This is a genomic window from Planctomyces sp. SH-PL14 (genome assembly GCF_001610835.1).
Taxonomy (GTDB): Bacteria; Planctomycetota; Planctomycetia; order Planctomycetales; family Planctomycetaceae; genus Planctomyces_A.
Genome location: NZ_CP011270.1, coordinates 2,514,224 through 2,628,269 on the forward strand (window position 1 = coordinate 2,514,224; position 114,046 = coordinate 2,628,269).

General features: G+C 64.8%; 111 protein-coding genes. 79 read left to right on the forward strand and 32 right to left on the reverse strand.

Annotation, left to right across the window (positions count from 1 at the left end; all coding sequences use genetic code 11):
• Positions 1-76: 76 nt before the first annotated feature.
• The 11 genes from VT03_RS09845 (at position 77) to VT03_RS09895 (ending at position 8,689) form a co-directional block, all read left to right on the forward strand.
• On the forward strand, positions 77-310 hold the full coding sequence (locus VT03_RS09845; protein WP_075092818.1) for a hypothetical protein: 234 nt from the start codon (positions 77-79) through the stop codon (positions 308-310).
• Positions 311-417: 107 nt separating this feature from the next.
• Positions 418-1,566, forward strand: coding sequence for a DUF3987 domain-containing protein (locus tag VT03_RS09850; RefSeq protein WP_075092819.1), 1,149 nt, complete (start codon positions 418-420; stop codon positions 1,564-1,566).
• Positions 1,563-2,081 carry a hypothetical protein gene (locus VT03_RS09855; RefSeq protein ID WP_075092820.1) on the forward strand — a complete coding sequence of 173 codons (519 nt, stop codon included), beginning with the start codon at positions 1,563-1,565 and terminating at the stop codon, positions 2,079-2,081. Before VT03_RS09850 ends, VT03_RS09855 begins: the two co-directional genes overlap by 4 nt.
• 479 nt (positions 2,082-2,560) lie before the next feature.
• Positions 2,561-3,775 (forward strand): hypothetical protein, encoded by a 1,215-nt coding sequence (locus VT03_RS09860; RefSeq protein WP_075092821.1) that lies wholly within the window; start codon positions 2,561-2,563, stop codon positions 3,773-3,775.
• Positions 3,776-3,923: 148 nt separating this feature from the next.
• Entirely contained in the window at positions 3,924-4,676 is a 753-nt protein-coding gene (locus tag VT03_RS09865; RefSeq protein ID WP_075092822.1) for a S49 family peptidase, read from the forward strand.
• 54 nt (positions 4,677-4,730) lie between these two features.
• Positions 4,731-5,342, forward strand: a complete 612-nt coding sequence (locus tag VT03_RS09870; protein WP_075092823.1) for a hypothetical protein — start codon at positions 4,731-4,733, stop codon at positions 5,340-5,342.
• 66 nt (positions 5,343-5,408) lie between these two features.
• Positions 5,409-5,594 carry a hypothetical protein gene (locus VT03_RS09875; protein ID WP_075092824.1) on the forward strand — a complete coding sequence of 62 codons (186 nt, stop codon included), beginning with the start codon at positions 5,409-5,411 and terminating at the stop codon, positions 5,592-5,594.
• 62 nt (positions 5,595-5,656) lie between these two features.
• Entirely contained in the window at positions 5,657-5,905 is a 249-nt protein-coding gene (locus tag VT03_RS09880) for a hypothetical protein (protein WP_075092825.1), read from the forward strand.
• A 20-nt stretch (positions 5,906-5,925) separates the two neighbouring features.
• Positions 5,926-6,180: a hypothetical protein gene (locus tag VT03_RS09885; RefSeq protein ID WP_075092826.1), complete on the forward strand. Its 255-nt coding sequence runs from the start codon at positions 5,926-5,928 to the stop codon at positions 6,178-6,180.
• A 336-nt stretch (positions 6,181-6,516) separates the two neighbouring features.
• Positions 6,517-7,257 carry a hypothetical protein gene (locus VT03_RS09890; protein ID WP_075092827.1) on the forward strand — a complete coding sequence of 247 codons (741 nt, stop codon included), beginning with the start codon at positions 6,517-6,519 and terminating at the stop codon, positions 7,255-7,257.
• The gene (locus tag VT03_RS09895; protein WP_075092828.1) at positions 7,247-8,689 is read left to right on the forward strand and encodes a phage tail tape measure protein; all 1,443 of its coding nucleotides are present in this window, start codon (positions 7,247-7,249) and stop codon (positions 8,687-8,689) included. The genes VT03_RS09890 and VT03_RS09895 overlap by 11 nt, the downstream gene beginning before the upstream one ends.
• A 289-nt stretch (positions 8,690-8,978) precedes the next feature.
• Here VT03_RS09895 and VT03_RS09900 read toward each other — a convergent pair whose 3' ends face one another.
• The 4 genes from VT03_RS09900 to VT03_RS09915 all read right to left on the reverse strand — a co-directional run bounded on the left by VT03_RS09900 (position 8,979) and on the right by VT03_RS09915 (position 11,805).
• Positions 8,979-9,776, reverse strand: a complete 798-nt coding sequence (locus tag VT03_RS09900) for an abortive infection system antitoxin AbiGi family protein (protein ID WP_075092829.1) — start codon at positions 9,774-9,776, stop codon at positions 8,979-8,981.
• 83 nt (positions 9,777-9,859) lie between these two features.
• Positions 9,860-11,035 (reverse strand): helix-turn-helix domain-containing protein, encoded by a 1,176-nt coding sequence (locus VT03_RS09905; protein ID WP_075097039.1) that lies wholly within the window; start codon positions 11,033-11,035, stop codon positions 9,860-9,862.
• Positions 11,036-11,086: 51 nt separating this feature from the next.
• On the reverse strand, positions 11,087-11,566 hold the full coding sequence (locus VT03_RS09910; RefSeq protein ID WP_075092830.1) for a hypothetical protein: 480 nt from the start codon (positions 11,564-11,566) through the stop codon (positions 11,087-11,089).
• A 26-nt stretch (positions 11,567-11,592) separates the two neighbouring features.
• On the reverse strand, positions 11,593-11,805 hold the full coding sequence (locus VT03_RS09915; RefSeq protein ID WP_075092831.1) for a hypothetical protein: 213 nt from the start codon (positions 11,803-11,805) through the stop codon (positions 11,593-11,595).
• Positions 11,806-12,348: 543 nt separating this feature from the next.
• Between VT03_RS09915 and VT03_RS09920 the strand changes: the two genes are divergently transcribed.
• From VT03_RS09920 to VT03_RS09945, 6 genes are all read left to right on the forward strand, one after another.
• A complete protein-coding gene (locus VT03_RS09920) occupies positions 12,349-12,855 on the forward strand; it encodes a hypothetical protein (protein WP_156514378.1) in 507 nt (168 codons plus the stop codon).
• Positions 12,852-13,109 (forward strand): hypothetical protein, encoded by a 258-nt coding sequence (locus VT03_RS09925; protein ID WP_075092833.1) that lies wholly within the window; start codon positions 12,852-12,854, stop codon positions 13,107-13,109. Before VT03_RS09920 ends, VT03_RS09925 begins: the two co-directional genes overlap by 4 nt.
• Before the next feature lie 134 nt (positions 13,110-13,243).
• On the forward strand, positions 13,244-13,585 hold the full coding sequence (locus VT03_RS09930) for a hypothetical protein (protein WP_156514379.1): 342 nt from the start codon (positions 13,244-13,246) through the stop codon (positions 13,583-13,585).
• 266 nt (positions 13,586-13,851) lie between these two features.
• Positions 13,852-15,081: a tyrosine-type recombinase/integrase gene (locus VT03_RS09935; RefSeq protein ID WP_075092835.1), complete on the forward strand. Its 1,230-nt coding sequence runs from the start codon at positions 13,852-13,854 to the stop codon at positions 15,079-15,081.
• Positions 15,082-15,324: 243 nt separating this feature from the next.
• The gene (locus VT03_RS09940; RefSeq protein ID WP_075092836.1) at positions 15,325-17,922 is read left to right on the forward strand and encodes a PQQ-binding-like beta-propeller repeat protein; all 2,598 of its coding nucleotides are present in this window, start codon (positions 15,325-15,327) and stop codon (positions 17,920-17,922) included.
• Between the two features lie 110 nt (positions 17,923-18,032).
• The gene (locus VT03_RS09945) at positions 18,033-19,685 is read left to right on the forward strand and encodes a PQQ-binding-like beta-propeller repeat protein (RefSeq protein WP_075092837.1); all 1,653 of its coding nucleotides are present in this window, start codon (positions 18,033-18,035) and stop codon (positions 19,683-19,685) included.
• Positions 19,686-20,077: 392 nt separating this feature from the next.
• Here VT03_RS09945 and VT03_RS34140 read toward each other — a convergent pair whose 3' ends face one another.
• The 8 genes from VT03_RS34140 to VT03_RS09985 form a co-directional block, all read right to left on the reverse strand.
• Positions 20,078-20,995 (reverse strand): hypothetical protein, encoded by a 918-nt coding sequence (locus VT03_RS34140; protein WP_075092838.1) that lies wholly within the window; start codon positions 20,993-20,995, stop codon positions 20,078-20,080.
• Complete coding sequence (locus VT03_RS09955) at positions 20,992-21,846, reverse strand: hypothetical protein (RefSeq protein ID WP_075092839.1); 855 nt, start codon at positions 21,844-21,846, stop codon at positions 20,992-20,994. Before VT03_RS09955 ends, VT03_RS34140 begins: the two co-directional genes overlap by 4 nt.
• Positions 21,847-21,912: 66 nt before the next feature.
• Positions 21,913-22,752, reverse strand: coding sequence for a MotA/TolQ/ExbB proton channel family protein (locus VT03_RS09960; protein WP_082846098.1), 840 nt, complete (start codon positions 22,750-22,752; stop codon positions 21,913-21,915).
• Between the two features lie 45 nt (positions 22,753-22,797).
• Positions 22,798-24,375: a GYF domain-containing protein gene (locus VT03_RS09965; RefSeq protein WP_082846099.1), complete on the reverse strand. Its 1,578-nt coding sequence runs from the start codon at positions 24,373-24,375 to the stop codon at positions 22,798-22,800.
• Positions 24,376-24,383: 8 nt separating this feature from the next.
• Positions 24,384-27,410, reverse strand: coding sequence for a hypothetical protein (locus VT03_RS09970; RefSeq protein ID WP_075092842.1), 3,027 nt, complete (start codon positions 27,408-27,410; stop codon positions 24,384-24,386).
• 57 nt (positions 27,411-27,467) lie between these two features.
• Positions 27,468-30,083: a hypothetical protein gene (locus VT03_RS09975; RefSeq protein WP_156514381.1), complete on the reverse strand. Its 2,616-nt coding sequence runs from the start codon at positions 30,081-30,083 to the stop codon at positions 27,468-27,470.
• 67 nt (positions 30,084-30,150) lie between these two features.
• A complete protein-coding gene (locus VT03_RS09980; RefSeq protein WP_075092844.1) occupies positions 30,151-31,050 on the reverse strand; it encodes a hypothetical protein in 900 nt (299 codons plus the stop codon).
• Positions 31,051-31,114: 64 nt separating this feature from the next.
• Positions 31,115-31,618, reverse strand: a complete 504-nt coding sequence (locus tag VT03_RS09985) for a hypothetical protein (RefSeq protein WP_156514382.1) — start codon at positions 31,616-31,618, stop codon at positions 31,115-31,117.
• 280 nt (positions 31,619-31,898) lie between these two features.
• Here VT03_RS09985 and VT03_RS09990 point away from each other — a divergent pair, with 280 nt between their 5' ends.
• The 10 genes from VT03_RS09990 (at position 31,899) to VT03_RS33335 (ending at position 39,360) form a co-directional block, all read left to right on the forward strand.
• Positions 31,899-33,173 carry a tyrosine-type recombinase/integrase gene (locus VT03_RS09990; RefSeq protein WP_075092846.1) on the forward strand — a complete coding sequence of 425 codons (1,275 nt, stop codon included), beginning with the start codon at positions 31,899-31,901 and terminating at the stop codon, positions 33,171-33,173.
• Complete coding sequence (locus VT03_RS09995; RefSeq protein ID WP_075092847.1) at positions 33,170-34,081, forward strand: hypothetical protein; 912 nt, start codon at positions 33,170-33,172, stop codon at positions 34,079-34,081. Before VT03_RS09990 ends, VT03_RS09995 begins: the two co-directional genes overlap by 4 nt.
• 662 nt (positions 34,082-34,743) lie before the next feature.
• Positions 34,744-34,968: a MarR family transcriptional regulator gene (locus VT03_RS33330; RefSeq protein WP_156514383.1), complete on the forward strand. Its 225-nt coding sequence runs from the start codon at positions 34,744-34,746 to the stop codon at positions 34,966-34,968.
• A gap of 273 nt (positions 34,969-35,241) precedes the next feature.
• Entirely contained in the window at positions 35,242-35,421 is a 180-nt protein-coding gene (locus VT03_RS10005; RefSeq protein ID WP_156514384.1) for a helix-turn-helix transcriptional regulator, read from the forward strand.
• Positions 35,414-35,677, forward strand: coding sequence for a hypothetical protein (locus VT03_RS10010; protein WP_075092850.1), 264 nt, complete (start codon positions 35,414-35,416; stop codon positions 35,675-35,677). The genes VT03_RS10005 and VT03_RS10010 overlap by 8 nt, the downstream gene beginning before the upstream one ends.
• Positions 35,678-35,744: 67 nt before the next feature.
• A complete protein-coding gene (locus VT03_RS10015; protein ID WP_075092851.1) occupies positions 35,745-36,119 on the forward strand; it encodes a hypothetical protein in 375 nt (124 codons plus the stop codon).
• Positions 36,120-36,122: 3 nt separating this feature from the next.
• Positions 36,123-37,151 (forward strand): hypothetical protein, encoded by a 1,029-nt coding sequence (locus tag VT03_RS34145; protein ID WP_197489276.1) that lies wholly within the window; start codon positions 36,123-36,125, stop codon positions 37,149-37,151.
• 7 nt (positions 37,152-37,158) lie between these two features.
• Complete coding sequence (locus tag VT03_RS10025; protein WP_197489277.1) at positions 37,159-37,761, forward strand: ATP-binding protein; 603 nt, start codon at positions 37,159-37,161, stop codon at positions 37,759-37,761.
• A complete protein-coding gene (locus VT03_RS10030; RefSeq protein ID WP_075092854.1) occupies positions 37,761-39,191 on the forward strand; it encodes a replicative DNA helicase in 1,431 nt (476 codons plus the stop codon). The genes VT03_RS10025 and VT03_RS10030 overlap by 1 nt, the downstream gene beginning before the upstream one ends.
• Positions 39,192-39,207: 16 nt before the next feature.
• Complete coding sequence (locus tag VT03_RS33335; RefSeq protein WP_156514385.1) at positions 39,208-39,360, forward strand: hypothetical protein; 153 nt, start codon at positions 39,208-39,210, stop codon at positions 39,358-39,360.
• A gap of 14 nt (positions 39,361-39,374) precedes the next feature.
• On the opposite strand, the gene VT03_RS10035 is transcribed toward VT03_RS33335, so the two are convergent.
• Positions 39,375-39,629 carry a hypothetical protein gene (locus VT03_RS10035; protein WP_075092855.1) on the reverse strand — a complete coding sequence of 85 codons (255 nt, stop codon included), beginning with the start codon at positions 39,627-39,629 and terminating at the stop codon, positions 39,375-39,377.
• A 102-nt stretch (positions 39,630-39,731) separates the two neighbouring features.
• On the opposite strand from VT03_RS10035, the gene VT03_RS10040 reads away from it, so the two are divergent.
• The 12 genes from VT03_RS10040 (at position 39,732) to VT03_RS10095 (ending at position 48,437) form a co-directional block, all read left to right on the forward strand.
• Positions 39,732-39,980, forward strand: coding sequence for a hypothetical protein (locus VT03_RS10040; protein WP_075092856.1), 249 nt, complete (start codon positions 39,732-39,734; stop codon positions 39,978-39,980).
• A 92-nt stretch (positions 39,981-40,072) separates the two neighbouring features.
• Positions 40,073-40,393, forward strand: a complete 321-nt coding sequence (locus tag VT03_RS10045; protein WP_075092857.1) for a hypothetical protein — start codon at positions 40,073-40,075, stop codon at positions 40,391-40,393.
• Complete coding sequence (locus tag VT03_RS10050; RefSeq protein WP_075092858.1) at positions 40,390-40,641, forward strand: hypothetical protein; 252 nt, start codon at positions 40,390-40,392, stop codon at positions 40,639-40,641. Before VT03_RS10045 ends, VT03_RS10050 begins: the two co-directional genes overlap by 4 nt.
• Positions 40,642-40,650: 9 nt before the next feature.
• Positions 40,651-40,941 (forward strand): hypothetical protein, encoded by a 291-nt coding sequence (locus tag VT03_RS10055; RefSeq protein WP_075092859.1) that lies wholly within the window; start codon positions 40,651-40,653, stop codon positions 40,939-40,941.
• Positions 40,938-41,348 (forward strand): hypothetical protein, encoded by a 411-nt coding sequence (locus VT03_RS10060; protein WP_075092860.1) that lies wholly within the window; start codon positions 40,938-40,940, stop codon positions 41,346-41,348. The genes VT03_RS10055 and VT03_RS10060 overlap by 4 nt, the downstream gene beginning before the upstream one ends.
• Positions 41,345-42,187 carry a hypothetical protein gene (locus VT03_RS10065; protein ID WP_075092861.1) on the forward strand — a complete coding sequence of 281 codons (843 nt, stop codon included), beginning with the start codon at positions 41,345-41,347 and terminating at the stop codon, positions 42,185-42,187. The genes VT03_RS10060 and VT03_RS10065 overlap by 4 nt, the downstream gene beginning before the upstream one ends.
• Positions 42,187-43,047: a trypsin-like peptidase domain-containing protein gene (locus VT03_RS10070; protein ID WP_075092862.1), complete on the forward strand. Its 861-nt coding sequence runs from the start codon at positions 42,187-42,189 to the stop codon at positions 43,045-43,047. The genes VT03_RS10065 and VT03_RS10070 overlap by 1 nt, the downstream gene beginning before the upstream one ends.
• 148 nt (positions 43,048-43,195) lie before the next feature.
• On the forward strand, positions 43,196-43,498 hold the full coding sequence (locus VT03_RS10075) for a hypothetical protein (RefSeq protein ID WP_075092863.1): 303 nt from the start codon (positions 43,196-43,198) through the stop codon (positions 43,496-43,498).
• The gene (locus tag VT03_RS10080; protein WP_075092864.1) at positions 43,495-43,968 is read left to right on the forward strand and encodes a hypothetical protein; all 474 of its coding nucleotides are present in this window, start codon (positions 43,495-43,497) and stop codon (positions 43,966-43,968) included. The genes VT03_RS10075 and VT03_RS10080 overlap by 4 nt, the downstream gene beginning before the upstream one ends.
• Positions 43,969-44,394: 426 nt before the next feature.
• Positions 44,395-46,587: a terminase gpA endonuclease subunit gene (locus tag VT03_RS10090; protein WP_075092866.1), complete on the forward strand. Its 2,193-nt coding sequence runs from the start codon at positions 44,395-44,397 to the stop codon at positions 46,585-46,587.
• 180 nt (positions 46,588-46,767) lie between these two features.
• Complete coding sequence (locus VT03_RS33340) at positions 46,768-46,941, forward strand: hypothetical protein (RefSeq protein ID WP_156514386.1); 174 nt, start codon at positions 46,768-46,770, stop codon at positions 46,939-46,941.
• Between the two features lie 2 nt (positions 46,942-46,943).
• On the forward strand, positions 46,944-48,437 hold the full coding sequence (locus tag VT03_RS10095; protein ID WP_075092867.1) for a phage portal protein: 1,494 nt from the start codon (positions 46,944-46,946) through the stop codon (positions 48,435-48,437).
• Between the two features lie 20 nt (positions 48,438-48,457).
• On the opposite strand, the gene VT03_RS10100 is transcribed toward VT03_RS10095, so the two are convergent.
• On the reverse strand, positions 48,458-50,323 hold the full coding sequence (locus VT03_RS10100; RefSeq protein WP_075092868.1) for an ATP-binding protein: 1,866 nt from the start codon (positions 50,321-50,323) through the stop codon (positions 48,458-48,460).
• A gap of 182 nt (positions 50,324-50,505) precedes the next feature.
• On the opposite strand from VT03_RS10100, the gene VT03_RS10105 reads away from it, so the two are divergent.
• The 19 genes from VT03_RS10105 (at position 50,506) to VT03_RS10195 (ending at position 68,170) form a co-directional block, all read left to right on the forward strand.
• A complete protein-coding gene (locus tag VT03_RS10105) occupies positions 50,506-52,512 on the forward strand; it encodes a hypothetical protein (protein ID WP_075092869.1) in 2,007 nt (668 codons plus the stop codon).
• A 70-nt stretch (positions 52,513-52,582) separates the two neighbouring features.
• Complete coding sequence (locus tag VT03_RS10110; RefSeq protein ID WP_075092870.1) at positions 52,583-53,263, forward strand: DUF2190 family protein; 681 nt, start codon at positions 52,583-52,585, stop codon at positions 53,261-53,263.
• An 11-nt stretch (positions 53,264-53,274) separates the two neighbouring features.
• The gene (locus VT03_RS10115) at positions 53,275-53,925 is read left to right on the forward strand and encodes a hypothetical protein (RefSeq protein ID WP_075092871.1); all 651 of its coding nucleotides are present in this window, start codon (positions 53,275-53,277) and stop codon (positions 53,923-53,925) included.
• Between the two features lie 87 nt (positions 53,926-54,012).
• Complete coding sequence (locus VT03_RS10120) at positions 54,013-54,429, forward strand: DUF3168 domain-containing protein (protein ID WP_197489279.1); 417 nt, start codon at positions 54,013-54,015, stop codon at positions 54,427-54,429.
• Positions 54,426-54,989 (forward strand): hypothetical protein, encoded by a 564-nt coding sequence (locus VT03_RS10125; protein WP_075092873.1) that lies wholly within the window; start codon positions 54,426-54,428, stop codon positions 54,987-54,989. Before VT03_RS10120 ends, VT03_RS10125 begins: the two co-directional genes overlap by 4 nt.
• Entirely contained in the window at positions 54,989-55,477 is a 489-nt protein-coding gene (locus VT03_RS10130; RefSeq protein ID WP_075092874.1) for a hypothetical protein, read from the forward strand. Before VT03_RS10125 ends, VT03_RS10130 begins: the two co-directional genes overlap by 1 nt.
• Before the next feature lie 57 nt (positions 55,478-55,534).
• The gene (locus tag VT03_RS10135; RefSeq protein WP_075092875.1) at positions 55,535-56,029 is read left to right on the forward strand and encodes a hypothetical protein; all 495 of its coding nucleotides are present in this window, start codon (positions 55,535-55,537) and stop codon (positions 56,027-56,029) included.
• A gap of 48 nt (positions 56,030-56,077) precedes the next feature.
• Positions 56,078-56,530, forward strand: coding sequence for a hypothetical protein (locus tag VT03_RS10140; RefSeq protein WP_075092876.1), 453 nt, complete (start codon positions 56,078-56,080; stop codon positions 56,528-56,530).
• Between the two features lie 29 nt (positions 56,531-56,559).
• The gene (locus VT03_RS10145) at positions 56,560-56,868 is read left to right on the forward strand and encodes a hypothetical protein (RefSeq protein WP_075092877.1); all 309 of its coding nucleotides are present in this window, start codon (positions 56,560-56,562) and stop codon (positions 56,866-56,868) included.
• Position 56,869: 1 nt separating this feature from the next.
• The gene (locus tag VT03_RS10150) at positions 56,870-58,666 is read left to right on the forward strand and encodes a hypothetical protein (RefSeq protein WP_075092878.1); all 1,797 of its coding nucleotides are present in this window, start codon (positions 56,870-56,872) and stop codon (positions 58,664-58,666) included.
• Positions 58,663-59,547: a hypothetical protein gene (locus tag VT03_RS10155; protein WP_075092879.1), complete on the forward strand. Its 885-nt coding sequence runs from the start codon at positions 58,663-58,665 to the stop codon at positions 59,545-59,547. Before VT03_RS10150 ends, VT03_RS10155 begins: the two co-directional genes overlap by 4 nt.
• Entirely contained in the window at positions 59,544-61,877 is a 2,334-nt protein-coding gene (locus tag VT03_RS33345) for a hypothetical protein (RefSeq protein WP_156514387.1), read from the forward strand. Before VT03_RS10155 ends, VT03_RS33345 begins: the two co-directional genes overlap by 4 nt.
• A gap of 39 nt (positions 61,878-61,916) precedes the next feature.
• Positions 61,917-63,095, forward strand: coding sequence for a hypothetical protein (locus VT03_RS10165; RefSeq protein WP_156514388.1), 1,179 nt, complete (start codon positions 61,917-61,919; stop codon positions 63,093-63,095).
• 3 nt (positions 63,096-63,098) lie between these two features.
• Complete coding sequence (locus VT03_RS10170) at positions 63,099-63,887, forward strand: hypothetical protein (RefSeq protein ID WP_075092881.1); 789 nt, start codon at positions 63,099-63,101, stop codon at positions 63,885-63,887.
• Between the two features lie 7 nt (positions 63,888-63,894).
• Positions 63,895-64,848 carry a hypothetical protein gene (locus VT03_RS10175; protein WP_075092882.1) on the forward strand — a complete coding sequence of 318 codons (954 nt, stop codon included), beginning with the start codon at positions 63,895-63,897 and terminating at the stop codon, positions 64,846-64,848.
• Positions 64,845-65,294 (forward strand): hypothetical protein, encoded by a 450-nt coding sequence (locus tag VT03_RS10180; protein WP_156514389.1) that lies wholly within the window; start codon positions 64,845-64,847, stop codon positions 65,292-65,294. Before VT03_RS10175 ends, VT03_RS10180 begins: the two co-directional genes overlap by 4 nt.
• Positions 65,295-65,299: 5 nt before the next feature.
• Positions 65,300-66,661, forward strand: coding sequence for a hypothetical protein (locus VT03_RS10185; protein WP_075092884.1), 1,362 nt, complete (start codon positions 65,300-65,302; stop codon positions 66,659-66,661).
• Positions 66,655-67,035 carry a hypothetical protein gene (locus VT03_RS10190; RefSeq protein ID WP_075092885.1) on the forward strand — a complete coding sequence of 127 codons (381 nt, stop codon included), beginning with the start codon at positions 66,655-66,657 and terminating at the stop codon, positions 67,033-67,035. The genes VT03_RS10185 and VT03_RS10190 overlap by 7 nt, the downstream gene beginning before the upstream one ends.
• A 136-nt stretch (positions 67,036-67,171) precedes the next feature.
• A complete protein-coding gene (locus tag VT03_RS10195; RefSeq protein ID WP_075092886.1) occupies positions 67,172-68,170 on the forward strand; it encodes a hypothetical protein in 999 nt (332 codons plus the stop codon).
• A gap of 1 nt (position 68,171) precedes the next feature.
• Here the strand turns inward: VT03_RS10195 and VT03_RS10200 are convergent, their stop codons facing one another.
• The gene (locus VT03_RS10200; protein ID WP_075092887.1) at positions 68,172-68,861 is read right to left on the reverse strand and encodes a hypothetical protein; all 690 of its coding nucleotides are present in this window, start codon (positions 68,859-68,861) and stop codon (positions 68,172-68,174) included.
• A gap of 12 nt (positions 68,862-68,873) precedes the next feature.
• Positions 68,874-69,131, reverse strand: coding sequence for a hypothetical protein (locus VT03_RS10205; RefSeq protein ID WP_075092888.1), 258 nt, complete (start codon positions 69,129-69,131; stop codon positions 68,874-68,876).
• A gap of 634 nt (positions 69,132-69,765) precedes the next feature.
• Here VT03_RS10205 and VT03_RS10210 point away from each other — a divergent pair.
• Positions 69,766-70,221: a hypothetical protein gene (locus VT03_RS10210; protein WP_075092889.1), complete on the forward strand. Its 456-nt coding sequence runs from the start codon at positions 69,766-69,768 to the stop codon at positions 70,219-70,221.
• 193 nt (positions 70,222-70,414) lie between these two features.
• Complete coding sequence (locus VT03_RS10220; RefSeq protein ID WP_075092891.1) at positions 70,415-70,714, forward strand: hypothetical protein; 300 nt, start codon at positions 70,415-70,417, stop codon at positions 70,712-70,714.
• 732 nt (positions 70,715-71,446) lie between these two features.
• Here the strand turns inward: VT03_RS10220 and VT03_RS10225 are convergent.
• Positions 71,447-71,665 carry a hypothetical protein gene (locus VT03_RS10225; protein ID WP_075092892.1) on the reverse strand — a complete coding sequence of 73 codons (219 nt, stop codon included), beginning with the start codon at positions 71,663-71,665 and terminating at the stop codon, positions 71,447-71,449.
• 307 nt (positions 71,666-71,972) lie between these two features.
• On the opposite strand from VT03_RS10225, the gene VT03_RS10230 reads away from it, so the two are divergent.
• From VT03_RS10230 to VT03_RS10250, 5 genes are all read left to right on the forward strand, one after another.
• The gene (locus VT03_RS10230; protein ID WP_075092893.1) at positions 71,973-72,392 is read left to right on the forward strand and encodes a hypothetical protein; all 420 of its coding nucleotides are present in this window, start codon (positions 71,973-71,975) and stop codon (positions 72,390-72,392) included.
• 114 nt (positions 72,393-72,506) lie between these two features.
• Positions 72,507-72,962: a helix-turn-helix domain-containing protein gene (locus tag VT03_RS32650; RefSeq protein WP_197489280.1), complete on the forward strand. Its 456-nt coding sequence runs from the start codon at positions 72,507-72,509 to the stop codon at positions 72,960-72,962.
• A gap of 122 nt (positions 72,963-73,084) precedes the next feature.
• On the forward strand, positions 73,085-73,531 hold the full coding sequence (locus VT03_RS10240; RefSeq protein WP_075092894.1) for a hypothetical protein: 447 nt from the start codon (positions 73,085-73,087) through the stop codon (positions 73,529-73,531).
• Positions 73,532-73,583: 52 nt separating this feature from the next.
• Entirely contained in the window at positions 73,584-74,054 is a 471-nt protein-coding gene (locus tag VT03_RS10245; protein ID WP_075092895.1) for a hypothetical protein, read from the forward strand.
• Positions 74,051-74,263, forward strand: a complete 213-nt coding sequence (locus tag VT03_RS10250; protein WP_075092896.1) for a hypothetical protein — start codon at positions 74,051-74,053, stop codon at positions 74,261-74,263. Before VT03_RS10245 ends, VT03_RS10250 begins: the two co-directional genes overlap by 4 nt.
• Before the next feature lie 98 nt (positions 74,264-74,361).
• Here the strand turns inward: VT03_RS10250 and VT03_RS10255 are convergent, their stop codons facing one another.
• The 3 genes from VT03_RS10255 to VT03_RS10265 form a co-directional block, all read right to left on the reverse strand.
• On the reverse strand, positions 74,362-74,964 hold the full coding sequence (locus VT03_RS10255; protein WP_075092897.1) for a hypothetical protein: 603 nt from the start codon (positions 74,962-74,964) through the stop codon (positions 74,362-74,364).
• A 671-nt stretch (positions 74,965-75,635) separates the two neighbouring features.
• Complete coding sequence (locus VT03_RS10260) at positions 75,636-76,430, reverse strand: SDR family oxidoreductase (RefSeq protein ID WP_075092898.1); 795 nt, start codon at positions 76,428-76,430, stop codon at positions 75,636-75,638.
• A 39-nt stretch (positions 76,431-76,469) separates the two neighbouring features.
• Positions 76,470-76,988: a TIGR03067 domain-containing protein gene (locus tag VT03_RS10265; RefSeq protein ID WP_075092899.1), complete on the reverse strand. Its 519-nt coding sequence runs from the start codon at positions 76,986-76,988 to the stop codon at positions 76,470-76,472.
• A 136-nt stretch (positions 76,989-77,124) separates the two neighbouring features.
• Between VT03_RS10265 and VT03_RS10270 the strand changes: the two genes are divergently transcribed.
• Complete coding sequence (locus VT03_RS10270; protein ID WP_075092900.1) at positions 77,125-77,466, forward strand: winged helix-turn-helix transcriptional regulator; 342 nt, start codon at positions 77,125-77,127, stop codon at positions 77,464-77,466.
• 355 nt (positions 77,467-77,821) lie between these two features.
• Here the strand turns inward: VT03_RS10270 and VT03_RS10275 are convergent, their stop codons facing one another.
• Together VT03_RS10275 and VT03_RS10280 are read right to left on the reverse strand one after the other, a co-directional pair.
• The gene (locus tag VT03_RS10275; protein ID WP_075092901.1) at positions 77,822-81,469 is read right to left on the reverse strand and encodes a M56 family metallopeptidase; all 3,648 of its coding nucleotides are present in this window, start codon (positions 81,467-81,469) and stop codon (positions 77,822-77,824) included.
• Positions 81,466-81,858 carry a BlaI/MecI/CopY family transcriptional regulator gene (locus VT03_RS10280; RefSeq protein WP_075092902.1) on the reverse strand — a complete coding sequence of 131 codons (393 nt, stop codon included), beginning with the start codon at positions 81,856-81,858 and terminating at the stop codon, positions 81,466-81,468. Before VT03_RS10280 ends, VT03_RS10275 begins: the two co-directional genes overlap by 4 nt.
• 247 nt (positions 81,859-82,105) lie before the next feature.
• Between VT03_RS10280 and VT03_RS10285 the strand changes: the two genes are divergently transcribed.
• The 5 genes from VT03_RS10285 to VT03_RS10305 all read left to right on the forward strand — a co-directional run bounded on the left by VT03_RS10285 (position 82,106) and on the right by VT03_RS10305 (position 89,036).
• Positions 82,106-83,383 carry a DUF58 domain-containing protein gene (locus VT03_RS10285; protein WP_075092903.1) on the forward strand — a complete coding sequence of 426 codons (1,278 nt, stop codon included), beginning with the start codon at positions 82,106-82,108 and terminating at the stop codon, positions 83,381-83,383.
• Positions 83,373-85,835, forward strand: a complete 2,463-nt coding sequence (locus VT03_RS10290; RefSeq protein ID WP_197489281.1) for a transglutaminase-like domain-containing protein — start codon at positions 83,373-83,375, stop codon at positions 85,833-85,835. Before VT03_RS10285 ends, VT03_RS10290 begins: the two co-directional genes overlap by 11 nt.
• 13 nt (positions 85,836-85,848) lie before the next feature.
• Positions 85,849-86,850: an AAA family ATPase gene (locus tag VT03_RS10295; protein WP_197489282.1), complete on the forward strand. Its 1,002-nt coding sequence runs from the start codon at positions 85,849-85,851 to the stop codon at positions 86,848-86,850.
• On the forward strand, positions 86,847-87,335 hold the full coding sequence (locus VT03_RS10300) for a hypothetical protein (protein WP_075092906.1): 489 nt from the start codon (positions 86,847-86,849) through the stop codon (positions 87,333-87,335). The genes VT03_RS10295 and VT03_RS10300 overlap by 4 nt, the downstream gene beginning before the upstream one ends.
• A gap of 132 nt (positions 87,336-87,467) precedes the next feature.
• Positions 87,468-89,036, forward strand: coding sequence for a permease (locus tag VT03_RS10305; protein ID WP_075092907.1), 1,569 nt, complete (start codon positions 87,468-87,470; stop codon positions 89,034-89,036).
• A 371-nt stretch (positions 89,037-89,407) separates the two neighbouring features.
• Here the strand turns inward: VT03_RS10305 and budA are convergent, their stop codons facing one another.
• The 4 genes from budA to VT03_RS10325 form a co-directional block, all read right to left on the reverse strand.
• Entirely contained in the window at positions 89,408-90,265 is an 858-nt protein-coding gene (gene budA / locus VT03_RS10310) for an acetolactate decarboxylase (protein ID WP_156514391.1), read from the reverse strand.
• 147 nt (positions 90,266-90,412) lie between these two features.
• Positions 90,413-90,862: a PepSY domain-containing protein gene (locus tag VT03_RS10315; RefSeq protein WP_075092909.1), complete on the reverse strand. Its 450-nt coding sequence runs from the start codon at positions 90,860-90,862 to the stop codon at positions 90,413-90,415.
• 602 nt (positions 90,863-91,464) lie between these two features.
• Complete coding sequence (locus VT03_RS10320) at positions 91,465-91,788, reverse strand: hypothetical protein (protein ID WP_156514392.1); 324 nt, start codon at positions 91,786-91,788, stop codon at positions 91,465-91,467.
• A 148-nt stretch (positions 91,789-91,936) separates the two neighbouring features.
• Positions 91,937-96,082 (reverse strand): chemotaxis protein CheB, encoded by a 4,146-nt coding sequence (locus VT03_RS10325; protein ID WP_197489283.1) that lies wholly within the window; start codon positions 96,080-96,082, stop codon positions 91,937-91,939.
• A gap of 331 nt (positions 96,083-96,413) precedes the next feature.
• Here VT03_RS10325 and VT03_RS10330 point away from each other — a divergent pair, with 331 nt between their 5' ends.
• From VT03_RS10330 to VT03_RS10340, 3 genes are all read left to right on the forward strand, one after another.
• Positions 96,414-97,109: a response regulator transcription factor gene (locus tag VT03_RS10330; protein ID WP_075092911.1), complete on the forward strand. Its 696-nt coding sequence runs from the start codon at positions 96,414-96,416 to the stop codon at positions 97,107-97,109.
• 334 nt (positions 97,110-97,443) lie between these two features.
• Positions 97,444-97,950: a response regulator gene (locus VT03_RS10335; protein ID WP_156514393.1), complete on the forward strand. Its 507-nt coding sequence runs from the start codon at positions 97,444-97,446 to the stop codon at positions 97,948-97,950.
• A gap of 171 nt (positions 97,951-98,121) precedes the next feature.
• Positions 98,122-98,544 (forward strand): hypothetical protein, encoded by a 423-nt coding sequence (locus VT03_RS10340; RefSeq protein WP_075092913.1) that lies wholly within the window; start codon positions 98,122-98,124, stop codon positions 98,542-98,544.
• A 286-nt stretch (positions 98,545-98,830) separates the two neighbouring features.
• Here the strand turns inward: VT03_RS10340 and VT03_RS10345 are convergent, their stop codons facing one another.
• The gene (locus VT03_RS10345) at positions 98,831-99,673 is read right to left on the reverse strand and encodes a hypothetical protein (RefSeq protein ID WP_075092914.1); all 843 of its coding nucleotides are present in this window, start codon (positions 99,671-99,673) and stop codon (positions 98,831-98,833) included.
• A gap of 212 nt (positions 99,674-99,885) precedes the next feature.
• Here VT03_RS10345 and VT03_RS10350 point away from each other — a divergent pair, with 212 nt between their 5' ends.
• The gene (locus tag VT03_RS10350) at positions 99,886-100,176 is read left to right on the forward strand and encodes a hypothetical protein (protein WP_075092915.1); all 291 of its coding nucleotides are present in this window, start codon (positions 99,886-99,888) and stop codon (positions 100,174-100,176) included.
• Positions 100,177-100,477: 301 nt separating this feature from the next.
• On the opposite strand, the gene VT03_RS10355 is transcribed toward VT03_RS10350, so the two are convergent.
• The 5 genes from VT03_RS10355 to VT03_RS10375 all read right to left on the reverse strand — a co-directional run bounded on the left by VT03_RS10355 (position 100,478) and on the right by VT03_RS10375 (position 109,552).
• Complete coding sequence (locus tag VT03_RS10355) at positions 100,478-102,958, reverse strand: glycogen/starch/alpha-glucan phosphorylase (RefSeq protein ID WP_075092916.1); 2,481 nt, start codon at positions 102,956-102,958, stop codon at positions 100,478-100,480.
• 131 nt (positions 102,959-103,089) lie between these two features.
• On the reverse strand, positions 103,090-103,854 hold the full coding sequence (locus VT03_RS10360; RefSeq protein WP_156514394.1) for a hypothetical protein: 765 nt from the start codon (positions 103,852-103,854) through the stop codon (positions 103,090-103,092).
• Between the two features lie 15 nt (positions 103,855-103,869).
• Positions 103,870-104,631: an LOG family protein gene (locus VT03_RS10365; protein WP_075092918.1), complete on the reverse strand. Its 762-nt coding sequence runs from the start codon at positions 104,629-104,631 to the stop codon at positions 103,870-103,872.
• A 70-nt stretch (positions 104,632-104,701) separates the two neighbouring features.
• Positions 104,702-106,912, reverse strand: coding sequence for a glycogen debranching protein GlgX (glgX, locus tag VT03_RS10370; protein WP_082846105.1), 2,211 nt, complete (start codon positions 106,910-106,912; stop codon positions 104,702-104,704).
• Between the two features lie 150 nt (positions 106,913-107,062).
• Positions 107,063-109,552 (reverse strand): phosphoketolase, encoded by a 2,490-nt coding sequence (locus VT03_RS10375; protein WP_075092919.1) that lies wholly within the window; start codon positions 109,550-109,552, stop codon positions 107,063-107,065.
• 557 nt (positions 109,553-110,109) lie between these two features.
• On the opposite strand from VT03_RS10375, the gene VT03_RS10380 reads away from it, so the two are divergent.
• From VT03_RS10380 to VT03_RS10395, 4 genes are all read left to right on the forward strand, one after another.
• On the forward strand, positions 110,110-111,048 hold the full coding sequence (locus VT03_RS10380; protein WP_075092920.1) for an L-lactate dehydrogenase: 939 nt from the start codon (positions 110,110-110,112) through the stop codon (positions 111,046-111,048).
• A gap of 65 nt (positions 111,049-111,113) precedes the next feature.
• Complete coding sequence (locus tag VT03_RS10385; protein WP_075092921.1) at positions 111,114-111,776, forward strand: HAD-IB family phosphatase; 663 nt, start codon at positions 111,114-111,116, stop codon at positions 111,774-111,776.
• A 10-nt stretch (positions 111,777-111,786) separates the two neighbouring features.
• On the forward strand, positions 111,787-112,836 hold the full coding sequence (locus tag VT03_RS10390; RefSeq protein ID WP_075092922.1) for an iron-containing alcohol dehydrogenase family protein: 1,050 nt from the start codon (positions 111,787-111,789) through the stop codon (positions 112,834-112,836).
• A 215-nt stretch (positions 112,837-113,051) separates the two neighbouring features.
• On the forward strand, positions 113,052-114,005 hold the full coding sequence (locus VT03_RS10395) for an SgcJ/EcaC family oxidoreductase (protein ID WP_082846763.1): 954 nt from the start codon (positions 113,052-113,054) through the stop codon (positions 114,003-114,005).
• Positions 114,006-114,046 lie beyond the last annotated feature (41 nt).

The following is a 114,046-nucleotide window of genomic DNA, read 5'->3' on the forward strand; positions in this document are numbered from 1 at the left end:
TCACCTCAATCCGGCTCGCTCAATCTTCTCTCCCGCGTTCGGTCGCCAAACCCGCGGGGCATCTTCAAGGACGACCATGATTCTAGCATGCGATGAATCGGAATCCACAGCGGTCTATCTGGGACCAGATGAGGTTTCCGCGATCAAGTCAGCTTTCATCGTCTCGGCCCTGGAGCTGGCGCAATCAGCTGCGGAACTGCGGCAGGTCTACGACCCGGAACACCCGGTTCATGACCTGGCCCGGTCGATCCTGCAGAAGACGGCCGCAATCTCCTCCCTGATCGAACAGCGGCAGGGGGTGGCAGGTTGAATGACCTTCACCCTTGGCCCGAATCTCCCCCCGTCGACTCCCCGGCTTACCGTGGCATCGTCGGCCAGTTCATCCGCCTTGTCTCGCCTCACACTGAGGCGGACCCGATGGCACTGCTGGTTCAGCTGCTCGCCGCGGTTGGTGTGATGATGGGGCGGAACGTCAAGATTTTCGTCGATGGCTGCTACCACTACCCGCTGCTGCACGTCCTGATCCTCGGTCGAAGCTCCAAGGCCAGGAAGGGAACGTCCCTTGGCTGGATCACGCAATTCGTTGCCCTGATCGATCCGGAGTTTTCGATCAACTGCATCGTGAGCGGGATCTCCAGCGGCGAGGGGCTGATTTCCGCCATCGCTGACGACCCGGAGACGAAAGCCGAGAGGGACAAGCGGCTACTTGTGGTTGAGACGGAATACACGGGGGTGTTCCGCAAGTGTGCTCGGGAAGGGAACGTCCTCGCGCCGACACTGCGGCAACTCTGGGACGGTGGACACGTCGGCATCCTGACGAAAGGACACAAGGTCACCGTCGCGGACCCGATGGTTGGTCTGATCGGTCACGCCACGATCGGCGAACTCAAAGCCCGCATCGACCCCGGTGATATCTGCGGTGGGAACGCGAACCGGCTGCTCTGGACGCTTGCCAAGCGATCGAAGTTGATGCCGTTTAGCACTCGGCCGGACGCCAAGGAACTGGACGCCCTTGCAGCGACGTTCCGGTACCGCATCACTGAGGCTCAAGAGGCAGGGGAAGTCACCCGGAGTCGCGAGGCAAACGCCACATGGCGAGTGATGTATACCGCCCTCGCGGCTGACGATTCGACAGACATCGTGGGGGACGTTCTGTCCCGAAGCGAGCCGATGCTGCTGAGAGTCGCATTGATTTATGCAGCCCTCGATGGAAGTGGCACGATCGACGTGACGCACCTGGAAAGTGCCGCGGCGGTCTGGGACTACTGCTCGGCGTCGGCCCGATTCGTCTTCTCAGACTCCACAGGCAACAAGCTGACGGACCGCGTTGTCCGGCTCCTGATCGACGCTGGCGAGGAAGGGCTGACGCAAAGCGCCCTCGCAAGCAACGCCTGCAAAAACGCCCCGGTCGACACGCTGAACGCCGCGTTGAAGGTCGGCGAGGGAATGGGGCTGATCTTCGCGGACACGGTCCAGACGACCGGGCGGCCGGCAAAGAGGTGGCGCAGCACGAAGTACCGCCCGCAACCTTCCTTCGCGATCCATAGCGGGGAGGTGCCGGCGTGAAACTCCTCGACGTGATGCGATCGAAAGACAAAGTCGTTGAAGACATCAGCGGCGATGAACTCCGCGACCGAGAACTTTGCAGTTTGCTCCTGGCCAACCTCATTCCGGATGGCTGCCCCGTCCGCGTGGAATGGTTCGGCCAACATCAAACGGCCGCGGTGTGGCTGGTTGGTGAAAGCCTGCGGAGCTGCGGTCAACTGCTGCCCCCCGAGGATCCGGCTGATGTTTGGGACCGCCAAGCGGCGGCACACGTCAACGCGGAGCGAGTGATCGGACATCTGTCCCGTCCCGAGGTCCGTGGCCATCTGTTGCAGCATTGGGACGAGCCGTCGGAAGTCGTTTGGTCCTGCTGGGAGCGAGCGACCCCGCCGCATTGGCTGCCGGTCCTCGTGAGGGAGGCCCAAGCGGTCTACCTCCGGAGGGTGGCCCGCTACCGCATCAACGCGATGTCTCGTGCCCTGGAGATTGGCGACGACCAGGCATTGCGGGAACTGCTGACGGAGGTCGCGGAATGAATAACGAACAGCCCGATGTCCTGCTCCGCCTGCGTCCCCGCCGCGGAGTTGATGTCAACGCAAAGCTCCGGGGGCTGCTCAAGGCCCTCGTGAGGAACCACGGAATGACCTGCCTCGCGGTGGCAGATGTTCCGGCAGAAACCCCGATCACCGCGGCCCGAACCAAGGAGAGCGAAACGTGCCAACCTCGCCCCCAACCTGTTGCCCGTCCTGTGAGTTCCCCATCGCCGAATCCGTTGACGGCCGGCGGCGCTACACCTGCGGTCACTGTCGATGGCGATTGATCGTCCGCGGCGGGCTGTTCGTCGACCTGATTTCCCCTCGAACCAAGACGACGCGAGCCCGCATCACGGCACACCAACGCGAGAACGCCCAACGTAAACGGCTCCTGAAGGAGTCGGTTCCCTGACCCCCTGGACGACTGACCGGACCGCGTGTTGCGGCTGGCGGAAGTTCCCCTCAGTCGAAAGGACTGACCCATGTTTTCGAATCCCCGTACCCCGAATCCGAAGTTCCGCTCTGAGGCGTGCATGGCCCTGGCCAGTGCTGCCTTTGACGGTATGCCTGGCGTGAAGCGGCCCGAGACGGTCTACGACCGTTTCAGCGGCGAGAACGTCGCCTTCACCGCTCCAACCAATCGAGGGCTTGCCCGGCCCCTGACGATCGTTCGCCACGCTCTTGAGATGGCTGGTGTTCCCCGGAACACGGTCGACACGCTCGGGAATGCCCAGCTGGCATCTATCGCCTGCGGGTCTGACCCGAGCACGTTCGGCATTCCCCTCTCTGCCGCGGAGTCGCACTACAACGTGTCCGGGATGTTCTCCAACATCCTCTTGGACGCTCAGAACGTCGTCTTGCGGACCGCTCAGAACGAAGCCCCGACGACGTTCGAACTCTGGGCGCGGAAGGCCGAATCGGCCCCGGACTTCAAGGACATCCATAGCGTTGTCCTCGGAGGTGTCGGCGACCCGAAGGCCATTTCCGAGGATGGTGAGTTCGAAGAAACGACCATGACGACCGGGAGGGAAACCTACAGGTTGACCGTCTGGGGCGAAGTCTTCTCCGTCACCTGGCAAACCATCATGAACGACTCGGCGCGGGCGCTGATGACCGTTCCGATGAAGCTGACCCGGGCGATGAAGCGGAAGCACAACCGCCTCGTGTACGGCGTCCTGAAGGACAACGCCAAGCTGTCGGACAATGTGGACTTGTTCCACGCTGACCACAGCAACCTGACGACTGGCGCGATCTCCGACTACTCGGCGGCGGTCGCGACGATGGTCGCCAAGCTGGCCTCTCAGACCGGCCTCGGTCCCGATTCGGGAGCGTTGAACCTGACCGGCCGCTACGTCCTGTTTCCCCCGGCCCTGCAGAACAAGATTGCGACGCTCTTGGCGTCCACTGCGGTCCCGGGTGCGACGAACGACGTGACCAACATCTATCGGGGGCAGTTCATCCCGATCATGGACGCGGAACTTGGAACCGCCTTCGGTGGATCCGACACCGCGTTCTACATGGCGACCGATGTTCTCGACCAGGACACGGTCGAATACACGTACCTCGAAGGCTACGAGACGCCCCGCATCGAGATTCAGCCGAGTTTCGACCGCATCGGGATCCGGCAGCGGGTGTATCAGCCGTTCGCGGTCAAAGCGGTCGAGTACCGCGGACTGCAGAAGCACACGGGCGCCTGATTCTCTGACGCTCTGAACCGGGGGCAATCTCGCCCCCGGCTTCTGTCCCCTTCAACAAACCCCGCAAATCATGCGACGACCAATCCATAAGCTGGCGCAATTGAACGGATGCACTTGGTGCATGCCGCCTTATTGCCTCCCGAGGGTAATGGAGTCCCTTCGAATCGGACCGATTCACGGTTTCGGGGACTTCGACGATGACGACGACGGCCCCCCTCAGACCTCGACTCTGGGAAGTGTCGGCGTAATTAACGTCTACGGACTGCTCCAGCGTCGGGCTGACTCGCTGATGCACCTGACCGGCGGAACGGCCGTCGAGTTCGTCGGCCAAGTCTTCGCGACGATGCTGAAGAATCCCCGCCTGTCGTCGATCGTCCTTCGGTTCGACTCGATGGGCGGCGACTTCCAAGGCGTTCCGGAACTGGCGAAGCGGATCTACGCGGCCCGCGGAACGAAGCCGATTTATGCACATGCGGACGGTTGGATGGCGGGTGCGTCCTACTGGCTCGCCACCGCGGCGGGGCAACTCGTGGCCACGCAATCCTCCCCGGGAATCGGCGGTCTGGGCTTCGTTCGCCTGCACTTCGACCAATCGAAGTACATGGAAAATCTCGGTGTTCGGACCACGATCATCTCCTCCTCGCCGTACAAGGCCGAGGAGAACCCCTACGAGCCATTGTCATCCGAAACCAAAGCTCACATTGAGTCCCGCGTTGCCATCTGGGACGCGGAGATGTCTTCGGATATCGCGACCTACCGAAACCGCCCCGTGACGGACGTTATGCGGAACTTCGGCCAAGGCCGCGTACTGCTCTCCGAAGACGCCAAAGAGGCCGGGCTCGTTGACTCGGTCGAGTCGTTCGACGCCCTGATTGATCGTCTTGGCGGCACTCGCCGCTAACCAGTGACCCCGCCCGGCGGATGTTCTGTCGGGCTCATTTCTCGTGAGGTTTCCATGTTGAAGACCGTGCCAAAGCCGACCCTCCCTAAGTTCCACGACCTGCCGACGCTGTTCGCGCCTGAATGGGGAAGCAAGGCCCTCAAAGGCCGATTGCAGGAAGTGAATAACGCCGGCGAGGCGGCGACCCGAGCCCGCACCGCCTATGTCACCGCGTTCGAGGCGCACGCAAAGGGCTGGGACAACCCGGCGACGGCGGATGCGTCGACGCTCGCGAACTTGCCCTATCTCCGCGTGCAGCAACTGCAAGCCGAATTGCACTGCAGGGAACTCGCGGATGCGTTCGTTCTCGCCTGCGATGAGGAGGGCAAGACCGAGGAGCTGCGGCGGTACCAGTCTCTCGCGGATGCCCGACGAAAGGCCGCGGCAGTTCTCGTTCAGGCAGGCTTCGCTTGCTTCGACCTGCAGGCCGATCCGCTGCGGGAAAAGGACCTCGTGCTCGATGAGTACCAGGGAACCAAGGACGCGCACGCAGCAATCAAGGCATTGGCCAATGACCGCTGGAAGCTCCAATCGGCTTGCAACACCCATTCGCAGTGGACGGGCGAGGTCCGCGAGGCCCTGTTGTCCCATCGCACGAAAGTGTTCGCCGCCGCGGCTGCCGGCTGATCCCTTCCTCCGGCGGTGACAAATTGCCACAGCCGACAACCCCTCACCCTCCCAGAAGGAACCATCGTGAATCCCCTCGAAAACCTGACCCAAGAGCAGCTGCTCGCGGAGTTGATCCGCCGCATCGACTTTGGCTCCACGAATCGGAAGACCTCGGCGGACTGGCACTACGCCAACCTGATCCCGTCGCCGACCGTCTTCGCCGAGGCGGTGAAGGCTGAAGCGGAGCGACGCGCCACGGCTGCCGAGTGAACCCCCTTCCCAGAACGCCGGGCGGGGATATCTCGCCCGGCTTCTCTCTCGACTCTCCGACCATGCCCACAACGAACGACCTGCAGGCCCGCGAGGAATGGCAACGCCGAGTGGCTGCCATCCGTGAGGCTCACGCCCCGGCGGGATCCCCTGACCGACCGCACTACGACGCCGGACATGAACACGGCCGCGAATGGGGCGAACGGCTCCTGGCCGAATCCGGAACCGATCTGCGGTCCGCTCTGTTCGTCATGGGCATCGCCGAAGGGCTGATGAAGTCTCTCAATGCCGCGATCGACTCGCGGAACTGATCCTCCGAAAGGAACTCCCCATGTTGCCCGTCTCCCTTATCAATGGCCCCGAAGACCTGGCTATCGTCGAAGCATTCCGAGCGGCCCCCCGTCCCCTCCTTCGGCTCGCTCCGAATCGTGCCGAGGCGCTCCGGCTGGCTGCCATCTTCGCTATGGCTGCCGAAAGCCAAGCGGCCCGGATCGCGGAACTGACCCGCGGCATGAAGCCCGGCGACGTGATCGAGGTTCCCGGCCCCGTCTACTTCGCAGGTGCTGCAAACGATGGGTGCGCCTGAAAGATCCCGCAGCGGCTCGCCTCATCGTGCCCCGCGGGGCAACGGGGAGTTTATCTCCAGCCCGAAGGTCTCTCGGTCCGGAACTATTTCGTTGATGGCTGTGGCCACGTTCTTGTATCGGATGGACGCCGGATCGAAAGCGTAGTCGGGCGGACAGAGCCCCTGAGCGAGCAGCGAGACTCCAACGCTGCCAATCAACCAAGTGCCGACGCAACACAGACCGTCAATGCACGCGTAAATGTATCGCACGCCCGTAGCCCCAACGAAAACAGCCTGGGATTCAGAGCGCCCGCTCCCCTGGCCGGATCGCCGAATCTTAGACGCAAAGGAGAAGCCTTGCACTTCCGAATCTTCATCCCCGACGCACCCGCGACGGCCAGTCCTGAACATCTCGTGAGCGTAGGACTGGGGCACCTCGCGGAGGGCTTCCATGCGGTTCCCCACCAGGGATCGAAGGACATCGCTGACGGAAAGCATGGGGCGATCTACTTCTGGCCCCGTCCTGGCGACAGCGTCGCTCTCCCGAAAAAGCCGCTGACCTGGATTCAGGCAGTCCCGTTCCGGGGGCTCGCGGCTGAGCGGTATTTCATCGGTTACGACCCGGACCAATTGCCGCGGTCCAGTGAGTTGCTGGTTTCGCTTCCGATCCCTGGCGAGCACCTGCCTCTGCACGATGTGTCGCAGACGTGGATCGTTCCGGACTTCCTGTTTCTGCCCGCTGGCATGGTCCTGACCGCCGACGGAGTGAAGCTGGAACGACTCTCGCGATATCAGCAACGGACGTTCAACGCATCCTCTTGGATCCGGCAGTGCGAGGAATTCACGAACCAGATCCGGACCGGCCGCGTCGACGACTCGATTGAGTGGGATAAGGCTTGGGACTTCGGATACGACAGCCTCTGCCTCAATTTCCGGCTCACGCCCGAGGTTGTGAACCTCCTGAATCTGCTCAGCACGGACAGCATCGTGCCGCTGATCTTGGCTGCGATCGGCTCAATGGAAATGTACCGCAAACAAACCCACGTCCCCGAGGCGTTGGTGATCCCCGGAATGGAAGGAAACCACGATGTCGAATGAGATCAAACTCACGCAGTCCCTTGATGACCGCCAATACATCGAGGCACTCCAGAAGCAGTACCAGCTGATGGAGAAGATGGAGAAGAGGTTGGACGGCGTTGCGAAGGCTGCGAAGAAGGCCGGCAACGACGGAAAGAAGGCGATGGACGATTGCAGCAAGAGCATCGAAGATGCCGTGGAGGCGACTGTCGGCTGGGCGGCCGGCCTCCTTTCCATCTCGTCAGGCTTCAATCTCGTCACGTCGGCGAACAAGGCAGCCCGTGAAGAGGCTGAGAAGACCGGGCGCGAATACGACGCGCTGATTCGAAAGGTTGCCGTCCTGGGGAATATGTCTTCGCTTCAAACGAAGCAGGCGCAAGCGACCCTGATGGAAACCGCGAAGGAGGTCGGCTGGACGAAAGAGCAGGCCACGTCGGCAGCAGTTGCGCTCATGGGGGCTGGCTTCTCAACGGAAGAAGCTATCGGCCCGTCGGCCGTGGCGCTGGGAAAGGTGATGGCGGCCTCTGGTGAAATCGACGCTGATCCGGGCGAGATTGCCACCGCGACGGCGAACTACAATAAGGCCATCGGCAAGCCGATGAATGCTGAGTCGATTCTTGAGATGGGCAAGCGGGCGGTCGGTCTCGACGCCACCAATTTCACGCTCAACAACATTCCTGATGTGGCGAAGATTGCCGCAGGCTTGAACCGGATCAATCCGGAAGAACAGTTTGCGATTCAGGCAGCTCTGCAGGATGTCTACCCGACCGGTGCGGAGGCTTCCACGGCGTTCAAGTCGATCTACGGAAGCCTCACGTCCAAGGGGAACCGGAAGGAGTGGCAAGAGGCAGTCGGGCGGCTTGGCCTGAAAGCGGATGACATCGACTTCCTTGGCGAGGACGCGGCAACCGTTCTCGACCGGATCAACACCGCCTATGAAGCTGCACCTCAGAAAACCCGCGACAATGAGATGAACTCTATCTTCGGGGAGTTTGGCCCGGCGGTCGTGAACCTGATGCAGAATGCAGGCAAGGTTCGAAAGAACATCGCGTTACAGAAGGACACGTCAGCCTTTGACAACAAGGTCGCGATCGCCACTTCCGGACGGAACGCCGGAGAGCGGCGGATGGACGTTGAGCTTGAGGGGCTCAGGCTCCAAAACGATCAGCAGGACGATCTGTTTGCCAAACAACGGGAGATCTTGTTCCTGAAGCAGGGCGAGCCCGCGGCCCACAACGCCATCAATGCGGCTGGCTACAGCGCGATGCGATCACTGGGTGTCTCCCAGCGAACGGCGCACGGCATGTTCTCGCCAATGAACATCTCGTTCGACGACGTGACGAAGGCGATGAACGCGAACACGCGAGCGCTCGACAAGAACTCTGAGTTGATGCAGAAGCAGAACGGTGGAGCACCTGCATCTCCCGTGATGCAGCAGGGACGGCAGCAGTAGCCGGCGGGGGTGGAGGGTGTCCGGGAGGGGTGTAGCACGACCCCCTTCCGGCCCCTCTCTCCGGCCCTCTCAGGGGGCAAAAACGAGTCCGATACCCCCCTACTTCGGGTCCTCTCCCGACGCAGAGCCAGCGCGGGGTGCCCCGCATCGCAAATATTTTGCGCATAGTGACCCCTTTGCGGGGGCAATCTGGCTGCTTTTGCACTCCGATTGCCACAAACCGTTTCGGGGTCTGATCTTTGGCAACTCGATTTTCGTCGGCCGTCGCCAATTCGGCTTCGAATCGCATTCAGAAGTGAGCGCATAGGGCGAGATCAATCTCTGCGGGCATCGCGCCCCGCTCCACGCCATTTCTACGGGCGACCTCCCTGATCAGCGTTCTGATGGGACTGCCTTCTGCTTGTGCGGCGTTCCGAACTGCGTAAGAAGGGTAGATGATCGCCGCAAGCCACGACACGGGCGCCAACATCCGGCAGCGATCCTGCGCCGACTTCGGAAGCGATTCCCAAAAGTGCCGAGTCTCTGGTGAATCAGCGTTTCGAGGATCCACAAACTCTCTACCATCAGCAGTGTCTGGCGCCAGAATGCGCCACTCTGATTCATCGTAGAAGTCGTAGCCCATCGGTCCATTGTCGTTCTTGTCGAACGGCTTGAAGAACTGAAGAAGACTCCGATCCTTGAGGTCATGCGCGCATGCTTCTAACAGAATGTCCTCTCGCTCGTTGCGAGTGTTGATATACAGCATGGGCCGGCCCCTGCGGTTGAAGAGGAACGGTCTTTTAACCGCGATCCCTAGAGATCCATATTGGGCAGCATGCGACCGTGATTGAGACAACTTGAGTTCGGTGAAGCACACGCCTGTCGCTTCTGGAATCTCTATACCATGGCGAGTCGTCCAGCCACCTTGAGGGGTGAGCCAGAATCCGTGTCGCAGGATCGATTCCAAGCGATGCAGGTAGCTATCGATGACGGCTTGCGGAGTTTCCTTCTCACGCACTCGTATTGGATCGTATTTCAGTTCGTTATCGAGGTCCTTCCCTGTCCAGTGCACCAGCAAGTCGGAATGAACGGCGAAGTCTGAAGGCATGTGAAGATGGCGCGTGCGAGTATAGGCGAAACGTCAATCGGACGTGAAACAGCTCCACTCCGGTTATAACTCTAGTGCAATCGTCAGTATTTGTTAGCAATCGTTCTTAGTTCGGTGAGTGTCATGGAGGTCTGCTTAACCTCAAAGACAAAACGCAAGGTAAATGGGAACGGCGACGTTAATGACGCCGCAAATATTTGCCCTGCAACGTCCACGTTTGCCGACTCGGCACTCGCAACATAGAAAGTATCAGTTCTAATGCTCCGTCCAGGCTGGAGCGTTCCACATTCGATCTCAACCCTGCAATGTTCCTTCCCACGATCGACGAAAACTGAGCCGGGACGGTTAATGATGGGGCGAGTGATCTCGGTTTCAGGTTTAGCCAAGATGCTCCGGGTGCGCTCAGGCCTCTCGGGCATTTCCAGATCGTTGATTGCTCTGATGCCCTCTGGAACTGGAATCTGTATTTCAATTCTTACGCTTTCGGCGTTTGACTTCCCAGTATTCTTCACGCACAGACGGACAGGGCGGAAAATGCGCTGCATGAATTCGAAATGCGCTGCCTCTCGCCACAATCTCCGGTTTGGACGTTTCGTTAACGACCACGCGGCGTCTAACCCGAACTGGCTGCCCTGATCGGCCAAGAGCGGAATCGAGTCGTCAGGAGGCATTTGGCAGCGTTCAGATGCAAATGTGACGCCGTTCCCGAGGTCAACTTCACGGTCGATCTCGCAGAAAGTGACGGCAATATCAGCGCTGGCGCCAAGGCTGTGCCGAAGCATCTGCTCTACCTCTGCCGCGTCAGCAGGTCGGTCAGGGTTTGTGCTGCTTCCGCGACGGACGTAGACCATCCCCTTTCGAAGTTTTCCGAAATCCTTCTGCAGATATACTGGCCGTGGCTGATTCGCTTCGAGCTCGATGACCCCCACTTGTTTTCCTTCGAATTGGCAAGCGCGGTAGCGAAATCTTACTGGGCGATTCGTCTTGGCGCTAACAAACTCCTGAAGGGAGTGGTCCTGTAGCTGTTCTACTTCTGGAATTCCTACGACTTCCGCGGGGCGGCCTCCGGAACCCTCTACTGAACCAATAAGGATGTACCCCGGGCTACTGCGCCACGCGTTTGCGAAACCGAGGATGTCCTTCAACAGTTCGCTCTTGTCGTCATCGCTGGCCTTGACGAATCGATACTGTTCTTGCTTGAAGTCCAACGTTGCCCCTTCGGTGCCGTAGAGCAGGCTTCGTATTTCGTCCTCGCCCATCTCGTTTCTCCGAAGAATCAACCACTGGTCCACTAACAACATCACCTGGGGTCAGCCGTGCCGTTTCTGTTGTGGCGATGGGGTGCGCGTCGCAACCGGATCCCCGTGAGGCTCGATCCCAAGATCAAATTGGTGGGAATCGGCCCGTATTCGGAGGTACGCATTGGCGATCGGCAGGAGTATCACGCCAACGATCGAGGCCCAGGCATACGCTCCATTGAAGTCGTTCCAGTTGGCCAGCTGCACCATGAGCGTGATCACTGCGAAAGCGTAGAACAGCGAGCTGTTGATGAAGATGGTCGCACGAAGTGAGTCGAGGTTGGCCGCTGCCTTCGCTCGGGTGCTCAGCTGCATGCTGTTTCCCAAGCCTCTCACGTAGAAGGCGAACGCGCCACCGAAGAGCCCGAGAACGCCGATCACTAAGAAGGCGCCATCAAGTGAGGCTCGAAACTTCGATCCGATCCACAACAGCAATACGGCGCAGGCCGCAATGCTCATGTTCCGTGCGATGATCCACTGGCTGTTATTCATCGGTGGCCCTCCGACGACTGACCGCCTCACCCAGGCGGCGGAATGATGGTCTCTGTGAGTTTGGTGGGAACGCCGTGTTTCAAAAGCCTTGCCCGTTTCCTGCCCGCGGTCAACAGCCACTGCACAACGCTGTCAGCGCCTTCGGTCTCTGCCGCCATCTCGAACAAGACGATGTCGTCCTCGCTGAAGCGAATCGTCGTCTTTGACGGCGTGTCGAATTTGCTCTTGCGGGTGCTCATCTTCGTGGATGTTCAGTCGACTGCGATGGGCTTGCAAGCGGATCGCGTCGAATGACGTTCAAGAGGGTCGCTTGACTCCCTTTGACGTCATGCTCATCATGTCCCCCGTCAGTCGTGTTTGGTGCCTCGAACACGACTGGTAGCAGCGATCAACCTGACGTTCGGCTTTGCCAGCGGCAGATTCGGAAGCCCCCGCGAAGTACCAGGCACGGTCTCGCGGGGGCTTTCTGCATTCCCGGTTCAGCCAGAGGAACGGGGATTTCGGGGAGATGGCTCACGGGCGAAGGGGTCGCCCAACCCGGCCCATGAAGGGACCGGCGATCCGCCGCAGGCAAGCGGCACTCTTAGGCACTGACGGAGCGTCACGACAAGCACACGCCCGACCGCAGGCTAAGCGGTCCGCGCTCACTCTCCGCGCATGAAAAAAGCCTCTGGCGACACCACATCACCAGAGGCATGAGAGGTTCCGGTTCCATCTTCTACGAAAGACCCAAAACCATGATTGAGGTTATCGCTGAGCCTACGCGCGGTCAAGAAGCCGCGGTGCGGATCGTCTCTCACGCCGTTCCCGACACCCGCGAGTTTGAAACACTCCCTTCAACCGTTCCGCTTGTCGTAAAGCAGCGGGACCCCGGCTGGCATCCGCCGACGTGCCGCAGTCTCCCGGGCGGTTGCTCGTTCTCGATGCCGAAAGCCCTCGCGGTGCAGCTCGCCGTGATGCTGAACCGCGCCGAGATGGCCCGGTACGACACAAAGAACCCTTCAGACGGCTCGACCAACTGGTACGTCGTGGCGATCTCCAAGAGCGGGTTTACGGTCGTCAAAATTCTGGTCCTCGATTGGTGGCCGGAAAGCCCGTTCGACCTTCCCCCGGACGCATGGCCCATGACGTTTGCCAATGTGGCGGCTCGCTGTGCGTCTCAGGAGTTCAACCGCCGACAGATGGCTAACGGCAGGGTGCCGGCCTACTGGTGCGTCAGTATCAAGCGGATATCCGCGGCGGACCTGATCGCCTCCGAGGGGTTTGAATGGAAAGGGGGTGCCGCATGAGGCGAGCCATCATCCCTCAACCGCTATTCGAGGAGCGACGGCCCTACTTCGCCTTTTCTGCGGCGGAGACGCATTCACGGCGCTCGCCGATCCGCTTCGCCGCGGACATATCGCTGGTCGTCTCGAATGCCCGCACCCGGGAGGAAGCCCTGTCGATGCTCCGGCAGTGGCTCGACGACGTGTCTGTCTTCGGACTCGAAACCAACCCGGCCGCGGTCAAGCCGCTCGCCAACCCGGAAGGGGTGCCTGCATGATCCAGAGCGTCACACAAGAGATTGAGGCCAAGGCGACAGCAGAGGACGAACCGCCCTGCAAGGTTCGGCTGGACCTGTCCGGCGAGTGGCCGATCGTCGGCGGGGTCGCTTGGCTGGGAGGGATATTCATCCCCATGAGCAGTTGGTTTCGCCTCACGAAGTACGAACGGCGGAAGGTGACGAAGTGGCTCGCCCAGAAGGGGCGGCTCGTTCGCGAACAGCAGGTTCACGACGGTCGCGGAATGGTTCACGTCGGCCGGCCGCAGAAGGCGGAAATCTCTCGACTGACCTTCGATGACGTCCATATCTGCATCGGAAACGAGGCGGTGCGGCACTACGACATCGTCTCGGTCCGAATTGACAACGTGAACGACCGAAGAGAAGCCCTCGCAATCTTCCGGGAGTGGCTGGCAGACCTGTGCGCTGTCGGCCTAGACCCGGATTCAGTGGAGGAGTTCCTGTCCGAGAAGGACTAACGAAGACCCCGCCCGGGGATGGTTGAGCGGTGGGTGGTTGGCCCTGCCCCTCTGCTCCTGTCCCCGGGCTCTTTTCAGACAACTTAGCACGCGAACAACCACGCCCGGCGGGATACCGACCGGGCTTTTCCCTGCCCGGGGGGCTTTTCCCGGGGAAAAGTCGACCACCATTCCGCTAAGCAAAACACAGGGTTTCGACCCTGCCGAGGGGCTTGTACCCCTTTTCCCCTTATCCCCTAGTTCTGTCACACAGAGGAGTACCAGAAATGGACCGTTTCCACGTTCGAATCATCAGTATGACCGGCCGCCCGTTCCTCGTGGCCGAGTGGCGCGATCCGGCCAGCGGGAAGCTCAAGAGGAAGTCGACCGGCCACAAGGTCCGGAGAGACGCGGAGCGGTATGCCGCCAAGTTGGAGAAGCAGCTGAACGACGGGGAGTTCATCGCGACCGCAGTCCGCTGGGACGACTTCCGGGTGCGGTATGAGGAAGCCCACGCGGACCGATGGGCGCCGCGGACGAAAGACCGGGTCAAGGGGATGATGACCGCCGTGGAGCGGGAGATTGCCCCCAAGTTCCTCCGCTCCGTAGACGCTGCGGCGATCGCCTCCCTTGTCCGGGCGATGCGGAAGGCTGGCAACACCCCGGCGACGATCGGGGCGCACCTGCGGCACCTGAAAGCGGCCCTCCGGTGGGCAGCCCGCAAGAACCTCCTTGGGAAGGTCCCCGATATCGAGATGCCCCAAGGGGCAATCGTTCGCGGCGGCCGGGCGATCAGTGGGGAGGAGTTCGAACGGATGCTGGAAGTCGTGCCGGCGGTCTTGGCGGAAGGCAAGGCCCGTCTGGCGCAGGATCCGGAGTCGTGGCGATACTTCCTCCGTCTCCTCTGGGTGTCCGGGCTGCGGATCGGGGAGGCCCTGAAACTCCACTGGACCGAGGCGGATGACCTGATGCCGCTGATGAGAGGGAAGATTCCCCGCTTCCAGATCCAGTCCCGCGCCAGCAAGAACCGGAAGACGCAGACCTTCCCTATGGCCCCCGAGGCGTTCGGGCTGCTCTCTGAGACGCCCGAGGGCGAGCGGACGGGCTTCGTGTCGAATCCGGTCTACAACGGTCGGCGGGCGAAGTACATGGACGCGGTGATCGTCGTCTCGGCGATCGGCCGTAAAGCGGGGGTGATCGTCGCGAGGAAGGAGAACGGGGATCCTGTCTACTGCACGGCCCATGACCTCCGTCGGTCCGCGGCGACCCGCTGGGCTGCTCGGGTGATGCCAAGTGTCCTGCAGGCGATGATGCGTCACGCCAGCCCGGCCACTACCGCGAAGTTCTACACCGATGGCAGCGGAGACCCTATCGCCGCAGCTGCATGGGAGATGCTGGGGGGCTCAGCTTACAAACCTGCAGGGATCGCTATCGAATCGACTATCACTGCCGGAGAACAAAACGCTGCCAACGACGCAAGTCGTGACCGGAAAACATCGTTGGTCGGCAACCCCTGAGAGCCCCCAGACGATCGGTAATCGTTTCCGCGTTCCTTGCCGGGGCGAAGTCAAGGAAGTATTGTTGAAACAACTATCGGGAAGGATGCGTCGCCGCATCAGTCCCGATCGTCTCGCCAGGTGTTGGAACTCCCTCCCGGATGCGGTGGTCCGACGCTGATGGCCGCGCGGTCGCAGGCTTCGCCTCGATCCACGCGGCAACAGCATCGGCCGCGGATCGCCGGCCCCAGAATTCTCAAGCCTATGCCTACCAAGCCGCTTTCCCTGCTGGCCTGCCTCGCGCTTTGGGCGGCCGCCCTCTCTCCGGCCGCCGCGGAAGACTGGACCTACTGGCGCGGGCCGTACATGAACGGCCGGTCCTACGACAAGAACATCCCCGACTCCTGGAAGCCCGAAGGGGGCGAAGGGAGCAACGTCCTCTGGAAGATCCCGATCGGCAGCCGCAGCACCCCCGTCGTCATGAAGGGGAAGCTGTACATGATCACCCGCGACAAGGAAGAGAAGCCGGCCGAAGAAGGGGAGCGGGTCGTCTGCGTCGACGTCAAGGACGGCCACACGATCTGGGAACAGCGGTTCAACGTCTACCTCTCGGACGCTCCGGCGGAGCGGGTCGGCTGGTCCAGCGTCGTCGCCGACCCGGAGACGGGGAACGTCTACGCCCTCGGCGTGTGCGGCCTGTTCCAGTGCTTCAACGGCGAGACCGGCGAGATCAAGTGGTCGCACTCGATGCACGAGGAGTTCGGATTCCTCAGCACCTACGGCGGCCGGACGAACTTTCCGCTCATCCATGAAGACCGGGTCATCATCAGCGCGGTCGTGATCGGCTGGGGCGAGATGGCCAAGCCGACACACCGCTTCATCGCCCTCGACAAGCGGAACGGCCAGCCGGTGTGGTTTACCGGGACCCGCGTCGCTCCCGAAGACACGACCTACAGCGCCCCGGTCATGGGGGTCATCAACAAGAAGCTCCAGCTCGTTTTCGGCTCCGGCGACGGCGCCGTCTGGTCCTTCGAGCCCCGGACCGGCAAGCCGCTCTGGAACTACTACACCTCGGTCCACGGCCTGAACGCCAGCCCGACGATCGTCGGCGACAAGGTCTACTTCGGCGTCGGCGAAGAGCTGATCGACAAGAATGGCGACGCCGACCCGCGGATCGGCGCCCTCGTGGCCCTCGATGCCTCCAAGGCCAAGCCGGGCGAGCTCGACCTGATCAAGGCGGGCGGAGAGATCTGGAAGCAGTACGAGTGGGGGGTCAGCCGCGCGGCTCCGGTGTTCCTCGACAACCGGATGTACGTCGCCACCGACAGCGGCAAGGTCTACGTCGTCGATATCGAGACCGGGAAGCTGATCGGCCAGCAGCCGATCGGCCGCATGTCCCGTTCGAGCCTCCTGCTCGTCGACAACAAGATCTTCGCCCATGAACTGAACGGCAACGCCTTCATCCTCAAGCCGAGTGAGAAGGGCGTGGAGGTGGTTCAGCGGCTCCGCATGCCGCGGGGCGAAGAGTTCCACGGCTCGCCGATCTGCGTCGACGGCCGGGTCTACATCCCCTCCACCACGCACCTCTACAGTGTCGGCAAGCCGGACTGGAAGCCGGAAGACCGCGACACGCCCCCCGCTCCGATCAAGGAAGAGCCGCGGGATACGGACAAGGAAGTGGCCCAGGTGCAGGTCGTTCCGTGCGAAGTCCTGCTCCAGCCGGGCTACTCCAAGACGCAGGACTTCCAGGTCCGCCTCTACAACAGCCGCGGCCAGTACCTGCGGAACGCCAAGCCCGGCGACGTGGAGTTCAGCGTCAAGGGGCCGGGCTCGATCGATCCTCGCACCGGAACGTACACGGTCCCGGCCGACCTCAAGGAAGCCGCTCCGGCGTTTGTCACTGCCAAGATGGGTGAAAAGGTCGGGACCGCCCGGGCCCGTCTGATTCCGGATCTCGACTGGTCGTTCAACTTCGACAGCGGCGAAGTCCCCACGACGTGGCTCGGCTGTGCCTACCGCCATGTCGTCATCGACTGGGACCTGTTCCAGAAGCTGACGAAGGCCGATCCCCAGGCCGGCCAGATGTATCTCTACATGCGGAGCCAGTTCGTCAACGTCGGGGCCCCGGCCCTGACCTATGACGACAGCACGGTCCGGATGTCATGGACGGAACTCCTGCGGTTCCTTCGGCTCAGCAACTCCGACAAGCGCCCCAAGACCAAGGAGGCGGGAGCGGAACTGTTCGATGCTTCGCTTAAGCTCCTCCAGGAGGAGAAGGTCATCGGCAAGTTTGAATGGTCGAGCTGGGAGCGCAAGACCGGTAACGGCGACGAGACGGTCGCCGAGCCGCGGCTCAAGGTGATCAAGGGTGAGCGGAAGGTCGACGGCAACGGCGTCCTGTGCAAGATCACCACGATCCCCAAAGGGATGCGGAGCCAGGGCTGGTTCGGCCAGGACACCTTCCACGACTACACGGTCCAGGCGGACGTGATGGGCGCGGAGAAGGACGGCAAGCTGCCGGACATCGGCCTCGTCGCCCAGCGATACACGCTGGACATGATGGGGGCCAGCCAGCAGCTCCAGATCCGCACCTGGACCCCGCAGCTCAGCCGCTTCTCGGCCAACCTGCCGCTGAAGTGGGAGCCGAACGTCTGGTACACGATGAAGTTCCGGGCCTCCGCCAAAGACGGCAAGGCGACACTCCAGGCCAAGGTCTGGAAGAAGGGGGAAGAGGAGCCGGCCGAGTGGATGCTGACCGCCGTCGACACGATCCCCAACGTCATCGGCAGCCCCGGCCTCTTTGGCAACGCCAAGGACGCCGAAGTGTTCTACGACAACATCACGGTGACGAAGAACAAGTAGCCCTGCGGAAGTATCGGGGAGCAGGCCTCAGGTTTCCGTCAGGAACCGTGGCTTGCTCCTGCTGATACTTGATCCCTGACACCTGATACTTCCCTCTCACGAGGCTGTTCATGACATACCGAAAGCTGTTCGCCGCCCTGGCCTTGTCCGCGATTCCGGCCATGAGCCACGCCGCCGATCCGACCGCCGCGGCGGTCAAGGAGATCCAGTCGCTGAAGGTCGGCGCCAAGGACTGGCCGCAGTTCGGCGGCTGGTCGCACCGCAACAACGTCCCGGACGGCAAGGTCGTCGACAAGTGGGACCTCGACAGCGGCGAGAACATCCTCTGGACGGCCGACCTCGGCTCCCAGACCTATGGCAACACCGTCGTCGCCAACGGCAAGGTGTTCGTGGGGACGAACAACTACGCGGGATACATCTCGCGGTTCCCGAAGGACGTCGACCTGGGGGTCCTGGCCTGCTTCGACGAGAAGACGGGCAAGTTCCTGTGGCAGTCGAGCAGCACCAAGCTCCCCTCCGGCCTGGTCCATGACTGGCCCGAGATGGGGATCTGCTGCTCCCCCGCCTGCGAAGGGGACCGGCTGTACTTTGTGACGAGCCGCGGCGAAGTGATGTGCCTGGACGCCGAGGGGTTCCTCGACGGCGAGAACGACTGCCCGTTCAAGTCCGAGGAGAACGAGAACAAGAACGAAGCGGACATCATCTGGAAGTTCGACATGATGGGGAAACTCGGCGTTTCCCAGCACAACATGTGCAGCTGCTCGCTCCTCATCGCCGGAGACACGCTGCTCGTCTGCACTTCGAATGGCGTCGATGAATCCCACACCAACATCCCGGCCCCCAACGCCGCCAGCTTCCTGGCGATGAAGAAGTCGACCGGCGAGGTGCTCTGGACCGACAAGTCCCCCGGCAAGAACATTCTCCACGGCCAGTGGTCCTCCCCCGCCTACGCGGTGATCGGCGGGCAGGCCCAGGCGATCTTCGGCGGCGGGGATGGCTGGCTTTACAGCTTCGATCCGGCCGGCGACGGCGCGGGGAAGTCGAAGCTCCTGTGGAAGTTCGACGCGAATCCCAAGGCGTCGCGGTACAGCGTCAGCGGCCGGAGCGAGCGGAACCACCTTATCGCCACGCCGGTCATTTATGACGAGAAGGTCTACATCGGCGTCGGCGAAGACCCGGAGCACGGCGAAGGGAACGGGCACCTCTGGTGCATCGACCCGACGAAGCGGGGGGACATCAGTCCCGAGATCGCGATGGGGAGCAACGACAAGCCGATCGAGGATCCGGGCGACGGGACCCGCCGCCTGCAGGCGATCGATCCGAATGCCGGCGAGAAGGCGATCCCGAATCCGAACTCCGGCGCGATCTGGCACTATGAAGGGGCCGACATCAGCGGGGACAAGAAGATCGACTTTGAAGAGGAGATGCACCGCACGATCGGTACGTGCGCGATCAAGGATGACCTCCTGTTCATTGCGGACTTCAGCGGGATTTTCCACTGCCTGGACGCGAAGACCGGGGAGTCGCTGTGGAACTACGACATGTTCGCCGCCTCGTGGGGTTCGGCGATGATCTGTGACGGCAAGGTCTTCATCGGTGATGAGGACGGCGACGTAGCTGTCTTCAAGCTGAGCCGTGAGATGGAGCTGATCAACGAGAACAAGTGTGGGAACTCGGTGTACAGCACGCCGATCGTGGCGAATGACATCATCTACATCACGAACAAGTCGAAGTTGATGGCGATTGGTGCGAAGAAGGAATAGTTGCGAATGCGGCACTTGGTAGCCGGCGAACGGGGGGCGTGAGCCCCCCGCTTTCGCGCGCCGGGGGTTCAATGCCGGCGCAGTGTTGTTACGTCAAACCCAACGTGCGACGGCCGCTGGGGTCAAGGGGGTCTCACCCCCTTGCCGCCGGAGGCGCTTCGATGAGGAACCGTGGTACACAACGGGCATCCGCTTTGTGGTACCGGCAGTGAGGACTCGACGCTCGCTTTGCAATCCCCGCGGGTTAGATGAGGGGGCATCCGGCACGGTGTCCGCGTTTGGACACGCTCTCCTTCAGATATCTCTCGACGGCCAGGCCTCCGGCGGGCAAAGGGGCCTTGCCCCTCTGCACTCCCCACCAGGGTAGCCCCTGGACCCGGTTCTTTGGGCCCTTACTGCGATGGGCGCTGCTCCCCGCCTCGGTCGGCCACCGTGTTGTCCGCCTCGCACGCCAGAATCCCATAACGGAAACCCGCCCCCGCCAGGATCTGCCGCAACCGCCGGAACGAATCGTACGAATCCGGCCAGACCGTCACATTGATCTGATGCTCCTCCGGTGAAAACGCCCGCAGCATCTGCCGGATCTCCGCCTCACCCCGCGGACCGGCATCGATCACGATCCCCCCCGTCGGCTTCGGGTGGACATGCAGCGTGTCGTCATCCGCCTTCGAGACGAAGTAGTCATCGAGATTCGGCCCCGCCGGCTCGCCTCCGACATAGCGGTGCCGCAGGTAAAACCGGTCGTAGCAGAGGCACACCTGAACCGCGCTGAGCTCCCGCCGGTGCTCCGCCAGCGGCAGCGACTCCGCTGGCCGCTCCGGGATCGACCGCAGCTCCTTCTCGAGCGCCGCGAGCTCCCGCTGCCGCCCGGCGAGCTGCCGCGCCTTCGTCGTGATCGCCTTCCTCCGCTCACTCACCTTCCCGACCCGGTCGACGTTCGAGGACTCCAGCCCCGCAACCTCCCGCTCCAGCTCGGACCGCTCCCGCGCCGCGTCCCGCCAGCGGTCGAGCCGCGCCTGGTAGTCCTCCGGAATGAGCCGGGAGATCAGCTCGATCTGCGCGGTTCGGGCCGCCTGGAGCCGGTCCCGGTCGAGCCGCAGCCGCTCGACATCGGCCGCCAGCGCTGCCAGCCTTTCCTGGGAAACGGGTTCCGCGTCATCGTCCGCACTCGCCCGCAGGCCCCGCTGCCCGCTCATCTGCAGCATCACGATGACGAGCAGGGAAATGAACACGATCCCGCCGAACATATTGCAGATCGTGTCGAGCAGCAGCTCCAGGCTGTCCCCGACGGATTCCTTGCGGCGGCTCACGGCAGGGCTCCTTTCGGACGGCGTTCGATCGCCTCCTCCTCGCCGATCAGCTCCATCCCGAGCTGGAAGGGGAGCTGCCCGGTCCGCTTCGTCAGGAGCTTGGAGAAGGGAGAGCCGCTCGGCCGAATGAGGAACAGGATGTACTCCGCGGGCGGCTTTCGCGCCCGGATCCACGAGAGGAGCGACTCCATCGTTCCGGCCCATGCGATGTCGAGGCTGGCGATCGAGACCGGGATCCGGTGCAGCTCGTCCTCCCCCTCCATCAGGCCGATTGCGAGCCCGGCTTCCGAGACTTCGCAGACCCACGCCCGCTCCGGAGTGATGCCGCGGGGAGCGGCGTAGCGGACGCGGCGATCGTTCTTCCGCTTCTCGATCGCCGCCTGGACTTCGGCGATCCGCTTCTCGACCGCGCGGCGCTCCCGATCGGAGCTCTCCGCGCGGGCCTCCCCTTTCCGCAGCTCGTTCTCCGCCCGGCCCAGCTCCTCGGCGGCCGACCCCAGTTCCCCCAGCTCCGAGCGGACCGCCTCCGCGGCCGCCTGCTCGCTGCGGATCTTCTCGTCGATCAGGCCGCTCGGCGCGTCGGTCGCCCGGCGGATCAGCCCTTCGGCCTGCTGGACCGCCGCCTCCAGCTCGACCGATTCGGCCGCCAGCCGCCGCTTCTCGGACTCCATCTGGGCGGCGGTCTCGCGGACTCCCGCGCGGGTCGCCTTGTCCGCCGCGCCGAGGGTCCGCTGCGTCAATTCGACCGCCAGCAGCAGGACCACCATGATCAGCACGCCGCTGACGGAGGTGATGATGTCCTGAAAGGCGAAGAGCGAGATCGCGTACCCGGTGTTCCGTCGGCGGGGCATGTCGAGGATTCCTTCGGCCGGGGATCTGTCGAGAGAGGAGAGAGTCGCAGGGGACGCCGCGGCGCCTCAGTCGCTGTCGAGCGGCAACAGCCGCAGGCGGGAGAGGACGTGCCGCGAACAGTATTCGCTGCAGGCGTCGAGGAACTCCTGCTCGGATTTCTTCATCCCGACCGCCAGGAGCTGCACGCCAAGCGCCGCCACGAGGCCGATCAGCGTCGTCTCGAAGGCGGTCGCCAGCCCCCCGGTCACCGACTGCAGGCTCCCCTTGATGCTTTCGAGCTCGGTCGCCGTGCTCAGGACGAGGCCGAAGTTTCCGATCGCGGCCGAGAGCCCCAGCACCGTCCCGATGAAGCCGAGGACCGGGATCGCCCAGATGAACGCCGAGACCATCAGGTACGAGGTCTCGAGGGTCGCCTCGTCGCTGTCGCCGTGGGATTTGAAGATCTCGGCGACATCCCCGATCCGCCCCAGGTTGCGGAGGTTCGAGAGGGCCGTATCGATCCGGTTGAAGAGGATGAAGTACCGCGGATCGTCGACCGCCGCGTGAATCTGCTCCTGGACTTGGTCGACGGTATGGGGCGAGAGGACGAAGTCCCGTTCCTCCGGCACGACCGCGATGGCGAGCGCCCGCCGCTGGAGCCGGAGCTTGAGCGATTTGAGCAGCAGGATCATCACCGACCACGCCGTCAGGAAGATGATCGAGACCGCGATCGTCTTGCTCCCGTCCCGGAAGAACGGGAGGACGAGCGGCGCCTCGCGGAAGGGAAAGAGGGCCGCAAAGAACGCCGCCGTGATCAGCACCGCGCACAGGAACGTCAGCAGGGAATTGACGCGGGTGAACCGCCCCCCGGCAAAGCCCAGCCGCTGTTCGGGATCCTCGGAGAACCAGGACAGTCTCGTCGACATCATCACTCTCCGCTCCGGGACCGGAGCCTTACAAGTCCGGGCGGTCTACCGCCACTGCAGGGCGGGAATCTTGGCTTCGTTCTCCAGTTCCTCCCGCATCTGCGCCACCGGGAAGGCGACGTAGACCGGCGAGTCCTCCTTGAGATAGAGCGTGTTGATCCCGTACACGACTCCGGCCTGCTCCCCTTCCCGGAAGACGAGCGGTCCCCCCGAGTTCCCGGGGCGGATCGGTGCGGTGTGCTGGACGTTGTAGATCCCGCCCGTCTCCTGCTGGACCACGCTGATCTGTCCGGGGGTCGGCGTCAGCTCGAAGGCGCTCGCCTTGAACGAGTCCCGGTGGCTCTCCTTGCCGAACAGGAGTTCGCCGAGCGACTCCGGCTTCGACTTGGCCGCCACGACCGCCCGTTCCTCGTCGGTCACTGCCCGCTGGGAGACGCCGGGGTAGCCGAAGGCCACGACCTCGGAGAGCTTGGCCGCCTTGCTCTGCCCGCTGAGGGCGAAGTGGGCGGTCTGGTCCGGCCGGTCGATGCGGATCGCCGCCATGTCGAACCGCGTGCTCGAATAGAGCAGGTCCGCCGGGTAGTGCTGCGAGCCGAAGTACACCACCAGGACCGGCTCGACGTGCCCGATGCGGGTCTCGACCTGATCGATCAGGGCGATGACGTCCGGATCCAGTTCGGGCCGGCCGTCCTTGTCGGCGACGGGCCGACCTGTCCCGTCCCGCTTGACGGCGTAGACCTCTTTGAGCGACGTCAGGAGGCGTCGGACCCGGCCCTCGTCGGTGGCGTTCTCGAACTTCTCGTATTCGTCGATGACGTGCTTGTTGGTCAGCGCGTGCCCCTCGGGGGTGACGACGAAGCATGTCCCGTGGCCCCGGCCGAGCTCATGGTGCTCCCCGGTCGTGAGGTCGATCTCCAGATAGAAGACGACCATCCCGGTGGCGTCGTTGATCGCCGCGTTCACGGCGGCGTCGGCCAGGTTCGTGGAATGGATGCTCCCCTTGGGGATCGAGCCGTCGGACGGCGTCGATGGCGACTCCGGTGCATGCGAGGCGGACTCGACGGCGGAGGCGGGCCGGTTCCTCGTATACAGCAGATAGCCGCCGACGCCGATCCCCGCCGTCAAAAACACTGCCGCCGCGAGAGCGGCCCACTTCCCGGCGGTCATCCGCGGCGGAGAGGCAAAGGCGTTGGGGAAGAACTGACGGGCCTCCAGCCAGTTGGGGAGCCCCGTCTTCCACAGGAGCGTGTCGGCCTCGACCTTTCCGGAGACGATCAGGTTCTTGATGAACGCCTCGTCGACCGGCCCGATCTTGGAGTCTCCGGAGTTGTAGTACCACTCCTTAGCTGCGACTGGCGCGACGGCGACCGGTTCCGGCTCGGGAACGGGAGGAGCGGCCCCCCGCTTGTCGGGAAACATTCCCGGCAGCTCGGTCGCCGGACTCCACTGCGCCTGGTCGATCGAGATCTGGTGCAGCTTGCTGAACTGCCCCCGGCCCGCCATGCGGGTCAGCTGATCGACGGAGAACGGCCCCTTCACCTGCCCGCGTAGGCGGATGAAGTACCGGAACGGATCCGCTCCGGGGGACGGGGCGCGGGACGAAGGGGGAGAAGGAGGGCTCATAGGATGGCTCAGTTCGAGGAGACCTGAGACGAGGAGTTCAGCGGCCGGGCGAAGACGAGCCGCCCGGGGAGGAAGTGCGCGGCGGTCGCCGCCGGAACGAGGTGCAGCGTCTCCCGCTCGTAGCGGCCGAGGACTTCCAGGCGGGCCGCCTCCTTCTCGGCTCCGCTGCCGTCTTCCTTTCCGGGCTCCGCGCCGCCGGCGGGGGGAATCACCGCCACCAGCGTCCAGGCTCCGGCGGGAAGCGTCACGTCGAGCGTCGGCTTGCCGGCGTCGTCATAGGTCATCCAGCCGACCGCCTGGTACTGCGCGGCGAATTCCGTTTCGATCTGCTGCAGGGCCGCCTTGGACGAGGGCCAGACCTTGGCGAAGTCGAGCGTCGCGATCCCCCGCAGGTAGTCGAGGCACTTCGCCCGCCGCTCCTTGACGTCGTCGCTCTTGGGGTCGGCCCAGTCGGTCAGGAGGTTGATCCGCTCGATCGCGTCGGTCATCTCCTTTTCGAACGCGAGGAACGGTGGATGCTGGTCCGCCCCCAGGCTCCCGGACCGGGCCAGTCCGCAGAGCGTGCTCAGGAGCTGGAGCCGGAGGATCGGGTCGACCTGGTTCTCGTTGATGACGGTCTGGATCACGGCGCTCATCGTCGCGTCCCAGCTTTCCGCCCGCATCTCCTTCAGGTGCTCGCGGATCTTCTGGGCCAGCGCCACCTGCGGCGCGACGGCCGGCTTCAGGCTGAGGAGACTCTTCGGCAGGACCTTGACCTCTTCCGGGTTCTCCATGACCGACCACCGCGTGAACTTGATGATCGGCTCCTCACGGAGCGGCTCGCGGAAGTTCACGTAGTAGGTCCAGGAGTTCTTCTGGTCGGGAGCGACCTGCAGGATGTAGAGGTCCCGCATGTGCTCCGACTCCAGGATGTCCGCCGTGATCTGCGCCAGAAGCCCCGAGGCGGGCTTGTACCGCTTCTCCAGGACTCCGAGGACCGCGGAATAGCGTTTCAGGGCGGGGCGAAAGGGGGACTGCGGATAGTCCGCCAGATACTTTTCGATGGCATTCTGCCTTGTCCCGATCAGTTCGAGCGACGAGGGGAAGAGCTTCGCGGCATCGCTGGGGAAGGCCTGGACCGCGAACAGCGACTGCCACTGCGACAGCTCCGCCGCGGCCCGTTTCATGCCGGCCGACTGCGGATCGTCGTCGATCGAGGTCGTGAAGAGCGAAAGGAGCTCGGCGTACGCCTTGGCCTCCGCCTGGCTGTTGCCGGCGGGGCGGATGCGGGACCGCGTCTTGAGGTCGCGGAGGAGTTCGCCGCGACGGCGGTTGCGGGTGAACTGCCGTTCCAGGTCGTCCACTTCGGAGAGGAGGAACTTGTGCTGGTCCGCCAGCCGGCCCGCCATTCCCGGCAGCTCGGAGGCGATCGCCGAGAGGCCGTCGCGGATCCGTCCCCGGCGTTCATCGAAGTCCGCCGCCGCGAGATCCTTGAACTCGCTCTTGAGCTGTTCGACCTGCTTCCCCTGTGCTCCCAGCCGGGCCGTCAGGTCCTCCTCGCGAGACTTCATCCGCCCCGCACGGGTGATCTCGATCTTCTGCCCCCGGACTTCGACGGTCCGCCGCAGGTCCGGCAGCGCCGGCGCCTCTTCGGTGATTGCGGTCGCCTCGGCGATGATCCGCTTGAAGCCTTCGGCATCGGTCTCCGGGACGGTCGCCGCCCGTTCGAGGAGAAGTTCGACCCGCTCGGTCCGGTCGGCGGTCGTCTTGGCCAGGGCATCGACTTTGCCGGCCACCGCGATCCAGTCGGCGTTCTCCGGCCAGTAGGGGCGATACTTTTCCCGGACCTCCTCCGCCTGCTTCAACTCTCCGGTGTCGACGTGCTGCTGGATGCGGGCGATCACCTGCCTGCGGAGGGCATTGTCCTGCACGCGGGTCACCACCAGGACGACGGCGGCGACGACCGCGATCGTGGCCGCGACCGCCCCGCCGACGATGACGAGCCGCTTCCGCCGCCGCTGATTCTCGAACGATGCGATCCGCCCCGTCAGCCGCGACTTGACCGACGTCGGGAGCGGACGGCGGTGCATCGCGGTCCGGTCGAGGAGCTGCCGCAGCTCGGTCTCGTCCGCCGGCTCGCGGTTCAGGGCCATCTCGACCTGGTGCAGGTGGTCGGCCCAGGCCGCCTGGGCCGCCTCGTTGGCGAGCTGCTGCTCGCACCACGAAAGGGCGGGGAGGGTCTGGAGGACGAGCGGGTCGTCCGGCGTGAGCACGGCCCGCGGCAGGACGGTCTTCCATTCCTGATGCGTCGGCCGGGCCCGTTCGAAGTCCATGGCGCCGAAGGCGGCGTGGAGTTCGCCGGCGAGACCGCGGAGCCGCTCCCGGGCATCCGTCCGGACCGCTTCCTGGAGCTGGGACTGGAGGTTCGCGACGAGCCGCGGCGGGAAGGGGACCGACCACGTCGCCCCCAGAAGCTCTCCCAGGAGGCTCTGCGCCCCCTCGACCGTGGGGGCCTTGCGGACGTTCCGCGCTTCCTGAAGGATCTGGGCCAGCCGGGCTTCTTCGTAGGCCTTGATGTCGGTCGGCCAGAAGTCGGAGTTGGGATCGTCGCGGGCGATCTGCCGCAGGAGCGTGAGCCGCTGGCCGAGGGGGGCCCGCTGGAGGGCGAGCTTGCGGTGCAGACGGAGGAGTCGTTCGAGGGGGGCGTGTTCGCCGTAAGCCTCGTCGAGCATCTCGGCGACGCTCTCGAGGATCGGCTCGGGGGTCTGCAGTTCGAGGAACTGCATCATCTCGATCCAGGCGAGGACCTCATCCCCCGAGAGGCTCTGGATGACGCCGATGGCATCGAGCAGCCGCGGCTCGAGTTCCGCTTCCTGGATGGCCTCGGCCCGCAGTCCCTGGCGCAGGTATTCGCCGCAGCGGCGAAGCCGCTCATTGAGCTTCCGGGTGACGGAGTGCAGGTCCCGCGCGAGCTGCTGGATTTCGGGAGTGCTCTCGATGCGATCGTCCGCCAGGGCGACACGAACGCGGTCGATGATGGATTGAATCTGGTGCATTTTGACAGCCCTGGAATCTTCTGCGAAGTAGTGGAAGTCTGGCGGACTGGTTATGTCCTAGTCTTCCGCTCGAATCTGCCACACACCGATCTTCTGAAACGTACTTGCACTAATAGGGCCCGCTTCCGACGTTGATCCGACAATCTGCAGGGGCCAGACCTTGTATGAGATGACTCCCGACACAATGTGCGTCTTGTCCACAAATGCCGCGAACATCTGTTTTCGCTTTCTGAATGCAACTGCTTTGTTGCGATACTTTTCTATGTCAGAGAGGACATCTTCTTCGGCACGGTCAATTTTCTTGCCGTCCGCGCCGGCCTTGGCCCGCTCACTATTGAAGTGGTTCTGTGTATGGGTCTTGGCCGCTGACACCGCCTCTTCAAGTTTTGAGTTGTTGCTGTCGTCTTTGAAGTTGTGTCGGAGAGCTTGGAGATGACGTGATTCTATTCCCGTTGTTACAAGTTTCAGGTTTTCGAGCAAATCCGTGACTTCCTGGGCCTCTTGGTTGAGTCGTTTATCCGAATCCCGCAACGGCGGGTCGCAGCTAAAACGCACTCGGCCTTTGTCGCTAATCTCAACGCTACCACCTCGCTGCAAGGTAAGCTTGTTGATCAGCCCGTCTGTTAATGATGAAAGATTCCATTGTATCTCGGTTTCCGATGTGTCACTCAACGGTACTACATTGTTGTTGACGGTGAGTGTCACGTTCTCGATCAGCATGTCCTCTGTGGGGACAGACTTCAAAAAGTGTGAGGCTTCCGTTTGGATGGCGAAATCTGCGACCAAGTCTTTTAGGAGGAGGCTCTTTGTGCTCGCACCGGCCGGAGGTGAGAACGTCCAGAGAGCTGACTCACCGGAAGAGGTGTGGAGCAGGATCGCGCCTCGGACGAGCGATTCTTCCCACCCATCATTTGAGAACTGCTTCTTAATAGTGATGTTTACTGTTGGGACGCCGGAAGTCTTTGGCTCAATTATTAACTGCGTATTCGAGTCTGCGTATACTTTGCTTCGTAGCATGACTGAAAACGTCCCGTCCTGTAGTCGCTGCTCCACACTGTCGAAATAGCTGACACCTTGTTTGGTGCCATGGCGAGTACGGGGGACGAAGACCGAGCCACCTGTGATCGGTCCGCCAAGTGGCGCGCCTGGTTGGAAAGCAACGCTGATCGGAGCGTCTGAATTCTTTTGAAAGTGAGGCCTTTTCACTGAGAAGTATGTGGTGACTGACTTTTGCTGAGGGGGAGTAGATGAGTTGGTCGGGGAAGGCTTCGCTGCCGAGTCCGACGGGGGAGGCGGTGAGGCGCTAGCCATCGTGCCTTCGACGACCTTTTCCGGAACGGCGCCAGCGTCAGCGGGCCTGTCTGGGGTGTTTGTGGGGCTGCGTTCGGCGGCCGTTGTGTCTGGAGACGCGAGAGAATTTGCGAGTTTGTCAGGTTGCGACGGAGAGGCCGCGCCGTTGTTCGAATCAGCGCCAGAGTTATCTGGCGCTGATTTGGAGGGACTCCCCTGTGAAACGGCGGGCGGTTCCGCCGAGTCGGATACCAAATTGCTCGACGAGGATTCTGCCAGCGCGTCCGTGGAGGGTTGTAGCGCTGGGGCGCGATTCCGCTGCCGAAGATAAATCAAGGTTGCCGTTCCCGATCCGACAATCAGGCTTGCGACGACGAGCACTGCCACGCTCCAAAACACGACGACGTTGGAGCGTCTGCTCCGTTGTGGCAAAGATGGAGGCTCGACTTCGCAGAGGTCATCAACTGGCTCCGCGTTGAATGTCACGGAGTATTCATCCGGATTGCTGACTCGAACGCGGGACGGCTCGTGAGAACTTCCGGGGATTGCCGGTGGGCCAGCGCTTTGTCGTTTCGGCAGGACAGCGTCTTGTCGACGTCCTGTCCGGGCGAAATCGACTAACGTTCCGCCCGCGGCCTTCGGCATGGGAGCCGTCAGGTCGATCCGGAGTGCGTTCACGAACCGTCGGCTCTGCTGGACCTCCGGCGAACCGGCGACGACTCCCGTCCAGGCACACTCGACCGTCTTCGGCAGGGCCGCTCCGTAGGTCGCGAACGTCACTTCCCAGCGGCGGTTCTCCGGCAGGAGCGCGATCGCCTCTTCGATCAGCGGGAGGATGCTCTGGTCGGGGCGGTAGATGATGAACATCTTCCGCTCGGGATCGGCGAGGAACGACTCGGCGAGAACGCCTCCCCAGCCCGCGTCCCCCGTGGCCGCTTCCCACGCGGCGCAGCGTCCCGCCGCCCGCCGCTCCGGCGGCGCTTTCCGCACGGTCGCGAACTGCTCCAGCTGGCCGTCCCACTGGCCGATCATCCAGCCCGGCTGGCCGACGAGCCACGCCGGGCCGGCGGGACAGCTCGCGTCGATCACCATGTGGTGCGCGAGCTTGTTCGAGCGCCCCGTGTAGTCCAGCTCGCAGTCCGACACCCGCGACAGGACATGCTCCGTCCGCCCGCTGATCCGCAGAAAGTAGTGCCCCCAGTTCACCGGGTTCCGCGCCGCCTCCGGGCTCCCCGGCGTGAAGACGTGCCGATAACCGCTCAGCGATTCGAGGATGTCTACCGCGGGGGCGGGAATTCCCCGGCTGCTCTTCACCGTGCAGTACCCGCTGCTCCCCGGCTTGAGACCGGACGGGGCGGACGTGTACAGGATCTCGTAAGGCATGGCGATCATCCCGATCGGTGGCAAGGCAGACGACGAACGACTCACGACAACGCGGACCGCCGGCGGCTCAGGTGACCGGTTTTCCATCCCGGATCCGCGGGATCAGCCCCAGGTTGCTGTTGGCCATGGCGTACAGGAACGGGACCTCCGCCCAGAACGGCTCGGCCTCGCCGGGGCGGATCACCGGGCGGCCGGTCTTGGGATCGACGTGCGTGCTCCACCCCGTGGCGCTGACCGGGATGTAGCGGACCTGCTTCGAAAAGTTCTCGACGGCACTGACGATCTCGGTCGACGTGGCAACGAGGAGCTGCCGCACCCGCTGCGACACCCGGTCGATCATTCCGACGTCGATCGCCGTCTGCGGCCGCATGGTTCCGTCCTCCGCCGGGAGCCGCGTCGGCAGGAAGGCGCTCATCTCGCTCGGGTTCTCGAACAGGAGGTGCAGCCAGCGGTCGCACTTGGTCACGATCACCGTCACCGGGCGGTTGTACTTCTGCGACGACGACAGCCCCGCGAACCGCCGGATGCGGGTGGCCGCCTCCTCGAACACCCCCTCCTGCGAACCGAGGTGGGACTTGTCCACGATGCCGTCGTTCAGAGAGTCCTCCAGACGGCGGAACCGGCTGTCCTGGAGTGGGTCGAAGACGAAGAACAGCATGCTCGATTCCGCCAGGTGCCGCGTGACCGGCGCGGCAGCGGAGTCCTGGCCGGGGAGGTAGCTTTCCCCCGCGTTGTCGTAGAGGCAGATCGTCCGCCCGTAGCCGCGGCGCTCGATGTTGGGGTGGTTCTCCTGCAGCCGCATCGTGAACAGGTACGGGCGGGCGTACCGGACCGACTGGTTGCCGAAGTTGACGTCCGCGTAGCCGTCCCCTTCGACCTGCGTCTTGTGGACCAGTTCCTGCAGCTCCTGGAGCTGGTCGGGCCGGGCGTTGGCGAACAGGCTCTGCTCGTACTGCTTGAGCCGCATGTTGAACGTGGCGTCGGCGTCCGCGAAGGCGGTGGAGAACTTGATCGGGAGGAGCCGCCGGAGCTTAGGCGGCCTGGAGGGCGCGGGCCGCGTGGCGGACGGCCGCCGCGAGATCGGTCCCTTCGAACCCCTTGCTGCGGGTGAGCTCTCCCTTGGCGATCGATCCCGCTTCCATGGCCGATCGGGGACGGCAGGTACCGTCGAACGACTTCCGGGGGGCGGCGGTCCCGGTTCCGGAGCCCGCTCCGTTGCCGCTTCCGCTTCCAGAGCCGCTCCCGATGCCGCGAGTGCCGATGGGCCCCAGCGAGCTGGGGGGTCCCGACGGAGAGTAGATTCCTCCGCGGGAGAACCCGCCGGGACTGCGGCGGATGGGGCTTGAGGGAACGACGCGCGTGGAGGGGGCTGGCGCGGGCCGTTCAACGATCCCTTCCGAGGAACTGGCGGGAGGAGCGGCGGCCGCCGGGGAGGGGACACGGTCGCCGTAGCCGGTCAGGACGACGTAAAGACAGAGGGCCACCACAAGCCCCAGGCCCGAGCCTTTCCAGTGATGGAGGCGAGTGCTGCTCACGTCAAGCGTCCTCTCCACTCGCGGGCTGAATGGCGGTCCGGCGCGTGTTGGACTCGATATCCATTCGATATCCAAAGTTGTGCCGTCGCCAATTCCCGTTTTGTCGAGTCTTTTCATTACTCGGTGCCCATGTCGGCCAAATCCTGCGTACTCGTTGACGCCTGCAAATTGACGCCTGCGAGTTGAACTGGCCCGAAACCCTTGTACAGTAGATGCCTCCGGGCGGCTGGAACCCGCCCGGAGGCTATGACACCTGAGTTATGAGTCAGAGGTGCCACACATGGGCAAGTCTACGGCAACGCGCGCCCGCCGCAAGCCGGCAAAGCCGTACCCGACCTTTCCGCTCTACCCGCACGCTTCCGGGCGCTGGGCGAAAAAGATCCTTGGCCGGGTCTACTACTTCGGGCGATGGGGCGTCAAGAAGGGGGCGTCAATCGTTCCCTTCGACGACCAGCGGACGGCCGCCAACGAGGCCAAGGCCGAGTTTGATCGTCAGTCCCCGGCCCTCTATGACGGCGAGATGCCGGCGCCGAAGCCCAGCGCGGACGGCAAGGACATCTTCGACCTGCGGGAGGAGTTTCTTGCGTCGAAGACAGCCGACATGGAGCGCGGCAAGCTCTCGCCGCGGACGTTCTACCACTACAAGCGAGCGGCCGATCAACTCTTTGCGTTCTTTGGTGCCGACCAACCGCTCGCCGCACTGGGCCCGAAGGAGTTCAGCCGTCTCTACGCCCACATCGCCAAGGGTAAGGCGAGTCCGGTCTACCTGGGAAATGAGATCCGGCACATCCGTGTTGTCCTGAACTACGCGATCGAGAAGGACATGGTCCCGCGGGCGTTCAAGTACGGCCCGGACTTCAAACTGCCGACGAAACGGGAGCTCCGCCGCAATCGCCAGGAACTGGTGAAGCAGCACGGGAAGAAGATGCTGGAGGCGTCGGACATCCGAGCCGTCCTGACTGCCCTGCTGGAGCCGCAGAAGAATACCCGCACGACCCGTCAGGCCAACCTGGCGCTGCGAGCGATGACCCTCCTGGGCGTCAACGGCGGATTGGGGCAAACGGACTGTGCGCATATGGAGTTGTCGCACCTGCACCTCGATACCGCGTGGCTGGACTATCCGCGGGTCAAGACCACGGTTGAGCGGCGGATCCCTCTCTGGCCCGAAACCGTCCAGGCGATCCGCGACTACCTTGCGGTACGGAAGACGGTGCAAGGGGGCGCCTACAAGAATCGAGTCTTCCTGACGGACGCCGGCCGACCCTGGGTCGACATCAAGCCGTCGGGCTACGCGACGGACAGCGTCTCCACCAAGTTCACGAAGCTACTGTCGAGCCTCGGCCTCAAGCGGGTGCGGGTTGGGTTCTACAGCCTGCGACACACGACGGAGACGATCGGCGGGCGGTGCAAGGATCCGGTGGCGGTCTCCGCAATCATGGGGCACGTCCCGGAGTCGGGAGACATGTCCGCGGTCTACCGTGAGGAGATCGGCGAAGACCGTCTGCTGGCGGTCACGAACACGATTCGGGAATGGCTGTTTGGAGGTGAGCAATGAGCCGGCTACTGCAGGTGAAGGGTTTAACGGTCGACCGATTGAAGTGGTATCACGGCCAGTTCTTGGAGGCGGCGCAGCGATTCCCGCGGTTCTATCACACGTTTGCTTGGTTCCATGACCCCAAGGTGGACAAGGCGCTCAACTGGAGCGAGTCGACGTCCAAGGAGCCAAACCCGTTTCCAACGGAAGAGGGATACAAGAGTCGATTCTACGTTCTCGACTTTTGCACTGAGCAGATCGGCGCCGGGGGACCGTTCAATCCGACAGGCCTTTCAGCCTTCTGCCACGACGTCGCGGGCAAGCTCCGGTGGAGCTGCTACTGGGACTCGAACGAGAAGCCCATCGCACGCGAGGCGGTTAGATGGCTCATTGATATGGAGTCTCGCATGGTGCCGGCTATTTCCGGCGTGGAGACCACTTCGTGGGACGCCTGGGCTGACCGTGTGTATGACTTGCTGCCGTTTCACGAGAACGTAATCACGAATGTTTGGGAGTATCCGGACTTAACGCGACGCCACCTGGGACTGGAGTTCTTCGTTGCGTCCGCAATGGCTCTTGAAGTGCTCGTGCAGCGTGCCGCATTGGCCTACGAGCAAATGGCCCCCTCGACCACTTCACGGGTGGAGTGGCCATCCGACCGCCAAGAGTCAGACCTGTTGCCGTTGCAGGTCCAGCTCATGGAGATCATCACCCGCACACCGGGTCTCTCGCGTCGCGAGATCGCAAAGCAGTTGTCCGAGGCGCAAGGGGGAACCGTGACTGAAGACACAATCGCCAAGCCCCTTTCAGAACTCGGACGCCACAAGCTCATCACCAATCACGGAAGTGGGTATCACCCCACGTCATGGGGCACTCGCGTTCTACATTTCAACAAATCTAAGTCCGCGGAGGAGGAGTCGGAGCAATGAAGACAACCAGCCTTTCCACGGAACTGTCCGTTGAGCGACTGAAGTGGTGCCACTCGCAGTTCTTGGAGATCGCGCACGCCTTCCCGGGTGTGTACCACACCCTCGTATGCGAACCGAGCGCCCGGCCTTACCTGCTGCACTCGAGCTTTCTCGACAAGACTTCCCCGTTTCCGTCGCCCTGCGGTTGCATGTGTCAAGAGGAGTATGTGAGCGGCTGCGTCAGCGTAGACGGTGGCAGCCAACCTGTGAGCGGGGGTTATCTGATTGCATATCTGCCGGATGCCCGTGATCAGTTTGGGATCCTCTGGTCAGACAACGAAGCTACGAACATAACCCGCTGTTGGGACAGTATCGCGCGGGCGGTCTATCGAATTGAGCCTACGCTTCGGGGGCCGATGGGAGGAATCCCGCTCCCGGAAGCTCGATGGCCATTGAGAGTACATGACGTCTTGCAGAGCGAGGAATACAAGGTGTTCACGGGTCGCGACGAGCCGTACAACTTTGAGCCTGTCAGTGTCCGCGCATTGGACGTGGAATTTCCACTTGCATGTGCCATCGCAATCGAACACCTCGTTCGGGAGATTGAGATCGGGGAGAGACCGCCGAGGGACTTGCGTCCACCAACGCGCATACCAGACCGCCCTCTCCCTCGATTGCTCCCCATGCAGCTCAAGATCCTGCGCGTAGTAATTGAGCATCCGGAACTCACCGGCCCGCAGATCGTGGAGCACCTTTCGAAGTTAGAGCGGGCAACCATCTCGGAGGATGCCCCGAAGAAGAATCTCAGCGAGCTGGTCCGGCACGGGTTGCTGTCCAATGACTCACAAAACGGGTACACGAGCACGCCCTGGGGTCAATTCGTGTTCGGACAACGAGGGGCTGAATAGGAGGTCAACAAAAACCCTAGCCGCAGCGAGGGTGGACACCAAGGTGCCCACTGAGGTGTCCACCTGGACGGCGACGGGTGGACACCCAAGTACCCACCAAAGTGGCCCCTAGAAATCGCCGTTTTGTCCCCCATGCTGTTGACCGTTCCGCCGCATTCGGCTGGAACGTGTCGCGGTCAGCGGGACGTGGTTCCTGTTCAAGATTCGCGGCACCCTTCGCTCTTGATGACGAGGTGCCCAATGACCCCGGAGCCCAGTGGCACTCCTGCCCTGATGACTCGCGTTGAGGTCGCTGCCCTGCTTCGCTGTACGACCCGCGGCCTCGACAAGATGGTCAGCCGCGGCACGTTCCTGGCCCCGAGCCGCATTGGGGGACTGGTGCGATGGAACCGCGAGCGCGTAATGCAGTTCATTGATGCTGCGGCCACTGTTCGTGAGGTGGCCGGTGCCTGAGCTCTACACCCCGCCGACGCTGGCCGCGCGGTGGCACTGCACGCCCGCCGCTGTCCTGGCCCTGATTGCTTCCGGCGCGCTCCCCGCGTTCACTACGAGCCCAGCCGATTCGAAGAAACGCCGCTGGAAGATTACCGAGGCCGCGGTTCTGGCTTACGAGGCCGGGACCCGCCCGGAACCTGCTGCCCCGACGGCCCCCCGACGACCGACCCGGAAAGCCAATCGGGTTTCCCGTTTCCCGATGTCGGCCCGGTAATGAGAACGGCCGGTCGAGCTCTGACCCTCGCCGGCCGCAGTCCCTTTCCCTCTCGGAGAAAAGTCCCATGAACATCCTACGCCGTGGCCCGATTCGAAGCCATGAGGAGATGCTGACCGCCGCGCTACTCCTGGCCCTGGATCTCGCTGCGAAGAACTCGCTGGCCGCACAGTGGACACTGCAGATCGGACGGCAGCGGCAGATCACGCCCCATGATGCGGAGGAACTCGCGTACCGCGCAAACGAATGCACGCACATCGGCGATATCTTGGATCGGACCAAGGCCACGCAGGAAATGCGGCGCTCTGTGTTTCACTCCTTGCGGTCCGCCGGGGCCCAGGTGACCGCGGAGGACTTCTCCACCCTTACCTGCGTCACCCCCATGACGCAGGCGATGCACGGCTCCGTGGCAGTGCTCCCGGCGACGGGAGCCTCGACCTGACCCATGAAGAAGCTCCCGGCAATTCAGTTCTACACCGGCGACTGGAAAAAGGATCCCCATCTTTCCCGGTGCCGCCCCGCAACGCGCGGAATCTGGATGGACATCCTTTGCTCCATCCATGACGCACGCGGCGACGGGACGGTTTCCGGGACGGTCGAGCAGCTCTCGAGGGAGTGTCGCTGCACCCCGGATGAAATGGCCGAGGCGGTGGAGGACCTGGAGCAAACCGGAGCTGCCGAGGTCGCCCATGAGGGGGAAATCGTAACGGTGAAATGCCGCCGGATGGCCCGCAAATACAGGCGTCACCGGGCATCCTCCGAAAACGGCAAAATGGGGGGCCGCCCGCGGAATCCGAAACCTAGAGTTGCGCAAAAGGGGCTCAAAAGGGGCAAACCTAACCCTAACCTAACCCAAAGCGAAACGGACGCTAGGTTTTCTGACGATTCGTCCTCTCAAGGTCCTCCTAGAACACAACTTGCGGCAACTGACGGCGGCGACTCAAAACCTAGCCATAACCTAGAACCCCCCGCTTCAATTTCAACTTCGGTATTGAGTAAGAGAGAGAGTATCTCTCTTACTGGAGCGCAAGAACCTAAATCGCTCGGTTCTGACCCCCTGATCGACGACCCAGTTCACTACGACGAGCACACCCCGGACTGGGACACGATCGGGGCCGACTTCATCCGCGACGTCTGGAACCCGCTCAAGGGGTCCAGCAAGGTTTCGAAGAACGCCATTCCCCGGGATCTGCAGTCGGTGTTCCGGGAGTGCTGGCAGGATCCCCACTGGCGCCAGCAGGCCGATCTGGCGATGGCGAAGTTTCGAGACGGACCGTTTGTCCTGTCGAGCGGCGATCACTACCGCCCCACGCTGAAACGCTTCCTAACCGAACCATCGTGGCTCGATGACATCGTGGGCGGCACCTACGACCGGGTGTTCAAGACTTCGGGAAAGTCCAATGGAATCAAACAGTTCACTGGAGACATCTTCGACCCCGCCGCCCGGCCCCAAGTCCGTAGTTCCGATTATTGAGCGGATCGTGGGGCCGGAATACGCCGATGTCCGGATGTCCGACTGGGTCTACTCCAGCAACCCGGAGAGTTCCGCCCTGCAGCGGAAGGTGATCAGCTGGATCTGCGAGCAGACCGGCTACACCTCCCCGGAGCGGCAACCCACGCTGGCCCGCCTGACCCGCAACATCGTGTTCATGGGACCGGTCGGCACGGGCAAGGATCGGCTGGCCGCGTGGCTGGTGAAGGTCGCCGTGATGGAGCGGAAGGCGGTGTTGTGGTTCAACGGCCCGGACCTGTTCGCGAAAGCGCGGACCTACATGGGGATCCCCGGCGGTGAGGATGACTTCGTCGATCACCTGTCCGCGGCGGACATCCTGGTCCTGAGTGATCCGGTACCTCCGGGCGGGAAGGTGACCGAGTTCCAGGCCCAGTTCCTCTACCGCGTTCTGGATCGCCGTGGCCGATACGACCGGCCGACATGGGCAACGGTGAACGTGCTGGACGATGGGTCGGCTCAAGAACGACTGACGCCCCAGGTTTGGGACCGGCTGGTGGCGGGGGCTGACGTGCTGATTTGCAACTGGAACTCGTTCCGTCGGCCGCGGTCGCGGGTCGGAGGTGCCCACTGATGGAACTGGTACCGACTTTCACGCCGCAGGACATCCACAACGAGCGCTACGTCCTCGGGTCGATCCTGGTCGACGAGAACCTGGCGATGGACGAGGTCGTGCGGTTTGTCACCGCTGAGTCCTTCGCCCTCCCGCAGCATCGGCGGATCTTTGAAGCGATGCAGGCGATGTATCAACGCGGCGAACGGTCGCTGGACATCGCGGCGGTCGTGGCAGAGCTCGGGCGGCGAGGGACTCTCGAGGCCGTTGGCGGTGCCGACTATGTGCGTCTGACGGTCCTCGACGACCCCTACTTCAAGCCGATCAACGTTCAGGGATACGCGAACCTCGTTCATCGAGCGCATCAACTCCGGACCGTTCGGGAAGTGGGCGAAGAGATCCTTCGGATGGCGACGGGCGCCCGCGCCCAGGACGCAGACGAGATCGTTGAAGCCGCGGTCCGGCGGTTGACCGAGACGGGCGCCGAGATGGGCGGCCGAAACATGGCGGACATGTTCGCCGATAAACTCCTGCCTCGCACGTTCGAGCGAATCTTCGAACGCATGGAAAAGGCCGGCGACGAGTCAGGCCTGCCGAGCGGATTGCCAAGCGGCTTTCCATCCCTCGACAGACTGACCAACGGTTTCAACCCCTCAGAACTGATCGTCGTTGCCGCTCGCACCGGCGTCGGAAAAACGGCCCTGGTCTGCAACTTCGCTCTGGCTGTGGCAAGGGCAGGACTGGCCAACTGGCAGCGGCGGAAGGACAGCGGTCAGGAGGTCCCCCAGAAGCCGGAAAAGGGGGTGATGATCTTCAGCCTGGAGCAGGCGGACACGGAGTTGATGCAGCGAATGCTCTGCATCTCAGCGAAGCTGGACGGGCAGAAACTTCTCCGCGGTGAGCTCGACCAGCAGCAACAGTTCGAGTTGACCGACGCGACCAACACGATTGCGCCCATGTCGCTGGCCGTTGATGGGAGCCCGCGGCAAACGGTTTCGTCAATCGCGTCCCTCGCCAAGCGTGCGAAGCGGACCTACGGCATCGGGATGATCGTCATCGACTACCTCGGCCTGATCGAGTCGGAGTCGAAGAACCTTGACCGCCACTTGCAGGTCGCGGAGATGACCCGGCGGCTCAAGGTGCTGGCGAAGGAGTTGCAGATCCCGGTGATGCTCCTGGCCCAGCTCAGCCGGAGCCCCGCCCAGCGCGAGGACAAGCGGCCCCGGCTGACCGACCTGCGGGAGTCGGGCGCCATCGAGCAGGACGCGGACTCCGTGCTGTTCATCCATCGACCGAGCGAGTTCGACGAGAAGGATCGGCCCGGGGAGGTTGACCTGATCGTCGCCAAGAACCGCGCCGGCCCGAAGGGGACGATTCCCCTGGTGTGGATGCCGCATTGCGTGAAGTTCGGGGAGAAGGCCCCCGAGCAGGAATACTCCGCAAACTTCTGAGGCCCAGATGAAACTCATGGATCAAATCTCCGCCCGGGTAAGAGCCCGCCGCGTGATCGAGACGCACCTGTGGACCCTGCATTTCGCGCGGGACCAGAAACCCGGCCCGGTCGATGCCCGGCTGGCTCGGATCGTCGGAGCGTGGTTTAGCGACAAGTGGGAGCCTTGAGATGACCGGCCGGCCTACCTCGCCAATCGGCCCCGGTCGGTGACCCGGAATGTCCCTGTGGTGATTTCCATGATGAGTCGCAGGTTTTGCAGATCGCTGATGGCGTCTTTCAGCTCGTCCTCAGTGAAGTCCGGCCCGTCAGGAACGTCCCCGAGGATCACGCTGAAACGACCGTCGGCATGCCGCACAAAGAACGGCGTTTCGAACGTCCGCGCCGCTTCGAGGATGAATGCGGCCGCAGGGGAAAGTTTGTGGGAATCGAAGGCCATAGCAGTTCCGGCGTGAGGGTCGAAATGCCTTCATCGCAACCATGTGGGAACTCGTCAATTGGAAAACCTGACCGCTCCCGCTCAACTCGCTGAGACGACCCGATGCAATGCCCCTACTGCAAGCAACTCACCCGCGTGATCTACGGCGACAACGTCGAGGCGAACGGGATCCCGGCCTATCAGCGGCGGCGGTTCTGCGCGCGGTGCAACGAGCGGTTCACGACCTGTGAGAAGCCGCTGTCCGTCAACCCGGACAAACTCTGCCGGACTCCCGCTTTGGACGCTCCAGGGGAACCGCTCCGCCTCACGCACGATGCGGAAATTCCACCGGTTGAGGTCTCTGGCAACTGATGGGCTGAAACACGGCCAAAGTGGCATAGCCGCGCGGGGCTTCTCGTGGACACTCCCTGCATCGAGCGGCTTTCTTTGCTTCAAGGTGTCCGATGTCTGGCGATTCCCCCGCATGCCCCCGGTCCATCAAGGACCGCGCCGCCGACTTCCTGTTCTCGCAACCGCCGACGGTCGTCGTGCTGAGCGCGTTCCTGTCCATCCTCATCGCCGCCATCTGGTACGGCGTCCAGGACGTCAAGGCGCTGGTGCCCGGCCTGCTCCGGCAGATCCAGTCGGGCTATGAGGCTTCCGAGGCGAAGCACACCGAGCAGATCAAGCTCATCAAGGACGACCGCGAAGCCGAGCGCCAGTGGATGCGGGAGGTTCTGAACAACCGGCGCGTCAACGAAAAACCCTTCGCGGTGAACCCATGATCGACCGGATTTTCTCACTCGCCCGGCTGCTCCTGAACACGAACCAGGCGTCCAAGCCGAAGACGTTCGACCTGAAGGACCTCGGCTACACGCTCAAGTTGGCGGCCGTGGTGTTCCTCGCCGCCGGTTCGATCGCCGGTCTGGGTGTCCTCGACGCCTTTGACTACGGCATGGCTGACGCCGCGGTCTCCGCCGGCCTCGCGTGGCTCGTTGCCGCTGTGGAGGCATGGCAGGCCGATAACTCTTGAGGGGCTCGAATGACCTGGTTGCTTGAGAACTGGCAGACGGTTGCCGGCGGCTTGTCCGCTCTGCTGGTCACGATCGTCGGCGGATCCGAGGCGAAGAAACGCGGCTGGCTGAACTGGCTGCCGTTCATGGCCCAGAAGGCCGCTCCCGTCGCCAGTGCCGAGGACGAGATCGACACCGCTGCGGCTGAACTGCTGCGGGTGGCCAAGATCGCCCGGGCCCAGGGTCGGGACGCGGTTCTGAACCATACCGTTTCCGCCCTGACGGAACTGATGCGGCCGGTGAAGGGGGAATCGAAGTGAGTTCCCGGAACATCTTCCTGTCGATCGCCGCCGTTGTGCTTCTGCTGGTCTCCTCGATGGGACGGCAGGGGGCTTCTCCTCCGGCTCCGGAGCCCCTGCCGTCCGGCGAGGGGAGCGCCACAGCGATCGCGATGCGGAACGCCTATCGGGCGGGAACGAGCGTGGAGGCCCGGAAGTTCGCTGACCGCGTCGAGGCGATGGAGTTCAAGGACGAAGTCGCGGAGATGACAGCCTGGAGGGAGATCGCCCGCAAGAAGGCCGCAGAGGCGAACGACGCGGACGGCCCTGGGGCTGGGTTCAAAACCATGTACGCCAAGGTCCGGGAACTGAAGGCCGACGACGCGGTCAAAGCGAAGGCCCGGGCGGACTGGTTCCGCAGTTTCGCGGCGGGAATGGAGGCACGGTGAGCGGAATCATCATCGCATCCGACGAGCTGCGAGCCGAAGTCGATGGCTCGCTCTCGGTCTGCGCCCCCCTGGACCCGAAGGACTTCCCGGACTGGCAGCGGCTGCTCACCGCGGAGAACGACCCGCGGAACTTCCTCCGCAACGAGTGGCAGAAGGAAAACGACTGCAACGCCAATTCCGCGACGTCCGGAAATGAGGTCGTCGAGAAGCGGCGGAAGGGGAAGGCCGGCGAGCAATCCCGGATGTTCGTCTATCAGGGCACCGAGATCATCGACGGGAAGCTGGGGCAGAACACGGGGACGTCCGTTCCGGCCGCGGTCAAGCTCCTGAAGGACATTGGGGCTCCGCTGGAGCTCGAATACCCCTACTCCCAGTACACCCGCAACCGGCAGCAGTTCGACCGCTGGAACACGGCCGCCATCAAGGCCAGTGCCGCCACCCGGCGGATCAGCGGCGCGATCGTCGCCCCGTCCTTCGGCGAAGCCAAGATTCACCTGGCCCTCGGCAACCCGATCCACTGGGGGCACTTCTGGGGGCTCAGTTTCCGGACGGAAGAGATCGTCCCCGGCCTCACGGCTCGAGTCTGTCGCCAATACCGCCGGAGTCACGGCAGCAGCGGACACGCCACGGAGGTCGTCTGGCCCGTCCTGACCGCCCGCGGTGAGTGGCTGTTCTGGGTTGCGAACTCGCACAACGACAAAGGTTTCTTCATCTCCGAACCCGCCTACGAAGAGATGCGGGACCGGAACTACTCCCCGTACGGCGCGTATGTCCTGCTCGGCGATGAATCGCCCCACCGCCAGTACGAGGGCCAGTTCAACCCGATGGGAATCGACTGATGATCCGCTCTGCACTCGGCTCCGCCCTGCTCCTCGCCCTCCTGTCGCTGGTCCCCCGCTCCGTGACGCCGGTTGCCGTCGCTGCGGTGGAGTCGGTCGCCCTGCCCATCGTCGCCCTGCCGGCCGAAGTCTCGGGCGAGCCGATCGCACCGGAGTTCACCGGGCTCCCCCAGGACCCGGAGTTCGTCATTCCGGAAATCAAGCTGCCGGAGGTCCCGGCCGCCGCGGATCCGCCCAAGATCGACCCGGAGTGGGTCAAATCGGTCTATCCCGTCCGCATGGCCTATGGCGTCATCGGGCAGCAGGGAAGCATGACGTTCGACGGCTGCGGCGTGGCGGTCGGTCCGGACAAGATCCACACGGCTGCTCACCTGACGCACCAGATGCCGGCCGGGAGTCGCGCCGAGGTCCTGGTCGACGGGGAATGGAAGCGGGCAAACTGGTCACCGGTCGCCGGGAAGGATTTCTCCGTGGCGATCGTCCCCGGGGCGAATCTGAAGCCGGTTCCGGTCCGAGTGCCGGTCTACGGCGAACGGGTCACGGTCTACGGGCTTAAGACGAAGTCGTTCGCTCAGGGAACCTACATTGGGGCGACCGACATCAAGGCTGGATTCGGTCTGGTACCGCTGGACGCCTGTGAGACGCCGGTCCACAACGGCGACAGCGGCGGAGGTGTCTTCGGGGACGATGGGTGTCTCCTGGGGACCATTCGCGGCCTGCAGCCGGATTCGAAGCTCATCACGACCATGACGCCGATCGTGGCTGACGCCCCCAAGGCCACCCCGTGCCCTGGTGGCGTTTGCCCGGCCCCGCAGGCTGGTGGCCAGATCCGGACCTACTTCCCCCGACGGAGGCGGTAATGCTGTTGGCTGTTGAAATCACGATGCGTCATGTGTGGACGGTTCTGCTTTGGCTTGGACTTTCCGCAGCAGCATGTGCTGTGTTCTTTTTTGCAGTCTGGCTTGGGATGTTCCTCATCCTGAAGGACTTCCTGAACTTGTGGCGACGATGACCCAGGAAGCGAACCTCTCGGTTGCCCAGTCTCCCGACCAGGCCGCCGCCGTGGCGAAGTTTGCTCGGGAACTGGGTGCCGGGTTCATCGAACTGACGAAGGGAACGAACCTGAAGGTGCGGGCGCCGTTCCGGTTCTCTGTGGAGCCGCAACCGCACGGCTTTCGCATCACCCCCAGCGAGCGGCTGGAAGTGGATCGGGACGGGGTCAATCCCTGGCTGGAATACGTGGACGTCTACTTCGATGGCCGGATCGTGGCCGGGCTGCACCTGATCGTTTCGTTCGAGAAGGAGGTGTGAGCGTGGAAGCCGACGGGAATACGACGCCCTTCTGTGGCTCGGTCGAAGCAGATTCGATCGGGCCGAATGCGTTCATGGTCAATGCCCCCTGGACGACCGACCCGGCCGAGGTAGCGGAGGGGATCCGCCTGGATCGTAGAGAGCGTGCCAAGCAGGAAGCCCAGGAGCAGGGAATCGACCCGGCCCGGTGGGAGCAGTACGCCGACGCGGCTGAGGTGACGTTCAACTCCGTGCTGACGGTGATGGCGAGCCCTGATGCTCCCCACCGTCGAGAGATGCGGAAGCACAGACGGGCACTGCTCAAGGCCGCATTCGTCGCCAACGGTGTCCCGTGGCTGTGGCAGAAGCTGGTGAGGATTGGGCAGTGGAGCGGCTACGTCCTCCCCTTCCCCTGGAACGTGGTCGTGCCGGCCATCTTCTATATGGTCGATCGCATGATCGGCCAGACCGAGAGGGCACCCTCCCCATGAGCAGGAATTCCACGAAATCCGCGAGGCACGCCGCCGGATCGGCCCGACTTGGCATGAAGGTTCGCAGGGGCCCCCCGGCTGGTCGCCTACCGGCCAAACCGCACAGCCTGCCCCACCCAAATCAACATAGTCCGTCCGCCTGACGGTTACGGGGTCAGGGGGGCATTGTGGGCGGACCGTCCCGGTCGGACTTGAGACTCGTGGAACAGGCAATTCGGAACCGGTGGCCGATCTCGGATGACCTGAAAGCCAAGGTCATCAAGCAGGTTGAGACGGTGCTGGAGAACGGCGACGCGAGGGAGCAGCTGGCGGCGGCTCGCGTGTTCGTGGCGATGGAAGGCCAGAACGCCAAGCAGGAGACGGACGAGAATCGGGATGATCGCAGCTCCGAACGAAACCAGATCCTTGCCCGAATTGCTTTCCTGCATGAGCAGCGAAAGTTGGGACTCGCTGCTCCGGCGAACGGTCTCCCCCTCGTCGGAAGCGGCTCGCGACCAGAAGCGGAAGGCGCTGAAGCGAGCCCAGGAACGGGCGCTGGAAATCCCGCCGGTGAAGGACCGCCGCCGCCGGCTGGAACTTGAGGCGGCCGGGACCGAGCCTTGGCTGCGGCACTACCTCGGCGACCGGTTCTATCTACCCTTCTCGCCGAACCAGTCGTCGATCATCTCGGAGATCGACTACCGCTTTGACCACGGCGGGCAGAAGGCCATCGCCGACATGCGAGGCGGCGGCAAGACGTCCATCGTGGAGGGCTGCACGCTCAAGGGGATCATCCGGGGCAAGATCCACTATCCGTTGATCGTCGCGGCCAACGGCGAGGCGGCGGCGGACATTCTGACGAACATCAAGAGCCCGGTCGAAACGAACGAGCTGCTTGCGGAGGACTACCCGGAGCTCTGCATCCCGATCCGCGATCTGTCGGAAGCGCCCCAGAAGGCGATGAAGCAGACCGTGAATGGCCGGCGGACGATGGGTGCCTGGTCGAAGAAGACGGTCAAGTTCCCGACGGTCTGGATGACCTGGTGTCCCCTCTGCCTCTGTGCGGACACGATTGGGGATCTCGGCGGCGGCCCGTTCCTGTGTCTCGAATGCGGCAACACCTTCGAAATGTGGCCGGCTCCGTTCTCGGGAGCGCGGATCAAGTGCGTCGGAATTTTTGGCAAAATTCGTGGCAAGCGTGACGGAGCCCAGCGGCCGGACTTCGCCCTGCTCGACGACATCGAGGACGAGCAGTCGGCCATCTCCAAGCGGCTCAAGACCCGCATCCGCGGCGTCATCGACCGCGCCATCGCGGGCGCCGGGGGCCCGGACAAGAACCTCTCCGTGGTTCTGCTCTGCACGATCCAGAACGACACCTGCATCTCGGCCGAGTACACGGACCGCGAGCAGCGGGCGACCTACAACGGCGACCGGTACAAGCAGGTCATCGAGTGGCCCCAGACGGAGGACGCCAAGACCCTCTGGCTGAAGTATGTCGAGCTCCGGCAGGACGGCCGCCGGCTTGGCCACGACCCGGAAGGGAAGCTGGCGACCGAGCACTACGTCGTCAACCGCGAGGAAATGGACGCCGGCTTCACGGTCGTCAACAAGTTCCGGTTCCGGCCCGGGGAGATCTCCGCCCAGCAGCACATCTACAACCAGATCGCCGACAACGGTCTGCCGATGGTCTTGGCGGAGTACCAGAACGCTCCGAAGGCGGAGCAGGCCGACACCGGGATCCCAAAGGCCGACGCTCTGGAGAAGCGACGCAGCGGCCTCAAGCGGTGGGTTGTGCCGGCGGAGACGCAGGTGGTTGTCTCCCACATCGACGTCGGTCAGACGGTGCTGTGGTGGACCGCCGCGGCCTACTGGGGCTCGTTCGGAGGCTCGTTCATCGCCTACGGCTGCTGGCCGCACCAGCATCGGTCCTACATCCATGCCTCAGAGGCCAGCCCGACGATCGCCGAAGCGTTCCGGAAGGCACACGGCCAAGACGGCGACGTTGACGCGATGATCTTCTGGGCCCTTGGCCAGCTGACGGACGAGCTCGCCTCGCAGCCGCTCTTCACGGAATCCGGCGTCGCCCACAACATGGCCAAGATCGGCATCGACTCTGGCTGGGAGACGGAAACGATCTACCGGTTCTGCCGCGCGAGCAAGCACAAGGCGATCCTGATCCCCACGAAGGGGATGCCGCTCTCGGTCAAAAAGAAGCCGATGGGGGCATGGGACAAGGTAGACGGCGAGACGCGCGGCTGGAACTCCCGGATCGTCCCGCCGAAGGGACGGCAGATCCGGATCGCCGAGTTCGATGCCAACGCATGGAAGACGCGGCTCCACGATCGGCTGTCGCTCCCGCTGGGCTCCGCCTCCGCCATCTCGTTCTTCGGCGAGGGGACGGACCTGGCCCTCGATCACAAGATGATCTCCGCCCACCTCACGGCCGAAACGCGGCAGTTCGTGAAGGTCGGCGACCGCGACGGCTACGAATACGAGCCCAAGCCGGGGGAAGACAATCACCTTCTCGACACCGCGACGGGCACGCTGATGGTGGCCGGGTTCAACGGAATCTCGGTGGGTGAAGTGTCCCGGAAGCAGAAGACAAGCCGCGTCGCGGCGGCACGAAAGAGGGGGCTATGACAGCCGACAACGAACCCGATGGCGAAGTCTCCCGCGGCATCACCTGCCCTATCTGCACCTGCCGCGAAACGATTGTCGTGAATGTCTGGGACACAGTGGAAAAGTGCCGCAAACGCCGTCGCCGGTGTTGCGAATGCGGTGTCTTCATGACGACCGGCGAATCAGTCCTGGAGGTCCATCATGTCTCAGCGCGACATCAAAACGACGAAGACGGACGGCGTGGAAACGACGTTCCTGACACCCCAAGAGCAGGCGGAGAAAGACGCCCGCGAGGCCGAAACCGGCAACCTCAAGCCGACGAAGTCGCTTAAGGGTTTCCTCCGTATTTTCCGCATGACCACACAGGATCGATGAACATGGGATTCGGACTGATTGACGCACTCCTGGCACCGTTTCGGGGACGCCGGCCGAAGGCTGAAACGTCGCCTCCTCCGGTCCGGTCGCAGATCCGCCAGCTACCGCCGTCCGTGATGGCGGCGATCGAGGCGGCCCGCGCGCGGGATGATCTCTGGCAGCTGGCCGACTTCAAGGACGCGGACGCTACCCTCTCCCCAACGGTCCGCCGGGCCCTGCGGGCGATTGCACGCTATGAGCTCCAGAACAACGACATGGTGTTCCGCGTCGTCGAGACCTATGCCGACGATCTGGTGGGGGAGGATGGCCCAACGCTGCAGCTGGACAGCGGTGACCCGACCGTTGACCGCATGATCGAGGCGGACTGGGCGGACTATTGGAGAGCGCAGAACCTCTCCGCCAAGCTGCGCACAGCTGTGGTCGCGGAGTCGGGTGGCGACGGCGAGGCCTGCGCGGAGATTCGGTTTACGGAGACGTGGCCAATCCCTGTCGCCCTGGAGTCGGACCGCCTGGCGTCGCCGCAGTGGGGGGCGTGGATCAAGTCGGATTACATCGACGGGGTCCACATCGACACGCACACAAACGAGCCGGTCGCCTACGACGTCCTCCTGGCCCACCCGGGAACGCAGTACCTGGACAAGATCGGGCTGCAGCTGAAGGCCGACACGATCCCCGCGCCGCTGTTCCTGCATGCGTTCCGCGAACGCCGAGCGGAGCAGCACCGCGGTTTCCCTCGCATCGCCTCCGCAGTCATCAACGCTGGCCACGGTCGCAAGTACTTCGAAGGAACATGCACCCGCGAGGCGAACCGCTCGTCGTTCTGGATCCTGCTGCAGTCGCAGGCCGGCGGCGGGGGCGACGAGGATCAGGGGAACGATGAGGACTGGTGGCAGGACATCAAGCTCCCGGGCAAGACTGGCCTGGGGATGATCCTCCCGGAGGGAATGGAACCGGTCTCGCTGAAGGACGACGCGTCGCCGTCTCAGCCCACCGAGATCCACAAGATTGTCGCCGGGAAGGTCGCGGGCTGCTTCAAGATGCCGCTCTCCCGGGCCCTGGGATACGACACCGGCGGGGGCTACTCCGGGGTTCGCGATCAGCTGACGCCGTATCACAACGGGATCCAGGCCGATAGGTCTCAGGTTTGGGCGCCGCTGTGGATGTCGAAGCTCTATGCGGTCTGGCTGCTCGTCTTCAAGGCCCGGCATCCGGAGATCGACTGGACGAAGGTTCGACCGGACCGCCACGAATGGCTCTGGCCGGGTGAAAAGCTCGTCGTCGACCCGTCGCGCGAATCAGCCGCTCAAGAGACGCGGCTCGGGATCGGCGAAGAGACCCGGGAATCCCTCACGGAATGCCCGGATCTGGACGCCCGTGACGCCCGCGCGGCGGCTCACTTCGGTGTCACCGTCGAGGAGTATCGGCGAGCGATCTTCAACCGGGTTTTCGGTCCGCAGCAGGCGAAAGTGCCCGCGAACGACACGTTGCCGGTGTGACCGACTACTCTGGTGAAGCCTCAGAGAATGTCGAAAAGCCCTTGCGTCGTGGGCCGATATCGCTGTGCGGGGTGATTCAGGATGTCCGGTATGGTTCTTTCGAGAAGACCAGACTCCACCATCGGCGTAATGTAACTCGCAACTAATCGCTTAACCGATGTCCGGTCGAGATACTTAGCTATCTCTGCTGGCATTAGAGGGCGCCAGGCGCACAATTCGAGGATTGCCCTCTGCATTCGACTGGCGGATGCTCGCCCTCCGAGCTTACCGATTTTCTGCCAAACGACGTCCGGCACCTCGGAAAAGTCATCCTCTGTTACCCCATTTGAACTCCCCACTTTTGGGGCGAACTCCCCACTTTTGGGCGTGGAACTCCCCACTTTTCCGTCGGAACTCCCCACTTTCTCCTCAAGCACGTAGTATTTTCGGGTCTGGCCCTTGAGTCGCAGAATCCCGGCGTCGCGGAGGAGCCTCAATCGGCGGCTGGACTGCAGCGAGTCGAGACCGCTGATGGATCTGTAAGCCCCCATGTTGATCCCGCCCATCTCGCGCGCGAAAACAAGCGCCTGCTTATCATGTTCGGTTAGTGGGAAGCTAATGCCGAGACTCTTGATCCAACAGTCGCTCTCTGGAGAGTGAACCCGATGGAAGACGAAGAAAGCGGAGAACATGTTGGAGGAACGATCAGAATCGAAGAATGGCGCGTACATCCCGATGCTGTTCATAGCCTGCGTCATGATTCCCAATCCCATCCCCCGAGTTTCAGCCAGTCGTAGGTCGTGCAAAAGGGATGAGATCGCCGGGTTCCGCGGCATTGAGCCCGGCATCGAGAACTGGTCGTCGGATTTCAGAGAGAATCCGGGGTTCCTGATTTCCAGGCGGTTCGGATAGCGAATGACCTGAACCGGCCCGGGAGTCCGGTAGTCTCGATGCATGACAGCGTTTACTACAGCTTCGCGGACAACCCGCGACGGAATCGCTCGAGTCTCTGTTCGTTCCACAGCTCCATCTTCGAGAGAGTGCTGCACGGGAAGGTCGGCGAGGATTGCGGCGTGCACGCGCGAGATTACGTCCGGTAGGCGACTTGCAAAACTGGTGCACTCTGTGAGGGCATCGGGATTCTCCATCCATCGCGTCGAAGCCGTCCGGATGTAATCAACCCGAACCATCGGCATGCAACGGCGAATGGCGTCGCGCTTCCCGCAGACCATGAGGCCCGACAGCGTCGCTTGGGTCTTGGACTCCACGACCTTCGCCGCTCCCATGGCCACCAGAAACTCCGGATCAGGAAGTGCGACACATTCCGCATCTGGTTCGTTCTTCTGGACGGCCTCTCGCACTCGCTGGATGGCTTCGGGGTCTAGATCAGCTTCGACAGTCGCGTTAACGACCTGTTGATCGAATGTTTCCGGCTTTCTGGATTGGAAGAGGTTGCAGAAGTCGTCTTCGGTGCAGAGTTGGTCTGTTGGGCCGATTCGCCGGTACGCGCCTTTATGAAGTCCAAGTTTCTTGATGAAAACGGGCTTCTCGTTCGCGGACACCTCTGGGACGTACGCGACGACGACTCTCTTGTTCCGAACAATCTCGACGGCGATCTGCGGGCGGATGGTGACGTTGAACTCAGTCCGGCACCGGGTTGCGAGAATTGACTGCGTTGCGTCTGGATCTTCGAGGTCACACACGTCGTAGGTTGGAAACAGCGTTGAGGGGGACTGGGCCACTCCCAACATAAGAAACCCACCCTGCAAACCAGGCTCGTTCGAATACGCGCAGATCGTTTCCAGGACGGCGTCCCCAAGTTCCGTCAGCGAAGACTTCGCCTCTACCCGCCGATGCTCATCTGTCTCATTGAGTTGATTCAACAAGTCTGCCGCTGAAGGTTTCATTGGTGGTGTGGCCGAAGAAGCAAAAGATGACAGGCTCCAGCGGCAGTATCACACCCTCCCTCGACAGTTTCCAAGGCGTCGAGGCGCCGTCCGATTGCTACTAATAGCAAGTTGGCTGCAATCGCTCCGGAATTGCTCCTGCTCGTCTTCCCGTTCTGCAACGGCATGGCATTCTTTCGGCCATGCACGAGCCCATTTCCATCCGCGCGGCACTGACCTTCGATGAGAAGGACCCGGACGTTTTTGCGATGGACGCCTACGACGGCGGCCGGCTGCATGTCGACGGGTATGACGCTCCGGTCGTGATCGATCTGGTTGGCCTCCGCCAGCCGGATCAGGTCAAGGCGAAGCTCGAACACGGCGACACCGTCGGTCACCAGGAGCTGGTCGAGATCGCCGCCACGAACATTCGCACGCGGGGCCGATTGAGCGTTCCGGGGGGACCGAAGGACCGCATCAAGGCGGCCCAGGCCGGCGGGTTCAAGTGGGATGCTTCGATCTGCGTCGACCCGGACCAGGGTCGCATTCAGCCGGTTCCCCGCGGGAAGTCGGTGCAGGTCAACGGGCAAACGATTCACGGTCCCGTCCACGTTGTTCGGGCCGGTGTTCTGAAGGAAGTCTCCTTCGTCGGTGTCGGCGGTGGGAGAGGCACAAAGGCGGTCGTGCTGGCTGCCAGTCTTGCAACTGAAGGAAAGCAGATGACGACCGCAGTGGACACCCCCGTTCAGGACCAGGAGCTGGCGACGCAGCTGAACGAACAGCAGACCGTTTCGGCCGCCCTGCAGAAGCGGCTCGACGCCCTGGAGGCGGAGAACACCCGCATGCGGGCGGACGCTCTCGGGCGCGAGGTCGACGAGTACGCCAAGCAGTACAACGCGAACCCCGAAGTTGCGGCCAGCATTCGGACGAACGTCATGTCGGGCAAGATTTCGCTCGACTCGGGGAAGCTGGCCATCGTCGAGGCCGCCCTGCCGAAGGGTGAGGGGCGGATGCCTTGGACGGGCCCGATCCACTCCAAGACGCCGGAGCTCGACCAGCCGACCGTCGAAGCGGCCCTCCTCAAGCAGCTGGGGTGGCCCGACGACAAGCTCGCCAAGCACTACGGCGAGAAGACGGTCAACGCGGCTCTTTCGAAGGAGAACCGCGGCTGGACGATGATGAGCGTGGCGGACGAGATCATGTCGAGCCGTGGATCGCGGTTTCGCGGATCCCGCACCGGCGACGACTTCATCCGCGCCACGATGCGGTCGGAGCGGGAGGTGGTCGCCTCCCAAGGCTTCTCGACGATCAGCCTCACGGGCATCCTCGGCAACGTCGCCAACAAGGAGCTCATGAGCGGCTATGAGTCCGTGGAGACGACCTGGCAGAAGCTGGCGTTCATCCGGTCCGTGAACGACTTCAAGGTTCACACCGGCTACCGCCTCGACATGAACGGGTCCTACAAGAAGGTCGGAACCGACGGCGAGCTGAAGCGGGCCGGGGTGTCGGAAGCCGGGTACTCGGTGAAAGCCGACACCTACGGAACGATCATCGCCCTGACTCGGCAGATGCAGGCCAATGACGACCTCGGCGCGTTCTCCATGCTGCCGAAGGCGATGGGACGTGCCGCGGCGATCCGCCTCGACGAGGGCTACTGGGTTCTGTTCCTCGCCTCCATCGGGACGCACTTCGCTGCGGGCAACAACAACTACTTCAGCGGTGGCTCGTCCAACCTGCAGATCAGCTCGCTGTCGACCGCCAAGCAGATGTTCATCGACTTCGTCGATCCCAACGGCAAGCCCGTTCTCGTGACGCCGACGCTCCTCGTGGTCGGCTCGACCAACAAGGACACGGCCGACGTCCTCGCGACGGAGCGAAACCTCGTCGGCGGCTCGTCCACGGTCGTCAGCAAGAACCCGCACGCCGGCACGGTGACGCCGATCTGCTCGCCGTACATCAACAACACGGCAATCAAGGACCAGGACGGGAACGCGATCGCCAATCAGACCTCCACCGGCTGGGGGCTGCTGGCGCCGTCGAGCGACCGGTCGCCGATCCACGTCGGTTTCTACCGCGGGAATCAGGTCCCGATCATCGAAACGGCTGACACCGTCTTCTCGACGCTCGGCATGGAGATGCGGGGCTACCACGACTTCGGGTTCGGTCTCGGCGAGACGACCGGGGGCGTTTGGAGCAAGGGTGCGGCCTAAGCCTGAGGCCACGAGCCCGCCGGGTGTTCTGGCGGGCATTTCCTGACATTCGGAGTTTCAAGGAACAGACATGCCTCAAGCATTCTTCCACCAGGGCACGCCGCTCATGGTCGACCACACTCCCGGCGGAGCGGTGGCGGCTGGCGACGTTGTCGTCACGGCGGATTCGGTCCGCATCGCCCACCTCCCCATCGCCGCCGGTGACCTCGGGGCCCTGGCCGCGGGTGGCGGGGTCTACATGGTCGCCGGTGACGCGGCGATCGCGGCCGACAAGGTCGTTTATTGGAACGACTCCGCGAACAAGGTCACCGAGGATTCGAGCGCCGGCAAGGTGTTCGGGATCACGGTCACGGCCTGCTCCGGGGACGCTGCTCTCTTTGCGGTCCGGCACATCCCGACCGCCGACAAGGGCATGTCCGGCCGCGTGGTCGCTCGTACCGCCGACTTCACCCTCACCGCGGCGGACTCTGGCTCCATCCAGACGTCCGTCGGAGCGACGGGAACGATCACGGCCTCCCTGCCGCCGGCAACGGTCGGGCTGGAGTTCAAGTTCCGCGTCGGTGCCGCCCAGCAGTTCCGCCTCGACCCGAACGGCACGGAAGTCATCGCCCTGCCGTCCACGGGCGTTGCCGGAGCGGCCGGCAAATACCTCGTCGCCGACGCCGATGGCGAGACGGTCTACCTCGTCTGCACGAAGGCTGGCCAGTGGTCGGTCTTCGGCTTCACGGGGACCTGGACCGCCGAAGCCTAAGAGGGTGACGTGTGAGCATCGTTTCGGACGCTCAGGACGCTGGACTGGAAGCGCAGCGGGGGGTGATCGGATTGGATTCGATCATCTCCCGTGGCGCATCGACCGTTTCGCGGGTGATCGTTCCGGGATTGCTCAAGGAACACGAGCTCGGGTTCATGACCCGCGACTTTCTGGTCAAGCGGTCCGACTACTCGCTGGGCGACCCGCTCCCCCAGGACCTGATCGCCACGGAGGGCGAGACGTGGGAAGTGCTTCCGTTCGAGGGTGAGCGGGCGTGGTCTCGGTTTCAGGGGACGCCCAACTGGATCCGGGTTCACACGAAGGAAGTGGGCTGGTCCCGCGACACACTCACCTTCGATCAGCCGCGGCGAATTCTCACCGCTGGCGACCAGCGTCCGCAGTCCGACGCCTCGCAGCCCGTGAAAGGACTGGTCCGCTCCATCGGCGGTTCCGAGTCCTATCAAGGCGACATGCAGCAGATCGCGTTCACCGACTATCGGGCGATCGTTCCGAGTACCGCAGCAACCCGGGCGATCAAGCCCCAGGACAAGTTCAAGTTCACCGCCGAGGGGCGGTGCCGGACCCTCAACATCATGGCGGTCCGGGATCCGGGGACGAACGGCTCCGTCCTGTACCTCGAATGCCGGGAGCAGATGAATTGATCTGCCTCACCGTAGACACAGCGGCGTTGGCCGCGGCCCTCCAGAGAAATCTGGCGGCCTTGGAATCGCTGTCACGAAGGATTGAGCGTGAGTGTTCAAGCGGCGATCTGCGAAGTCCTGGCAGCAAACGCCGACGTCGTGGCGCTGGTCGAGCAGCGGATCCGGCCGAGCCGAATGGACCCCAACGACCCGCGTCCGTTTGTGGTCGTGAAGGCGACCGAAACACCCTGGAAGGGACTGTCCGGCGGCCGGGCGAAATCCGGCGAGGCAAAGCTGTTCATGACCGCCGTTTCCGAGAGCACGGAGGCGGAGGCCCATGCCATCGCCGAGGCGGTTCGGGCGGCGGTCTCCAAGTTCCGCGGCCTGAAGAGCGACCGAATCATCACCGCGGCGTGGGAAGACGACACGGAAGGCGATTGGGACCCCGTTCAAAACGGGGGCTGTGACGGCGACTGGTGGCTGGAGACCGTCGGTTTCGTACTCAACTGGAAGAGGCCGGAATGACCTCGATCACCGTCGGCCGACTCGGCGTGACGCACGTCCTGGAGGACCTGCGGGTACGTCTGCCCAAGAAGGCCATCGCCGTGGCCCGACGCGGCCTGCGGGCGGCAGTCGAGGAGATACGGAAGGGAATCGCCGCAGCCGTCCCCAAGGCCCGTACGCGAGGCCACAGCGAAGTCAGCGTGCAGCAGGCGATCGGCGGCCGGGTCTGGTCCGACGCCCGATCCAAGATCAACGCGAAGGTCGGTGTCGGCGTCGGGAAGAAGCGAGGGACCTATCGGCCGAATGCCGTGTTCCTGGCGACCGGCACACAGGTCCGATGGACCGGTTCGAAAGGCATCCGGGAGAAGATCACGGAGCGGGTCGGCCGGGGGAAGCAGTTCAAAACGCGATGGGTTCGCGGCCGGACAGAGCAGACCGGGAATGCCCGAAAGTACCGCGGTCGAGTGTTGAAGTCGGGGATGGTTCCCCGCGGAGTTGGAAACGCCCTGCCCCTGGCTCGGCGGAAGTTCGTCGAAACCTGTAATCGCGCCTTCAAGAGGGCGGGAAAGTTGAGTCCCTGATGCTCTCCAACCTTCGGATTTCCGCTCAGATCGCCGCCACCCTTTCGGCATCCCGCGTTGACGGGTCGGCCCCCAAGGTCGACTACAACGCCGGGCTGTTCAAGAAGGTCCCGAGCGACGCGAACCTGCTCTACACGAACGGTTTCGCCATCCCGACGGCGAACTCGCAAAGCCTCGACCTCTCCGGAAGCCTACTCGACGCCCTGGGGGTGTCGTGCGTCTTCGCGAAGGTCTACGCGGTCGAGATCGTGAACCTCTCGACGACGACCGGTCAGAACATTCAGATCGGCGGCGACACGAACCACGTCCCGCTCTTCGGTGCGCCAGCGGACTATCTGACGATCGGCCCGAATGGCGTGTTCCTCGCGGCCAACTGCCTCGACGGCTGGACGGTCACCGCCAGCACCGGCGACGTCATCAAGATCGCCAACTCGGCCGGCGGCCAGACCATCAACGTCGCCGTCGCGATCCTCGGCAAGACCGCCTGATAGCCCGAGGCCCGCCCCTTTCCTCCCTGACCTCGATCACCCGCAGGAGTTCGATTCATGACCCTTCCATTCGGCGGCGCCGACCACAGCCAGAACATCTTCCTCCGCGTCTACCTGGGGTCGGACGGAAAGGTGTTCGAGGAGGCCGGCGAGGCGTCCTACATCGGCGTCACCCAGGTCCGCGAGCCGAATGCCAAACCGATCCGCGTTCCGGTCCCCCACACGGGCTCCACGTTCGTGGAAGCGATCAACATCCCCGTGGTCGATCAGGGGGACATGACGGCGGAATTCTTCTGCGAGAAGGCCGACGCGACGCATCTGGCCATGCGGCAACTGCTCGTGACCCGCCCCGCGCCGAAGCTCTGGTACGAAGTTGTCTATGTGCCCTTCGCGGATGGCACCGACGACGAGCTCGACGAGGCGAACGAGGTCGTCCTGTCCCGGTTCAAGGCGACCTGTATGGACTTCCCGCGAACCGCCCAGGAGCGGCAGGCCCTCAAGGGGACCGTCCAACTCCAGCTCGACTCGATTCCCGAATACGACCCGGATTGATCCCGCGTCCGGTCACGCTCTTCCCCCTCTCCCAGGAACACGGCCCCCATGCTCTCTCGCGACGAGATTCTTCGGTCTGCCACCCGCCGCTACGCCACCGTCAAGGATGTCCCCGGCTGGGGCGATGTCTGCCTGCGGTCCCTGACCGACTCGGAGCGGTGGGCATACTGGGCAGACCGGTTCGCCGATGACGGGAAGAACCTCACGCAGGTGACCCATGAGCGGGGCCCGCGGCTGCTCGTCCTGATGATCGTGGACGCTGAGACTAAGGATCTCGTCTTCCAGAAGGACGATTGGCAGGCCCTCGACCACATTCCGAAAGAAACCCTCGACCCGCTCCTCGACGAGGCGTGGCCGCTCAGCGGATGCGAGACGAAAGCCACCAAGGACAAGGGCGAAGTCGCAGACGTGGACGAGCAAAAAAAAACAGGCTCTTCCACAAGCGACGAATCGCCTGGCAGCTCACCCGAGACTACCCCGGCTGGCCAATCGGACTGCTGACCGGGGTCTACCCCTGGGACGTCGACGCGATGCTGTCCCTGATGGGGGAGGAGCGATTTGAGCAGATCGTGGCGGCGTGGTCTGTGGAGCCCTGGGGCGAGCACCGTCAGGACTGGCGTTTCGCCGGCCTTCTCGCCGCCTTCGGCAAGGAGTCCGCCCCGGACATGTTCTACCCCACCGGCTTCAAGCCGCTACCGGCGGAGCCGACGAGACGACCGCAGACAGTCGAGGAGGTGCGTCGCACCCTCGGCCGCTACGGCAACCGTCCCTCCAGGCGACCGCCGACAGGTCCGACGTCGAAGAAACCGCCCCGCAACCGCAAACCCCTGAGGACATAGCATGGCCGACATCGTCTATGACCTCGCGGCGGACACAGCCAAGTTCGAAGCGGGGATGCTCAACGCGGCGGCCGGTCTCGAGAAGTTCTCCGCGGCGACGCGTGAGGACCACACCTCCGGGCTGATCCGCAAGCTGCAGCAGCTTGAGGCCGAAACCAGCCAGCTCAAGGGGGAGTTCACTGCGGCGGAACTCGCCGTGGCCAAGTTCGCGAAGCAGGACGGCGTCTCTCCGGAAATGATCGCTCGGCTGCGGCAGGCCCACGTCGAACTGGAGGCCCAGAAGAAGCAGCTTGAGGCGAATGCCGCCGCAGAGAAGAAGGCCGCAAAGGACAAGGTCGACGCCGAGAAGGCCGCCCAGGACGCCATCGCCGCCAAGAGGCAGCAGGCGGACCAGATGGCGGAGGCCCGACGGACCGCCCAGCAGCGAAAGGACGATGCGAACGTCGCGCGGCAACTGGAGATGCAGCGGCAGGCTCAGCAGGTCAAGGACAGCCTGCAGACCCGTGAACAGCTCCTCGCCAAGGAACTCCTGCGGCTCCAGGAACTGCATAACCGCGGCTTGCTGACGGAGATCGAACTCAAGAAGGCGAGCGCGTCGGCCCGCGTGTCTGTCGGGGGCGGGTTCAACGGTGCCAAAGGAGGCTTCATCGCCCAGCAGGGGGCGATCGGTATGCAGGACGCGATGTCCGCCTACTCGGTCTCTGGAAGTGCTGGGATGGCGGTCTCCGCAATGGGGAACAACGCCATTCAGATGGCGAGCCTGTTCAACCCGATCGCGGGGACCATCGCGGCGATTACGGTCCTGGCCGTGCAGCTCGGAATCGCGTTCGGCAAGTCGAAGGACGAGGCGGCCAAGCTCAAGGCGGAAGTCGAAGGGATCGGCAAGGCGGTCGATCTGTGGAAAATGAGCGGCGACGACATCCTGAAGCAGCTCCCTAAGGAACAGGAGAGCCTCGCCAACAACAAGAAGGTCGACGATCGCATCGGCGGCGAGATCGCACGCCGACAAGCCGAGCGGGACAAGCTCGCCGCGGAGATCGAAAAGGACAAGAGGGCGTTCGTAGCGAAGTACGGCCCCGCCGCAATACCTCGCCACGATCGTCAAGGAGAGCTCGACCAACAGGACTCGTTCCTGGCTGGCCTCAAAGAGCATCAAGAGAAGCTGAAGGCCGAGATTACCGCGCAGCAAGTCGCGATTGATCTGGCACAGCCGGAGTTTCGGGCAGCCGGCGGCGTGGAGGGGACTCCCGAGTGGGAGGCCCGGACCGACAAAGAGCACGCCGCCGCGATGGGCGAGATGACGGCGTCGGGCGAGCTCCAGCGAATCGAAGAGGAGAAGCAGCTCAAAAAGAAGGCGGCCGACGAGGAGAAGAAGCAGAAAGAGGAACTCCTGGCCCTGATGAAGCAGGAGCAGGAGATTCAGAAGCGGCTCGCCGAGCAGGAGGCCGCCGCCGCGAAAGCCGTGAAGGACTCGCTGATGACCAATCAGCAGCGGGCCGACATGGAGGCCGATCGCCTGCTCAAGATGGAAGCCAAAGGGCTCCTCAGCCGCAACGACGTCGTCGGGGCGATGCAGAAGTACATCGGCGGCATGTCTGCCCCGCCGACGATCGCTCAAGGCCTTGTCCGCGGGTCCGTCGAGGAAGTCCGGGCAAGCCGACTGGACGCAGCACGCTCCGAACAGCGGGAGATGATCGACAAGCAGGTTGAGACGACTCTGGCGATCCGTGAACAGACGGTCGAGATCCGGGCTCTCAAGAACAAATACGAGGCCCCTGAGACCGGGAGCGAAGCATGACCTGCACCGTTCACGGCCAGAAACACACCGGCGGCCTGCAGCAGCAGAAAGGCGCGATCAGCGGCACAGAGTCCTGGATCGTGCGGAGCGACGATCCGTTCAACGACCGCGAGCCCCAGGTCCTGGCGGCACTCGGTGTCAGTGAAGGCGATCTCCACCCGGACGCGTTCTACGGCAACCGTGGCGTGACGTGCCGCGGCGTGATGCCGAACCGGGACGGAGAGCGGCACCTCGGCCTCTGGGTCGTGAACCTCAACTGGGGCAACGGGGCGGAGTCGAAGCAGGAGAAAGAGCGTCGGCTCATTCCGAACCCGCTGGAGCGCCCCCCGACGATCGAAGGCATCATCGTCCGGGAGACGAAGCCGGCCCTGAAGGACTCCGAGGACCGCGCTTACGAGAACACGGCCGGCGACCCGCTGGAGATGACGGAAGAAGTGGAGCGGGACCAGATTCGCGTCCGGGCGAACCTGCCGATCGTCCCCGCCTGGTACGGCGCCCTTCGCCGGACCAAGAACAAAGACCCGATCTACATCTCCGATCCGATCCGCGCCGTGTTCCCCGAGGGAACGGTGCGGTTCATTCCGATGGGCTTCTCGAACCAGCGGACGGAGAACGACATCGAGTTCGTCGAAGTCAATTTTGTTCTCGACACCAACCTGGACGGCTGGGATCTGGAGATCGCGAACAAGGGCTTCAACATGCTCCGCACCGCGGACGACCGGTCGACGAAAGAGCCGATCACCGTCAAGGGGATGCCGATTCAGCAGGCCCATTGGCTCAACCCGTCGGGGCTCCTGACGACCACGCCGACCTACATCGAGCGGAAGCCGTTCGCCGAGGCGGACTACGACCCCATCCAGGAAATCCTCGACCGAGCATGAGCGACGGAGTTCTAGTCCCGAGGTCGGTCTATGACGTCCTCCTGCAGATCGTGCGTGAGCGGACGATCCAGACGGGTGCGCAAGGGCAATCGCCAGCGGCGAATGTGCTTCCGCTGCATCACGCCTTCGCGACTCAGCAGATCAACTCCAAGACGTGCGGTGTCGTCCGTCTCGATTCGATGGACTCCTCGGAAACGGTCAACGCCTACAACCCGGGCGGCATGATCGCTCAGGACCGCCGCGTAACCGTGTTCTTCTCCCGGGGGATCGAGGTCAGCCGGTGCGAGGGAGCGGAACTCCCTGGCGTGGAGGGACAGTGGGAGATCATCCGCGGGCTGAACGAAGACGATGAGACGTTCGGCTACGACCTCCGCGGGGTGTCGTGCGACGACTGTTACGAAGGGACGGTGAGCGAGGACTGCGCGTCGGTCGGCTGCTGCCGGATCAATGAGATTCGGCAAGGCTTCTGGGGAATGTATCTGGCCCCCAGCGAGCCGGACGCACCGAACATCTACTGGGAGAATGCCTCCCTCGCCTCGCGGTTCTATCACGTCGGGAACTGCATATGGGAAACGAAGACGTTTTCCTGGTACGACCCGGACGCCTGTGACGCTCGGTACAAGTACGTCCTCAATCGTCCTCTGCGGAAGCTGACGATGGAGCTGGCGTCGGGGACGCCCTGCAAGGAGATCGTCGCGGAGTGGGAATTCGCCGACGAGGAGCGGTTCATCGACTGCCTCTGCGCTTGGCGTCTGCGGCGAACGAAATGGTCCGAGGCCCTGAGTCCCATCCCGTGCGAGATCCTGATCTCGGCGAAGGTCTACCCGCCGGACGAGTTCTTTGGCTGCGACCGCTGCACGACGGAGCTCGCCGAGCAGACGATCAACTTCCCATCGGAGATTTACGCGGACCTGTCCCCGGCGCCGGACCGCTTCGGCTACCTGACGGGAACGCCGCCCCGGATCCCCATTGAGCAAACGCCGGCCGGGTGGCAGGGGAACTACACCCTGCGGGACGACATCCCGTTCATGCTCTATCCGGCCTTCGCCAACTTCGATCCGGATCCGGAGAACGAAGGCTTCGACCTGTGCAATCGCCGCTGGGCGTACCATTACATCTCCGAGGCCTGCGAGTCGGAGGAGTACCGGCCGGAGGGAACGGGGACCGGCACGGGCACTGGAACCGGGACTGGAACGGGTGGCGGTTACAACCAGTGCGAAACGCTCGGCTACCCCTTCGCGTGGTCGAACGGGCTGATCGTCTGGATCTATGACGACCTCTTGGCCGAGGAGCGGCGTTTCAAGCTCAAGGCAGAGATGGTTTCGCGGGACTGGACCCTGGGAAGCCCGGGACCGTCGGAGTTCGCGAACTTCGAATCGGAGGTCTGGTATGACTGCGAACTGCTCAAGCGGATGATCGACAACGGGGAGACATTCGCCCTCCCCTGCGTCTCTGTGGGCTCGCTCGACGACCGATTCACGGTCGAGGACTTCGGCGACCTCGCAATCACCTTCAAGCCGAAGAACCTGCTTGCGGCCGGTGACGGCAAGAACTGCGGGGAAGGCGGGACGGGCACCGGGACTGGAACCGGAACGGGGACTGGCACAGACACCGGAACGGGAGACGGAACCGGCACTGACACTGGCGGGGGCGGCGGCACCGACACCGGCGGCGGAGGTGGGACGGGGACCGGAGGAGGTGGCACCGGGACTGGTGGGGGAACGGGAACCGGAGGCGGTGGCACAGGAACGGGCGGAGGAGGGACCGGCACGGGTGGCGGCGGAACTGGTACGGGGGGAACTGGAGGCGGGGGCACGGGCACCGGGGGCGGAACTGGGACCGACACGAGCTCCGAGGATCCGACCGGCGCCTGCTGCTTCGAAGGCTGGGGCAATGCGACGAACTGCCTTGATGGCGTGACGAATGCCCAGTGCCAGACCCTCGGCATCAGCAACCGCGTTTTCACGCCCGACGCAGCGTGCGGTGACATCGAATGCGGCTCGGGTGGGGGCGCCGACTGCGACGCCTGTCACGACGCCTCCCTCACGATGGAGTCTCTGTACGGCGGCGGAAACGCGATCGTCACGAACCCGATGGCGGGGCTCCGCCGGTGGGTCTGGGACTTCGTGGTGGAGGGGCGGACCTGGAGTCTGTTCCTCGACTGCACCGGGACCGGGGACTACGTCGCGGCCCTCTTCATCGCCGGGGGCCCGTGCCACGGCTACCAGACCTTCAACAGCCTGTCGGTCCTCGACTGCGACCCGCTCTCGATCACCGTTTCCTTCACCGACTGCGAAGGCGGTTCGCACACGTTCTTCTGTTTTGACTGACGCATGGGACAGCAACTCCTTCCACGAATGGCCGCCCGGTTGGCTGATAACTCTCAGCCGAAGGCGGAGCGGCTGCGCCTCGCGATGGGCTGGCATCGGCAGGGCTTCGACTGCGTCGAGGTGATCGCCTTCCTGAGCACGGGGAAGGAAGTCGACGTCGAGGCGATCCCGATTGCTTCGAAGCCCACCCGCCTCTCTCGTCCTGGCCAGTTCCGCCCGTCCTACGGCGTCGGCCGCCGGGTCAAAGAGGCGATCGGCCTCACGACGACCTGCCCGCTCTGCAACGCGACGCTTGAGGAGATGAACAACCTCGGACCGCTCTCGCTCCGCGACCCTGGCCCTCTCCACGAGTACGGCCGCCGGATGCGGAAGAACGCCGAGGCACTGGCCCGGAACACCGAGCACGCGAACTGGCTGCAGCGGCAGGCCATCTCTATCGGCCTCGCTCTCAAAGGGGTGGCAGGTTCCGAGGAATCGGCCCGCCGGATGATCCTGGAGGCCTGCGACGCCGAGGACGCCTATCTGGCTAAGCCGGTCACATGGTTTGTTGGTATCCGGACCGCGCCCCGGCAGGAGCCGACGCTGCAGCGATGCGTCGCCTCGATTGTGGCTGCTGGATGGACGCCGACGATCTTCGCCGAACCGGGGACCGACCTCTCCGGGCTCGAGGAACTCCCGATCGTCCAGCGGCCCCAGCGGCTCGGCGTCTGGCACAACTGGTACGACCTCCTGAAGGGGGCGCTGACCGGCACGGCGGAGCAGATCCTTACTTTCGAGGACGACGCGATCATGGTTCCCGGCGCCCGGGAGTTCGTTGAACGCTCCGGGGTCCTCGCCGAACCGCGGCTGGGCTTCGCCTCTCTCTACACGTCGAAGGTCTACCACCAGGAGACGGCCGGCTGGCACCGGGTCGAGGCCGAGCGACTGTTCTGGGGAAGCGTGGCTCTCGCGATGCCCCGGAGCTCCGTCGAGAAGTTCGTGAAGCATCGAATCGCGATGGGCTGGAAGGGGATCAAGGGGAACCAGGTCGCGCCGGACATCTGGGGCGGAGACGTCTGCGTGGCGCGGGTCTGCCATGACCTCGGCCTGTCGAAGTGGGTCCATTCCCCCTCGCTGTGCCAACACGTCGGAGACACGTCCACGATCCCCGGGCATGTTCGGGCGATCGGCAATCGGCGGGCGAAGGCGCTGGCCGTTCTCACCGGACCGGAGGAATGAACAATGGGAAGCCTGAGCAACTACGCCGAAAACGAACTGCTCGACCACGTCTTGAAGGTCGGGGCGTTCACGCAGCCGAGCAATATCTACGTTGCCCTCTCGACGGCCGATCCGACGGAAGGAGGCGGGAGTATCGCCGAACCCTCCGGCGGGTCGTATGCCCGGGTCGCGTGCAACACCTGGAACGCTGCGGCGAGCCGATCGACCGCCAACACGAACGCGGTCCAGTTCCCCAGGGCGACCGGCAACTGGGGCACGATCACCCACTGGGCGCTCTTCGACTCGCTCACCTCCGGGAACATGCTCGCCTATGCGGCACTGTCCAACCCGTCCTCGCTGGTCGTCTCGACCGGTCGCCGGCCACGGTTCATCGCCGGCAGTCTCGTCCTGACCTGGGTGGCCAACGGGGTCTCGGACTACTTGGGGAACAAGCTTCTTGACCATCTGCTGAAGGGGTCGGCGTACTCGGTTCCGACGAACCTCTACGTCGGCTTCTCGACGGCAAACCCTACCGACAACGCGTCCGGCCTCGCCGAGCCCAGCGGGAACAACTACAGCCGGACCGCCCTCAACTCCTGGAACGCGGCCAGCGGCGGCGCGACGGCGAACGCCGCGGACTTCGAAGGGCCCGCGGCCTCGGGGTCCTGGGGGACGCTGACGCACGCCGCCGTCTTCGACGCCTCGACGTCGGGGAACATGCTCCTGCACGCCGCTGTCGGTGCGTCCCTCACGATCACGCAGGGACTCTTCCCGGAGTTCGAAGCCGGGGAACTCGACGTCACACTGAACTGAGGAACTGATGGCCGACACGGTCCGCGCGATGTCTGCGTTTCTCGACCCGTCTACCGGCTACTTCCGGAACGGGGCGGGGATCTCCGCGCAGAACGAGCGGGACCTGATCGTTTCGCTGAACGACTTCGGCAAGACGGTCTGCGGCCGGCTCACGCTGGAGAGCGGGACGCCGAACAAGATCGGGGACGTGACCGGGGCGTCGACAATCTACCTCGCCCCTTGGCGCGGCGACACGGTCACGATCTGGAACGGCTCGCTGTGGGTGCCGTACAAGTTTGCCCAGCTGTCGCGATCCCTCGCGTCGCTGACCAGCGGCAGGAACTACGACGTCTTCGCCTACCTCTCCTCGGGGGCGGTCGCAATCGACCTCGCGCCCGTCTGGACGAACGACACGACTCGCGACAAGGCGGTCAGCCTCAAGGACGGAATCTGGGTCAACGACGTCAGTTTCACGGCCGTGCGGTCGGGGGACTCGGTCGGCCAGTACCAGGGGACGCTTCTGGGAACGATCCGGACCACGGGGACCAGCACAACGGAGGATTCGGCGGTCCGACGATTCGTCTCAAACCTCTGGCATCCGATCCGGAGGCACTTCTACAGATTGGACACGACGTCGCACACCTACTCGGTGAACAGTCCTGTCCGTGGCTGGAACAACCAGAGCACGCACACGCTGGAGTGGGTGACGTGCATCGCTCAGCACTCGGTATTGCTCAATTTCCAGGGGGCTTTCACGTCCTCGGGGGCTGGAACGCAGGGGGCTCGGCTCGGGATGGGGACGTCGACGACGTCTCAGAGTCTCGTGATGGACTTCAACAGCACGGCAATCCTTGGCGACGGCTTCCCGATGTCGGTGTCGGCGACGGCCGGATACGCGATCTACTACGTCACTGAGTTGGCGACCGGGTCTGGGAACTCGACGTACTACTACTACTCCCTCGGCGGTGAGGTGTGGAATTGATCCCGACCCTTGCACAGATGCAGCAGTTCCGCGGACGGTCGGAGGACCTGTCCCGCCGACTGGTCAAAGCGGGTGTCCCGTTCGTCGGGCTCGCCCGGGACCGGATCGACTTCGCCGAGGGTACCACGCAGGAGGCGCAGGACCTGGGGAACAGCATCCTGACGGGGTGGGACTGGGAGGCTCCGTACTGCCCGGAGTCGGTCTACATGTTCCAGCTCCGGAAGGCGATGCGGGAGACGCTGATCGTCCCCGGCGCCCCGCAGTACGGCGACACGCTGTCGGCCCTGGAGGCATACATCGAGGCCGCAGAGGACGCCGACCTGGCTGACGAGTTCTCCGCCGCAGAGGTCCGCCGGGATCACCAGACCGTGGACGGTCTCGCCCTGATGTTCAACTGGACGGACGACAACGTGGACGACCTGTTCCGCCTCGCCGCCACGAAGTAGGACCGATGCCCGCCGACTTCTCCTCGATCGACTACACCGTCCCGGACTACCGCATCGACCGGAAGTTCTCGGCGACGATCGCCTGCGCGGTCTCGACGTCGGGCACCCTGCAGGCCGGAGCCCCGACCTCAGCCACGGCGGCCGGAGCGACGTCCGCGACCGGTTCCGCCCTGCTGGGCGCGGCCCTCTCGGCCACAATCGCCGCGGAGTCCGCTGCCGATGCGACGCTTGAGGCCTCCGCCCCGATGTCCGCCTCGTTCGATGCCCAGGTCTCGGCGACCGGCGGAGCCTCCTGCGGCATTCCTGGGGCGTGCGTGATCGATGGAAGCTGCTCCGCATCCGGTGGGCTGTCGGTCGGCGTCCCGACTTCGGCGACCATCGAGGGGGAAACGACCGCCTCCGGATCCGCTCAGGCCGGTCTCACCGCCTCCGCGACGGTTCAGGGGGAAGTCTCGACCAGCGGGACCGCGATCACCGGGGTGCCGGCCTCGGCCACGATCAGCGGGGATCTCTCCGCTGCGGGAAGCCCCTCCGCCGGTTCCCCCCTGTCGGCGACCATCGCCGGAGAGACAGACGCATCCGGAAGCCTGCAGGCGGGACAGCCGACGACGGCGACGTTCAGCGGAGCGACAGCGGTCGACGGAACACTGGGGGCGGGAGAAGCCCTCACGGCTACGATCGCGGCCGAGCTCAGCACCTCCGGCCAGATGGGGGCAGGACTCGCCGCCGAGGCCTCGATCGAGTGCGAGGTCTCCACCGCCGGGACAATGGGGCTGTCCGCCTCCCTCGAATGCACGATCGCCGCCAGCGTGACGGCATCCGGCCAGATGACGGCAGGAGCCGCAGCGACCGCGACCATAGCGGCTGAAGTGTCGGCGACCGGTTCCCCCCTCTGCGGCGCCGGGACCTCGGCCACGATCGCCGGGGAGATGCAGGCGTCGGGATCCGCTCAGACGTCCGTCCCCCTCCAGGCCACCGCCGTCGGCATCTGCGAGGCGACAGCCTCCCCCCAGTGCTCCGTTCCGACTCAGGCCACGTTCGTCATCGAGTCGTCCGCCGTGGGTCGCCTGGTGGCGTCTCTACTCGCCTCCGCCCGGATCGAGGTTGAACTGTCGGCGACCGCCGAGGGGATCTACTTCGACGTGGAAGCGGAGGGGAAGTATTCCGCCGCCCAGGACCGGCCGCGCTTGTACCGGGCTGCCGGTGCCACCCGAACCGGTCGCGCTCGCCCCCGTCCGAGGCTCACGACCGCCGCCGGTCGGACGCGCCTCGCTCTCGCCCGGGAACGATTTAGAACCTACCGCCACCGCGGGCAGCTCCGAGTCGGAGGCCATCCGCGACCAACCGGGAGCCCCCCATCGTGCTAGAGACCTGCACCCGCAAGCCGATCCACGTCTCCGTCGGCGAGGATGACAGCTACTTCGCGGACTTCGACCCGGACGACATGGACCCGAACTCCCGGCCACTCGATGGCGGAAATGGAGAACTCCGCCTGATCGTCTCGGCCACGGCCGAGGTCATGGAGGGTGGAACGGTCACGATCCCCCCGGAGTCGATCGAGGTCGTCGCAGAGAACACCGTCATCAACGGTGAGACTATCCAGGCCGGAACGGGAGTGAGGTTCCGCGGCCACAGCTGGCAGGTCCGCCCCGATCAGCAGGAGACGGTCGTGAAGATCCTGGCCGTTCTCGATGACGACTCAGTCAAACCGCTGGGCGTGCGGTTCAAGGTCGAGGCGTGACCACACGCCTGACTAGGCTAGGCTTGTGGTTGACAGCACCTCCAAAACACCGCACCCTCCATCCACCGCTGGTCAACTGCGGTTATTGAAGCGAACAATTCGATGGCCAGCAAAGACGGACATGGAGTTATTTTGAATGCAGGCTTCACGCGATGTGTTCGTCATCATGCCTTTTTCCGCAACGGCGTCATGCTCGGAGGCCGACTGGTCAGACACGTACAAGAACGTGTTCAAACCCGCGGTCACACGTTTAGGCTACGAATGCGAACGCGCCACCCCGACAACTGGCAGCCTTATAGGGAGCATCTTAGAACGCCTCCGAAATGCGCGAATTGTCTTGGCCGATGTGACTGATCGCAACGCTAACGTGTTTTACGAGCTTGGTGTGCGACACTCCCTTAGCCGAAGGACAATCGTAGTTGCGAGGGGGATGAATCATATTCCTTCCGACCTCAGCGGATACTGGACGACGATCTATGGAACGAAGCCAGGCGAAGTGGTCGATTTCTGCGAGAATGTGAAACACATCATTGAACGCATAGAGCGCGAACCGGACCGGAGTGACAGTCCAGTCTCAGACTTCCTGGATCGTGAGTGGCTAAACGCGGAGAGAGCCTCCGGCGTGCAGAATGTGAAGAAAGTCAATGCCTTGTGCACCGAACTTTCAGGCACAATCGCCGCGATCGAGGCATTTGACAAAGGACAGAGGGCGGCGAGTCGTACCATTTCTCTTGAATGCCTAAACTTATTGCTGACCACGCTCTATTTGGATCTTGGACCTGACCTGCTCCGCGAGGCATACGAACTTCGCAATTACCTGTTAATTTTTGGAACTGATGACCACAATCCAGGCACGTTGTTGCGATGCAAGCTTTTTTTAAGCAATATGGATTTGGTACGCCGCAAGATGATGGAAGGCTCGTATACCGAACCTTCCACGCTGTCAACGATGCGTTGGGAGCCAGCCAAATCTAATTTCATGTCGTCACGATGCGCCCTACAAACGCAGCTGTCGTCAATTATGCTCCACTTCGCCGAATGTTCAGATCGGCCCGACTTGGGCAATCATCATGAGGAGCCCGGCAGTAAGAAGCAAAAGTCCGCCAAGCGTAGGGGCAAGAGCAACCCATCGTGAACTACAGGTCCTTCGCGTTCGTCTTCGCCTTAGATTGATCCGCGGCCAAGGTCGCAGCCTTCTCGCGTTGATCCAGCTCGGCAGAGAGCGTGTCGTCGCTGTACACGACCTCAATGCCGGGGCCCGAATTGCGAAGGTAGACGTTTCCATCGGCACCGTCCCAGGTTCCTGACGGCGTCGGCTTGCCATACTTCTCAGTGAGTGCGGCCTTGACGTCATCGTGGCTGTCCCCGGCCAAGGTCAGGCGTATCCGTGCGAGCACCCCGTCAACGAAGGTGTAGCTCGCCTCGTTGACTCGCTTATTGGCGATCGTCAGCTGGTCCTCAAGGATGATGGCGTCCACGACCCCGGGAACCGAAACGCCCATAAGCGAGTGGGGAGTCTCGACGAGCGGCTTGCGTGACGTCCGAAAGTCGCGAATAGACAACACGCCGGGTGTGTCGCCTTTGAAGTCGGGTCGCCATGTCGCCGGCCCCTTGGACGTCCGAAAGGCGGCCAACGGGTCGTTCGGATCCACCGGAGGTTCTTCAACTACGGGCTCCGCCGGAATGGGCGTAGTGGTGGCTATGGGCTTGCGCGGCTCTTGCGAAGACGGTTGCGTGGCTGGCGTCGCTTGCGCAGCAGGCTCGGTCGTTTTGGAGCAGCCGGCAGCGGTAGCGGCTAGCACGCAGAAGACGATCAGGTATCGCATCGTTCGGCCCTCTCATTTCCCTTTCAGGAGTTTCGCCATCCGTTCCTGTTCCTCCGGCGGGAAGTCGTCGAGGAACTGCAACCGGCCCCGCTTGTCACGGAACGCCCGGCCTGTCTTGATCCATTCGTTCTGCTTGGCCGCGCGGTCCTGCAGGGTCTCACGAACCCACTCGGGAAACGAGATCCCAATCTGCGCAGCGAGCTCTCGGTAAACCTGCTCGTTCTCAGGGTCGAGGCGAAGGCTGGTCGGTGATGCCTGCTTTTTTGCCATAAGAGGCTCGGACTGTGGCACCATTCTCCCTCCAGAATCAAGACCGACGACGCCACGAATACTGGCGACTACTTGCGTAATTCGCTTGACGACTGGAGTAGGCATCGCGCATAGTGCGTCCCGTCGAACCTGATGGCCCGGGTGAGACGCAACAACCTGAACAACTCGGCGTCCCACGGGACCCGGTTTTTTTGAAACCACGCCAAGCGGAGGCCATGCCGCTGAAGCGTGGTTTCTTTTTTCCCCGCACTGCGTAATCCGGCATCGCAACCGGACGGGGATCTGCGGGTGCAACGCCCGCCCCAGAGCATTCGAGATGCTCGCCGCGCTCAGGATGACCGGCTGACCCGTACCGCATGAAGCAGCCCTCTTAGGCAACGATGGATCTGCCCCGACAAGCACTCGCCCGACCGCGGGCTAAGCGGTCCGCGCATCTCTCCGCGCGTAAAAAAAGCCTCCGGCGATGTGGAGTCGCCAGAGGCCTGGAGTTCCCGATGCCCTTCCCGTTACTGAAAGACCCAAGAACATGATTGAGGTTATCGCTCAGCCTACGCGCGGTCAAGAACGTCTCGTTCGGATCGTCTCCCAGCCTACCGCTTTTAACAGGGAATTCGAGGCGACCCCACCGTCAACGGTGCCGCTGGTCGTTCGGATCACCGATCCCCACTTCAAGCCCACGAGTTGCCGGGCGCTCCCCGGCGCCCACTCGTTCGGGATGCCCAAGGGGGACGCCGCTCTCCTCGCCGCGATCCAGAACGTCCGGGCAATGCGGCACGCGGCGACCCTCCACCCGAACCAGCAGGAGATCCGCTGGGCGGTCGTGGCGATCCACGCGGACGGCTTCGTGGTGGTCAAGGTGAACGTCCAGGGGTGGAAACCCAAGGACGCATTCGACCTGCCGCCCGATGCGTGGCCGCTCCCGGTGCCGAACGTCGTCGGCCGGTGCGCTGCTCAGGAGTTCAACCGAAAGCAGATGGGACACTCCGCGAACCCGGCGATGTGGTGCCTCCCGGTCAAGCAGATCCGGCTCGACGACCTGACGACCGCCGAGGAAGTCTTGGCCCTGGCGATGAAAGGGGGTGTCGCTTGATCGACAAGAACCGCCCCCCTCGCAAGAGGCCTCGCCGCCCGTCCGCCGCTGTCGCCAAACGGAAGGCACAGGAGGCGATCTGGAACATCCGCTGGACTCTCGCCGGGCTCAACCAGCCCGCGGCCGACTTCGTCCGGACGCCGACCACGGCGCCGTCCCCGACCTCTCTCCCGTTCCTTGGAGACGTGAAGTAATGAAGATCACACCTCACCCGACGACCTTTGATGCCCCGCTCGACTTCGGCGTCTTCACACGTGCCGGTGCCCCCCTCGACCGGCGGCAGGTTCAGCAGTCCATTGAGCGTATGTGGCTGACCGCCGCCGCACGGGGGATGTCTCCCTTCCTGACCGCAGCCATCGGGCTCGCGGAGCGACAGTCGCAGCTCCGGCGAATTGCCGGGGCGGTGAAACCGATCTCGCACGCCAGTGCAAAAGATGGCGGCAAGACGGGGGGGCAGGCTTTTCGCTGTCGTGGTGGCTACTGGATTCACTGACCAATAGATTGCGTCTCGCCCGGGGATGGTGAGCGGAGCTGTGGCTGGCCCTACACGCCCTGTTCCTGTCCCCGGGCGTTGTTCTTTTCTTGCGGATTCGGCCCGTCGGCGGATACTGAAGAAGCCCGAGAGCGGTCGAGCGTGGCTTCCTAGCCGAGCCCAAGTTCCTGCCTCGGGCACTTTTCTTGTTCCGCCCGGGGACGGTAGAGCAGTCTCGAAATCGGATTGCATCGCGACCGTTCCTGTCCCCGGGTTTCCTTTTCCGGCGATCCTGACTTTGCCGGCAATTCGGTTGAACGGGTGCGGGCGTCCATCAGGAAATTCCCCAGGGATCGCTCGCCGATAGTTCTGTCGCCCCGGGGCGGTTGAGCGGTGGGTGCAGTGCTGGCCCGCCTCACTCCCGTTCCCGCCCCTGGGTGATCTCACTGCGAAAAACACGCATCGCGTCCAGAGGATCGCATGTCGATACAGATCATCGCCCGGAGGTTGGTGAGAGAGTGAGTGCAGGGGCCCGCTTCGCTCTTGATCCAGTCCCCGGGCGCCATCCAACGAAGTCGGCTGCCCAGGATGTCAGTAGCCGAAAAGCCCATGGACGGTTGAGCGGCCGCTAGCCCGAGGCCAGCTCCCGTCCTGGGCGTTTCTCTTAAACCGTTCGCATCGTGTTCGAAGAATCCGCCACGCCCGGTGCACGGCCGACTTTAGGCAGGTCGGCAAACCGCTGGTTCGGTCGTGTTACCGGGCGCCATTCTTCAACGCATCCCGCAGGGCTCGCAGGATCACCCACTCCGGCGTCCCCCAGATGCGGGCGTGACCGACGTAGTCCTGAACGAACCGGGCAGCAGTGCCGGGATGCAGCACGAGCTCGTCGAACGGCAGTTGCCCCCGGAACGTGCCGGCGAAGAACGTGACCAGTTCCGACGTCTGCTCCGGCGAAAGCGACTTGAGGTACATGGCTGGCTCCAGGGAGTGACGGCGATGGCGATTGTGCCACGGTGCGTCCGGGGGCGCAAGAGGGCTCACTGTCCGCCGCCAAGGAAGTCGGCAGGACGATCGAAGCAATGGGGGCACCACACGGCCATGGCAAATGCGACGCATCGGCCGTGTCGCACCGTCGGCCATTTGTGCCGATGGACAATCGCCTGACCCACGGATATGCAACGACTGGAGAAAATATGCAACGATGGCGGTTGACTATGCGACTGTGCGTTGTATATTTCATGGCACAAGAGGTGCCGAACGGTCGATACGGAGTTGTGTCATGGAGCCGAAGCAGTTGAAAACGGGGGTCGTGGAGGGTTCTTCCGACCCGCCCTATCAGTGGACTGTCGGCATCCTGCAACTCGCGTTCGATGAGGCGATGGAGATCCTCACCGATGGCCAATATCGGCATGTCGCCTTGCAATTTCAGGAGTTAGCCAGACAGGACTCGATGGTCCGGAGCGAAACGATTTCGATCGACAAGGTTGAGGATTGTTACGAACTCCGCGAGAAGGGGGGCATTCTGGGGAACATCAACTTACGAGTGTTTTTCGGAATCGACGACCATCGGAAGTGCGGCATTGTTCTTGGCGTGTTTCACAAGAAGAACGATGGTGCGACGCCCGTCCCTGTGAAGAACAGGATGCGGCTTCGCTGGAACCGCTACATCAACGGTGCGTTTGGTTTCCTGAAGGAGTGAGGTGGTGGGCGAGAAAATCCGGGGTCACTTTGTTTGGGGTAGAGTCCAGGACTGACATTGAAGCAGGAGGCAACGATGACTTTCCCAAGCGCTCCACACAAAGGAGGAAGCAAAATGTTGGAGTTAGAAGAAGTTCCCACGATTGAAATGATGGCCGTGAGGGTCATCGAAAGGCGGCTGCGAGAGCTTCCGAAGGAGGAGCGTGAGTTGTTTTGGGAGACGGTCAAGTATGCGTCTTCTGATGACAGCGAGGAGCGCGAGGAAGCGATCAAGACCTGCCTGGAGATCCTGAATCCCGTGCCAGCTTCGAAGGCGAAAGTCTCGAGGCTGGCGGTCGATGACAACGAAGCGAGTTTAGGGAAATGGACAGGATTTGTTTGTGAACGGGTGAAGCAGGCACGGGTCAATGCAGGCCTGACTCAGGAGCAGCTGGCGGAGAAGGCCGGACTGCCGCAGTCACATGTGAGTCGCATCGAACGGGGCAAACATAGCCCCACGCAGATGACGCTCCAAAAGATTGCGGATGCATTGGGAGTGCCTCTCGCCCAGTTTGATCCATCTGCCCCGTAACTGCTGTTTTTCGATCGTGTCTTCCGGCTTGTCCGGAGACACAGGTCCGCGAGACGACCGCCTCCACGCGGTGCGGGCTGGGAACGCCACTTAGGTGGCGGCCGAGAGTCGTCGCCAAGCTGATGCCCCTCCTGACCCCCGACAACCTGCTCTACCTCGCCCGCGGCGCCCGGCGGTGGCTCGACGGAGAGCTCCGGACCGAGGCCCCCACGACTCAGGAGGAATGGCTGGGGATGATCTCTGACCGTACCGGCCGGGTCGCCTGGCTGTTCGTCTTCGGCCCCGGCTCGCACGGTCACCTGCAGGGGGATGAATACCGCCTGCTCTACAGCGTCGGCGTTGGGGACCATTGGAGCGCGGGCGGGGGGAACGGGCGGCCAGCCCACGCCAGCACGATTGAGGATCACTTCCGGAGCGAGCTGGAGAAGAACCCGCCGGGGATCTGCGACGTCGTTCTGGTTCTGCTCCCGCGGAACCGGCCGACGATCGAGGGGGTGATCCTGGCGGCGGCAGGGAGGGATCCGGATTTCAGGCGATGCCGCGAGCGGGCAGAGCGACTCGCAAAATGATCCCGGCCGTGGCAGTATCCCCGAACCTTCCAGGCGTCACCGAGGAAACCCAATGTTCGGTCCCGATGACCTGTACTTTCTCGATAAGCGCCTCGTCCCAGGACTCACGACCAAGGAAGAGGTCCGCGCTGTTCTCGGCGATGCCGCGGCACGGATCAGAAGGTATCCGGACAAGATGGAGTTCGCGACGTGGTTCGTCATGGACCCCGGGCTGATGCTGCTGGGGGCGCCGTGCGAGCGCGGCATGTTCTACTTTGCCCGACAGACCCTGGCGGGAGTGGATTGCAGGTTTGCCGCAAAGTTCGAGTCCGTCATTCGCCAGCTCTGTCACGATTCGTTTGGACCCAACTCTGAGACCCTCCACAAAGGGACGGCCGCAGAGAGAACGCAATGGAAAAACAAGGTGTCGAAAGCAACGCTGAAGGTCGAGCCGCCCGAAGTGTTCTATGTCGACGTGACCCACCCGAAGACAATGAGGGAACACTCAAAGCACTTCGGGAAGCCACCGAAAGGACTGGAATGATCATCGCAGCAAAGACGACATCCGAAGAAGAACTGACCCTGCTGACCGAGCAGATGGACGGCTGGAACGTCGAGGACGAGCTGCAGGTCGAGTCGACCGCTGACGGCTTCGTGTGCCGGTTCGAGTTCCCCGGCGGCGACCCGCGGGCGGACAAGGTGATGGCGTACCTGCAGGTGAATGCCGCAGCGTGGGAGCCGGTAAAGGCTTGATCCGGACCGGGCGTCAATGACGCCTGTTGCGCAAATCCCCGCCAGTTTTCCCAATGTTTCGAAGCGGTTCGCAATGCACGGCTTTCTAGCCCTCGCCGTCACTCGTCTCCTGCAAATTCCCTAGCGAACTCCCTCTTTGCAGCGTGGCGTGTATTCGCCTCGATATCCACGATGACGTGGAAGAACTCGATCCCCGCCATAGTGATGACGTAAACGATGCAGGCGGCAATCGCCATGCAGAACGCGGAGAGTGTCCCGATCAGGACCTCGAAGAGAGCCACCCGGACTGGCAGATCCCGCTGCACGGCATCCACAATGGACCAGATCAGCACGATGACCGCGCCGATGAGCGCCAGGGCCAGTTCGATTCGCGCGAACGCCGCGGCCCACGCGAGGTAGAGTTCCAGATTCGGATAGTTCCGGTTAGCCAGGGCCTTGTTAACTCGCGACGCTTTGGGCTTTCGCTCCACGACGGGGGCCGCGAGCGGTTCTTCCTCCGGCGCGTCCCATTGCGGTTCCGGAAAGGCTGGTCGGAAGAGATCGGCGTCTCGCACGGGGGCGCTCGCGGCGACCGGCTCGGCGTGCTCTATGGCGACGAAGACGTTCTGGCAGGCGGGGTCCTTGCAGCGGACCTTCTTGCCGACGATGGAGTCCGGGACGCGGGTCTCGTTGCCGCAGACGGGGCAGCGGGTGTTGATCATCGGGACTCCTCGGTGGCTCGGCCACGCTGTCCTGACGGGCGGTCCCGCGAAGACCGCACGCATGGTGGCGTACGGGCCCGGGGCGTTCTTCCCTGTCAGAGCAGGTGGGACACTCGACTTGGCGGGGACGGACTGGCCGCCGTCACAACGGGGATGAAGGTGGGAGAGAGCGGTGGCGGCTCTCTGCGGGGTGTCCTGGCCGAGTCTCCGGGAACGGACCGTCATGGCCAGAGCGGAGCCCTGGCCCCCAAACTGCCCGGAAGAGATGGCCAACTGTTCAGCAGTTTATCAGCGATCGGACGGCGCTCAAGCGCCGAATCGGGCGGGGCGGACTGGAATCTGATGAGGATGGCCCTTTGTTCGCGTTGGTGAGTCGCGTCCTTGCCGGCGCAGCTCCCATAGCTCAAACCCATTGTGCGACGGCAGCCGGGGTCAAGGGGGTCACCCCTTGCCGCCGGAGGCGCTTCCATGAGGAACCGTGGGACACAACGGATGTCCGCTTTGTGGAACCGGGGGTGAGGGGGGCATCCGGCACGGTGTCCGCGTTTGGATACTTACTCCTTCAGGCATCTCTCGACGGCCAGGCCTCCGGCGGGCAAAGGGGATTCTCCCCTCTGCACTCCCTGACCAGGGTGCCCCTGGACCCGGTGGGTTCTGGCTCTGCGACGACATCAGACTGTCGGAATCGTGCCGCCATCAATGACGAACTCGCTCCCCGTAATCGCCGCCGCGCGGTCCGAAACAAGAAACGCAATCAGCTCCGCAACCTCCTCCGGCCGCGCCGGACGTCCAAGCGGAATCCCGCCCAGCGACGCCATCAACCCCGCCTGAGCGGTCGCGGCATCGGTCCCCTGCTGATCCGCCAGCCGCTCGACGAGCGCGACCGCCGACTCGGTCTCGGTGTATCCCGGAGCAACAGAGACCACGCGGATCCCGCGGGGACTCATCTCCTTCGACAACCCCTTGCTGTAGTTGCTGACCGCCGCCTTCGCAGCCGCATAGGCCAGCGTCGCCTCGAACAGCGGGAGCGTCCGCTGGATCGACGACACGTGCAGGATGACCCCGCGCCCCTGCTCCAGCATCAAGGGGAGAAACGCCCGGTCCAGCCGGACGGCGGAGAGAAGGTTCAGGTCGAACGCCTCCCGCCAGTCGTCGTCCGAGAGCGCGAGCGCCCCGCCCCCGGGGGCCGCCGAACCGCCGACCGAGTTGATCAGGATGTCGACTCCCCCGAGTCGTTCGAGCACGCCCCGCGCGACCCGGTCGCACCCTTCCCTCGTGCTGACATCCGCCTCGATGACCCGCTCGGTGGTGGCGTCAGCGGGAAGCGTGCGGGCGGTGGTGACGACCCGCGCCCCGCCGGCCGCGAGCCGGTTCACGACCGCGCGACCGATCCCCCGGGTCCCTCCGGTGACAAGGATCCGCTTTCCAGCAAACTCACGATGGGATTCAGGCAGTGGGGCGATCATGGAGTTCTCCGGTCTTTGGAGTCGGAATCACGAGGCAGGTCAGGGAGCGGGCGTGGCGGAGGGGGCGGGCTGCGGCTTCACGCGGCGGAGTTCGAGGAGGACGTCCGCCCCTTCCAGCCGGAGCGCTTTCGGGCGGGGCTTTCCCTGCCACTCCCGCTCCTTCCAGGTCCCGACGACGCAGCAGACCTTGAGTTCGTCGCCGTTGAGTTCATAGATGCCGAGGACATCCCCGCCGGTCTTCGCGAAGTCTGGCGTCCGGTGGTCCCAGATCTTGGGGGTGGCGGTCGGATCGAGGTCGAACGTTCCTGCCCAGAGCTGCTTCCCGGCGGCGTCGAAGGCGGCGTACGTTCCGTCCTTGTTGAACTGGAGCTGCCGGGCCTCCTTCGTCACGCCGTCGGGCTTGGCCACGACGATCTCCCAGCGGCCGGCGAACTCAGACAGTCCCTGTTCGACGGCCTGGCGGCGGGCTTCCGAGGCGGCTTCGACCCCCTTCGGCTCGGCTCCCCAGAGGCCGGGGACGACCCCCAGAAACAGAACGAGTGTCAACGATCTCAGCATGGCGATTCCCTGGAAAAAGACTGGCCGTCGTGGTCCGGTTTCCCGATCGGGGCTGGCGGAACGCGAGAACTTTACGACCAATGGTTTCCTTCGTAAAGTAGGTTCCTTTTGCAAAGCGACTTCACGGGAGGGAAGCATGGCGCGGCGTGAGCAACTGGCCGACAACACGCATGAGCCGCTGGCGAAGCTGCTGCGGATTCTTTCCAGTCCGTGGACGATGCTCCTGCTGCACCGGCTGCATGTGGAGGGGCCGAAGCGGTTCGGGGAGCTGAAGCGGCGGCTGGGGGCGATCTCGACGAAGACGTTGACGGAGCGGTTGCGGATGCTGGAGGGGGAGGGGTGGTTGACGCGGCACTACGAGCCGACGGTGCCGCCGCAGGTGACGTATGCCATCACCGAGCGGGTGCTGGAGCTGGATGGCGTGATGCAGGAGCTCGACCGGATTGCCGAACGGTGGTACGGCCAGGACAGGAAGTGAGAGCGTCCCTGCCGGCACGGCGATGCGACGTCAGACCCAACGTGCGACGGCAGCCGGGGTCAAGGGGCCAAGAAACAACACAGACCCCCTTGCCGCCGGAGGCGCTTCCATGAGGAACCGGGGGACACAACGGACGTCCGCTTTGTGGAACCGGCGATGAGAACTCGCCGGTCGCTGTGGGATCCCAGCAAGTTAGTGAGGGGGCATCCGGCACGCTGTCCGCGCTTGGACACGCCCTCATTCAGACATCTCTCGACGGCCAGGCCTCCGGCGGGCAAGGAGGGCGTTGCCCCCTTGCATCCCCCACCAGGGTGCCCCTGGACCCAGTGAGATAGTGACATCGGCCACGCGTCGCTTACGGCATGATCGCCTTGAGGTCGAAGCGGACCCCCTTGTGAAAGCCGACCCCCGCCGGAGCCCCGAACGAACCCGTGAGATCCGCGGTCTTCGTCACGCGGTCCGTCGTTTGAATCAGCCCCACGCTCCCTTCGCGCGTCGTAAACAGGAACGCGCCGTCCGCATTCGGTACGAGACGTTTCGCACTCTCGTCGTAGTGCATCAGCAGCTCCTCGACAGGACGCCCCTTCGGCAGAGCACCGGCCGCGACGGACCGTTCCAGGTTCCGGGCGTCGCGCGACGTGATCTCCTGCACCGTCATCCCCAGCCCCCGCAGCACGAACGTCTCCGTCCCATCCGCGGCGCGGTGCGTGACGCACATCAGGTCGATCCCGTTCTCCGCCGCCCAGTCCGCCAACTGACGGGAATCCAGGGCCGCCTCCGCCGCGGGAAACTCCGCCGGCCATCTCCGGTGGTAGCCGGTGTCGAGATCATAGAAGTGCCACGCATAGTTCCCCGTCTCGATCGCCGGGGACGCGACATACCCGCTCCCTTCGCCGACGACGCGGGCCGTCTTTCCGAGCGCAGCCGGATCGAGCGGCGGAGGGAGAACCGTATCCTCCATCTCCACGCGGCACGACCGGTAGGCCTCGTCCTCCGTGAAGGTCCGCCAGTTCGCTTCCCACCACGTCTGCCAGCGGGTCGCCTGCCGCTGGAACAGCCGCCGCTGCAGCGCCTGCCGCCGCGGGTCTTCGCTGCGGTGGATGCCGGAGACCTCGAGATCGTCGAAGTCCTGCTTCGTGAGCGCGTGGAGCGTGCCGAACACCTCCCGTACCGGCCTGCCGAAATTGAAGTGGTGTCCCCGGCTCCCCTTATCCAGGTCGTGCTTCTGCATGAACTCGGTGAGCTCGTTGTCGGCGACGAGGAGACCGTAGTCGCTGCTGGGGGGGAGGAGTGTCCGAGGGATGGCCCGGATCAGCGCGGGGACTGCCCGAGGATCGCCAATGGCCCGCAGGGCGAATGCCAGCCGCCGTATCGCACGGTCCTCCTGGGGCTGATCCAGTTCGTCACAGATCCAGGGCACCGCCTTCGGGCCGATCGCCACCAGCTCACGCATCAGGAGGCACCACAGCTCGCACTCGTCGACCGTGTGCCGCAGCTTGCGGAACTCCACGAAGATCCGCGCCGCACGCTCGGCCGGCGTTTTGGGAAGCGCGTCGACGATCTTCTGCGCCTCCTTGAGCTTTTCCTCCTCGGGGACCGGCGGCGTGACGAGCATGTCGTACGAGGTTGTCTCCCCCGCCTTCACGACGATTGCCGGCTGTTTCTGGGTGTCCCAGGCCATCCGGTCACCGCGGGTGTTGACCAGATAAGGGAAGTTCTCACCGGGCGCGGCGCGGAGGGTGAAACGGCCCGCCTCGTCGACGAGCGCCAGCCGCGCCGGGTGGATCGCCCGTCCATCCGGCTGGGACGGCCCCATCAGCCCCAGAGCAATCGCGTCGCCGCGGTCAGTCTTTGTGACCGGTGCCCCGGTCGCCGTGTTGAGGACCCGTCCGGAGATGAAGCCCCCCTCGATGAGCGTCAGCGGCACTTCGATCGTCTGCCCCGCCTGGCACTCGCGTTCGGTGAGTGCGATCGATACTCGATCCTTCGCCTGGGTGTAGATGTTGTATCGCCCCTCCGCAACCGGCAGACGGTAGCGGCCCGCGTTGTCCGTTGATGCGGTCTCGAGTCCCCAGGCATCGAGCCGCCGCATCGTCACCAGCGCCCCCGCCGCGGGCTTGCCGGTCACCTCGTCGATCACGGTTCCTGTGGCGAGGCAGGCGGTCGGCAGCGTGACGACGAGTTCCGCCGGTAGCCCCTTCACTGTGACGGTCGTCGGAGGATGGTCGGGGTGGAGCACGAGCAGCGACTGAGACCAGGGTGAGCCGTCCTGAGCCTTGTAGACGGGGATGTCGTCAAAGTGGAATCGCCCCGCGAGCTCCCCTTTGTCAAATGTGGTCCGGATGGGCAATCCGGGGATGGGCCGTCCATCCAGGGAGTAGGGTATGACCTGCGCACCGGCGATCGGCCGCCCTTCGGCATCGACCACTTTCCCGCCAATCGTCGACTTCTCGCGCGCCATCCAGACCTCGACGAGCTCCTCGTTTCGCAGGATGTGGCGGAAGCTCCGCCCGATCGGCCGGTCGTCCGAGAAGCCCATCACGACATAGTCGAGATAGTCGAAGTGATCCTCCCGACGGCGGGGGGCCAAGCCCGTGAACTTATACCGCCCCTGAGCGTCTGTGACCGTACTGGCGACCTCCTCGATCGGCGAACCGCGCCCGCTCGCGCGATAGAGCCTCATCGTGATCCCCGCGAGCGAAGTTCTGTCGACTTGATCGACACAGCGGCCTGCTTCCGTGTGCGTTCCGGCTTCGGTCAGTGTGTTGCTTTTTGCCGGCGCGTCGGGCTCAGCGGGAGTCGACGAGGCGTCGGCCGATGAGGCCGCCGGTTTGGGCTGTTGGGCGCGGGCTGCCGGCATGGCGTCGGTCAGTCCCAGCAGGGCGATACCGAGGAGCAGCCCGGCCGCGATCGGTCCGCCGACCGGCGTCACCGACGGGGACCGGACCAGCCGCACGACGCGGGCTTTGAGCCTGGCATTCGAAGAGAACAGACCGATCAGGCCCGGCGCGAGGACCGAGGGGGTCAGGCTCGCCGCCAGCTCGACGATCGTGGCTGCATAGGCCGATCGATCGGTTTCCTCGAGCGCCGTGAACGCCAGTTCGTCGCAGGCCGCCTCCCGCTCGGACTGCATCTCCCGGACCACCCACCACGCCGCCGGGTTGAACCAGTGCACGGTCCGGGCGGCGAGGAGCAGCCAGTTCGTCCACAGGTCGCCGCGGACGAGGTGCGCCAGCTCATGCGCCAGGACATGCCGAAGCCGCGCGTTCGAGGCTTCGGTGATGAGCGACTCGGGAAGAACGATTCTCGGGTTCCACGTGCCGACGATGTAGGGGCTGATCTCGACGGGAGTGACCAGCAGTGGAGGAAGACGGCGAACCCCGAGCCGTCTTCCGCACGCTTCCAGAAGACCCAGAAGCCGCGCGTCCGTGACGGGCCGGCAAGCCGAAAGCCGCCGTCGCAGCAGGACCGCCGCCGCGAGGAGTTTTCCGGAGAGGACCACGCAGCCTGCCAGCCAGACGAGCGACAGAACTCTTGTGAGGGAGAGGGGGGTGGTCCAACTCATGGGGGACCACATCGAGATCCCCGAGCGGCCGACGTAAGGAGTGGAGGTCGCACTCTGACTCACCACAGGAGCGTCTGCCCGCAGCGTCGTGGGGATGTCAACGTCCCCTGCGGGCAATTCTGTCGGCCGCAGGGGACGTTCGGTCGAGACAGGAGAGCCGGGCGGGAGCAGAATCGATGGAGCCCTGTTCGTCTGGAGCTCGAGATGGGAACCCGTCGCCGCCGTCGTCCCGACGAGGTTGAACGGGCTCCAGGGACTCCCCGGTGTCACCACGCAGACCAGCCGCAGGAGAACGACTCCCCACAGCAGAAACCGCCATCGCGGCGCCAGCCGGTCGCCTGCTCCCCAGAGCAGCAGTCCCACGAGGAGCGCCAGTGCCGCCCCCTGCCAGGAGGCCCGTCCGATCGCCGGTCCCAACGTTTCGAAGAGCACGGTCATGGCCGTTTCCCCCGGGGAGTCCTTTTCTGCGCGAGCAGCTGACGGAGCTGTTCGACCTGGTCGCGGTCGAGCGACGCATCTTCGACGAAGTGGGCCAGGAGCGCCGCGACGTCGCCGCCGAACGCCTTCTCCAGGAACGAACGTCCTTCGCGGCGGACGCAGTCCGCGCGGGAGACCGCGGCCCGGTAGATGTATCGGGCCCCGTCGACGTCGTAAGCCAGAGCCCCCTTTTCGACGAGCCGCGCCAGGAGCGTGCGGATCGTGCTGTGGTTCCAGTCGTGCGTCTCACGGAGCGACTTGATGACGTCCCCCGCCGCGCACGGGCCGTCGGCCCAGACGCGCTCCATGACGTCCCACTCCGCATCCGAGATCTGCAGGCCGCGGGACATCGCGAGGTTTCCTGGTCAGAATGGAGATGGCCACAACTGTAGCGACAGTTGACTACAGATGTGGCCAATCGTCAAGGGCGTTTCGGAAACTTGGCTGCGGGCGCTGGAACGCTGTTGTCGAACTCCGTCTTTGAAGAACGTGTAAACATGGGCCTTATGCTTTAGTGATGTTGTTGCACACGGTGTGCACGTGGTGTATCGTGGCAAAAGCGGAACACGTCGTTCCGATTCGCCGGAGACGGAAGCGATGGCTTCGCTCGGACGCCTGCTCAGCCGGGTCCACCACGCCCTGCACACGGACTTCTGTCCCGATGCGAACCGGTGGGTCCATTGGATGAAGCATCCGCTCGCCTGCCTCGGCGTCGCGGCGGTCATCGCTCTGGCCTGCGGTCTCCTGGTGAATTCCAGGGCCTTCGCGGTCTTCGGACTCCTGGCCACGGTTGGCCTCCTCGGAGCGATCTGGCCCCGGATCGCGGTGGCGGGACTTCGCTGCGAAGTCGAATTCGGGCGGAACCGGGCCCGTCCAGGGGAAGTCGTGCCGGTCCTCCTCCGGATCGAGAACCGTCGCCCCTGGCCGGTGTGGGGATTGTCGCTCCGGCGGGGATTCGTCGACGGCACGGCGGCGACGCAGGGGATCGCGCTCGCCCGGGTCGGCGGCTGGTCCCGGGCGGAGTACCAGTGGGACTTCCGGCCGGAGCGGCGCGGGACATTCCCGTTCGAGGCTCCCCAGGTCGACACCGGGTTTCCGTTTGGCCTGCTGCACTGCTTCGCGCCGGTGAACGTTCGAGGAGAGTTGCTCGTGTGGCCCGCCAGCGTCCGGCTCGACGGCATGCCCGACGCCGCCGAGATCCAGACCCGCGAAGAGCGGTTCGCCGACCGGCGGATCGGCGACGCCGGGGACATCCTGGGAACCCGGCCGTTCCGGGAAGGAGACGCGCTGCGGCGGGTCCACTGGCGGCAGACGGCGCGATACGGACGACTGATCGTAACCGAGCGGCAGGCCCCCGCGGCCTGCGCTATGCGGCTGATCGTCGACGCCTCGGCTCCCTCTCACACAGGAAACACGGGCCGCGCCACTTTGGAATCCCTCCTGTCGACAGCGGCCAGCATCCTGGAGGGGCTGCATCGCCAGCACGCCCTGGTCGAGGTGGTCGTCGGAAGCGAGACGTTCCTCGTCGGGGCGGCGGCGAATGATCTCCGCCGTGCCCTCGACGCCCTCGCCCGCGTGCCGGTCTCCGGGATCGCGGATCACTTGCCGCACGGTGCGCCGTGCGCCCTCGACCGCCGCACGCGGCTCGTGACGAGCATGACGATCACGACCGACTGCGCCTTCGCCCGGCATCTCGCCCATCGCCACGGCGGATCGCAGGAGCGGTACGTCCTGGTTCATGGGGGCGACTGCCGCCACCAGCACGGCCACCCGGTCGCCGGGTGCGACTGCCATTCGTGGCTGGACCTTTCGGCCAACGAACCGCTTGACGAGGTGCTTCCGGGCCGATGGCGGAGGTCGTGCCATGTCGCCTGATTCACCTCGTCTGCCTGTCGCCCCTCTCCCGGTCGTGGCGGTGCGGCACCCTTCCGTCCGCGTGACGAAGCCTTCCAGGTCCGAAGACGACGACCGGGCCTCGCTTCCGCTGCAGGTCCTCGTCGCGCTGCTGGCAGCGGTTGCGATCACGACCTTCGCCATCGTCGAAGCGGATGGATTATTTCAGGGGCGACACGCCGCGATCCTGGCGGGGCAGGGGATCGCGATCGCCTTGGGGGGCTGGGCGTTGCGGCGGCGGTCCCGCCGCTGGGCTGTGCCGCCGATGGCCTCTCCGCTGCTGGTGCTCCTCGGTCTGCTGCCGCTCGCCTGGGAGCCGATCCGCCGCCAGTTCCTGGGAGGCGGACTTCCGTTCGAGCTCCTGACGATGCGCGTTCTCCGGAACGTCATCCTGGGTTTGGCGCTGCTCAGTCCGTGGCGGCGGTTCCATTCGCTGACGATCTCGCTGTCGCTCTTTCTCGTCCTGTTCAGCGCGCTCCACGGCTCGGATATTGCGCTCCGCTTTCTCGTGGGGCTCTTCGCCCTCGGCGCGGTCGCCTGGCTCGTGGCGTCCCACTGGACCGACGTCGAGCAGCGGCTGCGAACACAGCAGACGCGGACACGGCCGCGGTGGGGAGTCGTGGCGGCGGTCGGTTTCGCGGTGCTGGGGATCCTGCTGCTCTCCGGTGGGTCATCTCCGGTCCGGTCTTCGTTGGCGGGATTCCTCTCCAGTTCGGGCGGGACCGGCCGGCACGATCGTTTCAGCCGTGATGGCGTCGGGGATGGAGATCAACTCGTCGCCGGGAGCGAGCGGATCCAGAGCTTTGCCCCGATCGACGACGCCCCGTTCGTCTCCGATCACGAGCCGAGCCTGTACGACGTCTTCGACGACACCTACGAGGAAGAGGTCAAACGGCCCCGCGAACAGGACCGGGCAGTCGGTCTCCCGCCGGAACTGGCCGCCAAACTGAAGTCACATCTCCAGTCGCGGGTCGAGAAGGCGAACCGCGAGTTCTCGACGCAGCGTCGCCCGGCCTCAACGGAGCAGGCCGCCGCGACCGCCCGCAGCATTGCCAGCGACGCCCTGTTTCACGTCGCCGGACGGGTTCCGCTTCACCTGCGGCTCCAGCCCTACGACCTGTTCGACGGTGTCACGTGGTATCCGCAGGAGGAGGCCAGAACCAGTCCGCCGCTGCAGATCACGACGCTCTCCGGCGAGCCCTGGCTCGCCCTCGCCGATCGCTCGGAGGTTCGAACTTACCTTGGTCCCGCCGAGAGCCATGCGATCAAGGTGGTCCGCCTCGATGCGAACGTCATCCCGGCCCCGCTCCACACGCACGGCATCCACATCGGCCAGGTCGACCGGGCCGACATGTACTGCCCGGGACCGGACGGACTGATCCGTCTCGACCGCAAGAAGCTTCCATCGCTCGTCCCGATCCATCTCGCGTCGCGGACCGTGGCGGCCGACCGGATCGGCAGCGAGCTCTCCTGCTATTCGGTGGTCGGCCCCGTCTTTCGCAATATCCCCGCCGCGGCGGAGCCCGAGGCGATCGCGGCACTGGCCGAGGCCTGGACCAAGGGGATCCCGCGGGGCTGGTCGCAGGTCGCACGGATCCAGGACCGATTGAAGACGGAGTACCGGCTCGATCCCGCGGCGCGGCCCTCCGAAGACGCCCTCAGCCCCGTCCACGACTTCCTGTTCCACAGCCGTTGCGGGCCGGACTATCAGTTCGCGACCGCCGCCGCGTTGCTCCTTCGCTCGCTCGGCTACTCAACGCGTCTCGTCAGCGGTTTCTACGCCAATCCGGCCCACTACGACGCCGATGCCCGCCACACCCCCGTGCTGGCGGAGGACGCCCATGTCTGGGCGGAGGTCAACGTCGCCGGCGGCGACTGGCTGACCGTGGAGGCCGCCCCCGGCTATGAAGTTCTCGCCCCGCCGCCGTCGCTCTGGCAACAGGCCCAGGCGGCCGCGAGCCGTGTCGCGGGAGTGGCCGTTCGCAACGCGGTTCCTCTGGCGGCCGTTGCGCTGCTGCTCGTTGGAGCCTTCTGGAACCGACAGGGACTCGCGGACCGGCTCGATACGCTCCGGTGGCGACTCGCGCCCCGACGTGACGCAGCAGCACACCTGCTGGCGACGCTTCATTTGATCGAGCGCCGCGGCGCTCGGACTGGTTTTGCCCGTCCGACCGGTGCGACCGCGAGCCGATGGCTGATCGAAAATCTGTCGCGACGGGCTCCGGAGATCTCGGCCGAGCTGCGGCTCCTCCAGCGGGGAATCGACGAAGCGGTCTATTGCCGCGGGGGGCTCGGTCCGGTTTCGGACGAGCTCCGGGAAGCGAGCGGACGGGTCGCCCGCACTCTTTCCCAGAGCTGGTTTCGCGGGCAGTCCGGTCCGCGTCCCCGACCAACGAGCCCGACCGGCCCCCATCGAACCACGGAAGTCTTGTGAGAGGTTTTAGACGGTGACAGCCACACAACTCCCCCGCCGCCCCGACACGCGGGACCGTCCCGCCGCGACCTCCTTGGCGCAGGAGTCCGTCCGCGCCCTGCGAGCGCGGCTGAACCGGATTCTCCGCGGCAAGAGCGACGTCATCGAACAGGTTCTGGCCTGTCTCCTGGCACGCGGGCACGTCCTGCTCGAAGACAAGCCGGGCCTCGGCAAGACGACGCTCGCCAAAGGGCTCGCGGCGGCGATCGGCGGCCGGTTTGCGCGGATCCAGTGCACGCCGGACCTTCTGCCGGGGGACGTGACCGGATTCAGTCTCTTCAACCAGCAGTCGCAGCAGTTCGAGTTCCGTCCGGGGCCGGTCTTCTCCGACGTCCTGCTGACCGACGAAATCAACCGCGCCACGCCGCGGACGCAGAGTGCCCTCCTTGAGGCGATGGCCGAACGGCAGGTGACGATCGACACCGTCCGGCATCGGCTCTCGGCGGAGTTCTTCGTCATCGCCACGCAGAACCCGATCGATCAGCACGGAACCTATCCGCTTCCAGAGGCGCAGCTCGACCGCTTCGCCATGAAGCTCAGCATCGGTTACCCCGATCCGCAGGACGAGCTCGGGATGCTGCAGCAGGCCCTTGTCGCCGGGGCGGACGAGACCGACGACGAAGACCCGCTCTTCGGCGAGAACGTGCTTCGCGGGCTCCATCGCGAAGTGGCCGGTCTCTATGTCGATCCGCGGGTCCAGGAGTACCTGCTCGCGATCGGCCAGGCCTCGCGGCGGCATCCGCAGGTGACGCTCGGGGTCAGTCCGCGGGGGCTGCTCGTCTGGCAACGGGTCGCCCAGGCCCGCGCGTTCCTGAACGACCGCTCCTTTGTCACGCCGGACGATCTCCAGGAGACCGCGCTGCCGGTCCTGGGAGTCCGCCTCGGAGTCGAGCACAGCCATCCCGAGACGACGATTCGCGAGATCCTCGACTCGATCCCAGTCCCCGATGCTCAGACTCCGCGAGGGCGGACATGACGACGAATACCAGATACGAACCGGAACGCGCGAAGCGGCCGATCGTCCCGATCGTTCTGCTGTCGGCACTCTGTCTCGGTCTGCTTTCCGGCTGCTCATCGACTGCGGCGGAAGAGGATCACGCCGCGCATCACATCCCGGAGCACCGGCCCCCGGACCTGCCCTCGACGGCGGCCGAGATCCGGTCCCGCTGGTCCGCTGTCCGGACCGTTTCGCCTTCGGAACAGCCGACCCGGTGGACTGAGCTGGGGGACATCCTGCGGTGGCTTCCCGAGATCGCCGGAGAATCGAACCTCAACCGCCCGGAATGGGAGGAGGTCCAGCGGATCTCGACGGAACTCGAAGCGATCCATGATCGGGAACGACCGGCCACCGCCGCGCGGCCCGAGGAAAACTCACGACGACAAACGCTTCTCGATCAACTCGACCGCGTCGCCTCCCTGGCGACAGAAACGATCTACGGTCGGCGGACCTCATCGGAGTGAGGCGGTAAGCCTCGCTCTCTGATCCGTGTTCCTCTGTGTCCATCTGTGGCTCCTCCTCGTCCCAGCCCGGCGAACGCTGAGATTGCGGAACCAGGGTGTTCGCCACTCCCCTCGTCCCGAACGGAAACTCCCATGGACCGTCTCTTCTGGGGCGTCGTGCTCAGGACCACGCAGTCCGCGCTCCAGGCGGCCCCTTTCATCCTGACCGGCCTCATCATCACCGGCGTCCTCCACCGCCTGATGGGGCACGCCGCCACGCGGCGGATGTTCGGGTCGAATACCTTGACCTCGCTCGCGCAGTCGTGGGTGATCGGCATGCTCCTGCCGGGCTGCTCGCTCGGCGTGATTCCGATCGTCAAGCAGATGCGGCTGAGTGGGATCGCGGTCGGGACGATCTTCGCCTTCGCGCTGTCGTCGCCGCTGTTCGACCCGATGTCGCTCCTCTATGGTCTGACGCTGTCGAAGCCCGAGACGATCCTCGCCTTCGCCCTCTGCTCGCTCGTCGTCGTCATGGTCTGCGGCGGTCTCTTTGACCGGTGGTTCCCGAACACCGAAGTCCAAGCCGAGGAACCGCGGGCCACGCCGCACGGCATCCGCCGCGTGGCGGCCGTCCTGCTGGTGATGATGCGGGAGTCCGTCGGGATCTCGGCCGTGCTGATCGGGGTCGGGCTTCTGGGGGCGGGCCTGCTCAGCCTCTTCCTTCCGGCGGGCAGCCTGCAGCGGACGATGGCCCACGACAACCCCTGGTCCCCGCTCCTCATGACGGTCATCGCCCTCCCGGCCTACGCCACGCCGATGATGGCGATGGGACAACTCGGCTCGATGTTCCAGCACGGCAACTCGATCGGCGCCGCCTTCATCCTGCTCACGTTCGGAGCGGGGATGAACCTCGGCCTCGTTGCCTGGATGGGCTGGAACTACGGCTGGAAGAAGACGGCGATCTGGTTCGGTTTGATGCTGGGGTTCGTGATCGCCTTCTCGTACGGGATCGAACGGCCGCTCTACCCGCGGGAGATCGAACCGGCGGATCACACCCATGCCTTCGACACCTATTGCCAGCCGTTCCTCCCCGGCTTTCCGCCGCCGAACGGCTACCCCGCCGAGATCGCCTTGAAGCTGCGTCGCGAGACCCAGCCGCACGAGATCATCGGCGCCGCGGCGCTCCTCGTTCTGGCGATCGGCGGCGCCGCGCTGCGGATCTTCGACCCCTCCCAGCGGGTCGAAGCCTGGCTGGCCCGGCCTCGCGACGAAGCGACATTGCCGGCGGGCCGATGGGACATCGTGCTTCCCGGTCCCGTCCTGGCGGTCGCGTCGCTGGCGGTCATCGTCGCCTTCAGCGTCATGGGCTGCTTCGCTTACTACCCCTCGGCTTCCGAGTCGATCGAGGAGCTACGGCTCGCCAACTCCGAGGCGATGGACGGCGCCATGACGCGGCACGCCGCGCATGCGGAGCACTGGATCCCGCTCTGTCAGAGCTGGAACCGCCGGCTCCTTGTCGGGATGTATCTCCGCAGCGGCACGGTCAGTGACTATGTGCGGATGAAGAGCAAGATCTACCGCGACCAGCTCGAACTCCTTGAACACATGGTCGAGGACGAGGATCCGCCGGAGGAGCTGCGTCGACAGGCGCTCACTTCGACGCGTGCTTACCTGGCGCTCTCGCGGGCGATTCGAGAGACGGAGGCGAAATCTTCGCTGTAGGCTGCGGGGCATGTGAAGCCCTGGGGGCATCGGTGCAAACCCAGAGTCGCCTCCGACCGGGTCCAGGGGCACCCTGGTGGGGGATGCAAGGGGGCAACGCCCCTTTGCCCGCCGGAGGCCGTCTCGTCGAGAGATGTCTGAAGGAGAGCGTGTCCAAGCGCGGACGCCGCGTCGGAGGCCCCCTCACCAACCCGCGGGGAATGCGAAGCGAGCGTGGAGTCCTCAACGCCGGTCCCACAAAACGGACGTCCGGTGTTTGCCACGGTTCCTCATTGAAGCGCCTCCGGCGGCAAGGGGTTGCCCCCTTGACCCCGGCTGCCGTCGCACGTTGGGTTTGACGTGGCAACGCTGTGTCGGCCAGAACGTGGTTCTTACGGGCGCTCTGTCTGCGTTCGCTGCCGCTCGATCACGTTGATGTCCTGCTTCTTGATCTCGTCCGGCCGGAATGCGTCAAAACCCTTCGACCGCGGGATCTGAATCAGCACCGACTCACACTCGTCATACCGGGCCAGCCCGTCCCGGAACTCGCACCCCAGCACGTGGCCGCCGAACTTGCGGTCCTCGCTCAGGAAGTGCCAGTGATACCCCGACACGTTCAGCGTCCCGACCCAGGTCGGACACCGGAACCCGATCAACGTCCCGCGGACATTGTTCCGCTTCCACGTGGACTGCTGCTTCACGACCTCCACGAGCGGCGGGAACGGCGGCACCTGCGCCGGGACGCTCCGTAGCGTCAGCTCCCGCAGATCGGCGTCGATCCGGATCGCATACGGTGAGTTCGCCCGCGGCAACTGCCGGTCGAGCTGCGCGTCGAGGTCTTCGAGCGTTGCCGCCGTCAGGTTCTCGATCCGCCCGTCCTCGTTGAAGAACGTGACTGCCGCAAACGGCGTCGATCCGCCCAGATCGGCCGACCGGACCGCGCCATCCGCCAGCGCCTGATAGATCTTCCCCTCGAGGACGATCAGCTCACCGTCGAGACGGTCGAACGTCCCGATCCCGAAGTCTCCACCGGCCAGCACCTGAGACAGCGGCGCCCCGTCCGAGTAGTCCCCCGAAGCGAGCGCCGAGATCAGCGAAAACTGAACGAGCGCATCGTCAACCGCCAGCCCCTTTGGCTGGGCAACGGACGCCGTCGGCGCGGCCGGGGCCGGCTCCTCGGGGCGCGAGCAGCCGACAACCGCCGCCAGGACTCCCATCCCGAGACATCGCCATCCGAATCCGTTCGACATGCCTTCTCCATCCCGATACTTCAGGGCCCCGATCGGCGACCAGTTGTAGCGGGAAAATTCCCGCGGGCAATCGCCGCCCGCGAGGAGGGGCACGTGGCACGGGCCGCGCGCCGCAGGCGACGGGGCCGCTCATCCGAGAGGAGCTCATCAGTCGTCCGCCCGATCCGAAAGGACCTGTCCCGTCCGCACGTCGATGAGCAGGTCCCGTTCGGAGCCTCCCTTCCAGCACTCCACCTCCCAGCCCGCCGGTTCCAGTTCCAGCTTGGAGACCTGCGTGTATCCGGCGGCCTCGAGCTTCTTGAGGATCTCGGGGAGCGAGAGGGCCTCCTTGGGGAGAGCGGGGTGCGGCTCATCGGCGTGGACGCTGCGGATCTCGCCGGTCGCGGGGACGATCCGCAGGCCGACCGGCTGACCGTCGCGAAGGGCTTCCACTTCCCACTCGCCATCGTCGACGGAGACTTCCGTCACGTCCCGGTATCCTCCCTTCTCGACGTTCGCCAGGATCGTCGTCAGGGGCTGTCCGGTCGGAACGGTGTCGGCCAGCAGAGCGGTTCCGGAAAGGGCCAGCGCGGCTGTCCAGGTGAGGAAAGGTTTCATGATCGAATCTCCCGTGTTGGTCCGCCGCCGCGGATCGCGGCGCGGAGGAGGACGCGGTCGAGAGAGCCCGGTGCTCTGTCGTTCCGCGTCCGATACGGGAGAAGGATCGACGAAGGTCCTGAGCTGGCCGTGATTGCGAGATAAACTCGACTTTATCTTCGGGCCGCTCGCCCCGGCGCCATCGCTGATGGCCCGCGAAGCCTACGAGAAGCGGGCCTTGGCGAACTGGAGGTCGTGAACCAGCTCACCGCGCATCCGCTGTCGGGGTCAAGGGTCTCACCCCCTTGCCGCCGGAGGCGCTTCCATGAGGAACCGTGGCGAACAACGGACGTCCCCTTTGTGAAACCGGCGTCGACGGCTCACCGCTCGGTCCGGAATCCCCGCGGGTTGATGTGGGGGCATACGGCACGGCGCCCGCGTTTGGATACGCCCTCCTTCAGACATCTCTCGACGGCCAGGCCTCCGGGGGCAAAGGGCCAAAGAAACAACACAGGCCCCTCTGCACTCCCCACCAGGGGTGACCCCCTGGACCCCGGATGGGCCTGTGATTTCGGGGGGCGATCGTCATTGCTAACGGGCGAGCGCCATGGTCACGCACCTCACTACGCGGATTCGATCCCGACCTGCGGCACCACACGAAACAAAATCGTCCGGCTGATCGCGTTCCCTTCCCGCGTGAAGCCCGCCAGAAACAGCCGCGCCGATCCAAAACGGTTCCCCGTCACCAGGACGGCGTAGCGGCCGCACTCCTCCTGGACGATCCGGGCCGAGATGACATTCCGGTCCGTCAGCACAAACAGCCCGCTCAAGACTTCGGCAAAGCCGGGCTCGTCCTCGGACGAGAGCCGCAGCGTGGCTCCGCACGCGATCCAGTACAGCGAACGGAGTCCGGACGGTCCTTCCGGAGTCGTCGGTTGAATCCACATCTCATTGCCCTTCGAAGCCCCCTGGCGGCCAACGACGAGCATGACACGGGACGTTCCGCCCAAAAACCGGTTCGGGATGGTCCAGTCCCCGGAAAATCTCCGGGGGCTGGGCTCCGAGAGACCGCCGGGCTCGGCGCGGGCCGCCGGATCACGGCTGGGCGTAATCGGCAATGATCCGGATCAGGCGTTCCCCGTCCACCGGCTTTGAAACGTGCTGCTGGAAGCCGGAGACGAGCGCCTGGAGCTGGTCGTCCTCCCGCGCGAACGCCGTGAGGGCGATGGCCGAGACCGGGGGCCGCTGGTTCGTCTCCTCGAACTCGCGGACACGCCGCATCATCGCGAAGCCGTCCTCCTCCGGTAGTCCCACATCGCTCAGGATGAGCTGCGGGTTGAACCGCTGCAGCTCGTCGAGGACCTGGGCCGGCGACGCGAGGGTCGAAACCTCGGCCCCGGCCCGTTCCAGCAGACGGACAATGGCGATCCGCGTCTGCTCATCGTCTTCCACGAGCAGAATCCGGAAGCCCGGCGGGATCGTGGCGGGACCGTCGGCCGGGGCCGCGCCGCCCGCCGGCGACTCCGATGGCCGCGTGTAGGGGAGCCGCACCTGGAACCTCGAACCCTGGCCGATGCCGGGGCTCGAGGCCCGGATCGATCCGCCGTGCAGCTGCACGAGCTGACGGGAGATCGCCAGTCCCAGCCCCAGTCCGCCCAGGCTCCGCGTCGCTTCCCGCTCCTGCTGGGTGAACGGCTCGAAAATCTCGGGCAGGAACTCCGGCGCGATCCCCTGGCCCGTGTCCGAGACCTGGAGATGGATCTCCTGCGGCGTCGTCCGCAGCCGGACCGAGACCGAGCCCCCCGCCGAGTTGAACTTGATGGCGTTCGTCAGCAGGTTCGTCAGCACCTGGCGGATCCGGTCCGGGTCGAGCAGGCTCACCAGCCGGGAGGGCTGGAGATCCGTTTCCACCGCGATCCCCGCCGTCTGGGCGGAGGGCTGCATCATCTCGACCGTCGTCGAAATCAGTTCCCCCACGTCCGTGGGCCGGGGCTGGAGCTGGATCTTTCCGGAGGCGATCCGCGACGTATCGAGCAGTTCATCGAGGAGCTGCTTCTGGGACTCCGCGCTGATCTGCAGCGCCGCCAGCCCCTGCTGCCGCTGCTCTTCGCTCAGGTTCTTGTCGCTCAGGATCTGCGACCAGAGCAGGATCGACGAGAGCGGAGTCCGCAGCTCATGGGAGAGGACCGCCAGGAACCGATCCCGCATTCCGGTCGCCCATTCAGCGTCCCGCCGGGCGCGGCGCTCGGCCCGGATCGTCTTCCCCTGCGCGTCCTCCTGCTCCTTCCGGACGCTGTCGTCCCGGAGGATCTTGACGAACCCGGAGATGTTTCCGTTGAGGTCGTAGAGCGCGTGGAGGACTCCACTCCCCCAGAACTCGCTTCCGTCCCGCCGGGTGTGCTGGCGGTCCTCGGCGGACTTCCCGGTCTTCCGCGCCTCCTCCAGCTCTTCCCGCCACTCCTCTTCCCGCCGCTCGGGGGGCAGAAGGATCTCCCCGCTCTGCCCGATCGCCTGCCGCTCCGTGTATCCCAGGAGCCGCTCCGCGCCCGGGTTCCAGCTCGTGATCCGGCCGTCGGCATCCAGGAGGATCATGGCGAATTCGTTCGCCCCCTCGACGAGGAGCCGCATCTGCTCTTCGCTGGCGCGGAGGAGAATCTCGGCCTTCTTGCGATGAGTCACGTCGATGAACGTCAGGACGACCCCCGTGATCCGGTCGTCGGTCGTCCGGTAGGGATGGACGCGGCGCATGTAGTGCCGGCCGCTCTCGCTGCTGACCTCGATCTCCCGGGGAATGAGCCGCTCCAGGACCTCGGCGCAGTCGGCCATGAGGCCCGGATCGTGGAACTTTTTGGCCAGGTCGTTGAGCGGACGGCCGATGTCGGAGGGAATCAGCTCGATCAGGTCGCGGATCGCGGGGGTGAACTGCCGGATCCGGAACCGGGTATCGAGGAACACGACCGCGATGTCGGTGCTCGCCAGGAGGCTGCTCAGGTCGTTCGTGGTCGACTCCAGCTCCTCCATCTTGGCCTGGAGCTGGGCGTTGACCGTCACCAGCTCCTCGTTCAGGGACTGCAGCTCCTCCTTGCTGGTCTCGAGCTCTTCGTTGCTGCTCTGGAGCTCCTCGTTGATCGACATCGTCTCTTCGTTGGCGGCCCGCAACTCCTCGTTACTCGACTGCAGTTCCTCGACCGTGCTCTGCAGCTCGTCGCGGACCCGCTGGAGCTCTTCCTGGAGCGACGCGTTCTGGCCGTTCCCCTCCAGAAGCAGGGTGTGAACCGGTTCCGGGTCGCGGACCTTCTGGAAGCTGACGAGCAGGAACCCGGGAGCGACCCGCTCGTCGAGCAGCTCCGCCGTCACGACCACGCGGAAGGGCCCGTCCAGGGTCTCGATGAGGCCGTCCTTGACGCTCTGCGGCTGTCCCTCCGTCATCGCCTTCTGTGTCGCCACCCGCACGGCGCCGCGGATCGACTCGCGGACCAGGGAGAGCAGGTCCCGCGTCGGCTCCCCGCCGGGGAGGCTCAGGAACTCGTCGGTCTGGCCGTGGAAGTACATGATCCGCAGCTGCCGGTCGGTCGTCACCGCGGCGGGGGTATGCCGCTCCAGGAGGATCCGGTTCGTGAGCTGCGCAAGCGAGATCTTGGGGAGCGGCCGCCCCGGGGCGCGCTCGAACTCCGTGGACTGGATTCCCGCCAGCCGCGAGAACTCGATCTGGCCGTGCCGCGTCGGACCGAGGCGGCGGTAGATCCGGAACCGCTTGTCGATCGCCTCGAAGTAGCCGTCCGCGGCGGAGGCGGTCTCGCTGGACCCCAGGAACAGGACGCCGCCGTCCATCAGGCCGAAGTGGAGCAGGGCCAGGACCCACGCCTGGAGGTCCGGCTCCAGGTAGATCAGGAGGTTGCGGCAGGTCACGACGTCGAGCCGCGAGAAAGGCGGATCCTGCGTGACGTTCTGCGGCGCGAAGACGACGCACTCGCGGATCTCCCGCTTGATCCGGTACAGGCTGTCTTCCCGGTCGAAGTACCGCTCGAGCCGCTCCGGACTGATCTCCGTCTCGATTCCGCCGGGATAGAGGCCGGAGCGGGCGTGGGAGAGGGTCCGCTCCGCCATGTCGGTGGCGAAGATTTTGATGTCGACCGTCTTCCGCTCCATCGCGGCGACTTCGTTGAGCAGGATCGCGAGGGTGTAGGCTTCCTCGCCGGAGGAGCAGGCCGAGACCCAGCAGCGGATCGCCCCGTTCGTCTCCTTCTCCCGGACCAGAGGGAGGAGGACGTGTTCCCGCAGCGCTTCCCAGGCCTCGGGATCGCGGAAGAAGCCGGTCACGTGAATCAGGAGATCGTCGACAAGGGCCTGGATCTCCCCGGGGGTCTGCCGCAGGAGGGCGGCGTAGTCGATGAGGTTCTCGATCTGGCACAGACCCATCCGCCGCTGGATCCGCCGCAGGATGGTTGCCTTCTTGTACCCGGTGAAATCGTGCCGGGCCCGCGTCCGGAGGATCGTCAGGATGTCCGAGAGCGCCTGTTCCGTCCGGGGGCTTCCGGCGGAGGGGCCGCCGTGGCCGCTGGCGTAGGAGTGCTGCGCGTACTTGAGCAGGGCCGCCGGCATCTCGGACGGCTTGAGGATCAGGTCCGCCAGGTGCGAATCGACGAGGTGCCGCGGCATCGACGGGAACTTGGCGGACTCCGGGTCCTGCGCGATCGCCAGGCCGCCGACCGCCTTGACCTCTTCCGTCCCGGCCGTCCCGTTGCTCCCCATCCCGGACATGACGATGCAGATCGCCCGTTCCCGCTGCTCTTCGGCCACGGAGCGGAACAGGTCGTCGACCGGGCGTCCGTGCCGGGGAGTCGTCAGCGGCTCCGAGAGATGGAGCCGCCCGTCCTTGAGCGTGAGCGTGCGGCCCGGGCGGATGACGTAGACATGGTCCGGCTGGACCACCATCCCGTCCTCGATCTGGTCGACCGGCATCGGGGTGTGCCGGCGGAGGATCTCGGAGATCATGCTCTCCCGGTCGGGCGGGAGATGCTGGACCAGGACGAAGGCCATCCCCGGCTTGGGGGGCATGTTCTGAAAGAACTCCATGAACGCTTCCAGCCCGCCGGCGGACGCGCCGATCGCCACGACCGGAAAGGGGAGCCGGGGCGGGTTCTCGTCATCGACCTGGGCCGCCGACCGCGGCACCTGGATGAGATCGCCGTTGCCCCCTTGCTCGTCCCCTTCTGAAACGACCTCCGGTTCGATGGACATGGAAACACCTGATCTCCGGCACGGATCGAGGCGAAGTGGATCGGCGCCGTGCCGGCCATGACACGGACGCAAAGGCCGTCCTGACACGGCACTCCGCCCCATCCAGCCAATGTACCGAGTCATGCCGCTTTCAACACGGACGCTGGAAGGAAAAACGAGCCCGCGCCGCGGCCGTCTTGTGGTCTTCCGGCGACACCCCCGGGAACCAGGAAAAACCCGGTATCCTGCTTGTGGGCCGGGTGGGGGAAGAGGGAGTAAAATCGCGGTCCTGCGGTCCGCTGCGAATCGATGCTGTCGACCCACCCCTCGATTCCCCAAGGCCGATCCTCCCATGAGTCAGGACACCGGTTCTCAGTCCGATGGTCGTCCCCGCCGGATCGTCATTGTCGACGATCACGAACTGCTGCGGCTGGGGATCGCGCACCTGATCCGGAGCCGGGCCGGATGGGAGCTGTGCGGCGAGGCGGCCGAGAGCCTCGAGGCGCTTCAGATGGTCCGCGACGTCGTTCCGGACCTGGCGATCATCGACCTCCGGCTGGCCCGCGGCGACGGTCTGGAGCTGATCAAACGGATCCGCGACGCCGTTCCCGCGTGCCGGATGCTCGTGCTGTCGATGCAGGAGGAGGACCTGTTCGCCGAGCGGGCCCTGCGGGCGGGGGCACACGGGTTTGTGAGCAAGCAGGAGCCGGTGCCGGTGCTGCTGGAGGCGATCGAGAGGGTCCTGGAGGGGCGGATCTCCCTGAGTCCCCGCATGACCGACCGCATCCTGGCGGCCCGCTCCGGCGGTCCCGTCGCCGCGAAGTCGCCGCTGGAACTCCTCTCCGACCGGGAGATGGAGGTCTTCGAACGCCTCGGCCGGGGGATGACCGCCAAGGAGATCGCGCGGGAACTGCACCTGAGCATCAAGACGATCGAGTACCATCGTCAGAACATCAAGGAGAAGCTGCAGCTCTCCGGCAGCAGCGCCGTCGTGCGGCAGGCCACCGCCCACGTGCTCGGGCAGTCCGACGTCGCGGAATCGCGGTGATCCGGCAGGGCCCGGCGTCTGTTGCGCGGTCCCTCCCCGCTGCGATGGCCGTTCAGGCGTCTCTCCACAGTGCTGCTCTCGTCTGGCGGAAAACGGATCACTGACGACTGAAAACCGCCTCCGCCGGCAGCCCGCTTCGCATTTCCCGAATCGCTTCATGGGAGCTTCGCGAAAACCGTCCAAGGGTTTGTCCGGTTTCGCCCGATTCGCCCGCGACACGGTCGGACGCCCGTTGTCTTTTGGGCAATCCGCCCGACAGTGGACGACAGCACGAACGCTTTTGCCTGCCGGCCAGATCTCTCGTCCGCTTCGTCGCTCAACTCTTCAGGCAACTATGAATTCATTGACCGCATCGGCCCCCTTCCCGGGAGCCGGAAAAGAGCGGGACCCGGGCGCTCCGTCCCCGTGGGTCTTCCCTCCGGAACGCGAGCCGCGGGCCGCGCGAACGCCCGCCGCCGCGGCGGGGCCGGCGCAGTCGCATCTTCCCTTTGCCCTCCTTTGCGAGGAGGATCCCGAGACCCGCGCCCTGTGCGAGGAAGCGTGCCTCAAGGCGGGCTTCCGCGTTCTCTCCGCCCGGAACGCGCGGGACGTGATCGGCCATCTCAGCGCCAGTCGGCCGCGCGTCCTGATCGTGGCGCACGACCTCTCGTACCTGTCGTTCGCCTCCGTGGCGGCGATCGCCAACGAGTGGCTCTCCCCCTCCGCGTTCCTGATCGCGACAGGCAACGTTCTCCCCTGCCATCTCTCCCGCGCCACGGGCCTCCCCGAACTCCGCTGCCTCCAGCGCCCGGTCCGCCGGTGCGATCTCCTCAACGCTCTCGCGTGGATCGTGACGCAGTGACGTCGCGTGATCCGCTGACCTCGCGCGCCGGCGAGGTTCGCCATTCTCTCACCGCTCGCGGCGGCAGTCGCGAGAACCTGTTGACCGGCAGCCGGCCGTGAGGGAGAGTGGAGTGAGACGTTCCTGACGATCGCCCGCCCCTGGCGGCCAAGCTCATCGCGGATCCGGTCCATGCAACGCGCGGCCGTGACATTCCTCGGCGTTGTCGCCCTCGGGGTGCTGGCGGCTCAGCTGCTCCCGGTCCAGGTCTGGGACGGCCACTTTCCGGTCACCGTTCACTGGATCTCGGACAGGCCGCCCGACTCGATCCTTTGCATTCCTCTCCCGAACGAGCAGTACGCCGAACGGGCGGCCGTCGAAACGCATCCGGAGGGGGCCTTCTCCGTCGTGATACGGCCTGAGAGAAACGCTCCCTTTGTCGTCCGAATTCCCGTCAGCGGTCGGCGGGGCTGCCTGGGACTGATCAATTCCCGAACGCCGTTCCGGTTTCTCTTCGTCGAGGCCCGATTCGAAAATGGACCAGCCCGCCGGCGGGTCCTTCCCGTTCACGACTCCCCGCATCCCTCGGACCGCGGGCTGTCTGTCGAGTTCTAGACAGGACCAGACGTCAGCCGAAACGCATCGTCTGGTGGCAGCCTGCAAACGCTCCAATCTACCCCGAAGGGGTTGCGTCAAAACAGCGGCGGTCTGGCGGAACCCCGTTGGGATTCAACGATCTCATGCTCAAAACCCAGGGTAGCCGCTCCGCGGCAACCCCGGGCTGTCGGGCGTAACCCCTTCGGGGTAGGCGTCTCTCGCCTCATTACGCTCGGGGGCCGCGCTTTGCCTTCGCGCTGGTCCTATCGAGTCGAGCCGCCCCAATCGCCTTTCCGGCGTCCGCTCAGGGCGCAACCACCGCCTCGAACGGATACGGCATCAACCGCACGTACTGATGCCGGTACGTCTCGCCATCACGCGTCACCTTGATCTGCGGCACGTCGAGCACTTTCCGCCCGTCGATCCGGCCCCGGATTGCATACGCCGACAGCCGCGCCGGGGCCGCCTGCCACGCCACCTTCCCCTCGCTCCGGACCGCCTCGATCACCACGATCGCCTCCGGATTCGTCCCCTGGGCGTAGCCGAAGACCGCCCCGTCGACCACGTCATAATCGGGACTCGTGTACCGCATCAGGGGGGTCGGCAGGAGCCGGAGCTCCCACTGGCTTTGATTCTCTTCCCCCCAGTCGCTCTCCATCTGGTATCGCCGCGCGATGGCCCGCATCTGAACGAGCCTCGCATTCTCCGTGGCCGCCGGAGCCGCTGCTTCGGCGACGGTCTCCGGCACAACACCCGCCTCCAGGGCTTTCCAGAACGTCGCCCCCTCCCGCTCCGCCTCGATCGGCTCGCGGGCGATCGACACGGACGAGGCGATGTATCCCCGGGTCTTGTCGTTGACGTGGGTCTTGCAGAGGAGCACCGGCCGGCCGCCGCTCGTCCAGACGAAGATCGCCCCGTCGGCGCCGCTGATCGGGTTCTGCCACCGGAAGAGGGGGGCTTCCTGAAAGCGGTAGGCGGCCTCGGGCTTCCCCGCGGGATGGACCTTCACCGCTTTCCACTTCTGCGTCAGGAACTCCAGTTTGGCGGCCCGGGCGGCTTCCTCTGGGGAGTCCTCCGCGACCGCCGGGCTTCCGAGCGCTGCGGAGAGAAGAGCGACTACGATCCAGCGCCAATGACCCGCTTCCATGACTCCTCCCGCCGCCTGATCTTGAGTATAGACATGGTGACTATACAGCAGGGCGGGACCGCGTCCTAGCCGGCGCGGCGTGGATTGCTCAAACTCAACGTGCGAAAGCCACTGGGGGGCGGGCGTCGAAGCGGGACTCAGTGCGGCGAAGAAGAATCAAGGACCCTTCAGGACGACATCAGTCGTGGCCGAGTTTTCGGGGAGTCAACCTGATGTCCATCACAGAAGCCGTAGCCATTGAGATTGCAAAGGAGTTTCTCAAGAAGAAAGAGGGCACGAGAAAGAAGAGAAGACGCGGGTATACGCTTTTGCGAGCTGAATTTAGAGAGGAGTTTACTGGTGACGGTGATGTTCCGTTTCGGAGTCCGCGACCCGCGCAATGGCTGGTTCGGTTTATGAGAGACAGTCGTGCCGTCGGGGTGGTAATAGACGGTGGAGAACAGATTGTCTGTGTTGTGATAGACGTTGAGAGCGGCAAGGCGAAGGTGAAGAGGGGATGGTAATGGACCAATTCCCCGGCCGCCGGTGGCGCTTCCCTGCTGAGCCGTGGTACACAACGGACGTCCATTGTGTGGTGCCAGCATTGAGGACTCCCTCAATCCTCAACGCTCGCTTTGCAATCCTCGCGGGTTGGTGAGGGGGCATCCGGCACGTCGCCCGCGCTTGGACACGGGCTCCTTCAGACATCTCTCGACGGCCAGGCCTCCGGCGGGCAAAGGGCCAAAAGAACAACACAGGCCCCTCTGCACTCCCCACCAGGGTGCCCCTGGACCCGGATCAGGGTGAGGCGGGGTGATGGTCCTCTTACGCGAGACACGGCTCCGCACTCCAGATGTCCGCCGCATACTCCGCAATCGCCCGATCACTCGAAAACAGACCCGACCGCGCTACATTCAAAATCGCACGACGCGTCCACTCCCGCGGATCCGCATACACCTCCCCAATCCGCCGATGAGCCTCCGCATAAGCCGTCAAATCCGCTAGGTGCATGAAGTAATCCCCATGCGTCAGTAGAGCCTCCCGGATCGGCTCGTAAATCCCCGGCTCCGCCGGACTGAAATGATTCCCAAACACCAGGTCCAGCGCCCGCCGCGTCTCGGGCTCGTTCTCATAATGCCACCGCGGGTCATACCACCCCCGGCTCTCCGCCACCTGCTGCGCCGTCAGCCCGAACAGAAACAGGTTTTCCTCACCCGCCTGCTCCGCCATCTCGATCGTCGCCCCGTCCCGCGTCCCGATCGTCAGCGCCCCGTTCATCATGAACTTCATGTTCCCCGTCCCGCTCGCCTCGTACCCCGCGGTCGAGATCTGCTCGGAGACATCCGCCGCCGGAATCAGCCGCTCGGCCAGCGTCACGTTGTAGTTTGGCAGGAACACCACCCGGATCCGGTCCCGCGTCCGCGGATCGGCATCGACCGCGCGGGCCACGTCGTTGATCAGCTTGATGATCAGCTTCGCCAGCCGATACGCCGGCGCCGCCTTGCCGGCAAAGAAGAACGTCCGCCGCGGCATCGCCAGGTCCGGGTTGTCCCGCAACTGCGAGTACAGCACCACGATATGCAGCACATTCAGCAGCTGCCGCTTGTACTCGTGGATCCGCTTGATCTGGCAGTCGAACAGCGTCGTCGGATCGACCTCCTGCCCCGTCGTCGTCCGGACCCACTCGGCAAACCGCTCCTTGGCCCCCCGCTTCGCCGCGCGGAACTCCTCCTGGAACTTCGGGTCGTCCGCCCGGGCCGCCAGCCCCTGCAGCTGACTGAGATCCGTCAGCCACGTATCCCCGATCGTCGCGTTCAGAAGCCGCGCCAGCTCCGGGTTCGCCTGCTGGATCCACCGGCGGGGAGTGACGCCGTTCGTCTTGTTGTTGAACCGATCGGGATACATCTCGGCAAAGTCCGAGACGACCCGCGTCCGCAGCAGCTCCGAATGGATGCGGGCCACGCCGTTCACGCTGTGCGAGCCGACGATCGCCAGATGCGCCATCCGGATGAGCCGCCCGTGCCCCTCCTCCACGAGGCTCATCCGCTCGATCCGCCCTTCGTCCCCCGGATAGCGGGCCCGGACGTCGTCGAGGAAGCGGCGGTTGATCTCGTAGATCAGCTCCAGGTGCCGCGGGCAGACCCGCTCGAAGAACCGGACCGGCCACTTCTCGAGCGCCTCCGGCAGGAGCGTATGGTTCGTATAGGCCAGCGTCCGGACCGTGAGGTCCCACGCCGTCTCCCAGGAGAGATGGGCTTCGTCGAGGAGCAGCCGCATCAGCTCCGCCACCGCGATCGCGGGGTGCGTGTCGTTGAGCTGGATCGCCACCTTCTCGGGGAGCTGCTGCCAGTCCTTGTTCTGCTTCCGGAACCGGGCGACGATGTCCCCGAGCGAGCAGCACACGAGGAAATACTCCTGGACGAAGCGGAGCGCCTGCCCGGCATTCGTCGAATCGTCCGGATAGAGAACGCGGGTCACCGACTCGGCGACGATCTGGTCCACGACCGCCCCCACGAAGTCCCCGCCGCTGAACTCGCGGAAGTCGAACTCATCGGGAGCGGACGCCTTCCACAGCCGCAGCGTGTTGACCGTCTCGCCGCCGTATCCCACGACCGGGCGGTCATAGGGCGTTCCCATCAGCCGCGACGACCCTCCCGACACGGCCCGGAGCACGCCGTGCTCCAGCTCGAAACTGCAGGCGATCGGCACGGAGACCGACTCCCCGCAGCGGACCACTTCCCACGGATCGGAGTGGGCCAGCCACGGATCGGGATGCTCGACCTGCTGACCGTTCTCGATCCCCTGCCGGAAGATGCCGTAGTCGTACCGCAGGCCGTAGCCCATCGCCGGGATGTGCAGCGTCGCCAGGGAGTCGATGTAGCACGCCGCGAGCCGTCCCAGCCCGCCGTTGCCGAGCCCCGCGTCCGGCTCCTGCTCGATGAGCTCCCGCCACGTCGTCTCGGGAGCGGGGGCGAGCGCCTCCTGCGCGAGGGATTCCGCCCGCATGTTGATGATGTTGTTCACCAGTGTCCGGCCGATGAGAAACTCCATCGACAGGTAGTACACCCGCTTCGGGTTGGCCGAGTCCTGCAGTGCCCGGGTCTTCAGCCAGTTCGGCGCGATCGCGTCCCGCAGCGTCCGGGCGAGCGCCTCGAACCGCTCCCGCGGCGTCGCCGCCTCGGCCGGGACCACCTGGTCCAGGGCCAGATGGTCCCGATAGGGAGAGGCGTGCTCCGCCGCCGTGCCCGCCGTCGTCGGGGTGCGGTTCGTCGAGGCCGGGGCGCTCTTGGAAGTGCGTGGTGCCATGGGAACTCCTTTTGGGGCCGAGGCCGCTACGGGGATCGAAAGGGCGTGGGGGATCGAGACGACAGGGACTTGCCTTCCGGAGCCGCTTCCGTCGTCGGTCGACGAGGGAGGCCGCCCCGGAGCCGCACAGTTCACGATTGAATGCTCCGCAGCAGTCGCTGCAGGGGTTCCTGGCTGACCCGGATCCAACCGCTCTGCGGCTGGTTCAGATCGAGCGCCACCCCCACCGTGAGACTGACGAGGAAGGTAAAACCGATCGGTCCGCCGAGCCGCCAGTCTCCGGTGAGCCCCTGGCGGTATCCGGTCATCGCCATCGACAGGCCGGCGGCGATGAGCAGCGTCAGGACGACGCTGCCGGGGAGCCGGTCTCGAAACGCGGCGAGCCGGGCGGCATGGCTGCTGGTCACTTCGTTGAGGGTCATGACGAGCGGCATGGCGATGGGCGTCCCGCTCCGGATCGCGGTGCCGACCTGCGCCAGCATCTCCGACTGCATCGCTTCGAGCGCCGTCAGCCGCCGCTCGAACTCGTCCGGCGGAGGACTCGCCGCGACGAGCGCGAGGCGGGCCTCCACGTACTTCCGCAGCACCGCTTCCAGCGGCGCCCGGTGCGAATCCTCGAGCAGTTGCACGCAGGTCAGGAAGTCGCCGATCGCGTTGCTGTCGGTCACCATCATCTGCCGCCGCTGGTCATGCTTCCCCAGCGACATCGAAACCGTGAAGGCCAGCAGCAGCCCCAGGAGGGCCAGGATTGCTTCGTTGAGCCGGCCGCCGTCCCCCGCCGCCAGTTCCCGCCGCCACGCCCCCCACTTCCATCCCACACCCCAGGCGATCAGCATCGCCGCGGCAAACAGCGTGGCCTCGACGGACGGCGACATGTCGTGCAGGAAAGTGCCCAAGGAGAGTGCGTTTCTTCAGGAGTGCGAGGAAGGGGCCGGGGACGGGGAGGGAGACGACGGATTCGCGGCGGCCCAGCGGGCGTGGTACTCGCGGAGGACCGCCACCGCTTCGTCCGCGGAGTCGACGCAGATCGGGATCGCCAGGTCCTCCGGGTTGACGAGCGGATGGTCCGCCTGCAGGAACGCCGTGCGGGCCCACTCCACGAGCCCCTGCCACATCTTCCCGACGAGAATCAGCGGGGCGTTCTCGACGTGCTTCACCTGAAGGAGCTGCCAGACCAGCATCAGCTCGAGGACGGTGCCGATCCCCCCGGGGACCACGACGTAGGCGTCCGACATCAGGACGAACTGGTGCAGCCGGGTGAAGAAGGTCCGGTGCGTGAAGGCGTCCTTCACGAACGGATTGACCTCCTGCTCGAACGGAAGGTCGATCCGGATCCCGACCGAGTGCCCGCTCGTCCCCGCGGCCCCCTCCTTCGGCGCGGCCCCTTCGTTGGCGGCCCGCATCAGGCCCGGTCCGCCGCCGGTGATGATGTCGCAGCCCATCTCGGAGAGCGCGGAGGCGATCCGCCGGACCTCGCCGTAGGCGAACGAGCTTTCGGTCGCCCGGGCGGAGCCGAAGATCGTGACGCGGTATCGCTCGTGCCGCGTGGGGCGGAGCCGAGTCAGGTTGTTCACGACGTCCCACAGATTCATGACGGAATCGACGAGGACGCGGCGGACCGATTCCTCATCGGCCAGACTGACGGGACCCAGGGACGACGCGGGCTCTTTCATCGAATCGGTTCTCTGCATCTCTTAAGGAAGGGGAGGGGCCAGGAAAGGAACGGGCCGGGGATGTCGCTGCTCAGGAGGAGCCGGCCGGACTCGGGGGAGCCGAAACCAGCAGCACCGCCGAACGGCCTTCGGCGCGATACGTGGCCCCCGCCACGGCGGGCAGGGGAGCGTGCGGGTCGACGATGTCGTCCGGCGCGGGGCGGCCGGTGTCGATCCAGCGGAGCCACTCCCCGGCCTCGAGCGGCGGCAGCTCGAAGTCGAGAGGCTCCCAGTAGGCGTTCAGGACCAGGAGGATGCGGAAGTTCTGGGCCTTGAGCCGCGCCTCCAAAACGAGCGTCCGCGAGGCGTCGCCCCAGTCGGGCTCATGGAGTCGGACCCCATGCCACGAGGCATCGGCCCGGTCGAGCATGTCCGTCAGGCTGACGCGGTGCTCTTCGTGAACCGTGCTCCGGAGTCCCCGCCGCGCGTTGAGCAGCCGCACGAACCGCAGCAGATCCGCGTTCGTTTCGACGAGCGACCAGTCGAACCAGCTCGTCTCGTTGTCCTGGCAGTAGGCGTTGTTGTTTCCCCCCTGCGTCCGGCGGACCTCGTCCCCCATCGTGAACATCGGCATGCCGAGCGAGAGCATCGTGATCGCGAGGAGGTTCTTCGCCTGCCGGTCGCGGAGCCGCTCGATCGCCGAATCGTCGCTGGGGCCCTCCACGCCGCAGTTCCAGCTCCGGTTGTCGTCCGACCCGTCCCGGTTCTCTTCTCCGTTGGCGGCGTTGTCTTTGGCGTTGTAGGAGACGAGGTCGTTCAGCGTGAACCCGTCGTGGCAGGTGACGAAGTTGACGCTCTGCTCCGCCTCCCGCTGCTCGTGCCGGAAGATCTCCGGGCTGCCGATGAGCCGGTCCGCCACCCGCCGCGCCGCCCCGCCGACCCCCCGGACGAAGTCTCGCACGTCGTCGCGGAAGCGGCCGTTCCACTCCCGCCAGGCGTCCCCCACGAAGCTCCCGACCTGGTACAGACCGGCGGCGTCCCACGCTTCCGCCAGCAGGACCGTCCCGGCGAGGACCGGATCGGACTCGATGTCCCACAGGACCGGCGGGTTCGGGATCGGGCGGCCGCTCTCGTCCCGCGAAAGGATCGAGGCCAGGTCGAACCGGAACCCGTCGACATGCATCACCTCGACCCAGTAGCGGAGGGCATCGACGATCAGCCGCCGCACGACGGGGTGGTTCGCGTTCAGCGTGTTGCCGCAGCCGGAGTAGTTGGCGTACCGCCGTCTGCCCCCGTCGCCATCCTCAAGGACGTAGTAGGTCGGATTGTCGATCCCGCGGAACCCGAGCGCGGGGCCACCCTCGTTCCCTTCCGCCGTGTGGTTGAAGACGACGTCGAGGATCACCTCGATCCCGGCCCGGTGCAGGGCCTTCACCATGTCCCGGAATTCGTCGATCGCTCCGTGGGGACGCGGATCCGACGCGTAGGCCGCGTGCGGCGCGAAGAAGCCGATCGGCGCGTAGCCCCAGTAGTTGATCCGTCCCGGCGGGGAGTCCTGCGGATCGAAGGCGAAGACCGGCAGCAGCTCGACCGCCGTGATGCCGAGCTCCTTGAGATAGGGGATTTTTTCGATCAGCCCCGCATAAGTCCCGCGCTGCTCCTCCGCGACGCCCGAGTTCGGATGCCGGGTGAAGCCCCGGACATGCATCTCGTAAATGATCCGCCGGGCGGAGGGATTCCGGAGCGGCTGGTCCCCCTCCCAGTCATAGCCCGCGACATCGACGACCGCGTTCTTCATCGCGGGGCCGGCCGGCCCCGACGGCCGGGTGAGAGCCCGGCGGTCATACTGGGACGAGATCGCGACCGCCCGGCCGTACGGGTCGAGCAGGGACCTGGTCGCATCGAAGCGGAGGCCGCGATCCGGATCGTTTGGCCCGTGGACCCGGTAGCCGTAGAGCTGCCCCGGCTGGAGATCGGGAACGAAGAGGTGCCAGTAGTAATACGTCCGGTTGCGGACCGGATCGAGCGGCAGGACCCGCGACGGCTCGGCGTCGTCGACGTTGTCGAACAGCAGCAGGTCGACGCCGGTGGCGTGCCGGGAGTAGAGGCTGAAGTTGACTCCCCCCTCGACGGGCGTGGCGCCGAGCGGCGTCGAGGAGCCCTCGGTCCGGCTCCGTTCGCCGCGGGCCGCGGCCGGCCGTGGCCGCGACGGTGCGGTCGCCGCCGAGGGCAGGGGAGCCGTCGGCGGCGCGGCGGAACGCGTCTGGTCCTCAGCAGGAGCCGGCAGGCCGCTGTGGATCATGGGAGGTCTCGGCGGAGTGGACCGGCGCGACGGCCGGTCGGGAAGGGCCTCAGTTATCCGTTCGAAGTCCTTTGCCGTCAGTCTTCTTCTCAGGCGGCTTCAACGGCTGGCCTGACTGACAACTGATCGCTGACGGCTGGAAACTTCCCGCTACACGTTGTCCCCTTCGGTCGACGTCCCCCGCTGGCCGTCGCCCGCGCCACCCTTGGCGTAGTCTCCCCACTTCCAGCCGCTGACGGCGGGCATGTCGTCGCCGTGCTCGGCGATGTAGTGCTTGTGCTCGATCAGCTTCTCCTGGATCGCCTGCTTGAAGTAGGCGGCCCGGGCTCCGAGCTGCGGGAGCCGGTCGATGACATCGCCGACGAGGTGGAACCGGTCGATCTGGTTCAGGACGCACATGTCGAAGGGGGTCGTGGTCGTCCCCTCCTCCTTGTAGCCGCGGACGTGGATGTTCCGATGGTTGGTGCGGCGGTAGGTCAGCCGGTGGATCAGCCACGGATAGCCGTGGAAGGCGAAGATCACCGGCTTGTCCTTGGTGAAGATCGCGTCGAAGTCTCCGTCCGACAGGCCGTGCGGATGCTCCCCGGCATGCTGGAGCTTCATCAGGTTCACGACGTTGACGACCCGCACCTTGAGGTCCGGAAGGTGCCGCCGCAGGAGGTCGACCGCCGCCAGGGTCTCGAGCGTCGGGACGTCGCCGCAGCAGGCCATGACGACATCCGGCTCGCACCCCTTGTCGCTGCTGGCGAACTCCCAGATCCCCAGGCCCAGCGTGCAGTGCTTCACCGCCTGGTCCATCGTCAGCCACTGCGGCGCGGGCTGCTTCCCCGCGACGACGACGTTGATGTAGTTCCGGCTCCGCAGGCAGTGGTCCGTGACGGAGAGGAGCGTGTTGGCATCGGGCGGGAGATAGACGCGGACGACTTCGGCCTTCTTGTTGATGACGTGGTCGATGAACCCGGGGTCCTGGTGCGAGAACCCGTTGTGGTCCTGCCGCCAGACGTGGCTCGACAGCAGGTAGTTCAGCGAGGCGATCGGCCGCCGCCACGGGATGTGGTTGCACACCTTGAGCCACTTGGCGTGCTGGTTGAACATCGAGTCGATGATGTGGATGAAGGCCTCATAGCACGAGAAGAACCCGTGCCGGCCGGTCAGGAGGTAGCCTTCCAGCCACCCCTGGCACTGGTGCTCGCTGAGGACTTCCATGACACGCCCGTCCGGGCTGAGCTTGTCGTCCTCGGGATAGATCTCCGCCATGTAGCAGCGGGTCGTGACGTCGAGGACGTCCTGCCAGCGGTTCGAGTTGCTCTCGTCCGGGCTGAACAGGCGGAAGTTTTCGCTCGGCAGGTTCCGTTGCATGACGTCTTTGAGGAACTTGCCCATGACCCGCGTCGACTCGGCGTTCGTCGCGCCGGGCGAAGCCACCTCGACCGCGTAGTCGTGGAAGTCGGGCATCTTGAGGTCGCGGAGCAGGAGCCCGCCGTTGGCGTGCGGGTTGTCGCTCATCCGCCGCTCTCCCTCGGGGGCGAGCGAGGCGAACTCCTCGCGGAACTTTCCGGACTCGTCGAACAGCTCCTCGGGTCGGTAGCTCTTCATCCATTCTTCGAGGATCCGGATGTGCTCCGGCTTGTCCATCTCTCCCATCGGGACCTGGTGACTCCGCCAGTAGTCCTCGCACTTCTTGCCGTCGATCGTCGCCGGGCAGGTCCACCCCTTGGGGGTCCGGAAGACGATCATCGGCCAGGCGGGGCGGGAGAGGTCGCCATCGGTCCGGGCCCGCTTCCAGATCGCCCGGATCTCGCGGGTCGCGGCATCGAGCGCCGCGGCGAGCTGCTGATGGACCGACTCGTGCTCATGTCCCTCGACGAAGTAGGGCTTGTAGCCCATCCCCTCGAACAGCTTCTGCAGCTCCTCCTTGGGGATGCGGGCCAGGAAGCAGGGGTTGGCGATCTTGTACCCGTTGAGGTGCAGGATCGGCAGGACGGCGCCGTCCCGCGCCGGATTGAGGAACTTGTTGCCGTGCCACGCGGTCGCGAGTGGTCCCGTCTCCGCTTCACCGTCGCCGACGATGCAGGAGACGATCAGATCCTTGTTGTCGAACGCGGCCCCGTAGGCGTGGCTCAGGGCGTAACCGAGCTCGCCCCCTTCGTGGATGCTGCCGGGGGTCTCGGGGGCGACGTGGCTCGGGATCCCGCCGGGGAAGCTGAACTGCTTGAACAGCCGCTTCATCCCGTCCGCGTCCTGGCCGATGTTCGGATAGAACTCGCTGTAGGTCCCTTCCAGGTAGGCGTGCGCCACGAGCGACGGCCCGCCGTGCCCCGGGCCGATGATGTAGATCATGTTCAGGTCATCCCGTTTGATGACCCGGTTGAGGTGGACGTAAAGCATGTTGAGCCCGGGGGAGGTCCCCCAGTGGCCCAGCAGGCGGGGCTTGATGTGCTCGCGCTTCAGCGGCTCGCGGAGGAGCGGGTTCCCCAGCAGATAGATCTGTCCGACCGAGAGATAGTTCGAGGCGCGCCAGTAGGCGTCGAGCCGCCGGAGGTCTTCCGCCGCGAGCGGGGCGTGCGACAGAGGAGCTCCGTCATGATCCGGGGGAGAGACTGCCGCGTCGCGGCGTGGAAGCGTTCCGGTCGTGGCCATGATGATCCGTCAAGTGCGAGGGGGAGACGTGCCGAATCGCCCATCCATGCGGGAGGACGGCTCGCCTGCCGTGGCGTGCCGATCGAGATCAGTGAGTGGATGCCGGAGAGAGGAACGTTCGAGGTGTGGAAGAACTCTTCGAACCAGGATTGCGACGCACATCATACCTTCGCCGCGAGCGATTCAAGAGTGGACCGGGCAAATGTCGCGTTCGAACTCCGTCGGATCACGTTTGTGTCATACGTTTCCGGCGGCGCGTTATCGCGTTCTTAACTCTTGCTGTTTGACTTCGCGCGGATTCGAGAGCAGGATGTCGTCGTGCCCTGGCGAATGCCGTGTTCGTTTTGCGCACTTGCTTGATCCATCGCGCGGAATCCTGTGTGGCGTTCCGGCAACATGTCTCTCCGCCAAGCGCTTCAGCTTCTGACCATGACCTGCGGGCCCTCCACGGCTGGCCCGCTTCGGGAAGGTTGGGCAAGACAGATCGTCCGGTTCATCGAGAGAGGTTCGATGTCGATTCGCCCGCCGGCGGTCGCTCGAGCCGCAGGAGGTGCCGCATGAAAGTCGGAGTCGTGGGGGCCGGGTTCGTCGGCGCGACCGCGGCCTACGCCATGGTCATGCGCGGCGTCGGCCGGCAGATCGTCCTCGTCGACAAGAACCGCGACCGCGCCGCGGCCGAAGCGGACGACATCCGCCACGCCGTCCCCTTTGCCTCGCCGCTCAACGTGATCGACGGCGACTACGCGGACCTCCGCCAGTGCCGGGTCGTGGTCCTGTGTGCGGGGGTGAACCAGAAGCCCGGCGAATCCCGGCTGGAACTACTGCGGCGGAACTCGGCGGTCTTTGCGGAGGTCGTCCCCAGCATCCTGCGGGCCGCCCCGGAGGCGATGCTCCTTGTCGCCACGAATCCGGTCGACGTCATGACGCACATCGCCGCGCGGTTTGCGGCCGAGTCGGGAGTCCCCGCCTCGCGGGTCGTCGGCTCCGGAACGATGCTCGACACCGCCCGGTTCCGGACGCTCCTGGGGACGCACTGCGGCGTCGACTCGCACCACGTCCACGGCTACGTGGTCGGAGAGCACGGCGACACCGAGGTCCTGACCTGGTCGCTCGTGACCCTGGGGGGGATGCCGCTCGACGAGTTCCTGCGGCTCCGCGGACTGCGGATCAGCGAGGCGGACCGGCAGGAGATCGATCGCAAGGTCCGGCGGGCGGCGTACTCGATCATCGCCGGCAAGGGGGCGACTTATTATGGGATCGGCAGCGCGCTGGCCCGGGCGGTCGAGGTCGCGCTCCACGACCAGCGGGCGATCCTGACCCTCTGCACTCCGACGGCCGACGTGGCGGGGGTCGCGGACGTGACGGTCTCGCTCCCCCGGCTGTTCGGCGGCGCGGGGGTGCTCGAAACGTTTCCCCTGCCGCTCGATCCTGGGGAGCAGGCCGCTCTCCACCGCAGCGCGGAGACGATCCGGGAGGCGATCACGGACCTCACCTGATTCGTATATCGCCTGACACTGTCTATATAGCGAACGTTAGAACCTCCCTGATTCCTGAGCGGCGAATGACGTTTCCCCAGTCGGTCCTGGATGCGGACAAAGTGATCGTCAGCGACTTTGACGGCACGATGACCGAGCACGACTTCTATCTCCTGGCGATCGAGCGGCTGCTGCCCCCCGACTCGCCTGACTTCTGGAGCGAATACCGTGCGGGAACGATCACGCACTTCGAAGGGCTGGCCCGCTACTTCGCGGCGATCCGGGAGCCGGAGCGGCGGGTCCGGGAAATCATCCAGCAGATGAACATCGATCCCGGCCTCGGGGGGGCGATCCGCCGGCTCCGCGAGGCGGGCTGGGAAGTGGTCGTCGCTTCGGCCGGCTGCGCGTGGTACATCCGCCAGCTTCTCGGGGAGATCGACGTGCCGGTCTTCGCCAATCCGGGGCGGTTCGTCGAAGGGGCCGGCCTCGTGATGGAGATGCCGGAACCGGGTCCCTTCCGCAGCGAGAACCTCGGCGTCGACAAGACCGCGATCGTCCAGTTCCTGCTCGACCGCCACAAGACCGTCGCCTACGCCGGCGACGGTTTCCCGGACGCTCCGCCGGCCCGGCTCGTCCCCGATTCGCTGCGGTTTGCCCGCGGCGACCTGGCGAGCGTTCTGACCCAGGAGGGGAAGCCGTTTCACCCGTACCGGCACTGGTCCGACATTGTTCCCCTCCTGTTGAAGTGACTCCGCCCGCATGCTCCGCGCCACGCAAATCGCCATTCCCACGCTGGTCCGCGTCAAAGAGGACGCGCTTGACCGGGTGGGGATGTACCTGGACCGCGCCCCCCTCCGCGGGGCGATCGTCTTCCACAGCCAGGGGCTGCTGGGGGAGCTCCAGGAGCGGCTGCGGCGAGGGCTGCGGGAGTCGGAGATCGCTGTCCACGGCTGGCATGAGTTGGCGGACAACGCCCTCGAAGTCGCGGCCCGGCACTTCGAGGACCTGCCGAAGCGGGCAGCGGTCGTCGTCGGCCTCGGAGGGGGGAAGGCGCTCGACGTCGCGAAGTACGTCGCCTTCCTCGCCCGGCTCCCGTACTACGCGGTCCCGACCTCGCTCTCGAACGACGGCTTCTGCAGCCCGCAGGCGAGCCTGACGATCCACGGCAAGCGGCGATCGGTCCCCGCCGCGATGCCGACCGGCGTCGTGGTCGACACCGCGGTCTGCCGGCAGGCGCCCCGGTCGCTGACGCTCTCGGGAGCGGGGGACCTCGTCGCCAAGCTGACCGCCGTCCGCGACTGGAAGCTCGCCTTCCACGCCACCGGAGAGCCGGTGAACGATTTCGCGGCGCTCCTCTCCGACGGCGCCCTGCACGCGTACCGCAGCCACCCGGACTTCGACGCGGAGGGGATCCGGCTGCTGGCGACCGGTCTGATGCTGAACGGCATCGCGATGGAGATCGCCGGCTCCTCCCGACCCGCGAGCGGCAGCGAACATCTCATCTCGCACGCCCTCGACGGCCTCTCCGCGCGGCCCCGCCTGCACGGCCTGCAGGTGGGAGTGGCGGCCTATCTCGTCAGCCGGCTGCAGGAGCAGAACACTCACATCATCGACGAGATCTTTCAGCGGACCGGCTTCTGGGACGAGGTGGCCCGGGACCCGTTCGACCGCGAGGAGTGGAGCCGTGCCCTCCGGCAGGCGCCGGAGATCAAGGAGCACTTCCATACGGTCCTCTCGCAGCCGGAGAAGCAGGCTCTGGCCGAAGATTTCCTGTGGAATGACACGAGATTGGGGAATTGTTTGCGATGACGGGATTTTCGTTGCGTTTCTGCTATCAATCGCACCACAGTGAAGACCGCGCGGGACGATGGCTAGACGTTTCCGCCGGCCCAATGATGAAGCCGCTCTTCATCCCGAGGAGGAGGTGCGCTTCGAGGCCGGCGCAGATTCCAGCCCCTCTTTCCACGCCGGCCACGGCTGAAAATCGCGGTATCAGAATCGGTGTGACGATCATTGAGGTCGCCATGAATTCCCTTCGGGGCTGTTCGCTCTTCCTCTTTCTTCTGTGCGGCCTGGCGCTCGTCGCCCGGGCCGCCGAGCCCGACTCCGAGACGCTGGAAAAACTGGTCGTCGAGGCCGCCGACCGGTTTGAGAAGGCGTTCGCCGACCGGGACGCGAAGGCGATCGGGAAGCTGTTCACCGAAGAGGCGGAGTACGTCGACGCCAGCGGGCTCGTGCTGCATGGACGCGACGCCATCACGGCCGAGTACGCCGCTCACTTCGAAGTCACGGCGCCGGGGGGGATCTCGATTGAGGTCGTCGCCATCCGACCGGTCGGCAAAGGGGTCCTGACCGAAGAAGGGGTCTCGACCTTCGAGTCCCCCGACGGCGGACCGACGACGCAGACCCGCTACACTGCCACGCACGTCCGCCAGGAGGATGGGACGTGGATGATCGCCAGCCTGCGGGAGCTCGAGGACGCGGTCATGACCCCGCATGAGCGGCTCAAGACCCTCGGCTGGCTCGTCGGCTCGTGGCAGGAGGAAGACGAGTCCACGATCGTCCGGACGACCTGGAAGTGGTCGGACAACGAGAACTTTCTCCTGAGTGAGTTTTCCGCCCGCGACGGGGGGACCGTGGTGCTCGAAGGGACGCATCGCATCGGCTGGGATGCCGAACGGAAGCAGTTCCGTTCCTGGATCTTCGACTCGACCGGAAGGGCGGTCGACGGCTGGTGGACCGAAGCGGACGACGGCGTCTGGCGGGTCCGGCTGAGCGGAGTCGATGCCGAAGGGGAGCGGATCCAGACCGCGGCGACGTATTTCCGCGACGGCGCGGACGCGATCGTGATCGCTCAGGAGGATCGCAGCGAGGGGAGCCGGCAACTCGCCGGCAGCTCGCACCGGATCGTCCGACAGCCACCCGGCCCGCAGACCGCCGCGACGCCGGAACAGAAGACATCAACCGATTCGAACTGACACCGTTCGAGTCGACGCACAGCAACGCGTGAACTCCGCTC

Bases quoted from the DNA above. Each gene is read 5' to 3' on its own strand.
- VT03_RS09845 (WP_075092818.1), top strand. From the start codon at position 77: ATGATTCTAGCATGCGATGAATCGGAATCCACAGCGGTCTATCTGGGA.
- VT03_RS09850 (WP_075092819.1), top strand. From the start codon at position 418: ATGGCACTGCTGGTTCAGCTGCTCGCCGCGGTTGGTGTGATGATGGGG.
- VT03_RS09860 (WP_075092821.1), top strand. From the start codon at position 2,561: ATGTTTTCGAATCCCCGTACCCCGAATCCGAAGTTCCGCTCTGAGGCG.
- VT03_RS09865 (WP_075092822.1), top strand. From the start codon at position 3,924: ATGGAGTCCCTTCGAATCGGACCGATTCACGGTTTCGGGGACTTCGAC.
- VT03_RS09870 (WP_075092823.1), top strand. From the start codon at position 4,731: ATGTTGAAGACCGTGCCAAAGCCGACCCTCCCTAAGTTCCACGACCTG.
- VT03_RS09880 (WP_075092825.1), top strand. From the start codon at position 5,657: ATGCCCACAACGAACGACCTGCAGGCCCGCGAGGAATGGCAACGCCGA.
- VT03_RS09885 (WP_075092826.1), top strand. From the start codon at position 5,926: ATGTTGCCCGTCTCCCTTATCAATGGCCCCGAAGACCTGGCTATCGTC.
- VT03_RS09895 (WP_075092828.1), top strand. From the start codon at position 7,247: ATGTCGAATGAGATCAAACTCACGCAGTCCCTTGATGACCGCCAATAC.
- VT03_RS09900 (WP_075092829.1), bottom strand. From the start codon at position 9,776: ATGCCTTCAGACTTCGCCGTTCATTCCGACTTGCTGGTGCACTGGACA.
- VT03_RS09905 (WP_075097039.1), bottom strand. From the start codon at position 11,035: ATGGGCGAGGACGAAATACGAAGCCTGCTCTACGGCACCGAAGGGGCA.
- VT03_RS09910 (WP_075092830.1), bottom strand. From the start codon at position 11,566: ATGAATAACAGCCAGTGGATCATCGCACGGAACATGAGCATTGCGGCC.
- VT03_RS09915 (WP_075092831.1), bottom strand. From the start codon at position 11,805: ATGAGCACCCGCAAGAGCAAATTCGACACGCCGTCAAAGACGACGATT.
- VT03_RS09925 (WP_075092833.1), top strand. From the start codon at position 12,852: ATGAGGCGAGCCATCATCCCTCAACCGCTATTCGAGGAGCGACGGCCC.
- VT03_RS09930 (WP_156514379.1), top strand. From the start codon at position 13,244: ATGAGCAGTTGGTTTCGCCTCACGAAGTACGAACGGCGGAAGGTGACG.
- VT03_RS09935 (WP_075092835.1), top strand. From the start codon at position 13,852: ATGGACCGTTTCCACGTTCGAATCATCAGTATGACCGGCCGCCCGTTC.
- VT03_RS09940 (WP_075092836.1), top strand. From the start codon at position 15,325: ATGCCTACCAAGCCGCTTTCCCTGCTGGCCTGCCTCGCGCTTTGGGCG.
- VT03_RS09945 (WP_075092837.1), top strand. From the start codon at position 18,033: ATGACATACCGAAAGCTGTTCGCCGCCCTGGCCTTGTCCGCGATTCCG.
- VT03_RS09955 (WP_075092839.1), bottom strand. From the start codon at position 21,846: ATGCCCCGCCGACGGAACACCGGGTACGCGATCTCGCTCTTCGCCTTT.
- VT03_RS09960 (WP_082846098.1), bottom strand. From the start codon at position 22,752: ATGTCGACGAGACTGTCCTGGTTCTCCGAGGATCCCGAACAGCGGCTG.
- VT03_RS09965 (WP_082846099.1), bottom strand. From the start codon at position 24,375: ATGAGCCCTCCTTCTCCCCCTTCGTCCCGCGCCCCGTCCCCCGGAGCG.
- VT03_RS09970 (WP_075092842.1), bottom strand. From the start codon at position 27,410: ATGCACCAGATTCAATCCATCATCGACCGCGTTCGTGTCGCCCTGGCG.
- VT03_RS09975 (WP_156514381.1), bottom strand. From the start codon at position 30,083: ATGCCTTACGAGATCCTGTACACGTCCGCCCCGTCCGGTCTCAAGCCG.
- VT03_RS09980 (WP_075092844.1), bottom strand. From the start codon at position 31,050: ATGCGGCTCAAGCAGTACGAGCAGAGCCTGTTCGCCAACGCCCGGCCC.
- VT03_RS09990 (WP_075092846.1), top strand. From the start codon at position 31,899: ATGGGCAAGTCTACGGCAACGCGCGCCCGCCGCAAGCCGGCAAAGCCG.
- VT03_RS09995 (WP_075092847.1), top strand. From the start codon at position 33,170: ATGAGCCGGCTACTGCAGGTGAAGGGTTTAACGGTCGACCGATTGAAG.
- VT03_RS33330 (WP_156514383.1), top strand. From the start codon at position 34,744: ATGCAGCTCAAGATCCTGCGCGTAGTAATTGAGCATCCGGAACTCACC.
- VT03_RS10005 (WP_156514384.1), top strand. From the start codon at position 35,242: ATGACTCGCGTTGAGGTCGCTGCCCTGCTTCGCTGTACGACCCGCGGC.
- VT03_RS10015 (WP_075092851.1), top strand. From the start codon at position 35,745: ATGAACATCCTACGCCGTGGCCCGATTCGAAGCCATGAGGAGATGCTG.
- VT03_RS34145 (WP_197489276.1), top strand. From the start codon at position 36,123: ATGAAGAAGCTCCCGGCAATTCAGTTCTACACCGGCGACTGGAAAAAG.
- VT03_RS10030 (WP_075092854.1), top strand. From the start codon at position 37,761: ATGGAACTGGTACCGACTTTCACGCCGCAGGACATCCACAACGAGCGC.
- VT03_RS33335 (WP_156514385.1), top strand. From the start codon at position 39,208: ATGGATCAAATCTCCGCCCGGGTAAGAGCCCGCCGCGTGATCGAGACG.
- VT03_RS10035 (WP_075092855.1), bottom strand. From the start codon at position 39,629: ATGGCCTTCGATTCCCACAAACTTTCCCCTGCGGCCGCATTCATCCTC.
- VT03_RS10040 (WP_075092856.1), top strand. From the start codon at position 39,732: ATGCAATGCCCCTACTGCAAGCAACTCACCCGCGTGATCTACGGCGAC.
- VT03_RS10045 (WP_075092857.1), top strand. From the start codon at position 40,073: ATGTCTGGCGATTCCCCCGCATGCCCCCGGTCCATCAAGGACCGCGCC.
- VT03_RS10050 (WP_075092858.1), top strand. From the start codon at position 40,390: ATGATCGACCGGATTTTCTCACTCGCCCGGCTGCTCCTGAACACGAAC.
- VT03_RS10055 (WP_075092859.1), top strand. From the start codon at position 40,651: ATGACCTGGTTGCTTGAGAACTGGCAGACGGTTGCCGGCGGCTTGTCC.
- VT03_RS10070 (WP_075092862.1), top strand. From the start codon at position 42,187: ATGATCCGCTCTGCACTCGGCTCCGCCCTGCTCCTCGCCCTCCTGTCG.
- VT03_RS10075 (WP_075092863.1), top strand. From the start codon at position 43,196: ATGACCCAGGAAGCGAACCTCTCGGTTGCCCAGTCTCCCGACCAGGCC.
- VT03_RS10090 (WP_075092866.1), top strand. From the start codon at position 44,395: ATGAGCAGCGAAAGTTGGGACTCGCTGCTCCGGCGAACGGTCTCCCCC.
- VT03_RS33340 (WP_156514386.1), top strand. From the start codon at position 46,768: ATGTCTCAGCGCGACATCAAAACGACGAAGACGGACGGCGTGGAAACG.
- VT03_RS10095 (WP_075092867.1), top strand. From the start codon at position 46,944: ATGGGATTCGGACTGATTGACGCACTCCTGGCACCGTTTCGGGGACGC.
- VT03_RS10100 (WP_075092868.1), bottom strand. From the start codon at position 50,323: ATGAAACCTTCAGCGGCAGACTTGTTGAATCAACTCAATGAGACAGAT.
- VT03_RS10105 (WP_075092869.1), top strand. From the start codon at position 50,506: ATGCACGAGCCCATTTCCATCCGCGCGGCACTGACCTTCGATGAGAAG.
- VT03_RS10110 (WP_075092870.1), top strand. From the start codon at position 52,583: ATGCCTCAAGCATTCTTCCACCAGGGCACGCCGCTCATGGTCGACCAC.
- VT03_RS10125 (WP_075092873.1), top strand. From the start codon at position 54,426: ATGACCTCGATCACCGTCGGCCGACTCGGCGTGACGCACGTCCTGGAG.
- VT03_RS10130 (WP_075092874.1), top strand. From the start codon at position 54,989: ATGCTCTCCAACCTTCGGATTTCCGCTCAGATCGCCGCCACCCTTTCG.
- VT03_RS10135 (WP_075092875.1), top strand. From the start codon at position 55,535: ATGACCCTTCCATTCGGCGGCGCCGACCACAGCCAGAACATCTTCCTC.
- VT03_RS10140 (WP_075092876.1), top strand. From the start codon at position 56,078: ATGCTCTCTCGCGACGAGATTCTTCGGTCTGCCACCCGCCGCTACGCC.
- VT03_RS10145 (WP_075092877.1), top strand. From the start codon at position 56,560: ATGCTGTCCCTGATGGGGGAGGAGCGATTTGAGCAGATCGTGGCGGCG.
- VT03_RS10150 (WP_075092878.1), top strand. From the start codon at position 56,870: ATGGCCGACATCGTCTATGACCTCGCGGCGGACACAGCCAAGTTCGAA.
- VT03_RS10155 (WP_075092879.1), top strand. From the start codon at position 58,663: ATGACCTGCACCGTTCACGGCCAGAAACACACCGGCGGCCTGCAGCAG.
- VT03_RS33345 (WP_156514387.1), top strand. From the start codon at position 59,544: ATGAGCGACGGAGTTCTAGTCCCGAGGTCGGTCTATGACGTCCTCCTG.
- VT03_RS10170 (WP_075092881.1), top strand. From the start codon at position 63,099: ATGGGAAGCCTGAGCAACTACGCCGAAAACGAACTGCTCGACCACGTC.
- VT03_RS10175 (WP_075092882.1), top strand. From the start codon at position 63,895: ATGGCCGACACGGTCCGCGCGATGTCTGCGTTTCTCGACCCGTCTACC.
- VT03_RS10185 (WP_075092884.1), top strand. From the start codon at position 65,300: ATGCCCGCCGACTTCTCCTCGATCGACTACACCGTCCCGGACTACCGC.
- VT03_RS10195 (WP_075092886.1), top strand. From the start codon at position 67,172: ATGCAGGCTTCACGCGATGTGTTCGTCATCATGCCTTTTTCCGCAACG.
- VT03_RS10200 (WP_075092887.1), bottom strand. From the start codon at position 68,861: ATGCGATACCTGATCGTCTTCTGCGTGCTAGCCGCTACCGCTGCCGGC.
- VT03_RS10205 (WP_075092888.1), bottom strand. From the start codon at position 69,131: ATGGCAAAAAAGCAGGCATCACCGACCAGCCTTCGCCTCGACCCTGAG.
- VT03_RS10220 (WP_075092891.1), top strand. From the start codon at position 70,415: ATGAAGATCACACCTCACCCGACGACCTTTGATGCCCCGCTCGACTTC.
- VT03_RS10225 (WP_075092892.1), bottom strand. From the start codon at position 71,665: ATGTACCTCAAGTCGCTTTCGCCGGAGCAGACGTCGGAACTGGTCACG.
- VT03_RS10230 (WP_075092893.1), top strand. From the start codon at position 71,973: ATGGAGCCGAAGCAGTTGAAAACGGGGGTCGTGGAGGGTTCTTCCGAC.
- VT03_RS32650 (WP_197489280.1), top strand. From the start codon at position 72,507: ATGTTGGAGTTAGAAGAAGTTCCCACGATTGAAATGATGGCCGTGAGG.
- VT03_RS10240 (WP_075092894.1), top strand. From the start codon at position 73,085: ATGCCCCTCCTGACCCCCGACAACCTGCTCTACCTCGCCCGCGGCGCC.
- VT03_RS10245 (WP_075092895.1), top strand. From the start codon at position 73,584: ATGTTCGGTCCCGATGACCTGTACTTTCTCGATAAGCGCCTCGTCCCA.
- VT03_RS10250 (WP_075092896.1), top strand. From the start codon at position 74,051: ATGATCATCGCAGCAAAGACGACATCCGAAGAAGAACTGACCCTGCTG.
- VT03_RS10255 (WP_075092897.1), bottom strand. From the start codon at position 74,964: ATGATCAACACCCGCTGCCCCGTCTGCGGCAACGAGACCCGCGTCCCG.
- VT03_RS10260 (WP_075092898.1), bottom strand. From the start codon at position 76,430: ATGATCGCCCCACTGCCTGAATCCCATCGTGAGTTTGCTGGAAAGCGG.
- VT03_RS10265 (WP_075092899.1), bottom strand. From the start codon at position 76,988: ATGCTGAGATCGTTGACACTCGTTCTGTTTCTGGGGGTCGTCCCCGGC.
- VT03_RS10270 (WP_075092900.1), top strand. From the start codon at position 77,125: ATGGCGCGGCGTGAGCAACTGGCCGACAACACGCATGAGCCGCTGGCG.
- VT03_RS10275 (WP_075092901.1), bottom strand. From the start codon at position 81,469: ATGACCGTGCTCTTCGAAACGTTGGGACCGGCGATCGGACGGGCCTCC.
- VT03_RS10280 (WP_075092902.1), bottom strand. From the start codon at position 81,858: ATGTCCCGCGGCCTGCAGATCTCGGATGCGGAGTGGGACGTCATGGAG.
- VT03_RS10285 (WP_075092903.1), top strand. From the start codon at position 82,106: ATGGCTTCGCTCGGACGCCTGCTCAGCCGGGTCCACCACGCCCTGCAC.
- VT03_RS10290 (WP_197489281.1), top strand. From the start codon at position 83,373: ATGTCGCCTGATTCACCTCGTCTGCCTGTCGCCCCTCTCCCGGTCGTG.
- VT03_RS10300 (WP_075092906.1), top strand. From the start codon at position 86,847: ATGACGACGAATACCAGATACGAACCGGAACGCGCGAAGCGGCCGATC.
- VT03_RS10305 (WP_075092907.1), top strand. From the start codon at position 87,468: ATGGACCGTCTCTTCTGGGGCGTCGTGCTCAGGACCACGCAGTCCGCG.
- budA (WP_156514391.1), bottom strand. From the start codon at position 90,265: ATGTCGAACGGATTCGGATGGCGATGTCTCGGGATGGGAGTCCTGGCG.
- VT03_RS10315 (WP_075092909.1), bottom strand. From the start codon at position 90,862: ATGAAACCTTTCCTCACCTGGACAGCCGCGCTGGCCCTTTCCGGAACC.
- VT03_RS10320 (WP_156514392.1), bottom strand. From the start codon at position 91,788: ATGTGGATTCAACCGACGACTCCGGAAGGACCGTCCGGACTCCGTTCG.
- VT03_RS10325 (WP_197489283.1), bottom strand. From the start codon at position 96,082: ATGTCCATCGAACCGGAGGTCGTTTCAGAAGGGGACGAGCAAGGGGGC.
- VT03_RS10330 (WP_075092911.1), top strand. From the start codon at position 96,414: ATGAGTCAGGACACCGGTTCTCAGTCCGATGGTCGTCCCCGCCGGATC.
- VT03_RS10335 (WP_156514393.1), top strand. From the start codon at position 97,444: ATGAATTCATTGACCGCATCGGCCCCCTTCCCGGGAGCCGGAAAAGAG.
- VT03_RS10340 (WP_075092913.1), top strand. From the start codon at position 98,122: ATGCAACGCGCGGCCGTGACATTCCTCGGCGTTGTCGCCCTCGGGGTG.
- VT03_RS10345 (WP_075092914.1), bottom strand. From the start codon at position 99,673: ATGGAAGCGGGTCATTGGCGCTGGATCGTAGTCGCTCTTCTCTCCGCA.
- VT03_RS10350 (WP_075092915.1), top strand. From the start codon at position 99,886: ATGTCCATCACAGAAGCCGTAGCCATTGAGATTGCAAAGGAGTTTCTC.
- VT03_RS10355 (WP_075092916.1), bottom strand. From the start codon at position 102,958: ATGGCACCACGCACTTCCAAGAGCGCCCCGGCCTCGACGAACCGCACC.
- VT03_RS10365 (WP_075092918.1), bottom strand. From the start codon at position 104,631: ATGAAAGAGCCCGCGTCGTCCCTGGGTCCCGTCAGTCTGGCCGATGAG.
- glgX (WP_082846105.1), bottom strand. From the start codon at position 106,912: ATGATCCACAGCGGCCTGCCGGCTCCTGCTGAGGACCAGACGCGTTCC.
- VT03_RS10375 (WP_075092919.1), bottom strand. From the start codon at position 109,552: ATGGCCACGACCGGAACGCTTCCACGCCGCGACGCGGCAGTCTCTCCC.
- VT03_RS10380 (WP_075092920.1), top strand. From the start codon at position 110,110: ATGAAAGTCGGAGTCGTGGGGGCCGGGTTCGTCGGCGCGACCGCGGCC.
- VT03_RS10385 (WP_075092921.1), top strand. From the start codon at position 111,114: ATGACGTTTCCCCAGTCGGTCCTGGATGCGGACAAAGTGATCGTCAGC.
- VT03_RS10390 (WP_075092922.1), top strand. From the start codon at position 111,787: ATGCTCCGCGCCACGCAAATCGCCATTCCCACGCTGGTCCGCGTCAAA.
- VT03_RS10395 (WP_082846763.1), top strand. From the start codon at position 113,052: ATGAATTCCCTTCGGGGCTGTTCGCTCTTCCTCTTTCTTCTGTGCGGC.